This is a genomic window from Streptomyces sp. NPDC055962, assembly GCF_042270185.1.
GTDB lineage: Bacteria > Actinomycetota > Actinomycetes > Streptomycetales > Streptomycetaceae > Streptomyces.
In genome coordinates this window covers 1-113073 of the sequence record NZ_JBHJYN010000015.1, presented here as the reverse complement: position 1 = coordinate 113073, position 113073 = coordinate 1, and the positions used below count along the sequence as shown (strand labels likewise).

Here is a 113073-nt window from a genome sequence, read left to right as displayed (position 1 = left end):
GAGCCCCGCCCGTTGTCGTTGTCCAGGGTGGCCACCGGGGAGCAGAGCCCGTCGTGGGACAGGTTCGTCGCCACGGCCACCATGGGCATGCCGACGCGTGCCGCGGCGTACTTCGCCACGTCGATGATCTTGCCGCCGCCGAGGCCGACCACGGCGTCGTAGCGGTTGCCCTTGATGCCGTCGGCGAGCCGTACCGCGGAGTCGATCGTGCCGTCGGCGACCGGGTACCAGTCGGCACCCGGCAGCACCGGGGCGAGCCGCTCGCGCAGGGCACGCCCGGAACCCCCGCTGATCGCGATGGCGAGCTTGCCCGACGCGGAGATCCTCTGGTCGGCGAGGAGACCGGCCAGATCGTCCATCGCACCGCGCCGGATGTCGACGACGACCGGAGAGGGGATGAGGCGGGTCAGTACCGGCACGCGATCTCCCTGCCCCTGGCGAGGTCGTCGTGGTTGTCGATCTCGACCCACGTCACCTCTCCGATGGGGGCGACGTCGACCGTGAAGCCGCGGTTCACGAGCTCCTGGTAGCCGTCCTCGTAGTAGAGGTCGGGGTCGCGCTCGAAGGTGGTCCTCAGGGCGTCGGCGAGCTCCTCGGCGGCCTCGGGCTCGATCAGCGTGACACCGATGTACTCACCGGTGGCGGTGGCCGGGTCCATCAGCTTGGTGATCCGGCGGACGCCCTTGCCGTCCTCGGTGATGACCTTCATCTCCTCGTCGGCGAGGGTCTTCACCGTGTCGAGGGCGAGGATGATCTTCTGCCCCTCGCCCCGCGCGTCGAGGAGGGTCTTCTCCACGGAGACCGGGTGCACGGTGTCGCCGTTGGCGAGGATGACGCCCTTCTTCAGGACCTCTCGGGCGCACCAGAGGGAGTAGGCGTTGTTCCACTCCTCGGCCTTGTCGTTGTCGATCAGCGTCAGCTTCACGCCGTACGTGGCCTCGAACTCGGCCTTGCGGGCGTAGACCGCCTCCTTGCGGTAGCCCACGACGACCGCGACCTCGGTGAGCCCGACCTCGGCGAAGTTGGCCAGCGTCAGGTCCAGGACCGTCTTCTCGCCGTCCACCGGCACCAGGGCCTTGGGCAGCGTGTCCGTGTAGGGACGCAGACGGCGTCCGGCACCGGCAGCCAGTACGAGGCCGATCATGCGAGTTCTCCTTCGTCGTGTACGGCGGGGGCCGAGGAGGACACCCAGAAGCGGATGGACTCCACGAGCACCACCAGAGCCACGGCGGCCGCGAGCGCGGTGAGAGCCGTGGTGAAACCTGAACCATGGACCAGTACGGCGGCGAGGACGGTCACGACCAGGGTGCGGCCCTCGTGTCCCCCGATGGTGCGCACCAGCCAGCGGGGCGGGGCCCCGGTGCCGCCCCGGATGCGGTAGACCGTGTCGTAGTGATGGTAGGCGACGGCCGAAACCAGGCCGAATGCCGCGGGAACGGCGTGCGGTACGTCACTGCGCGCCGCCAGGGCGAGGATCGTGCCGTACTCGGCGGCGCGGAAGACCGGCGGGACGAGCCAGTCGAGCGCGCCCTTGAGCGGCCGTGACACGGCGAGGCCGGACAGGACCGCGTACACCACGGCGGCTCCTGCGGTGAGCCAGTCGCCGTAGGGGGCGAACAGCGCGGCGGCGACGATCACGAGCGCTCCGGCGAAGGCCAGGAGCGGGGCCGTGAAACCGCCGCCCGGACGCCGGAGCACGGAGGCGACGGTCTGGGCGAGCGGACCGGAGTCGGCCAGCTCGGCCAGGGCCCGGGCCGCGCGGTCGGTGCGTCGCGCCTTGCGGGTCAGCGAGCGCAGCAGCCGGCCGGCCGTGGTGTAGCAGGCCGCCAGCGCGCAGCCGATGAGCAGGGCGTAGAAGACGATCCGGGGTGTGGTCACGGCGGTGAGCACGGCGATCATGGCCCACCGCTCACCGATGGGCAGGACTATCATCCGGCGGAGCCAGACCGTCCAGCCGACGCTGTCGAGCTTGTCGGAGAGCGCGGCGGTGGGGCTCGTGTTGGACTCCGCGTCGTGGTTGGCCTCGTTGAACGAGAAGTCGACGACATGGCGGCAGGCCTGGAGCACCATCGCGCCGAGCGCGAGGACCCATACGTCGTCACCGCCGCGGGCGGCGCCGAGGGCGAGGCCCGCGTAGTAGGCGTACTCCTTGGCCCGGTCGAAGGTGGCGTCCAGCCAGGCGCCCATCGTCGAGTACTGGAGCGAGTACCGGGCGAGCTGCCCGTCGGTGCAGTCCAGGACGAAGGAGAGGAGCAGGAGCACCCCGGCCGCGACGTAGCCGCCACGGGTGCCTGTCGCCGCGCTGCCCGCCGCGATGAGCGCGGTGATCAGCGAGGCGGTGGTGACCTGGTTCGGGGTGAGTCCCCGTCGCGCGCACCAGCGGGCGATGTAGCGGGAGTAGGGGCTGATGAAGTAGGTGGTGAAGAAGCCGTCGTGCGCCTTCACCGCGCTGCGGAGCCGTACGGCCTCGTCGTCGACGGCGTCGACGGCCGCCTGTGCGGCGGCCCGCTCCTCGGGTCCCGTCGGCACGGCGGCGGTGAGCGAACCGAGCTCGGGGCGCCGCACGGCGGTGCCTTCGGCGTCCAGGGCGACGGCCAGCCGGCCGGGCACCGTGCGTTCCTCGGTGAGGGGTGCGGCACCGGGAGGCGCGACGGGGCTTCCCGCGCCGACGGCGGTCACGGCCCGCCGCAGGGCGCGGAGCAGTGCCGGGCGGGCCTCGGGCTGCGCGGTGAGCGCCCCGGGGATCGACGCCGCGGCGAAACGGGGGTCGGTGAGTCCGAGCCTGAGGGCATGGACGTGGCCGACGAAGCGGGGGTCCACGAGCGCGACGCGTCTGCTCGCGGGGACTGCGGCGAGCAGCTCGGCGGCCTCGGTGGCGTCAGCTGCGGCAGTCACCTCGAAGCCGAGTGACCGCAGATCGTCCTCGAGCGACGATCCGGGTACCGGCGCACCGGTGAGGATGGCGGTCGACAGACGAACTCACTCCTTGGTGCTGACGGGAACGGCGCGCGACATGAGGCCCGGAGGTGGGCCGGCGGCATGTCGGCTGAGGCTATCGGATGAACGGAAGACCGAGTTCACCGCCCGTTCGTGCTCCGTTCGGGCGAATCGGTCATCATGTGGCGCCGTTCGCGATCATCATCGTCGATCAACGCCTCGGCTCACAAACCACGTCCGGAACAGCGCATAGGCTGACGTGCATGACGTGGTTGATCACAGGCGGGGCCGGTTACATCGGGGCACATGTGGCGAAGGCCATGACGGAGGCAGGGGAACGGGTCGTCGTCCTCGACGACCTCTCCACCGGCATCGGGGACCGGTTGTCCGGGGACGTCACGCTGGTGCACGGCTCCGCCTCCGACCGTGCGGTGGTGGACCGGGTCCTGGCGGAGCACGCCGTCACCGGTGTGGTGCACCTCGCGGCGAAGAAGCAGGTCGGTGAGTCCGTCGAGAAGCCGCTGCTCTACTACCGGGAGAACGTGACCGGGCTCGGCGTGCTGCTGGAGGCCGTGGTCGCAGCCGGCGTGCGGCGCTTCCTCTTCTCCTCGTCGGCGGCGGTGTACGGCGTACCGGACGTGGAGCTCATCACGGAGGACACACCGTGCGCGCCCATCAACCCGTACGGCGAGACCAAGCTCGCCGGGGAGTGGCTCGTGCGCGCGACGGGTCAGGCGCACGGCATCTCGACGGCCTGCCTGCGGTACTTCAACGTGGCGGGGGCCGCCGAGCCCGCACTGGCCGACACGGGTGTCTTCAACGTGGTCCCGATGTTCTTCGACCGGCTGACGCGGGGCGAGGCACCGCGGATCTTCGGTGACGACTACCCGACACCGGACGGCACCTGTGTACGCGACTACATCCATGTCGCCGACCTGGCGGAGGCGCATCTCGCCGTCGCGAGGCGGCTGGACCGGGACGCGGAGGAGACGGCCGGCTCGGACCTCACCGTGAACATCGGCCGGGGCGAGGGCGTGTCGGTGCGCCGGCTCGCCGAGCTGGTGGCCGAGGTCACCGGTGACACCGTCGAGCCCGTGGTCGATCCCCGCAGGCCGGGCGACGCCGCCCGGGCGGTCGCGTCGGCGGCCCGGATGACCGGCGAGCTGGGCTGGACGGCACGCCGCGGGATGCGCGAGATGGTCGAGTCGGCCTGGGAGGGCTGGTGCCTGCTTCACCCCGAGGCCTGCGCCACGAGGTGAGTCAGACCGTGCTCGCACCGCTCTGACCTGCGATCGTTTCCGCAGGTCAGAGCACATGACAACGGTGTTCAGTGCCGTGTTGCCCGCTACCCCGCCCCCGTAGTTCACTGGCGGCATCGGGCGAGGTGCGTCCGAGCCCTTCGAGGGGTACGACGCGTTTCCGGAGGCGTTCTCATGGGGGCTGGCCACGATCACGGGCACACGCACGGAGGGCCTCCCCCGACGGGGACGACGGCTGCCGCCGCGTACCGGGGCCGGCTCAGGGTCGCCCTGGGCATCACGCTCGGCGTCATGGTCATGGAGATCGTCGGCGGCCTGCTCGCCGACTCCCTCGCCCTGATCGCGGACGCCGCCCACATGGCCACCGACGCGCTGGGCCTCGGCATGGCCCTGCTGGCCATCCACTTCGCCAACAGACCGGCCGGTCCCAACCGCACCTTCGGTTTCGCCCGGGCCGAGATCCTCGCGGCGCTGGCCAACTGCCTGTTGCTGCTCGGCGTCGGCGGCTACCTGGTCTACGAGGCCGTCGACCGCTTCATCACCCCGGCCGAGACCAGGGGCGGCCTGGCCATCGCCTTCGCCGCCGTCGGGCTGGTGGCCAACGTGGTCTCCCTCTCCCTGCTGATGCGCGGGCAGCGGGACAGCCTCAACGTGCGGGGCGCCTACCTGGAGGTCGTCGCGGACACGCTCGGGTCGGTGACCGTGCTCGTCGCCGCGGGCATCATCATGGCCACCGGCTGGCAGGCCGCCGACCCCATCGCCTCGCTGCTGATCGGCCTCATGATCGTCCCCCGTACGGTGCGACTCCTGCGGGAGACGCTCGACGTCCTGCTGGAGGCGGCACCCAAGGGCGTCGACATGGAAGAGGTACGCGCGCACATCACGGCGCTCCCGGGTGTGCTGGACGTCCACGACCTGCACGCATGGACGATCACCTCCGGCATGCCGGTCCTCTCCGCCCACGTGGTCGTGCACCAGGAGATGCTCGACTCGATCGGCCACGAGAAGCTCCTGCACGATCTGCAGGGCTGCCTCGGCCACCACTTCGACGTCGAGCACTGCACCTTCCAGCTGGAGCCCAGCGGGCACGCGGAGCACGAGGCGCGGCTCTGCCACTGAACCGCGGCGGGCCCGGTGCTAGGGTCTGCGTCGTGTCTCCGGTCCGGAGCCCGCAAGGAGAGAGAAGGAGCTGAGGTCGATGACTGTCACGACGACGGCTGCCCCGCGCAGCGACCGGTCCTTCCTCGTCCTCCGGGTCACCGGCTGACCGCTCGGCGCTCTCCATCCCGCCGTGCCGGCGGCCGGGACCCTCTCGTCCAAGGGTTCCCACGTTGACCGAGCACATGTACGACGCGTTCTTCGCCCTGCACGACGGACTGCCCCGGCAGAGTCCGGGCTCCGACTCCACCACACGCCGGCTGCTCTCCCTCGCGGGCCCGCTGCCGTCCCGCCCGCGCGTCCTGGACCTGGGCTGCGGCCCCGGCAGGGCCTCCCTGCTGCTGGCCGCGGAGGCGGGCGCCGAGGTGACCGCGGTCGACCTGCACCAGCCGTTCCTCGACGAGCTCACCGAGGCCGCCGACGCCCGCGGGCTCGGCGGGCGGATCCGCACCGTCAGGGCCGACATGGCCGGCCTCACCGGGCCAGCGTTCGCCGACGGGTCGTTCGACCTGGTCTGGGCCGAGGGCTCCGCCTACTGCGTCGGCTTCGACACCGCCGTGCGGGACTGGCAGCGGCTGCTCGCCCCGGGTGGCTCGATCGTGGTCACCGAATGCGCCTGGACCACGGACTCCCCGTCGGCGGGAGCCCGCGCCTTCTGGGACCGGAACGCGTCGCTGCGTACCGTCGCGGGGAACACCGCGGCGGCCGTGGAGGCCGGCTGCCATGTGGTGGGGGTGCTGGTGCAGCCCGACAGCGACTGGGACGAGTACTACGTCCCGCTGGCCGAGCGGGCCGCGGCAGCGGATCCCTCGGAGCCCGGCATGCCGGAGGCCCTGGCGGCCACCCGTGAGGAACTGGAGGTCCGCCGCCTGCACGGCTCGGAGTACGGCTACGCCGGATACGTGCTGCGTCCCCACGACCCCCGCTGGCGGACGCGGCCCGAGACGGCCGCCGACCACGAGGCGGTACGCGACGTCGTCGGTGCCGCGTTCCCGACCCGGGACGAGGCCGGCCTGGTCGACGCGCTGCGCACCGATCCGGGCGCCTGGCTGCCCGGTCTGTCGTACGTGGCCGAGGCCCCGGACGGCTCCGTCACGGCGCACGCCCTGCTGACCCGCTGCCACGTCGGGGAGGCGCCGGCGCTCGCGCTGGCCCCCGTGGCGACCGCGCCCGCCCATCAGCGCGGGGGCGCCGGGCGTGCCGTGGTGCGGGCGGTGCTGGACGCCGCACGGCTGAGGGGCGAGTCACTCGTCCTGGTGCTCGGGCATGCGGAGTACTACCCGGCCTTCGGGTTCGCCCCTGCGTCGCGGTTCGGGATCCGTCCGGGCTTCGAGGTGCCCGACGAGGCGATGATGGCGCTGGTCCTCGACGATTCCGTGCCGGTGCCGGAGGGCACGATCCGCTACCCGCGGGCCTTCGGAGTCTGACGCCGCGTCCGTCCCGCTGCCCCTTCCGGGGTGCGGCGGGACGGACATGCCCGGACCCGAAGTGCGGACAAGCGGCTTTTGTACGGCAGACTTGACCGCACTCGAGGGGTCCGGCGCACGAGGCCGGGAACCAAAGCGAAGGATGGGTATGCCGACCACACCAGCCACCGCGGCGAACAGCTCGTCGAACGGAACAGCAGACGCGATCATGCTCGAACTGGTCGACGAGAGCGGCACCACCATCGGCACCGCGGAGAAGCTCGCGGCCCACCAGGCCCCCGGTCAGTTGCACCGGGCGTTCTCCGTCTTCCTCTTCGACGAGCAGGGGCGGCTGCTGCTGCAGCGTCGCGCGCTCGGCAAGTACCACTCCCCCGGCGTCTGGTCGAACACGTGCTGCGGTCACCCGTACCCGGGCGAGGCGCCGTTCGCGGCCGCAGCCCGGCGCACGTACGAGGAGCTGGGGGTCTCGCCGTCGCTGCTCGCCGCGGCGGGCACGGTCCGCTACAACCACCCCGACCCGGTGTCGGGCCTGGTGGAGCAGGAGTTCAACCACCTGTTCGTCGGCATGGTGCAGGAACAACTGCGTCCGGACGAGGAGGAGGTCGGCGGGACGGCCTTCGTGACCGCCGCCGAGCTGGCGGAGCGTCATGCGGCCGCGCCGTTCTCGGCCTGGTTCATGACCGTGCTGGACGCGGCACGGCCCGCGATCCGGGAGCTGACGGGATCCTCCGCCGGCTGGTGAGTCCGTCCGCGCCGCTGGGCGGTCAGAGCTGCGTCTTCAGGGGCAGTGCCGCCCAGATGATCTTGCCGCCGCCCGCGGTGTGCTCCACGTCGCAGGTGCCGCCCGCCTCCGCGGTGATCTCCCGGACCAGGAGCAGCCCGCGGCCGCCGGTCTGCGCGTAGTCGGTGACGAGCGCCGTCGGGCGGTAGGGATGGTTGTCCTCGACGGAGACCCTGATCCACTCCGCGCCGATGGCCACCTCGACCGCCAGTTCGGGCGAGAGCAGCGCCGCGTGCCGGACCGCGTTGGTGACCAGTTCCGAGACGATCAGCAGCAGGCCCTGCAGGATGTCGTCCTCGACCGGTACGCCCTGCCGGTCGAGCAGGTCCCGCACCGCGTGCCGGGCCTGCGGCACCGAGACGTCCACGGCGGGGGCGGTGAAGCGCCACACCCCCTCGTACGGCACGGGATGGGCCGGAACACTCCCACGGCTCTCCATAGACCGGCACCCGCTCTCGACTCGCATGTCACTGACCATCGAGTAATGAGTGTCGGGAAGAGTGTGGTCCGGACCGCAGCTCTGACCACAAGTGGTCAGTTACGGAAACAATGTGACCGAGTGGGTATGACAGCGTCAGGTGATTGGACTACTTCTCACCTTCTTCAGGCGTCATCTGGTCCGTCACCAGACTGACGACGCGTCGTCCTCCCACGCCGATCGCGATCAGCCCGAGCCCGTCGAACAGCAGGGCCAGCGAGAAGAAGCACCCGAGGACGTAGAGACTGCTGTGCGGCCAGTCGACGAGCACCAGGATGCCCAGCAGCAGCCCGAAGGCACCCTGCAGGAGCGTCCAGCCGAACTGGGGTCCTCGTACGACGACACTGCCGACCAGCCGGAACACGCCCCCGGTGAGGAAAAGGAGCGCGGCGAACATCGTCAGCGCCTCGGCCGTACCCACCGGGTTCTTGATGACGACGACGCCGGCCGCCAGGTTCAGCGCGGCGACCACCACCCCCAGCCAGAAGTACGGGGTGCCGCGGGCCTGGACCGCGTGGAGGAGGCCGACGAGGCCGCCGACCAGCAGCAGCCAGCCGAAGAGCAGCATCGAGGTCAGGGTGGCCACCCCGGTGTAGACGAGGCCGACGAGCCCCGCGACGGCGAGCAGGGCTCCCAGCAGGGCGAGCGCGCCGAAGCTGCGGCTGAGTTTCCTGCCCTCGGCCGCGGGCCCGGACTTCCTGCCCCCGGCCGCGGATCCGGGCTTCCTTCCGCCGGCGGACGCGGGGCCGGGCTTCCCGCCCTCGCTCGTGGGTCCGGACATCGACAGCTCCTCACGGTGCGTGCCTGCTTCGCGACCCCTTCTTGATCATAGGTTCGGGCCGTGCGGATAGCATCCGGCGCATGGATCTCAGGGAGCGGGCGACGCCGGCGGAGCCACGGCTGGTGCACACGGTCACGGACGGCGTCGCCACCGTCGTCATCAGCAACCCCGCCAAGCGCAACGCCATGACCGCCGCCATGTGGCAGGCCCTGCCCACACTGCTGGAGGCACTGGCCTCCGACACCGGGGTGCGCGTCCTCGTGCTCACAGGCGCCGGTGACACCTTCTGCGCCGGGGCGGACATCGGCTCGCTCCGGGACCCGGCCGGCCGGCCCCAGACCCTCGCGGTCGAGGCGGAGGAGGCCCTGGCGGCGTTCCCCCTGCCGACGCTGGCCGCCGTGCGCGGATACTGCGTGGGCGGTGGCAGCCAGCTCGCGGCGGCATGCGACCTGCGGTTCGCCGAGGAGGGCGCGTCCTTCGGCGTCACCCCGGCCAAGCTCGGGATCGTCTACCCCTCGTCCTCGACCCGCCGGCTCGTCTCCCTGGCCGGCCCCGCCACGGCGAAGTACCTGCTGTTCTCCGGCGAGCTGATCGGTACCGACCGCGCCCTGCGCACGGGGCTCGTGGACGAGGTCCTGCCGGTGGGCGGGCTGGAGGACCGGGTGCGGTCGTTCGCGCAGGTCCTGGCGTCGCGCTCGCAGCTGACGCAGGCCGCGGCGAAGGAGTTCGCGGACGGACGTGAGGACCGCGACGCCTACTGGTCGCAGCAGGCGCGCGGCAGCGGCGACACCGCGGAGGGGGTCGCCGCCTTCCTGGAGCGCCGCACTCCCCGCTTCACCTGGGCGACGGGGAGCGCGGGGTCCGCGCCTACGTCAGGATGAACCGGCTCTTCGCCCGCCACTCCGCGACCATGGCCGCCGGTGCCTTCTCCGGGGAGCCCGTGTCGTAGGGCGGCTGCGGGTCGTACTCGGTCAGGAGCTGGACGGTTCGGGCGTACGTGTCCCCCGCGATCCTGCCGAGCAGGGTGAGACCCATGTCGATCCCCGCGGAGACCCCGGCGGCGGTGACGTACTTGCCGTCGATGACGACCCGCTCACCCGTGGGCTCGGCGCCGTGGTCCTTGAGGGCGTCGAGGGCGAGCCAGTGGGAGGTGGCGCGCCGGCCGGCGAGGAGGCCGGCGGCGGCGAGCAGGAGCGAGCCGGAGCAGACGGAGGTCGTCCAGGCGCTGGTGGTGTCGGCCGTGCGCAGCCAGTCGAGCAGCGTCCCGTTCTCCATCTGGTCGCTCTGTCCGGGGCCGCCCGGCACGATGACCAGGTCGGGGGCGGGTACGTCGGCGAGTGTGCGGTCGGCGACGAGCGAGAGGCTCCCACTGTCGTTGCGCACGGGTCCCGTCCGTTCGGCGACGAGGACGGTCCGGGCTCCGGGAGTCCGGCTGAGCATCTCGTACGGCCCGACGGCGTCGAGCGCGGTGAAGCGGTCGAAGAGCACGATGGCGATCTGCATGGAGGATCCTTTCCAGGTGGTGTCCGGCAGGAGGCGCGGCTGAGTGGTCATACGGACTGCGTGCGGAAGCGCCGGCGGTACTCGGCGGGGGCCGTCCCGAGGGCTTTGACGAAGGCGCGGCGCATCCCCTCCGGGGTGCCGTAGCCGCTGGCACGGGCGATCCCGGCGACACCCTCGGTCGTGTCCTCCAGCAGCCGGCGCGCCTGTTCCAGGCGGACGCGCTCGACGTACTTGCCGGGGGTCAGCCCCGTCTCGGCCTGGAAGGCGCGGGCGAAGTGGCGGGGCGAGAGCCTGGCCCGGGCGGCCAGCGCCTCCACCGAGAGGTCCGCGTCCGGGTGCTCCGTGACCCAGTGCTGCACCTCGCGGAGCGGTTCGCGGGCGGCGGTCTGCGCGGCGAGCTGGGCGCTGAACTGCGCCTGGTTGCCGGGGCGGCGCAGGAAGACGACGAGATGGCGCGCGATGCCGAGCGCCACCTCCCGCCCGTGCTCCTCCTCGACCAGGGCGAGTGCGAGGTCGATGCCGGCGGTGACGCCCGCGGAGGTGGCCAGCCGTCCGTCGCGTACGAAGATGGGGTCCGGGTCCACCTCCACGGCCGGATGGCTGCGGGCGAGCTGGGCGCAGACCGCCCAGTGGGTGGTCACCCGGTGGCCGTCGAGCTGGCCCGCGGCGGCCAGGAGCAGCGCGCCGGTGCAGACCGAGACGAGCTGCCCGGCGGACGGGGCCTGCGCGCGGATCCAGGCGACGAGCGCCGGGTCCGGGGTCCTGGTCCCCTCGCCGCCCGGCACGAGCAGCAGGTCGGGCGGTGCGGCATCGTCGAGGGTGCCGTCGGGGACGAGGGTGAGGCCACTGGAGCAGCGGACCGGCGCACCGTCGAGTGAGGCGGTGCGCAGCACGTAGGAGATGCCGGGGAACCGGGAGGCCCCGGCGAAGACCTCCATGGGGCCGCTGACGTCGAGGCTCTGGACGCCGTCGAAGAGGACGACGAGCACGGATCGCTGCTTCATGTCCGCCATCCTGGGCGGCGGGCGCGAGGGCGGCAATGACGAGTTCCCCACCTTTCCTGCCATGCCCGGCCCGGGTGCGCCTGCGTCCACCCCGGGGCTACCCCGCGTACCAACCAGTCGGTAACGTGCGGGCATGAGTACTCTTCCGCCGCGCGCCGGGCGCCGCTGCCACAACGCACTCAACCCGCTGCACTCCTGCGTCTACTTCTCTCCCGACCTCGGCAAGGAGTTCACGGAGCTCGGTGTCGACAACGAGAGCCGTGTCTACTTCGCCGCCCGCGGCGCCGCTCTGGGCGCGGTCGGAGCGGGCGCGGTCACCGCGGCCTTCTACAACTTCAACCACGAACTCGTGGCCGGCCATCTGCCCGCCGTCTGGTCCGACATCACCCCCGCGGCAGCCCTCGACGCGCGTCTGCGGGCGGCCGACTCGACGCTGCGCCGGGTCCTCGGCGAGGAGACCCTCGCCTCACCGGAGATGGCCGAGGCGGCGACGCTGGCCCTGCGCGCCACCGAGGCGTGCACCAGCCATGCCCGTCCGCTCTACGCCGCGCACGCGGACCTTCCGGTGCCGGAACAGCCGCATCTGGCGTACTGGCACGCGGCGACGCTGCTGCGCGAACACCGCGGCGACGCGCACCTGGCCGCGCTGCTCACCGCCGGCCTGGACCCGCTGGAGGCCCTGGTCAGCCACACCGCCACCGGCAAGGGCATGGCGCCCCGGTGGATCCTGGCCACCCGCGGCTGGCGGCGCACGGACTGGGACGCGGCGGTCGAGCGGCTGCGCGGCCGGGGCCTGCTGGACGCCGAGGGCGAGCTGACCGACGCGGGCACCGCCCTCAGGGCGGAGCTGGAGGAGGCGACGGACCGGATGGACGCCGCGCCGTACGAGCACCTGGGGGCCGAGGGCGTGGAACGGCTCACCCAGCTGGGCCGGGGATTCCTGTTCACTGCCGCCGCCGCGGGCGCGTTCCCGGACGACCTGGTCGGCAAGGGCTGAGTCCGCACATGTTTACGACGGTTCTCACGGGCCAGGCGGTAGGCACACCCTACGAAGGAGGCACACCGTGTTCCGTGCGATCGCAAACGCTCTGAGTACCGTCGGATCGGCCATTGCCACCGTGGTGACCCTGCCCTTCCGGCTCCTGGCAGGCCTGTTCGGCGGCGCCTCGCGCAGCGGCAGGACCCGCCGCGCCTGACCGGGCCCTTCGGACGCCCGTCGGGGCCGTGATCGAGCAGGTCACGCGACACGGCCCCCGGCCACCCGGCACAATGCAGGCGAAGGGGCCCACCCGGTGTGGACCACCCCAGTGGCACAGCCAGCACAGCCAGCATGAGAAGGCGAGTCGGGAAAACCGTGACGACGTCCATCGAAGGCAGGATCGCCGAGGAGCTCGGCGTACGTGAGCGTCAGGTGAAGGCGGCCGTCGACCTGCTCGACAGCGGGTCGACCGTGCCGTTCATCGCGCGCTACCGCAAGGAAGCGACCGAGATGCTCGACGATGCGCAGCTGCGCACGCTCGAGGAACGGCTGCGGTACCTGCGGGAACTCGAGGACCGCCGAGCGGCGGTCCTCGATTCCGTACGTGAACAGGGCAAGCTCGACGCGGCCCTGGAGGCGCAGATCCGGGCGGCCGACACCAAGGCGCGGCTGGAGGACATCTACCTGCCCTTCAAGCCGAAGCGCCGGACGAAGGCCCAGATCGCGCGCGAGGCGGGCCTGGAACCCCTGGCCGAGGGGCTGCTCGCCGACCCGTCCATGGACCCGGCGGCCGCGGCCGCGGCCTTCGTCGACGCCGGGAAGGGCGTCGCGGATCCGGCGGCCGCACTGGAGGGCGCCCGGTCGATCCTGGCCGAGCGCTTCTCGGAGGACGCCGACCTGACCGGCGAGCTGCGTGAACGCATGTGGTCGCGCGGCAGGGTCCTCGCCAAGGTGCGGGACGGCAAGGAGGAGGCGGGCGCCAAGTTCGCCGACTACTTCGACTTCGCCGAGCCCTTCACCGCACTGCCCTCGCACCGGGTCCTCGCGATGCTGCGGGGCGAGAAGGAAGATGTCCTCGACCTGGTCCTGGAGCCGGAGGAGCCGTCGGAGCAGCCGGGCCCCTCGTCGTACGAGAACATGATCGCCCGGCGTTTCGGCGTCGCCGACCGCGGGCGTCCTGGCGACAAGTGGCTGGGCGACACGGTCCGCTGGGCCTGGCGGACCAGGATCCTCGTGCATCTCGGCATCGACCTGCGGCTGCGGCTGCGCACCGCCGCGGAGGACGAGGCCGTACGCGTCTTCGCCTCGAACCTGCGCGATCTGCTGCTCGCCGCACCGGCCGGCACCCGTGCGACCCTGGGGCTCGACCCCGGTTTCCGTACGGGGGTGAAGGTCGCCGTCGTCGACGCGACCGGCAAGGTCGTCGCCACGGACGTCATCCACCCGCACGTGCCCGCGAACCAGTGGGACCGGTCGCTCGCCACGCTGGAGCGGCTGGCCAGGGAGCACCAGGTCGACCTGATCGCCATCGGGAACGGCACGGCGTCCCGCGAGACCGACAAGCTCGCGGGTGAACTGTGCGACAAGCACCCAGAGTTGAAGCTCACCAAGGTGATGGTCTCGGAGGCCGGCGCCTCGGTGTACTCGGCGTCGGCGTTCGCCTCGCAGGAACTCCCGGACATGGACGTCTCGTTGCGCGGAGCGGTGTCGATCGCGCGCCGGCTTCAGGACCCGCTGGCCGAGCTGGTGAAGATCGACCCGAAGTCGATCGGCGTCGGCCAGTATCAGCACGACCTGTCCGAGGTGAAGCTGTCGCGCTCCCTGGACGCGGTGGTCGAGGACTGCGTGAACGGCGTCGGGGTCGACGTCAACACCGCCTCGGCGCCGCTGCTCTCGCGGGTGTCGGGCATCGGGTCCGGACTGGCCGAGAACATCGTGTCCCACCGGGACGCCAACGGACCGTTCCGCTCGCGCCGGGCGCTCAAGGACGTGGCACGGCTGGGCCCGAAGGCGTACGAGCAGTGCGCCGGCTTCCTCCGGATCCGGGGCGGGGACGACCCCCTGGACGCGTCGAGCGTGCACCCGGAGGCGTACCCGGTGGTGCGGACGATGGCGAAGCGGACCGGCGGCGACGTCGCTTCGCTCATCGGAGACACGGGCACGCTCCGGTCACTGCGGCCGGACGACTTCGTGGACGAGAAGTTCGGCCTCCCCACGGTCACGGACATCATCAAGGAGTTGGAGAAGCCGGGGCGCGACCCCCGGCCCGCCTTCCGGACGGCCACGTTCAAGGAGGGTGTCGAGAAGCTCGGCGACCTGACCCCCGGGATGGTGCTGGAGGGCGTCGTCACGAACGTGGCGGCATTCGGCGCGTTCGTGGACGTCGGCGTGCACCAGGACGGCCTCGTCCACGTGTCGGCGATGTCGCGGACCTTCGTCAAGGACCCGAGGGACGTCGTCAAGCCGGGTGACATCGTGAAGGTGAAGGTCATGGACGTCGACATCCCGCGCAAGCGGGTCTCGCTGACCCTGCGGCTCGACGACGACGCCGCGGCCGGGCAGGGCGGCGGCGGACAGGGGCAGAGGCGCGAACGCAACGCGCAGGGCGGTGGCGAGCGTCCGCCCCGCCAGCGGCAGGGACAGGCCGACCGCCAGGGCCAGGACAACCGCCAGGGCGGCCGGCGGCAGGACAGGCGCGGAGGCGGCGGCAGCGGTGGCTCACCCCGGCCCGCGGCGGCTCCGGCCAACAGCGCGATGGCTGACGCGCTGCGGCGCGCCGGGCTGACGGGCGGTTCCGACCAGGGCGGCGCCAAGCGCTGAGGCGGATGCGCGGGCGGGCGGACGGGCATCCCCGTCCGCCCGTCCGTGCGTTCCCCCCATCCCCGTCCGCCCGTCCGTGCGTTCCCCCCCCCACCCCTCCCGCAGGTCCTGCGGCGCCGCACGGAACGAGTGCTGCGCCAAGCATTGACATGCTCAGGACTCGCCCGCACGCTGAGTGCCAGCCCGGGATGCAACCGGTTGCATCGCATCGGTCGCATCCCGGCAGCAAGGGCCGCACGCCGCAGGAGCGAGCTCCCCTCGGCTCGCACACCCGCTTCGACTCCTTCGCGGAGAGGACTGCCGATGTCCGGTACGACACGTACACACGCCCGTGCCGCACCCGCCGTTCCGCCGACGGGCCGGCTCGTCCGCGCTGCCACCCGATCCTCTCCGCCCGTCTGACGCATGCCTTGTTCTGCAACCGGTTGCAGAACAAGGGGCACAGACCGCCCCTTGCTGTGCGGACCCGTGCGCGCCGGGGGCCGGCAGGGGTACGTTCGGGAGAGGCGGCCGGGGCCGCAGGGCGGGCAAGGGGAATGCAACCGTGGCGCTGACCATCCGTGATGTCGCACAGGCAGCAGGGGTTCACGTCTCCACCGTCTCGCGGGCCTTCTCGGCCTCGCACCTGGTGAAGCGGGAGACCCGGGACCGGGTGCTGGCCGTCGCCGCAGAGCTGGGCTATCAGCCCAACGAGACGGCGCGGGCGCTGACCACGGGCCGCACCCGGAATCTCGGGCTGATCGTCTCGGACATCGCCAACCCGTTCTATCCGCCTCTCATCAAGGCGGCCCAGGCGTACGCCCGTGTCCGCGGCTACCAGGTCTTCGTGGCGGACACCGACGAGGACGTCCGGGCGGAGGAGGAGCTGATCCGGACCCTGGCCCGCCAGGTCGACGGCGTGGTCCTGGTCAGCCCCAGGCTGGCCAACGACGTCATCGCCCGGCTGGGCGGCGACCTCCCCTTCGTCCTGGTCAACCGTCAGGTGGCCGGTCTCTCGGCCGTCCTGATGGACGCTGCGCACGGCGCGAGCCTCGCGGTGGACCACCTCGCGGGGCTCGGTCACCGCCACGTGGCCCTGGTCGGCGGCCCCCGCGGGTCATGGACCAGCGCCGAGATGCGCCGGGCCGCGGGTACCGCCGCCGCGGAGCGTGGGCTCCGCCTCGACGTGCTCGGCCCCAACGCGCCGACGGGGCAGGGCGGGATCGCCGCGACGGCCGGCGTGCTGAGGACGGGCGCCACCGGAGTGATCGCCTACAACGACCTGGTCGCCATCGGTCTCATCGAGGGCCTGGACGAGCGGGGCGTACGGGTACCGGATGACATCAGCGTGGTCGGCGTGGACGACACCGTGGCCGGACGGCTGAACCGCCCACGGCTGACCACGGTCGTCATGCCCACCGCTCCTGCCGGGCGCACGGCGGTCGACCTGCTGATCCAGACCGTCGAGACGGGGAGCTCCGCTCCCGCCACGGCGCAGACCACGCTGGCCACCTCACTGGCGGTCAGGGACTCCACCGCGGCACCGGCGGGACCTGCCGACTGATCGTCCGCACCATCGTGTTGACCGCTCGATGCGGGTGACGTACCGTCACCGCTGTTCGCATACAAGAACTCGGTTCACTATACGGAACATCGTGTCCGGGGCCGGGAACAGCCTTCACCACCGCACCAACCACTGACAGGTGCCTGCGGAGGACGCCGCAGGCGGTGAAAGGAATAGCCAGTGCGTACCGAGAACCAGCACGTCAGAAGACGTGGCGGCCGTGCGGCCGCCACATTCGTCGCCGTGGTCTCACTCATCGCGGCCGGCCTCACCGCGCTCTTCGCGACCGGATCGGCCTCGGCAGCCCCGGCTGCGGGCTCGTACAGCCTGAAGAACGCCGCCAGTGGTCTGTGTCTGGGTGTCCCCGGCTCCAGCACCTCCGCCGGCACCCAGCTCGCACAGAGCGCCTGCAACGGAGCCGCCGCCCAGACCTGGAAGCTCGCGTCGTCCGGCAGTGGATACACGCTGGCGGCAGCGCACAGTGCCAAGTGCGCGGGCGTCAAGGACTCCTCCACCAGCGCCGGGAAGGCGGTCGAGCAGCAGAACTGCGGCGGCGGCGCCACCCAGGTGTGGACCCTGACCTCCGTCAGCGGCAACACCTACCGCGTCGTGAACGGCAACGGCGGCAAGTGCCTGAACGTGAAGGACAGCTCGACCGCCTCGGGTGCCCTTGTCCAGCAGAACTCCTGCGACTCGGTGAGCAGCAAGAGCTGGACCTTCACGGCCTCGGGCACCACTCCGACGGACCCGCCGACCGACCCGACGGACCCCCCGACCGACCCCACCGACCCGCCCTCCGAGCGTCCGGCGTGGCCTTCGGCCAACGGCAGCCAGGCCGTCTCCTCGACCATCAAGGTCTCGGGGACGTACGACGGCGGCATGAAGCGGCTGTACGGCAGCGGCGACCTCGGCAGTGGCGGCCAGGACGAGGACCAGCCCGCGCTGATCGAGCTGGCGGACGGCGCGACCCTGCAGAACGTCATCCTCGGCGCCCCGGCGGCCGACGGCGTGCACTGCTCGGGCGCCTGCACCATCAAGAACGTCTGGTGGGAGGACGTGGGCGAGGACGCCGCGACCTTCCGCGGCAGCTCCTCCTCGACGGTCCGCACGGTCGACGGCGGTGGCGCCAGGCTCGCGGAGGACAAGGTCCTCCAGCACAACGGGGCCGGCACGCTGATCGTCAAGAACTTCCAGGTCGACGACTTCGGGAAGCTGGTCCGCTCGTGCGGCAACTGCTCCACGCAGTACGGCCGTCACATCCAGCTCCAGAACATCTGGGCGACCACCCCCGGTGACGCGCTGGTCGGCATCAACACCAACTACGGCGACACGGCGCGGTTCTCGGACATCACCATCTACGACGACGGCGGTCGCGACCTGGACGTCTGCGTCAAGTACAAGGGCACGACGAGCGGCGAACCCAGCAAGATCGGTTCGGGCGCCGACGGCACGAACTGCATCTACTCCTCGTCCGACATCACTTACGTCGACTGAGGCATCCCACCGCACGCGGATCCTGCCCGTCCCGGTCGCCGGGGCGGGCAGGCTCTCGTGCCGGGGTCCGTGCCGGCTCCCGTGTCAGGGCGTCGTGCCCGCGGCTCACGGCTCGCACGGCCCGTCTCAGCCGGACTCGGTGACCTTGCCGTCGGCCACCTCGACCCGGCGGGTCGTGCGGACGGCCTCCAGCATCCGCCGGTCGTGCGTGACCAGCAGAAGCGTCCCGGTGTACGCCTCCAGCGCGGACTCCAGCTGTTCGATCGCCGGGAGGTCCAGGTGGTTCGTCGGCTCGTCCAGGACCAGGAGATTGACGCCCCTGCCCTGGAGGAGAGCGAGGCCCGCCCGGGTGCGCTCGCCGGGTGAGAGCGTGGTCGCGGGCCGCAGCACATGGGCCGCGCGCAGCCCGAACTTGGCCAGCAGGGTACGCACGTCGGCGGGCTCGGTGTCCGGGACGGCGGCGCAGAAGGCCTCCAGCAGGCTTTCCGTGCCGTGGAACAGCTTGCGCGCCTGGTCCACCTCGCCCACCACGACCCCCGAGCCGAGCGAGGCATGACCCGAGTCGAGGGGGAGACGGCCGAGCAGGGCGGCGAGCAGGGTGGACTTGCCCGCCCCGTTGGCGCCGGTGATGGCCACCCGGTCCGCCCAGTCGATCTGCAGGGTGGCGGGACCGAAGGAGAAGCCTCCGCGGACCACGGCCGCGTCCCGCAGGGTGGCCACGACGGAGCCGGAGCGCGGCGCCGAGGCGATCTCCATCCGCAGCTCCCACTCCTTGCGCGGCTCCTCGACGACGTCGAGGCGCTCGATCATGCGCTGCGTCTGCTTGGCCTTCGCGGCCTGCTTCTCGCTGGCCTCGCTGCGGAACTTGCGGCCGATCTTGTCGTTGTCGGTGGCCTTGCGGCGGGCGTTCTTGACGCCCTTGTCCATCCATCCGCGCTGCATCTGTGCCCGGCCCTCGAGCGCGGAGCGCTTGTCGGCGTACTCCTCGAACTCCTCGCGGGCGTGTGTGCGCGCGCGCTCGCGCTCCTCCAGGTAGGAGGCGTAGCCACCGCCGTAGAGGTTGATCTCCTGCTGGGCGAGATCCAGTTCGAGGACCTTGGTGACCGTGCGCATCAGGAACTCACGGTCGTGGCTGACGACGACGGTTCCCGCGCGCAGCCCGGACACGAAGCGTTCCAGGCGCTCCAGGCCGTCGAGGTCCAGGTCGTTGGTGGGCTCGTCGAGCAGGAAGACGTCGTAGCGCGAGAGCAGCAGCGAGGCCAGGCCGGCGCGGGCCGCCTGGCCGCCGGAGAGAGCCGTCATCGGGAGGTCGAGGCCGACGGTCAGCCCGAGCTCGGCCGCGACCTCCTCGGCCCGTTCGTCCAGGTCGGCGCCGCCGAGGGAGAGCCAGCGCTCCAGCGTCTCGGAGTAGGCGTCGTCCGCGCCGGGCGCTCCGTCGACGAGGGCCTGGGTGGCGGCGTCCATCGCCGCCTGGGCGTCCGCGACGCCGGTGCGGCGGGCGAGGAAGTCCCGTACGGACTCGCCCGCGCGGCGCTCGGGCTCCTGCGGGAGGTGTCCGACGGTGGCGCTGGGCGGGGAGAGCCGCAGCTCGCCCTCCTCCGGACGGTCGAGCCCCGCGAGCAGGCGGAGCAGGGAGGACTTGCCCGCGCCGTTGGCTCCGACGAGACCGATCACGTCGCCGGGCGCGACCACGAGGTCGAGTCCCGCGAAGAGTGTGCGGTCGCCGTGCCCGGCGGCGAGTTCCTTGGCGACGAGAGTGGCAGTCATCAGGCTGACGATCCTAACGAACCGCGGGGGCCGTGCCGCCCGCCGGACCTGGGTGCGACGATGGCCCGTCCGGCCCCCGGCGCGCACGGGGGCGATGCGATGACAGGGGTGAGCACGGTGGCGGACGTGATCGTCGTGGGCGGCGGGGTCAGCGGGCTGACCACGGCGCTGCTGCTGGCCGAGCGCGGTCTGCGGGTGCGGGTCTGGTCCAGGGATCCGGCCTCGGCGACGACCTCGGCCGTGGCCGGTGCGCTCTGGTGGCCGTACCGGATCGAGCCCGCGGCGCTGGTCGGCGCGTGGTCCCTGGAGACCCTCCGCGTGTACGAGGAGCTGGCGGCGGACCCGGCGGAGACGGGCGTACGCATGGTCGCGGGTGTGCACGAGGGGGAGCGTCTCGCCTCGCTGGGGCCGTGGGCCCGCCGGCTGGAGGGTGCGTCCGAGGTGGCCGAGGGCCTGCGGGTGACGCTGCCGCTGATCGACATGCCGGCCCACCTGCGCTGGCTGGAGGGCCGGCTCGGCGCTGCGGGGGGTGTGGTCGAGCGGCGCACGGTGCGCCGCCTCGCCGAGGCGGCGGCCGAGGCGCCGGTGGTGGTCAACTGCACGGGGCTCGGCGCCCGCGAGCTGGTCCCGGATCCCGGGGTGCGGCCGGTCCGTGGCCAGCTCGTCGTGGTGGAGAACCCGGGCGTCGACGAGTGGTTCACCTCGGCGGACCCCGCGTCGGACGCCACGACGTACCTCTTCCCGCAGCCGGGCGGGCTGGTGCTGGGCGGCACGGCGGAGACCGACGACCCGCGGACGGAGCCCGATCCGCGGACGGCCGAGGAGATCGTGGCGCGCTGTGCGCGGGTGCGGCCCGAGATCGCGGGGGCCCGCGTCATCGGCCACCGGGTCGGACTGCGTCCGGCCCGGGACGCCGGGGTGCGCATCGAGGCGGAGGAACTGCCCGGCGGCGGTCTGCTGGTGCACAACTACGGCCACGGCGGCGCCGGGGTGACGGTGGCACGGGGCTGTGCGCGGGCCGCGGCCCAGCTGGTGGGCTGAGCCGCAGCTGCGGTCAGGCCGGGGGCTCGTGCTTGTGCCGCTCGTCCGACGTGACCTCCGCGGGCCCGGGCCCGATCCGGATCTCGAAGTCCCCGTCGTACTTCGCGTGCCCCTGGATGACCGCCGTCTCGACGGCCTCCACGCCGAACTCCCGGCGGACGATCATCGGGTCCTGGCGCAGGTCCCTCATCAGGGCCACGCACATGCCGATCATGACGATGGTGAACGGCGCGGCCACGAGGATGGTCAGGTTCTGCAGGCCGGCCAGCGCGTCGCCCTGACCGTCGCCGATGAGCAGCATGACGGCCGCCACGGCGCCGGTGACGACGCCCCAGAAGATCACGACCCACTTGGCCGGTTCGAGGACGCCCTTCTGGGAGAGCGTGCCCATGACGATCGACGCGGCGTCGGCACCCGAGACGAAGAAGATCCCGACGAGGACCATCACGAGGATGCTCATGAGGGTGGCGACCGGGAACTGCTGCAGGACACCGAAGAGCTGGGCCTCCGGGGTGTCGCCGACGCCCTTGAGCTGCCCCGACTCCTCCAGCCTGATCGCCGAGCCGCCGAAGACGGCGAACCAGACCAGGCTGACGGTGCTGGGGACCAGGATCACGCCGCCGACGAACTGCCGGATGGTCCGGCCGCGGCTGATCCTCGCGATGAACATGCCCACGAAGGGCGTCCAGGAGATCCACCACGCCCAGTAGAAGACCGTCCAGCTGGCGAGCCAGTCGGCCACCGCCCCCTCCCCGGTGGCCTCCGTGCGTCCGGCGAGCTGGGCGAGGTCACCGAAGTACGCGGCGATGGAGGTGGGGAGCAGGTCGAGCACGATGATGGTCGGCCCCGCGATGAAGACGAAGACCACGAGGATCAGGGCGAGCACCATGTTGATGTTGGACAGCCACTGGATGCCCTTCTCGACCCCTGAGACGGCGGAGGCGACGAAGGCGACGGTCAGCACGGCGATGATCCCGACCAGGAGGCCCGTGCCGGTCTTCTCCATCCAGTTGAGCTCCTTGAAACCGCTGCCGATCTGGAGCGCGCCGAGCCCGAGCGAGGCGGCGGAGCCGAAGAGCGTCGCGAAGATGGCGAGGATGTCGATGATCCGGCCGACGGTTCCGTGGGCCCGCTCCTCCCCGATGAGCGGGACGAAGACGGAGCTGATCGTCTGCCGCCGGTGCCGGCGGTAGGCGCTGTACGCGATGGCGAGCCCGACGACTGCGTAGATGGCCCAGGGGTGCAGGGTCCAGTGGAAGAGCGTGGTGGCCATCGCCGTCTGCATCGCCTCGGCGGCGTCCGCGGGGCGGGTGCCGGGCGGCGGATCGACGAAGTGCGCCAGCGGCTCGCTGACGCCGTAGAACATCAGCCCGATCCCCATGCCGGCGCTGAACATCATCGCGACCCAGGAGACGGTGCGGAACTCCGGTTCCTCGCCCTCCTGCCCGAGCGAGATGGTCCCGTACCGGCTGATCGCCAGCCAGAGGGCGAAGACCACGAAACCCGAGGCCGCCAGCATGAAGGCCCAGCCGCCGTTGTGGATGAGGCCGTTCAGCAGCCTGCTGGAGACGCTCTCCAGCGAATCGGTGGCTGTGGAACCCCAGACCACGAAGGCGACGGTGAGCACCGCCGTGACACCGAAGACCACCCGGTCGGTCGTGGGGCGCCGGCCGTGGTGCGGCTCGGCGGGTAGATCGGCGGTGACGGGGAGATAGTCCCCCCGCCCGCCGGATCCCTGCTCGTCGTGTGACACAGATGGCACCTTTCACGCAGTGCGAAATTTCGCTCTCCGTAGGCAGTACCACACGGAGCGCGCATCTCATGGGACCAACGAGCTGTGCCGCTATGACCACATATGAGGCAATGAGCCGTCTCGGGACGGCCGATCATCCGTCCGACCGGCGGGGGCCGGGCGGCTAGGCTGACGGCGTTCGCGCCGAACCCTGGTCCGTTCGCGCCGAAACCGCCAGTTCCAGCCGTTCCCCGACGGGGTCCGCGTGTACGAGGAGCGACTCTTGCCCGACCCGAACACCGATGCCCAGCGTGACGCCCGCCCCACCCTGGAGGCCGTGGCGGCCCACGCCGGTGTGTCCAGGGCGACGGCCTCCCGTGTCGTCAACGGCGGTGCGGGAGTGCGGCAGCCCCTGGTGGACAAGGTGCGCAAGGCGATCGAGGAGCTCGGCTACATCCCGAACCACGCGGCACGGACCCTGGTCACCCGGCGCAACGGCGCGGTCGCCGTGATCATCGACGAACCCGAGTTCCGGATCTTCTCCGACCCTTTCTTTTCCCGCCAGATCCGCGGGATCAGCCGCGAGCTCAACGCCCACGACGCGCAGCTGGTCCTGCTCCTGGTGGAGGGCAGCGGTGACTTCGACCGGGTCACGCGCTACCTGGCCGGCGGCCATGTGGACGGCGTGCTGGCCTTCTCGCTGCACACGGACGACGAACTGCCCGCGATCATCAGGCGGTTCCGGGTCCCGACGGTCTACGGGGGCCGGCCGGAGCACCCCTCGGCGACAGCCGGGGACGCACCGCAGGTGCCGTACGTCGACTGCGACAACCGGGGCGGCGCCCGCGAAGCCGTACGCCATCTCGTCTCGCTGGGGCGGAGCCGCATCGCGCACATCGCCGGCCCCCGCGACCAGACGTCGGCGCTCGACCGGATCGACGGGTACCGCGACGTGCTCCCGGACGCGGAGGCGGATCTGGTCGTGGAGGGGGACTTCACCGTGGAGGGCGGGGCCCGGGCCATGGCCGCCCTGCTGGACGCCCGTCCCGACCTCGACGCGGTCTTCGTGTCCAACGACATGATGGCGTCGGGCGCGCTGAGGGTGCTGCGCGAGCGCGGCGTGCGGGTTCCGCAGGACGTGGCCGTGGTCGGATTCGACGACATGGTCCCGGTGGCGGAAGCGACCGAACCCGCCCTGACGACGATACGTCAGGACGTGGAGGGCATGGGCCGGCTGATGGTGCGGCTGCTGATGGAACGGCTGGACAGCGGCACGGGTGACTGGCCCGAGTCCGTGATCACCCCGACCGAGCTGATCCGCCGCGCCTCGGCCTGAGGAGCGCGCTCCGGGGCACGGCGAGGCACACGGGGGCCGTGGCATGCCACCGGTCCGCCCGGATCACCCCGCAGCGCCCGGGCTCCCGCCCGGACTCCCCCGGCCCGCCCGCCACTCGGTGCGCGCCACCCTGGCGCGGGGCAGATAGCGCAGCCGCTCCGGGAGCACCGGCACGATCCGGCGCACCACGGCCCCGAAGCACCGCAGGCGCCGCTCCTGCTCCGGGGTCCATGCGAGCCCGATGGCCTCCCGGGCGTCGGGCGGCATCAGCCCGACGGTGAGGAAGCTGCGGAACCGGGCCAGGGGCGGGAGGAGTACCGGCCAGAGCGCCCTCAGGAGCATGCGCAGGAGGAGGGGCCCCCGGTCCGGCGGGGGCACGGAGGCGTCCGCGGCCACCAGTTCCCGTACGACGACGGTCGCCTCCACCTCTTCGGCGAGCATCCTCCGGTAGTAGGGCCAGAACTCCTCGATCGTCCGGGGCATGTCCCGGTCGTGGATGCCCAGGATCCGGCCGACCTGGAGCCACTCCCGGTACAGGGCGCGCTCCTGGGCTTCGGTCAGGGGGCGGACGAGGTAGCGCGACGCGTGCTGGTAGACGGGGAAGCCGGTGGCGTGCACCCATGCGTAGTTCGCGGGCGTGAGCGCGTGGTAGGGGCGGCCCCTGGTGTCGGTGCCCTGGATGGCGCGGTGCAGCTTCCTGAGCCTGCGGCCCTCCTGGGCCGCGGCCTCTCCCCCGTACACCCAGAGCTGAAGCGAGCTCAGGGAGCGCTCACCGCGTCCCCAGGGGTCCGTGCGGAAGACCGAGTGCTCGTCGACTCCGGCGCCGACGGCCGGGTGGGCGACCTGGAGGGTGAGCGCGGCAGGGAGCATCAGCAGCCCGCGGATGTCACCGGCGAGGCTCCACAGGACGCCGCCCGGAGGGGGCGGTGAGGGCTCTCCTGCGCTGGTCATACGGGTGCTCCCAGGATCGGCGTGGGCCGGGACCCTGCGGGGCCCGTCCGTGTTCCAGTATGCGATCACCCCGGTGACGGCTTCACCTCCCGGTGCGGCCGGGCGCGGGCCGGAGGGACCCGGGGTCACACCTCGTCGCCGTGGGTGAGGCGACCGTCGGTGACCCGCCAGTAGTGCCGGTGATCGGTCAGCCGCCATGTCTCGTCGGCGACGGCCGCCCGCGCGATCCACTCGTGGAGCTGCGGGAGGGCCTGCTCGCGCAGGACAGCGCGGATCGCGGCGCGTTCGGTGGCGTCGACCGGGTGGATGTCCACCTGGACGCCGACCGAGTCCGGGTGGACGCCTCGGCCGTAGGTGCGGGGGTACGGAGCGGTCCACGCGACTCCGAGGCGGATGGTCCCGCTGCCGTGCCCGGTGAGGAAACACAGGTCCGTGACGTGCGCCGCGTACGGACCGAGGCATTCGCTGATGTCGGTGCTGGTCAGGGGCCAGGCCCGGTGCCGGGACAGCCTTCGATTGCGTGCGGGCACGACAGGAAGGATGGCAGAGGGCCGCGGCCGCGCGCACCCGCGCATCCCTCCCCCGAATCTGCGTCAGCACGGTTGACGCACCTCGTGAAACAAGTCGATAGTATTTGTAACTTTGACTCTCATGGAGAGAGGGCCTTCATATGCCCGGCGCAGCAGGGGAGTTGAGCTCTGGGGCGCCGGCCAGGTCCTTGTCGGAAGCGGCGGTGCCCGCCGTACCGGCCTCACCGTGAGCTCCGTACGGCGCCTGCCCGCTCCCACCACAGAGGAGGTCGCACACCATGGGCCGCTACAGCCGACTGCGTGAGATCCGCCGGATGGATCCCGCCCGCGACTGCGCCGAGATACTCCGGCTGATGTCGCAGTACGAGTTCCCCTGGGACTACCGGCAGGGCGTCGGCGTCGCGTTCCTGCGCGACTACGGCGTGCCGCGGATCTCCGTACTGCTGGACCGGACCCAGGAGTTCGAGCGCAACGGCCAGAAGCGCTACGACGACACCGTCCTGTTCGGATACGAGATGGCTGCCGAGGGGTTCGACTCGGAGCGGGCGCTCGCCGCGGCCCGTCATCTCAACCGGATCCACGGGAAGTACCGCATACCCAACGAGGACTACCTCTACGTACTGGCCACGACGGTCGTCGGCCCCAAACGGTGGATCGACCGCTTCGGGTGGCGGCCCCTCTGCGCCCAGGAGACGGCGGCGCTGGCGGAGGTGGGGCGGCGGATGGCCGCCATGATGGGCATCGAGGGCGCCCCCGCCACCTACGAGGACTTCGAGAAGCTGCTCGACTCCTACGAGGCCCGGATGTTCGCGTACGACCCGGCGAACCACCGTGTCGCCAACGCCACCTTCCGTGTCATGGCCGCGTGGTACCCGGCCCCGCTGCGCCCGCTGGTCGCCAGGCTCTCCCTCGCCCTGCTGGACGAGCCCTTGCTGCGGGCGCTGGGATTCCCGGCGCAGCCCCGGTGGGTGCGCGCGACCGCCGTCCGCGCGGTGCGTGCCCGCTCGCGCGGCGTACGCCTGCTGCCGGCCCGGCCCCGGTGGCTGCCCTCCCGGCCCCGGCCGCGCAGTTACCCCTTCGGATACCGCCTCGACGATCTCGGCCCGCACTGGGCGCAGAGCCGTCCGCTGGAGCCCCTTCCCCTGCCCCTGGAGATGCCATGACGACCCGCACCGACCGCCCGGAGCACAGCCTCGACGACATCCGCGCCACGGTGGCACGGGCCAGGAGCGCCGGCCTGCGCTGGGCCGCGCTCGGGGCGCGCGAGCGGCGTGCCGCTCTGCTGCGGTGGAAGCGTGAACTGGCGCGCCGTACGGACGAGTTCGCGGAGGTGATCGCGGCCGAGACGGGGAAGCCGGTCCACGACGCCCGCTCCGAGGTCCTGCTGACCCTGGTCCATCTGGACTGGGCGGCGCGCAACGCCCACCGCGTGCTGGGCCGGCGACGGGTGCGCTCCGGTCTGCTGTCGGTCCACCAGCGGGCCCTGCTGGCCTACCGTCCCCTCGGGGTGATCGGCGTCATCGGTCCGTGGAACTATCCGCTCTACACCCCGATGGGCTCGATCGGCTACGCCCTCGCGGCGGGCAACGCCGTGGTGTTCAAGCCGTCCGAACTCACCCCGGACGTGGGGGTCCTGCTGGCCCGGAGCTTCGGGGAGGCCGTCCCGGACCACGCGGACCTGCTGCGGACGGTCACCGGGCCGGGGTCCACCGGCGCCGCCCTGGCCGGTGCGCACGGGCCGTCCGGCGTGGACAAGGTCGCCTTCACCGGTTCCCCCGGCACAGCCCGCAAGGTCGCGGCGGCCTGCGCGGCCACGCTCACCCCGCTGCTCGCGGAGTGCGGCGGCAAGGACGCGGTGCTGGTCTCGGCGGACGCCGACCTCGACGCGGCGGCCGACGCGATCGTGTGGGGAGCGATGAGCAACGCCGGCCAGACCTGTGCGGGCGTGGAGCGGGTGTACGCCGAGGCCTCGGTGCACGAGGCCCTGTGCGCGCGCATCGTGAGCCGTGCGCGGGCGCTGACGCCCGGTGACACGTACGGCGCGCTCACCCTTCCGTCCCAGCTCGCCGTGGTGGAACGCCATGTGAAGCAGGCGCTGGTGGACGGCGCCAGTCCCGAACTGGGCGGCCCCGACTCCCTGCGGGACCGGGTGGCCGGACCGGTGGTGCTGTCGGGCGTCCCGGAGGACTCGCCCGCGATGACGGAGGAGACGTTCGGCCCGGTCGTCGTGGTGAACCCGGTGCGGGACATGCACGAGGCCGTGGAACGTGCCAACGCGTCCGCCTACTCGCTGGGCGCCGCCGTGTTCACCCGTTCGGCGGCGGCCGGGCTCGCGCTGGCCGAACGCCTCGGCTCCGGGGCGGTGTCGGTGAACTCGGTGCTCGGCTTCGCCGCGATCCCCTCCCTGCCCTTCGGCGGCGCCGGTGAGTCGGGGTACGGGCGGATCCACGGCGAGGAGGGGCTGCGCGCCTTCGCGGCTCCCCGCTCCGTCACCGTACGGCGCTTCGCACCGGTGGTGGACCTGACGTCGTTCGCCACGCCCCGGGAGAAGGCCGCCCGGGCGGTCGAGCTGGGCAGGAAGCTGCACGCCCGGTACTGAGGACCGTCACCCGGCACTGAGGAGCGGCGCCAGGTAGCGGCGGGCGAAATCGCCCACCTGCTCGTCGTCGTCCAGCTCGAAGGAGCTCACCGGATTGAGGAGGAAGGAGACGGTGATCCGCACCATCAGTTCGGCGACCGGTGTCGGATCCGTCTCCCGGCGCCCTTCGGCGCGCTGGGCGCGCCGGAGCCGGTCCGACAGGTACTCCCGCATGGCGAGGAAGGCGGGTCCGCTCTCCAGCGTGAGGAAGGGGAGCATGATCTCCGGTTCCAGCCTCAGCAGTCCGCCGACCAGCGGGTGTTCACGGATGTGCTTGAGGACGGCGACGAAGCCGGCGACGAGCCGGTCCTCCATGGTGGGCAGGGCGGCGACCGCCTCGTCCACATCGACGACGAAGCGGCGGTACTCACGCAGCAGGCAGGCGGAGACCAGGCTGTCCTTGTTGCCGATCCGCCGGTACACCGTGACCCGGGAGACCTTGGCGCGCTTGGCCACGTCGTCGACGGTCGAGCGGCGCAGCCCGAAGGTCATGAACTGCTCACGCGCCGCGTCCAGGATCTGCTCGCTCAGCGCGTCGTAGGCCGGCGTCTCGACGAGCGCCCTGGCCAGCAGTGCCTCGTTGGTACCCGGTGCCGCCATGAGCCCTCCTCGTTCGACGTGCTCGTCCCACCCTACCGACACTGCAACAGTGTCACCCCATATGTCTCTCTGTAGCTCCCTCTCCGCACACCTTTCCGGAGGTACCCCTTGTCGACCACCCACGCCCTCCCCCGGTCCCTCTCCGCGGAGCAGCGGGACTTCGTCACAGCCCTGCGGGACTTCGCCCGGCGCGAGTGCGGGACGCGTGAGCAGCGCGACGCGCTGGCGGCGGAGGCGGGGGGTCCGCACGCCCCGTCGCTCTACGCCCGGCTGGCCGGGCTCGGCTGGCTCGGGGTGTGTCTGCCCGAGGCCTACGGCGGCGCGGGCGGCGGGATGACGGATGCCTGCCTGTTCCTGCGGGAGACCTCTCGCGGCCTCGTGCCCGCGGGCGGGTTCATCACCTCGGTGATCACGGCGAAGGCGTACGAGCGGTTCGGCGACGAGGCACAGTGCAAGGCGGCCATAGGTGGCGCGGTGGCCGGACAGGTGCTGTCCATCGCGATGTCGGAGCCGGAAGCCGGATCGGACGTGGCGGCGCTGCGGTGCAGGGCCGAACGCACGCCGGACGGCGGCTGGCTGGTCGACGGTCACAAGACGTGGATCTCGAACGCGCACCTGGCCGAGCACATCCTGCTGGTGGCCAGGACCGACGCGGGCGGGGCGAAGCACGACGGCCTGACCATGTTCCATGTCCCGGCCCGCACGCCGGGGATCGACATCCGGCAGATCGAGACCATGGGCGGACGCGAGGTCAACGACGTCTTCCTCACCGATGTCCGGCTGCCCGCCGACGCCGTGGTCGGCACGGCCGGCCACGCGTGGTCCCAGCTGATGGCCGGCCTCAACGCCGAACGGCTCTTCCTGGCGGCGAACATGCTGGGCCTGGCGGAGCGGATCCTCGACGACACGCTCGCCTACGTCCGGCAGCGCGAGCAGTTCGGCCGCCCGGTCGGCTCGTTCCAGGCGCTGCGGCACCGGCTGGCCGACCTGGCGACGGAGATCGAGTGCGCGCGGCTGCTCGTCTTCGACGTGGCGGCGGCCTGCGACGCCGAGCCGGAGGAGCTGTTCCCGCGCGAGGCGTCGATGGCGAAGCTCAAGGCCACCGAGACGGCCAGGCACGCGGCGCTGGAGGGCATGCAGATGATGGGCGGCTACGGCTACGCGACCGAGTACGACATGGAGCGCCATCTGCGGGCGGCGGTCGTGTCCACGGTGTACGGCGGCACGAGCGAGATCCAGCGCGACATCATCGGCAGGAGCTACGGCCTCTGAGGGCGCCCCGGGCTCCCCGTCATCCGTGGTCGTACACCGTCACATCGATGCCCCGGCCCACCAGCCGCTCGGTGATGAGGGGTTCGGCCCTGGACCATGCGGCGCGGTGGCGTCCCCCCGTACCCAGGTGATCCCCGGCATGTCCCCACCGTACGGACCGCCGCCGACATCGGGACGCGCACGGGTCACGCGGTCGTTGCTCTGGCAGGATCGGGGCATGGAACGGGTGCTGGGAATCGGCGGGTACTTCATGCGGGCTTCCGAACCGGCGGCCCTGAGCGCCTGGTATCGCGACTGCCTCGGCCTGGACACGGACGAGCACGGTCTGTGGCTCCAGGAGGCCGGGCCGACGGTGATGGCGACGTTCGAGTCCGACACCGGGTACTTCGGTTCACGGGCCCAGCGGACCATGCTCAACTTCCGGGTCCGCGACCTGGATGCAATGCTCGCGCAGCTGCGTGCCCGGGGAGCGGACGTGGCGGAGGAGACACAGGACCTGGAGGGCGTGGGCCGCTTCGGCTGGGTGACCGATCCCGAGGGCAACCGGGTCGAGCTCTGGCAGCAGGCCTGACCCGGCCCGTTAGGACGGTGGACCCGCCCCGCCCCCGCCCCGTGCGGACGGTGGACCCGCCGGGGCGCCTGGGCGACGGCCTCCCGGCGGCGGCCCGTGGCTCAGCCCTCCTCCCGTGCGTACAACGCGTCGAGCGCGTCCGCGTACTGCTCGCGGACGACCCGGCGGCGGAGCTTCAGGGACGGCGTGAGCTCGCCGGTCTCCGGACCCCACTCCCGCGTCAGCAGCCGGTAGCGCTTGATCTGTTCGGTGCGGTTCAGACGGGCGTTGGCGGCCTCGACGGCCCGCGCGATCTCCTCGTGGACCTCGGGGTGGGTGAGAGGGTCCCCCTCGATGCCATGGGCCGCCGCCCAGGCCGGGGCCATCTCGGAGTCGAGGACCAGCAGTGCCACCAGATAGGAGCGGCCGTCGCCGTGGACGAGGGCCTGGCCGATCAGCGGGTGTTCCTTGAGCGTGTTCTCGACGAGCGCCGGGGAGACGTTCTTCCCGGTCGAGGTGATGATCATCTCCTTCTTGCGGTCGGTGAGCCAGAGGTAGCCGTCCTCGTCGATCCGTCCGATGTCACCGGTCGGGAACCAGCCGTCCTCGTCGAGCGCCCCGTCCACGGTGCCGTCGGCGCGCAGGTAGCCGGCGAACACCGTCCCGCCGCGGACCAGGATCTCGCCGTCGTCGGCGATGCGGAGCTCCAGACCCTCCAACGGGCGCCCCACCGAACCGAGGCGGAACGCCGAGGGGCTGTTGGTGGTGAACACACCGACGGTCTCGGTGAGTCCCCAGGCGTCCATGACGACGATCCCGAAGCCCGCCCAGAAGCGCACCACGTCCAGCGGCATCGGCGCGGAGGCGCTGGCCGTCCACACCAGCCGTTCGAAGCCCGCCAGCGACAGCACCGGGGCCAGCACGGTCTCCCTGGCCTCCTGGTACGAGGCCTCCAGTTCGGCGGACGGCTGCTCGCCCCGCTCCCGGCAGGCCACATGCTCACGGGCCGTCGCGTTCGCCGCCTCGACGGCGGCCCGCTGTTCCTCCGGCAGCCCGGCCAGAGCAGCCCGTACGGACGCGGCGAGCTTCTCCCACACCCGCGGCACCCCGAAGAACTGGGCGGGGTGCAGGGCGCGCGCCGTGACCGCGACGGCCGCGGCGTCCGCGCAGAGGTGGACGTGCGAGGCCCGGAAGACCGGCAGGTAGATGCCCAGCATCCGTTCCGCGATGTGCGCGAAGGGGAGGTAGCAGATGTGCTCCACGTGGTCGGGGAGCTCCACCACCCGGTCCAGTGCGAGGGCGTTGGACACGACGCTGCGGTGGGTGATCGGGACGGCCTTCGGGTCGCCCGTGGTGCCCGAGGTGTAGACGACCGTCAGCGGGTCCTGGGCGCGGATCTCCCGCCAGCCCTTGTCGAACGCCTCGTCGCTCCGCAGCCGCTCCCCCGTCGCGCGCAGCGTGTCCCAGGACCTGTGGGGCCCCGCCTCCGGCGGCTCCACGACCACGAGCGCCTCCAGCGGTACGGCCGCGTCCGCCAGCAGGGGCTCCCAGCGCTCCAGCTCGCCCGCGCCCTCGACGACCGCGAACCGGGCACGGCTGTGGCGCGCGATGTGGGCGATCTGGCCGGGCGCAGCGGTCCCGTACACCGAGACGGGTACGGCCCCGAGGTGGGTGAGGGCCAGGTCGCTGAGCCAGTGTTCGGGGCGGTTGCCCATCATCATCAGGACCTGTTCGCCGCGTTCCACCCCGAGGGCGCCGTAGGCGGCGGCGAGCACGGCCGTCTCGTGGCGCACCTCGCGCCAGGTGAGGGGCGTCCCTCCTCCGCCGGCCGAGGCCCAGGAGAGGGCGGGAAGATCCCCGTGGTCCTCGGCATTGCGCAGCAGCAGGGCAGGGAGTGTGAGTTGATCGGGTCCGGTGGGAAGTCGCAGGATCGTGGTCACGGCCGCCTCCTGTCCGTTCGGCCGGACCGTGCGGTCCGTACCGGTGGTGGGACTGCGCTTCGATGCTGCCGGACACTTTCACAACAGTGGTGAGACAGCAATACTGTTGCACCTGATCGGTACACAGGCCCAGCACGGGCCCGAGCCCCGCACGGGCCCAGCGACGAGGAGTGGACATGGCGACCGGGACCGAGGAACCGACGCTGACCGTCGACGAACTGGCGGCACGCGCGGGGGTCACCGTGCGCACCGTGCGCTTCTACAGCACCAGAGGCCTGCTGCCGCCTCCGGTGATCGGACCCAGGAGGGTCGGACACTACGGACACGACCATCTCTCCCGGCTGGCCCTCATCGAGGAGCTCCAGCACCAGGGCATGACGCTGGCCGCGATCGAGCGCTACCTCCAGCAGCTGCCGCCCGATCTGAGCGCGCAGGACCTGGCGATCCACCGCGCCCTGGTGGCGTCCTGGGCCCCGGACTCCGCCGAGGACATGGAGCGCGCCGAGCTGGAGCGGCGCGCGGGCCGGCCCCTCAGTGATCAGGACGTCGACCGGCTCGCGGCCATGGGCGTGCTGGAGCGCCCCGGGGCGCCCGGAAGCCCCTTCCTGGTGGATCCGGGGCTGCTGCGGCTGGGGGTGGAGCTCCTGGAGGTGCCCATCGCGCACGAGACGATCCTGGCCGCTCGCACGGTCCTGCTGGAGCACACCCGCTCGGCCGCCCACGAACTGACCCGGCTGTTCCGGGACGAGGTGTGGAACCCCTACCGGGAGCGGGAGTCGGACCCGGAACACGTGAAGGCGATGAAGTCGCTCTCCGCCCATATGCAGCCGATGGTGCTCCAGGCGCTGCTCACGGCCTTCCAGCGGTCGCTGAAGGAGGAGCTGCGGGCCGCGTTCACCGCCGGTGATCGGGAGTGAACACGGCCCGCGGGGGCGCCGTCAGTCGTGGAAGGTCTCGCCCTTCTCCGCCTTCTCCAGCAGGAGCGCGGACGGCAGGAAGCGGTCGCCGTAGCGCTCCGCCAGCTGCCGGGCGCGCGCCACGAAGCCGGGCAGGCCGCCTTCGTACCCGTTGATGTACTGGAGCACGCCGCCGGTCCATGCGGGGAAGCCGATGCCCATGATGGAGCCGATGTTGGCGTCGGCGACGGTCATGAGGACGTTCTCCTCCAGGCAGCGGACGCTGTCCAGCGCCTCGGAGAAGAGCATCCGCTCCTTCATGTCCTCGAACGGGATCTCGGTCCCCGGCTTCGTGAAGTGCTCGCGGAGCCCGGGCCACAGGAGGCCCCTGCCGCCGTCCTCGCCGTACTCGTAGAAGCCCGCTCCCCCGCTGCGACCGGGCCGCCCGAACTCGTCGACCATCCGGTCGATGACCGCGTCCGCGGGGTGCGTGGCCCAGGTGCCGCCCGCCTCTTCGACGGCGCGCCGGGTCTCGTTGCGGATCTTGCGCGGCAGGGTGAGCGTCAGCTCGTCCATGAGGGAGAGCACCTTGGCCGGGTAGCCGGCCTGCGCCGCCGCCTGCTCGACCGACGCGGGCTCGACGCCCTCGCCGACCATCGCGACGCCCTCGTTGATGAAGTGGCCGATGACGCGCGAGGTGAAGAAGCCGCGCGAGTCGTTGACGACGATCGGGGTCTTCTTGATCCGGCGCACCAGGTCGAAGGCGCGGGCGAGGGCCTCGTCCCCGGTCTTCTCGCCCTTGATGATCTCGACGAGCGGCATCTTGTCCACGGGCGAGAAGAAGTGCAGCCCGATGAAGTCCACCGGACGCTCGACGCCCTCGGCGAGCACGGTGATCGGCAGCGTCGAGGTGTTGGAGCAGAGCAGCGCGTCGGGCTCGATGACGCCCTGGATCTCCTGGAACACCTTGTGCTTCAGTGCGGTGTCCTCGAAGACCGCCTCGATCACGGCGTCGCAGCCGGCGAGGTCGGCCGGGTCGCCGGTCGGGGTGATGCGGGCGAGCAGCTCGTCGCGCTTCGCCTCGGTCGTACGGCCCCGGGAGAGCGCCTTGGCGAGGAGCTTCTCGCTGTACGCCTTGCCCTTGGCCGCCGCCTCCGCGGAGACGTCCTTCAGGACGACGTCGATGCCGGCGCGGGCGCAGGAGTAGGCGATGCCGGCGCCCATCATCCCGGCGCCGAGGACCGCCACCTTGCGGACCTGGCGCTCCTCGACGCCGTCCGGGCGGCTGGCGCCGGAGTTGACGGCCTGGAGGTCGAAGAAGAACGCCTGGATCATGTTCTTCGCGACCTGGCCGGTGACCAGCTCGGTGAAGTAGCGCGCCTCGATGGTCTGGGCGCTCTCGAAGTCGACCTGCGCGCCCTCGACCGCCGCGGCCATGATGTTGCGGGGCGCGGGCATGGGCGCGCCCGCGAGCTGCTTCTTCAGGTTGGCCGGGAAGGCCGGCAGGTTGGCCGCGAACTTCGGGTGGGACGGGGTGCCGCCGGGGATCCGGTAGCCCTTGACGTCCCAGGGCTGCTGCGACTCGGGGTGGGCGTCGATGAAGGCGCGGGCCTTGTCGAGCATCTCCTCGCGGGACGCCGCGACCTCGTGGATCAGCCCGTTCTCCAGTGCCCGTTGCGGGGTGTACTGGGTTCCCTGGAGGAGGACCTTGAGGAGGGCGTCGGCGATGCCCATGAGCCGTACGGTGCGGGTGACCCCGCCTCCCGCCGGGAGCAGGCCGAGGGTCACCTCGGGCAGGCCGATCCGGGTCGCCGGGTTGTCCAGGGCGACGCGGTGATGGGCGGCCAGCGCGATCTCGTAGCCGCCGCCGAGGGCGGCGCCGTTGATGGCGGCGACGACCGGCTTGCCGAGCGTCTCGATGCGGCGCAGCGACCGCTTGATCGAGGTCCCGGCGTCGAAGGCGTCCTGGGCGTTGTCCGGGCCGATCCGGATCATGTCCTTGAGGTCTCCGCCGGCGAAGAAGGTCTTCTTGGCGGAGGTGTAGACGATGCCCCGGATGGAGTCCTTCTCGGCCTCCGCGCGGTCCGCGACGGCCGCGATGGAGTCGCGGAAGGCCTGGTTCATCGTGTTGGCGGACTGGTCGGGGTCGTCGAGGACGAGGGTGACGACGCCGGTCTCGTCCTGTTCCCAGCGAATGGTCGTGCGCTCGGTCATTGCTTGTCTTCTCCGTGAGGGGTCTGGGGACGGGACGGTCAGAGACGCTCGATGACGGTGGCGACGCCCATGCCGCCGCCGACGCAGAGGGTGGCGAGGCCGTAGCGCTTGTCCTGGCGCTCCAGCTCGTCGACGAGGGTGCCGAGGATCATCGCCCCGGTCGCGCCGAGGGGATGCCCGAGCGCGATGGCGCCGCCGTTGACATTGACCTTGTCGAGGCTCAGGCCCATGTCCTTGACGAAGCGCAGGACGACCCCGGCGAAGGCCTCGTTGATCTCGACCAGGTCGATGTCGTCGATGGTGAGCCCGGCCTTGGCCAGCGCCTTGCGGGTGGCGGGGGCGGGGCCGGTGAGCATGATGGTCGGCTCGGATCCGGAGACGGCGGCGGAGACGATCCGGGCGCGCGGGGTGAGGCCGTAGCGCTCGCCGGTCTCCTTGGACCCGATCGCGACGAGGGCGGCGCCGTCGACGATCCCGGAGGAGTTGCCCGCGTGGTGGACGTGGTCGATCTTCTCGACCCAGTGGTACTTCTGGAGGGCCACGGCGTCGAAGCCGCCCATCTCACCGATCGCGGCGAAGGAGGGCTTCAGGGAGGCGAGGGAGTCGGCGGTGGTGCCGGGGCGCATGTGCTCGTCGTGGTCGAGGACGAGCAGGCCGTTGCGGTCCCTGACGGGGACGACCGACCGCGCGAAGCGCTCCTCCTTCCAGGCGATGGCCGCGCGCTCCTGGGACAGCGCGGCGTACTCGTCGACGTCCCGGCGCGAGAAGCCCTCGATGGTGGCGATGAGGTCGGCACCGATCCCCTGCGGGGCGAAACCGGTCTCGAAGCTGGTCATCGGGTCCATGGCCCAGGCACCGCCGTCGGAGCCCATCGGCACGCGGGACATGGACTCGACGCCGCCCGCGAGGACGAGGTCCTCCCAGCCCGAACGGACCTTCGCGGCGGCCAGGTTGACGGCTTCGAGGCCCGAGGCGCAGAAGCGGTTCTCCTGAACGCCGGCGACGGAGTCCGGGAGCCCGGCCGCGATCGCGGCGATCCGGGCGATGTCGGAGCCCTGGTCGCCGAGCGGGCTGACCACGCCGAGGACGATGTCGTCGATGGCCGCCGGGTCGAGGCCGGGGAAGCGGCTGCGGATCTCGTGGATGAGGCCGACGACGAGGTCGATCGGCTTGGTGCCGTGCAGGGCGCCGTTGGCCTTGCCGCGGCCGCGCGGGGTGCGGATCGCGTCGTAGACGAATGCTTCGGTACTCAAGGCAGCTGCCTTTCGGGGTCGGTGCTGGGCAGGGAGGTCAGGCGAGCAGGGAGCGGCCGATGATCTCCTTCATGATCTCGGTCGTCCCGCCGTAGATGGTCTGGATGCGGCCGTCGGTGAAGGCCTTGGCGACCCGGTACTCCGTCATGTAGCCGTATCCGCCGTGGAGCTGGAGGCAGCGGTCGGCGACCCGCTTCTGCAGCTCGGTGGCCCACCACTTGGCCATGGAGGCGTGGACCGCATCGAGCGTCCCCTCGGAGTGGTCGACGATGCAGCGGTCGAGGAAGGCCCGGGTGACGGCGCACTCGGTGGCCATCTCGGCGATCTCGAAGCGGATGTGCTGGAGCTTGGAGAGCGGTCGCCCGAAGGCCTCGCGCTCCTTGACGTACGCGGTGGTGATCTCCAGGAGGTGTTCGGCGGCGGCGATCCCGGCGACCGCTATGCCCATCCGTTCCTGGGCCAGGTTGGTCATGAGGTGGATGAAGGCCCCGTCGAGCTCGCCGAGGAGGTTCTCCTTGGGGACGCGTACGTCGTCGAAGAACAGCTCGGCGGTGTCCTGGGACTTCTGCCCGATCTTGTCGAGGTTGCGGCCCCGCTCGAAGCCCTCGGCACCGCGCTCGACGACGAGCAGCGAGAGGCCCTTCGCCCCGCCCTCGGGGGAGGTCTTGGCGACGACGATCACCAGGTCGGCGAGGATGCCGTTGGAGATGAACGTCTTGGAGCCGTTGAGGAGCCAGTGGTCGCCCTTGTCCTCGGCGGCGGTCCGGATGCCCTGGAGGTCGGAGCCGGCCCCGGGCTCCGTCATGGCGATGGCGGTGATGGTCTCACCGCTGCAGAAGCCGGGCAGCCACCGCCGCTTCTGCTCCTCGGTGGCCAGGCCGGTGAGGTAGGGGCCGATGATGTCGTTGTGCAGACCGAGCGCCAGCCCGGAGACACCGGCCCGGGTGAACTCCTCGGCCAGAACGGCGCTGTAGCGGAAGTCGGCGTTGCCCCCGCCGCCGTACTCCTCGGGGACGGCGAGGCCGAGCAGCCCCTGCCGGCCGGCCGCGCGCCAGGCCTCCCGGGAGACGATGCCGTCCTTCTCCCACTGCTCGTAGTGCGGGAGGACCTCCTTGGACAGGAAGGTGCGGACGGTCTCGCGGAACGCCTCGTGCTCTTCGGTGAAGATCTGCCGCTGCACTTCAAGCCCCCTGGAGCCAGTTCTTGACGGTGGAGATCAGCCGCGCCGGCTCCGGACCGACGGGCGTGACGTTGAGCATGGTGACCCCGGCCTCACGGAAGGCGTCGAGGCGGTCGCGCACGTACCCCTCGGGGCCGCAGAGCGTCATGAGCTCGCAGAACTCGTCCGGTACGGCGGCCTCCGCCTCCCTCTTCTTCCCGGAGAGGTAGAGCTCCTGGATGGTGGCGGCCTCCTTCTCGTAGCCGTAGGCGACGGCGAGGTCGTTGTAGAAGTTCTTGCCGGGCGCGCCCATGCCGCCGACGTACAAAGCGATCTGCGGGCGGGCCAGGTCCCGGACGGCGGCCGCGTCGTCGCCGATGGCCAGCAGGCCGCCCGCGACGGTCTGCAGGGGGCCGAGGGCCGGGTCGCGCCTCGATGCACCCTCCGCCAGGGCGGTGCCCCAGACCTGCTGGGCCTTCTCGGGGATGTAGAGGGTGGGGAGCCAGCCGTCGGCGATCTCGGCGGTCAGCCGGACGTTGGCGGGGCCGAGGGACGCGACGTAGAGAGGGATGGTGTCGCGGACCGGCCGGGTGAGGATCTTCAGCGGCTTGCCGAGCTTGCCGCCCTTCTCCTTCGGCAGCGGCATGTCGGTGATGCCGTGGTGGTCGATGACCTCGCGGCGCCAGATCCGGCGGCAGAGCTCGACGGTCTCGCGGGTCCGCCCGAGGGGCTTGTCGTACGGCCTGCCGTGCCACCCCTCCACGACCTGCGGGCCGGACGCGCCGAGCCCGAGGAGCGCCCTGCCGCCCGACACGGCGTCGAGCCCGGCCCCGGTCTGGGCGATGAGGGCGGGGGTGCGGGAATAGACGTTGAGGATCGCGGCGCCGATCTTCATGCGCTCGGTGCGTGCGGCGAGGTATCCCATGAGGGTCGGCGAGTCGAAGCCGTACGCCTCGGCGACCCAGACGGCGTCGAGCCCGGCGGACTCGAGCGCGGCGACCTCGTCGCAGGCGGCGCGCGGGTCGCCCGCGTAGTTCAGCGGCAGGGAGAGTTCCATCAGCCGGTCGTTTCCTTCCCGGTGGTCAGCAGGCCCGGCAGGTCCCAGTCGGCCGCGACGGACTCGGTGTCCGCGCCGGGCAGCGCGGGGGCGGTGCGCACGGAGACGGGCGTCGCGGAGAAGCGGGGCGCGGGGGCGGGCTGGGTGAGTCCGCCGTGCTCCACATAGGTGGAGCGGGCGGCGAGGTGGGGGTGGCGGGGTGCCTCGCGGAGCGAGAGGACGGGCGCCACGCAGGCGTCCGTCCCCTCGAAGATCTCGGTCCACTCGGCGCGTGTACGGGTGCTGAAACGATCGGCGACGTGGGCGCGCAGCTCCTCCCAGCGACCGAAGTCGTTGCGGTCGGGAGCCTCGCTCCCGAGGCCGAGGAGCTCGGCGAACTCCTCGTAGAAGCGCGGCTCGAGAGCCCCGACCGCCATGTACAGGCCGTCGGAGGTCTCGTAGGAGCCGTAGAAGGGGCAACCGCCGTCGAGGAGGTTGGCGCCGCGCCGGTCCTGCCAGCTGCCGGCCGCCAGCATGCCGTGGATCATCGAGGCGAGGTGGGCGGCGCCGTCGACGATGGCCGCGTCGACGACCTGTCCGCCACCGCCCGGTGTACGGGCGTGCTGGAGGGCGGCGAGCACGCCGACGACGAGGTAGAGCGAGCCGCCCGCGTAGTCGCCGACCAGATTTGCGGGGACCGTGGGCGGTTCGCCGGACCTGCCGATCATGGACAGGGTGCCGGAGAGGGCGATGTAGCCGATGTCGTGTCCCGCCCGGTCGGCCAGCGGCCCGTCCTGCCCCCAGCCGGTCATCCGCCCGTAGACGAGCCGCGGATTGCGCTCCAGGCAGGCGTCGGGGCCCACGCCGAGGCGTTCGGCGACACCCGGCCGGTACCCCTCGATGAGCACGTCGGCGCGCTCGACGAGGTCGAGGACCTGCGCGGCCCCGTCCTCGGCCTTGAGGTCGACGAGGACCGATCTCTTGTTGCGGTTGGTGAGGTCGAAGGCCGGTTCGATCCCGAGCGCCGAGCCCCCGGGCCGGTCGACGCGCACCACGTCGGCGCCGAGATCGGCGAGGAGCATCGCGGCGAACGGCCCCGGGCCGATGCCCGCCAGTTCGACGACGCGCACCCCGGTCAGCGGGCCCTGTTGCCCGTGCCCTGTCGTTGCCATCAAGCCCCCAGCGGTGTGACACAACTGATGTAACATCGATGATGCTAAGAACGGACCACGCTCCGCACAACCCTTTTGGCCGAGCAAGCGCTTAGTTCTTTCCCCCGGATCCTCTCGCACCGGGGCCCGCCCGGCCGCGCGGCACCACGAAGGCCTCCGCTACCCTCTGCCTCCCAGGCCGGCGCCGACGTCCACGGAGGCACTCATGAACAGGCAGAACGGGCCAGAACGCCCTTACGACGTCGTCCTTTTCGGAGCCACCGGCTTCGTCGGGGCGCTCACGGCCGACTATCTGGCCGCACACGCGCCGGAAGGCTGCCGATGGGCCCTGGCCGGGCGGAGCCGCGGCAAGCTGGAACAGCTGCGCGAGCAGATCGCGGCGCGGCACCCGCACTGCGCGGACCTGCCCCTGCTGACGGCCGACGCCGACGACACCGGCGCCCTGCGCGCACTCGCCGAGTCCTCGCACGTGGTGGCGTCGACCGTCGGGCCGTACGTCCGGTACGGCGAGAAGCTGGTCGCCGCCTGCGCGGAGGCGGGGACCGACTACACCGACCTCACGGGCGAGGCGGAGTTCGTCGACCGGATGTACCTGGAGCACGACGGCCGGGCCCGGGAGACGGGAGCGCGGCTCGTGCACGCGTGCGGCTTCGACTCCGTACCGCACGACCTCGGCGCCTGGTTCACCGTGCAGCAGCTCCCGGAGGGCGTCCCGCTGACCGTCGACGGCTACGTCCGCGCCGACGCCGTCTTCTCCGGCGGCACGTTCGCCTCGGCCCTCACCGCGATGGGCCGCGGCCCGCAGATGGTGCGCGCCGCGAAGGAGCGCCGGCTGCACGAGCCGCGCCTCGTCGGGCGCCGGGCCCGCGCACCGCAGGGGGCACCGCACTTCAGCCCGGACATCGGGACCTGGGCACTGCCGTTGCCGACCCTGGATCCACGCGTCGTGGAGCGGTCGGCGCGGGCCCTGGAGCGCTACGGCCCCGACTTCCGCTACCGGCACTTCGCCTCGGTGAAGCGCCTGCCCATGGCACTCGGCGGTGCGGGGGCCGTCGGCCTGCTGGCCGGCGCCGCCCAGATCCCCGCCGTGCGCGACTGGCTGTCGGCCCGGGTCGCACCGGGGACGGGGCCGGGCGAGCAGCGCAGGAAGCGCAGCTGGTTCACGGTCCGCTTCATCGGCGAGGGCGGCGGCCGCCGGGTCTTCACCGAGGTCTCGGGGGGCGACCCCGGCTACGACGAGACGGCGAAGATGCTGGCCGAGGGGGCTCTCTCGCTCGCCCTCGACGACCTGCCGGCGACGTCGGGTCAGGTCACGACGGCCGTGGCGATGGGCGACGCGCTGCTGGAGCGGCTGACCGCCGCCGGGCTGCGCTTCCGGGTCGCGGCGGTGCGCTGAACCCCGGCGGACACCCGCACCCGGTCAGAGGGTCAGAACACCCAGGAGGCCAGCGTGACGACCATGGACACGGTCCAGGCTCCTCCTGCGAGGACGCCCAGCGTCATGCCCACGGCGACGCCGCGCTGGGAGAGACGTACGGTTCCGGTGCTCATCTGAGGTGCGTGGTGGTCGATCATGTGTACCAGCCTGCCCCTGATGTTCGACGAACAACATCCGTGCATGTACTCAGTTCGCAACAGATCGGCGAGCGGGTCCGGGATCAGCCGATCGCCACCCGGAGTGCCGACCGGCACAGGGCGTCCGCTCTGCGCGTGGTCTCCGGCTGGCGGAAGTCGCGGGCCAGCGCCAGCGTCTGGGCGCAGGCGTTGTCCAGGCCGGTGCGGTGGCCCACGGAGACGAAGACGGGCTTCGTGGCGTCCTGCGTGCGCAGGGCCCGGCCCACCTCCTCGTCCCCGTCCATCAGGGGCGCGAAGGCACCACGCCGTGGCCCGGGTTGCTCGTAGCGGAAGGTGAACGGGTTCTTCGCGACGCCGATGACAGGAAGGCCGGTGAGGACGCCGAGGTGACTGGCGAGGCCGAACCTGCGCGGGTGGGCACGCCCGTAGCCGTCACAGACGACGAGCCCCGGGTCCACGGACAGGCCCTCCAACGCGTCGATGACGGCGGGGATCTCACGGAAGGCGAGCAGCCCGGGAACGTACGGGAACGTCACCCGGCCCTCTGCCGTGGACTCGGCGATCACGTCCAGGGTCGCCGCGTCCAGGACGACGGCCGCCGCGACGACGACGTCCCGCGCGTCGTCGTAGGCGACGTCGACCCCGGTCACCCGCCCGGTGCCCGGGGGCGGACCCGGCTCGTCCAGCACGACCTGCTCGCGCAACGCGTCCTGGACCGCGCGGGCTTCGGCCTCGTCGGCGGGCATCCTGAAAGTCGTCATGACGCACGAGTCTAGGCAGCCGGTAATCTGCCGGTCATGTTCGTTCTCGAGTTGACCTACACCGCGCCGGTCGAGCGCGTCGACGCCCTCATGGCGGAGCACGTCGCCTGGCTGGACACGCAGTACGAGGCCGGGGTGTTCGTCGCCTCAGGGCGCAAGAACCCCCGCGACGGCGGCGTGATCCTGGCCATCGGGGAGGACCGCGCCGGGATCGAGAGGACCGTGGCCGACGATCCCTTCACGACCCACGGGGTGTGCGCCTACCGGATCACGGAGTTCATCGCGACGAAGACCTCGGACGCGCTCGCGCCGTACCGGCAGCAGCTGCCCCGTTAGAACCTGCCCTCACGGCCGAGGCCCTTGCCCCCGGCGCTCTTCACATCCGGTCCCCGCTCCACGGCCATGTGGCCTGACGACCGGCCTCGATGAGGCCGACCGTCCTGAAGTGCCGTCGTGCCGCAACCGTTCAGCCGCCTGCGGTACGCGTGGTGAGGTCGTCGTCCGTGATGGCGCGGACCACACGGCACGGTGCCCCGGGCGCGACGGACATCGGGGGGATGCTGTGGCTGACGACGCTGCCCGCGCCGATGACCGATCCGTGTCCGATGCGGACGCCGGGCAGGATCACCGCGTTGCTGCCGATCCACACCTTGTCCTCGATGTCGATCGGTTCGGAGAACCGTCCGAAGTCGGCGCGCCGTGAAGGATGAACCGGGTGTCCCGTCGTGGTCAGCGTCACGCTGGGGGCGATCATGACGTCGTCCCCGATGCGGATGTCCACGTCGTCCACGAGCGTCAGGTTGACGTTGCCGAAGAAGTCGTCGCCTCTGTGGACGTTGCTGCCGAACGCCGCGTGGAAGGGCGGCAGCAACACCGTACGTGCGCCGACCGAGCCGAATATCCCGACGAGCAGCGACCGGCGCCGCTCCGTCCGGCCGGGAGGTGTCGCGTTGTACGCGAAGATCTGATCGGCCCGGCGCCGGGGGCCAGGAAGGCCGCCTCCGACTCGGTGTGGACGAGCCCCTTGGCGATCCTGCCCGGAACGTCCTCATGGCTGGAATCCGTCACAGCGGGAGTGTCCCTTCCTGGTCTGCGCGTGCTGCGTGTACGGGCGTGATGCACGTACGGGCCTGATGCGCGTACGTGTTGGCTGCGTGTACGGGCGTGATGCACGTGCGTGTCCGATCCGCATGCGTGCCCGAGGTGGTCCGGCCGCTACCCCAGCCGTGCCGCCCGCCCCTTCTCCCCCGAGGCCCAGCAGCCGCCGTCCGGTGCGCAGTCGACCGTGTCGTACGAGCCGGTGTCCACGGTCCGCCAGGTGCGTCCACCGTCCCGGGTGACGTCCGTACCCGTGGGGCCCACCGCGAGTGCCGAAGCCCCGGTTCCCGGCAGCCAGGCGACGCCGGAACGGTAGGCGGGTGGCGGGGTGGCCGGGACCTGCCAGCTCCGTCCGCCGTTCCGGGTGACGGAGGCGGCGGCCGGTGACGCCTGGCCGGCCCGGTAGTCGCCGCCCACCGCGATGCCGTGCGTACGGTCGCGGAAGGCGAGGCCGAACACACCGCGTGCCGGGTCGCCCGCCGGGATCGGCGACGAGGTCTGCGTCCAGGTCAGCCCGCGGTCACCGGAGTGCAGCACCCGTGCGGTCGCCGCGCCACCGGTGGCGAGCCAGACGTCCTTGCCGCCCGCACTGACGAGGCATTGGCCGCTCGCCGCGAAACCGGCCTCGCCGGGCTGCGCCACGGGCATCCCCGCGTCGGGCAGCACCTGCCAGTTCCGGCCTCCGTCGGAGGTCGACAGGATGCGGAACCTCCCGTCCACCGGGTCGCTCATCGCCAGCCCGTGACGGCTGTCGAAGAAGGTCAGACAGTCGTAGAAGGCCCGGGCGTCGGCGTTACGGAAGGACTCGGTCCAGGTGGCGCCCCCGTCGTCGGTGCGGAACACCCGGGACGCGTCACCCTCGCCGATGGCCAGCGCGACCGCCGTGTTCCGGCCGAACGCCTCGATGTCGCGGAACTCCAGCCCCGGACCACCGGCCGGCGAGACGTCGCGCCAGTGCCGTCCCCCGTCCGTCGTGCGCAGCACCGTGCCCCCGGAACCCGCGACCCAGGCGGCGTCGCGGCCGACGGCGGCCAGGCCGCGGAAACGCGCGTCCGTCCCCGTCGCGGTGAGCCTCCACGAGGGCTCCCCGTCCCGGCCCGCAGGCTGCGCGGACGCGGACGGTGCGGCGAGCGCGGCGGCCACCGCCGCGCCGCAGAGTCCCAGTGCCATCAGCCGTCGCGTCTTCCCCATGGCCCTCATGGCGCTGGAAGCTGACCCACGGGAGGACGGCCGTCCAGGGTGCACCGCGCGAAACGGGGCAGTTGATCAGAGGGAGGCGGGCGGTGACGCAGCTCACGCCACCCGCCAGTGCACGGATGGAGGCGTTCCGTCGTCTACTCCAATGCCGGGAACCGTTCGTCCGAGGCGAGAGGGAGCAGGTCTTGTCCAGCGTTATCGAGCAGTCCGTGCAGGCGCGTATGGTCGCGTCCGCGCCGCGTATGGAGACCCTGCCCGCCACTCTGCACTACGACCGCCAGGACCCCTTCGCCGTGCGCATGGCGTTCCCCGGCCCCGCCACCCTCGAAGGCACCGAGGTGTCCTGGGAGTTCTCCCGCGAGCTGCTCGCCAGCGGCATGGACACCCCTGCCGGGGTCGGGGACGTCCGGGTCCGGCCGTTCGGCTACGACCGTACGGTGCTGGAGTTCCACGCCGTGGAGGGCATCGCCATGGTGCATGTCCGGACGTCCGAGCTCCGCCGTTTCCTGAAGCGGGCGCAGGAACTGGTCCCGGTGGGCGACGAGTACCGCTTCATGGACCTCGACGGCGATCTGAGCGACCTCCTGGGCGGGGCCGCCTGAGCGGCCCCACGGCCCCGCGCACCACAATTCGGTTGCGGGTGGGCCACCCCCGCTCCTAACGTCACCGGTGTCCCTGTCGTCGCCGATCGGAGAAGGACGTTGCTCCACATCTGAGGTGTCCGCTCACCACGCCGCACCGCCCCCACGGGCGTGCGCGCCCTGTGCGCGACCTCAGTGTCCGAGCCGTCCGAGCCGTTCTCCGTGATTCCTCGACGCAGCCGGGAGACCTTGTGCCTGCATCCACCACACATATCCTCTGCTCCTCCCTCTCGTTCGCCTGGCCCGACGGGAGTGACGTGTTCGACGACTTCCAACTGGCCGTGGGGCCGGGCCGTACGGGTCTGATCGGCCTCAACGGATGCGGGAAGTCGACCCTGTTGAAGCTGATCGCCGGTGAACTCACCCCGACAGCAGGGCACATCACCACGGCCGGCGACATCGGCCACCTCCCCCAGGACCTGGCCCTGGACACCGCTCTGCGGGTGGACGAGGTACTGGGCGTCGCCACCGCGCGGGCGGCGCTCCGCGCCATCGAGGCCGGCGACGCCCGCGAGGAGCACTTCGCCGCCGTCGGGGACGACTGGGACGTCGAGGAGCGCGCCCTGGCCGTGCTCGGACAGGTGGGCCTCGCGGGCACCGGACTCGACCGCACCACCGGTGAACTCTCGGGCGGCGAGTGCGTACTGCTGCGCCTGGCCGCACTGCTGCTGGCCCGCCCTTCCGTCCTGCTGCTGGACGAGCCGACCAACAACCTCGATCTGCACGCACGCGCCCGGCTCTACGACGCCGTCGACGCCTGGACGGGCGTGCTGGTCGTCGTCAGCCACGACCGCGAACTGCTGGAACGGGTGGACCGGATCGCCGACCTCCGTGACGGCGTGGTCACCTGGTACGGCGGCGCGCTGTCCGGCTACGAGCAGGCCTTGGCCGTGGAACAGGAGGCCGCCGAGCGGATGGTGCGGGTCGCGGAGGCGGATGTACGCCGCCAGAAGCGCGAACTGGCCGACGCACAGGTGAAGTTGTCCCGGCGCAAGCGGTACGGGCAGAAGATGTGGGACACCAAGCGTGAGCCGAAGGCCGTGATGGCGCAGCGCAGGAGGACCGCCCAGGAGTCCGCCGGCAAGCACCGCATCATGCACACCGAGCGCCTGGCCGACGCGGAGGAACGCCTCGACGAGGCGGTCGGGGCGGTGCGGGACGACGAGGCGATCCGGATCGAGCTTCCGCACACCCGGGTCCATCCCGGTCTCGGGGTGCTGGTCCTCCGCGACCTCGAACTCGCCCACGGGCCGCGGGTGCGGGGCGAGTGGGACCTGCGCGGCCCGGAGCGGATCGCCCTGGTCGGCCGTAACGGCGCGGGCAAGACGACGCTGCTCCGCACGATCGCGGGCGAGCTGGCCCCCGTGGCGGGCGAGGCCTCCTGCCAGGTACCGGTGGGTTTCCTGCCGCAGCGCCTCGACGTCCTCGACGACTCCCTGTCGCTGGTGGACAACGTGGCACGTGTCGCGCCGGGTATGACGGCCAACGGCATCCGGGCGAGACTGGCACACTTCCTGTTCAAGGGCGGGCGCGCGGACCGCCCGGCCGGCACCCTCTCGGGGGGCGAGCGCCTCCGGGCCGCACTGGCGGCACTGCTGCTCGCCGACCCCGCCCCCCGGCTGCTCATGCTGGACGAGCCGACGAACAGCCTCGACCTGTCCGGTGTGCGCCGGCTGACGTCGGCGCTCACGGCCTACCAGGGCGCCCTGATCGTGGCGAGCCACGACCTGGCTTTCCTGGGGTCGCTGGGAATCACCCGGTGGCTGCTGCTGGACGCGGACGGGCTCCGGGACATCGACCCTGGTCAGCTGCCGGGAATCGGAGGCCAGGACGCCTGACCGGTCCGCCCGCGTGCCGGGATGACCTGCAGGGATGACTCCGAGTGAGCAGGGACTGCGAGAACAGGGCTTGGCTATGGCCTTACTGCCGCCTTAACCTACGGTCACGTAACCTACGAGGCCGTAGGTAATTCTCCCGTCCCCAGGAGCACCCCGTGACGATCACCTCCGCCCACCTCGGCAGTTCGAAGGCGTGGACCGACGCCCAGCTGCTGTACGCGCTGGAAGAGGTGGTGGAGAAGGAACTCAACCGCCATCTCAAGGTCGCCAAGGACTGGATGCCCCACGAGTACGTACCGTTCTCCGACGGCCGGAACTTCCCCGGCATCTTCGAGGACGGCGAGGCGTGGGAGACCGGCCAGTCCAAGGTCACCGACATCGGGCGTATCGCCCTCGTCGTGAACCTGCTGACCGAGGACAACCTCCCCAGCTACCACCACGAGATCGCCTCCCTCTTCGGCCGCGACGGCGCCTGGGGCACCTGGGTGCACCGCTGGACCGCGGAGGAGGGCAGGCACGGAATCGTGATGCGCGACTACCTGCTCACCTCGCGCGCCGTGGACCCGGACAAGCTGGAGCAGTTCCGCATGGCGCACATGGCGGAGGGCTTCGAGTCCGACAACCGCCACTCCATGCTGCACTCCGTGGCGTACGTCGCGTTCCAGGAGCTCGCCACCCGCGTCTCGCACCGCAACACCGGCCACCAGTCGGGCGACCCCGTCTGCGACCGGATGCTGGCCCGCATCGCCACCGACGAGAACCTGCACATGGTCTTCTACCGCAACCTGCTGGGCGCGGCCTTCGACCTCGCCCCGGACCTCACGATGCAGTCCGTGCGGGACGTCGTCGTGAACTTCCGGATGCCCGGACACGGCATGCCCGGTTTCGAGCGGGCGGCCGCGCAGATGGCGATCGGCGAGATCTACAACATGCGGATCCACCACGACGACGTCATCCAGCCCGTCCTGCGCTACCTGAAGGTCCTCGACATCGACGGACTCGGCCCGGAGGGCCTCAAGGCGCAGGAGGAGCTCGGGCTGTACATGAACGGCCTGGACAGCGAGGCGTCCAAGTTCGACGAGAAGCTGGCGGCGCGCAAGGCACGCGTGGCGGCCCGGGCCGCACAGGCCTGATCCACCCGGCAGCCGGCAGGCATCCGGCCGGCAGGGACCGGGATCCGCTCCCCGGGCACCTGCCGGACAGAGGCGGCGCACGCCTGAGGCGTGCGCCGCCTCTCCGTGCGCGGGCTCACCCCGCGGCTTCACGGAACGTACTCTGTGCCGGGTGAAACCTGTGACGCGTGTTGTTCTCTTCGGTGCGCCGATTGCCATCGCCGCTTCGATCCTGTTCAGCGGCGGCGACTCGGAGCCGCCCACGATCATTCGGCAGGCGACCGGAGCCGAGAAGACCGGCACGGCGGAGCCGGAGGCGGCCGAGCAGGCCGACGAGCACGACGAGGAGATCGACGCGCTGCCGCCCGGTCTCGCGGCTCCGGCGATGAAGGAGACCGCGTCCCGGCTGGTCTCCAGCGCGGAGGCGTCCACCCTGGACTGGCGCAGCCAGTACGGGGCGATAGAGGACGTCGGTGACGGCACCGGCTACACCGCCGGCATAGTCGGATTCTGTTCCGGTACCAACGACATGCTGCAACTGGTCGAGGCGTACACCGAGGAGCACCCGGACAACGCGCTGGCCCCGTTCCTTCCCGCGCTGCGCGCGGTGGACGGCTCCGACTCGCACGAGGGCCTGGACCCGGGCTTCACCGACGCCTGGCACCGTGCCGCGGAGGATCCGGCGTTCCGGGAGGCACAGGACGCGACCCGCGACAGGCTCTACTTCGAGCCTGCGGTGCGGCTGGCGAAGCTGGACGGCCTCGGCACCCTCGGGCAGTTCGTCTACTACGACGCGATGGTGCTGCACGGCCCCGGTGTCGAGGCGGACGGCTTCTACGGCATCCGCGACGCCGCGATGGCGTCGGCGGACACCGCCGCGGAGGGCGGCGACGAGACGGCGTACCTGAACGCCTTCCTCGACGAGAGCCGGTCGGCGATCAAGGCCCGGAAGGTCCAGCGCGACACGACGCGGATCGACACCGCGCAGCGGATGTTCCTGCGCGACGGGAATCTCGGCCTGAGGAAGCCCCTGGTGTGGAAGGTGTACGGGGAGACCTTCCGGATCGCGTGACCCGTTCCCCGGCAGGCGCCCACCGCTCCCGGCACGCGCTCCCGTTCCGGGCAGGCGCTCCCGTTCCCGGCACGCACTCCCGTTTCCGGCAGACGCTCACCGCCCCCAGCGCGCTCCTGTTCCGGGCAGGCGCTCACACCCCGTGGACACGCTCACCTTCCGGGGACGCACTCACGCGACGCGGCCACGCGAACGCAACGCCGCGGTGGAACGCGGCCCCGCGCCCCGTCAGCGCCGCTCGGCCCGCCCTCTGCGAAGCCGCTCCCGCTCCTTCTCGGAGAGCCCTCCCCAGACCCCGAAGCGTTCGTCGTGGGCGAGTGCGAACTCCAGGCAGGCCGCCCGGTTCTCACAGGCGTTGCAGAGCTGCTTGGCCTCCCGGGTGGAGCTTCCCGGAGCCGGGAAGAAGAAGTCGGGCCCGGCCTGCGCGCACAACGCGGTCTCCTGCCAGGCGAGCTCGTCGGTCATGGTGTTGATGGGCATGGGCCACACGGTGCCCGGTCCCGATAAACAAGTGATCAACGACCGTTCAACGGCGGCGGGGAGGCCCGCGGGCCTCCCCGCCGCAGCCCCCCGGCGAGGCCCCGACGCCGGCTACATCGGAGCCGGCTTGATCACCGCGAACGCGGCTCCCGCGGGATCGGTGAAGGTGGCGACCCGGCCGACCTCGGGGATCTCGGTGGCGGCCATGACCACCCGCCCGCCCAGCCGTTCCACCCCTGCGGCCGTGGCGTCCGCGTCGTCCACGGCGAAGTACGGCAGCCAGTGCGGCCCCGCCGCCTCCTGGCCGGGCGCCCCGTCGACGGGCACGATGCCGCCGAAGGACGCGTCGGCACCGTCGCCGCCGGCCGGGCGGATCATCGTGTAGGAACCGCTGGGATAGGCCATGTCCTCGGTCTGCCATCCGAAGACCGTGTGGAAGAACGCGGCCGCCGCGGGAACGTCCGGGGTGTAGAGCTCGGACCAGATCAGCGCGCCCGGTTCCATGATCATGCCGAGGCCGGTGAGCGTCCGGGGCTGCCAGACGCCGAAGTACGCACCGGCGCTGTCCGTGAAGCCGCCCATGCGCCCGTAGTCGCGCACGTCCATCGGGGGGAACATCGCGCGGCCGCCGGCCTGCTCGACCGTCCGTGCGGTGGCGTCGGCGTCGGGCGTCTGGAAAAGTAGACCGACCAGGCGGGCTTCCCCTGGTCCTCGGGCACGGTCATGACGCCTGCGACGGTCCGGCCCCTCAGCTGGTACATCCCGTACCCGCCGGTCTCGGGGCCACCGGGCACCAGCTCCCAGCCGAAGAGCCCGTGGTAGAAGGCCGTGGTGGCGTCGATGTCGGGAGTGCCGAGGTCGACCCAGTTGGGGGCGCCGGTGACGAAGGACGGGTCGAGCATGGTGTGCTCCTCGGGAGGATTCCGTGTCCGGCGTGTTCGCAGACACCGGACATCGCTCAGCTTCCGAGTCTTGCACCGGGGACCGGCAACCGCAGCCCCGGCCACGCCGCCGGGGCCGGGCCCCGAACCGCTCGGGCGCCCGGCCTGTGAGGGGCGGCGCCGTCCCGTGCCCGTGGCACGATGGGACGCGCCCGGGAGGGCGACGGCCGCCGGTCACGAAGGGGCGGCGGGGACAGAGGGACGCACATGACTCAGGCCGGACCCACGGGCGCGGTGCCCACGGGAAGAGCCGCACGTGAGCTGCTCGACGACGCCGAGGCGCTGGCCGCGACGGCCCGCGCGGTGCTGGACGACCACCGCGGTGCCGTCGAGGCCGCGCACACCGCGCTCACCCCCGCTCTGGACGCCTTGGTGGCGGCCGAGCTGGCCTCGATCCCCGTCGCCCGGCTGGCCGACGTCACGGAGGGCCGGCTGCGGCTCGGCGCCGTGGAACAGGCGGGCTACGCGACGGTGGGCCGGGTCCACGGGGCCGGGCGGTACGAGCTCCGCCAGATCCCGGGTGTCGGGGCGCAGACGGCGGACCAGGCACTGGCCGCGGCCCGGCAGATCGCGCACGCGGTGCGGGACACCGTCGCCGTACGGATAGACATGGACACCCCGGACGCGGCCACGACCGCGCTGCTCGTGGCCCTCCACCGGCTGGTGGAGGCCGGGCCCGACGTGCGCCGCGCGGTCGACGCCGCCCGGCGTCTCACCGGGGAGCTGGAACCACACCTCGCCGCGGCCGCACCGGCGCGGAGCCGGCTGCGGATGCTGTTCTCGGGACGGACGGCCGGCGCCCGGGTCCAGGAAGCCGTCACCTCCGTCCGGTCGGTGGCGCGGGACGCGGCCGTGCGAGAGCTCAGGACACTGTTCGGGCAGGTCTCCGTCGACCTGCTGCGGGGCCCCGCGTCGGAGGCGGAGGCCTGGGTCGACTTCGAGCTGCGCTCCGCCGAGTACTACAGCCTGCTCGCCGAGCTGTCCGGCAGCGGACCGGACCGCGACGCGGCCGAGGGGTTCCTGCCCTCGGGGATCGCCGACCGGGTCCGCGGGCTGCGGCTCGACGACTCGTTCCTGCGGGTCTCGTTGCGCGGCTACCAGTCCTTCGGCGCGCGCTTCGCGCTGGCCCAGAAACGGGTGATCCTCGGGGACGAGATGGGGCTCGGCAAGACCGTCCAGGCCATCGCCGCGCTGGCCCATCTCGCCGCCGGGGGCGAGACCCACTTCCTGGTGGTGTGCCCGGCGAGCGTCCTGATCAACTGGCGGCGGGAGGTCGCCGCCCGCTCCACCCTGCGGCCGGTGCAGGTGCACGGCCCGGAGCGCCTGGGCGCCTTCGGCGAGTGGCGTGAGCGGGGCGGGGTCGCCCTGACCACCTTCGACGCGCTGTCCACCCTGCCGGAGGGTCCCGGGTGCGGGGTGCGGCCGGGCATGGTGGTGGTGGACGAGGCCCACTTCGTCAAGAATCCCGAGACCCGGCGCTCCCGGGCCGTGGGCGGCTGGACGCGGCACGCGGACAGGGTGCTGTTCCTGACCGGCACCCCGATGGAGAACCGGGTCGAGGAGTTCCGGAGCCTGGTGCGCCAGTTGAGGCCCGAACTGGCGCCGCTCGTCACCTCCACGCACGGTGTCGCCGGTTCGCAGGCGTTCCGCAGGGCCGTCGCCCCCGCCTATCTGCGGCGGAACCAGGCCGACGTCCTGGGGGAACTCCCCGCGCTGGTGCAGGCCGACGAGTGGGAGGAGTTCTCGCCGGCCGACCTGGAGGCGTACCGCGAGGCGGTCGGCTCAGGGCACTTCATGCGGATGCGCCGCGCCGCCTACGCCTGCCCGGAGACGTCGGCCAAGCTGAACCGGCTGCGCGAGCTCGTGGCGGAGGCCGAGGGCAACGGCCTCAAGGTCGTGGTGTTCTCCTACTTCGGCGAGGTGCTGAGGACCGTCCGGGAGGCCCTGGGCGACGGTGTGTTCGGACCCGTCTCCGGCAGGGTCCCGGCCGCACGCCGGCAGGAGCTGGTCGACTCCTTCGGCGCGGTCGACGGACATGCGGTACTGCTCGGCCAGATACAGGCCGGCGGCGTCGGACTCAACATCCAGGCGGCGTCCGTCGTCATCCTGTGCGAGCCGCAGATCAAGCCGACGTTGGAGCACCAGGCGGTGGCCCGGGCGCACCGCATGGGACAGATACGGAGCGTACGGGTCCACCGGCTCCTCGCGGTGGACAGCGTCGACCAGCGGATGCTGGAGATCCTGGCGCGCAAGGACCGGCTCTTCGACGCCTACGCGCGGCGCAGCGATGTCGCCGAGGCGACGCCCGACGCCGTCGACGTGTCGGACGGGGCCCTCGCCCGGCGCATCGTCGAGGAGGAGCAGGTGCGGCTCGCCGCGCAGGTGTGACCGCCCGTCAGTGCTCGTGCGACTCCGCCGCGCCGGCCGCGTGGTGCGGCGGGTCGTACCCCGGGACGGTGCCGTCGGCCTTGGCGACCAGCAGCAGGCCGGCCATCCCCATGTCGGAGTGGCTCTGGACGTGGCAGTGGTACATCCAGGCGCCGGCTCCCACGTGTTCACCCGCGATGATCTGGAAGCCGAAGGAGTCGGCGGGGCCGCAGATCTTCGTGTCGACCACGCGGCTCGGGTCGTCGGGACCGGTGAGCAGGCCCGTCCTGTTGTCCGCCCAGCGGTGTCCGTGGATGTGGAACGTGTGGTAGTACTCCCCGTGCGTGATCATGACGACCTCGACCCGGTCCCCCACCGTGGCCTCGAAGTCGGGGCTCTCGTGCGCCGCCTTGTTGTTGATCGTCATGTCGTTGAAGACGATCGTGATCGTCTTGTCGGGCAGGACGTCACCCTTGCGGCGCACCACGAGCGGTCCGTACAGGCCCTTGCGGATGCCGCCCGTGCCGTGGTCCGTGCCGACGACGTGGTCGTGGTAGTGCCAGTAACCGGCGCTGCCCGCCTGCCAGGTGCCGTCCTTGCGGCGCCCCGGGGCGTGGGTGCGCCAGGTGTAGGTGCGGGTGCCGCCGGGTTCGACGTGGCTGCGGTTCATCCGCGTGCCGTCGCTCGCGATGTCGTAGTCGACACCGTGGACGTGGAGGCTTGCGTCGACGTCCGTGGTGTTCTCGAACTCGATGTGCAGCGTGTCACCCTCGGTGATCTCGATGAGCGGCCCGGGGATCGACGCCTTGCCCTTCTCGAAGCCGTATCCCATCGAACCGTCCGCCAACGTCTCGGCGTACAGCTTGAGATGGCGTACGGCACCTCCCGCGGGGGCCGTCTTCGCCGGGTTCTCCGCGGAGGTGGCCTGCACCGCTCCGAGTGACATCGATGTCACCCCGGTGGCAGCCGCCACTCCGCCACCCACCAGCATCCGCCGGTTGAAGGTCCTTCGGTCCATGTCGAACTCCCCACTGCGTGAAGGAAACTGACGCGCTGCTCCCCTGGACGGGCCACACCGTAGCCGGGGCTTCCGCGTTTATCCACACTCAGGACAAAGTTCGTTCGATTGCTGCCATACCTATTGGCGAGCCACGAAAAGAGGTCTAGCTTCGTGCGCTGTCGCAGTGACCACAGAGGTGCGATGACGAAGAAGTGACCGGAGAAGTGACCCAGAGGGGTGGGTGACCACATGCAGCGCACACCACATCACAGGTCCAGATCACGCCGCGGCATCGCGGCGGCCGTAGCGTTGGGCGGCCTGACCGCGTCCCTGCTCGGCGGCAATGCGGCCCACGCGGGCCCGCATCCGGACCCGGGGCTGAAGGAACGAATCGCGACAACGTTGTCCCTTCCCACGCCGCCCGGCGGGGCCGATGTCAAGGTGCTGGTGTTCCACGCCTCGGCGGGCGAGGAGTCGCCGGCCGTCGACGCGGGCATCGCCGCCGTCGAGAAGATCGGGCTCACCGGTCCCGAGGCCGGCCGCTTCAAGACCGTCGCCACCGACGACGCCGCCGTCTTCACCAAGGGCAAGCAGCTCGGCAAGTACAACGCCGTCGTCTTCCTGACCGGCGGCGGCGACGTCCTCGACCCGGAGCAGGAAGCGGGCCTGGAGGCCTACATGGAGGCCGGTGGCGGCTTCCTCGGCATCCACGACGCGGCGCGCACCGAGCCGTACTCCGACTGGTTCACGGGCCTGGTGGGCGCCCGCCCGGCGGCGGACAGCCCGACGGCCGTCCAGCGCGCCACGGTGGAGATCGGCGACCGGCAGCACCCGGCGACGAAGAACCTGCCGCTGGAGTGGAAGCGCCCGGACAAGTGGCTGAACTGGAAGGACAACCCGTCCGGCGACGTGCACACCGTGGCCCGGGTCCGCGAGATCACCTACACACCGGGCAAGAGCGCCAACGGCTGGGACCACCCGGTCTCCTGGTGCCGTGACTACGACGGCGGCCGGTCCTTCTACACCGCCATGGGCGGTACGGCCGCGAGTTTCGCGGAGACCGACTTCCGCGACCACCTGCGCGGCGCGTTGGCCTGGACGAGCCGCATCTCGCAGGCGGACTGCAAGGCCACGATCGACTCCAACTACACGGCCGAGCGGCTCACCCAGCCCAACCAGCCCGGACAGAACGACCAGATCGGCGAACCGCACGGCCTGGTCACCGCGAAGGACGGCCGGGTCTTCTACATCGGGCGCGGCGGCGCGGACAGCAGCGTGCCGGTCGTGACCGACTGGAAGGACCCGGACGTCGGCAAGGGCGAGGGCGAGATCCACGTCTACGACCCCGCGACCAAGAAGGTCACCCTCGCCGGGAAGCTGAGCGTCTTCGGCAACAAGGGCGGCGGCGACGAGCTGGTCAAGGTGGAGGAGGGCCTGCTCGGGATCGAGCTGGACCCGGACTTCGCCACCAACGGCTGGGTCTACCTGCACTACACCCCGCACGCCAAGATCGACCGCGACAAGCAGATGGCGGTGCGCCAGGTCTCGCGCTTCACCTTCGACCCCGCCACGAACAAGCTGGACCTGGCGTCCGAGAAGGTCCTGCTGCACTGGCCGGTCCAGATCCACAGCTGCTGCCACGCCGGCGGCGGCATGGCCTGGGACTCGAAGGACAACCTGTACATCGCCACGGGTGACAACAACTCCTCTGGTTTCAGCGACGGTTACTCGGGCAACAACCCGGAGCCGAACTACAAGGGCGTGTCGTTCGCCGATGCCCGGCGCACCGCGGGCAACACCAACAACCTCAACGGCAAGATCCTCCGGATCCACCCCGAGGACGACGGCACCTACACCCTGCCGTCCGGCAACCTCTTCACCGGCAAGGAGCCGGACGAGGGGGGCGGCAAGACCCGCGGCGAGATCTACGTGATGGGCGTCCGCAACCCGGCACGCATCTCCGTCGACACGTCGACGGACACCCTGTACGCGGGCTGGGTCGGCCCCGACGCCGGCGCCCCGAGCACGACCTGGGGTCCCGCGAAGTACGACACGTTCGCCGCGATCACCAAGGCCGGCAACCACGGCTGGCCGTACTGCATGGGCAACAAGCAGCCCTACCGGGACCGCAACCTGCCCGACCCGTCCAAGCCTCTGGGCTGGTACGACTGCGACGCGCCGAGGAACGAGTCGCCGAACAACGACGGCCTGGTCAAGCTGCCGCCGGTGACCGGCAACACGATCTGGTACTCCCCCCAGGGCGGAGGCGTCGACTACCCGCGCGACGCCGACGGCATCCCGAGCTACAAGGTGGAGGACCAGAAGGAACTCCTGCCCTGGCTCAAGGGCGGCGGCCAGGCCACGATGAACGGCCCGGTCTACCGCTACGACGCGTCGAGCACGAGCGAGGCCAAGTGGCCCTCGTACTGGGACGGCAAGTGGTTCGTCGGTGACTTCTACGACGACACCCAGCCGCGCCACGCCGTGCTGACCGACCCGAAGACGGTCGGCAAGGGCGGTCTGCCGACGCATGCCGAGTCCCTCAAGAAGATCATTCCGGTGGGGGCGGACGGCATCCGCAACCTCATGGACTGGAAGTTCGCCCCGGACGGCTCGCTCTACGTCCTGGACTACGGGCGCGGCTTCTTCACCTCCGACTCCAAGTCCGCGCTGTGGCGCGTGACCTACAAGGGCGGCGGGCCGACCCCGGCCGTCGCAGACCTGGCCAGGAAGGCGGCAGCGCAGTGAGACACCCTTCACTCCTCGCTCGACGGCGGCACGGGCCCGCCCGGTGGTGGCTCGCCCTGCTCGGTTCGTTCCTGATGGTCCTGGGGCTCACCTCGACGGTCGCGTACGGACAGGGGGGAGGCTCCGCCAAGGCGGCCGCCCAGGTCCTCAACTGGACCGCGGGCGACTCCATCCAGAACTACGTGTCGGCGCCCAAGACCGCCGTGGCCGGCGCCGCGACCATCGTCTTCGAGAACAGCGCGGCCACGGGCAACACCACGGGCATGCCGCACACGCTGACCTTCAGCGTGTCGGACCCGGAGTTCAACAGCGACGTGGCCGTCAACATCCTCGCCAACCCCAGTGACAGCGAGGGCGGCAAGCACAGCGTCGAGGTCACCCTCACCCCCGGCCGGTACTTCTACCACTGCACGATCCCCGGTCACGGCTCCATGCAGGGCATCCTCACGGTGACCGAGGACGGCGGAGGCGGCGAGGACACCACCGCTCCCGAGACGTCGGCGACCGTGGACGGCGACAAGAACGCCGACGGTGCGTACATCGGCCAGGCGACCGTGACCGTGGCGGCGACCGACGCGGGATCGGGCGTCGACACCGTCGAGTACGCGATCGGGGCGGACGGCGCCTGGCAGCCGTACACCACGCCCGTCGTCGTGAACGAGGTGGGGACGCACACCGTCCGCTACCGCGCCACCGACAAGGCCGGCAACGCGGCGGCGGAGAAGTCGGCCGACTTCACGGTCGCCGCACCTCCGACCGACGACAAGACCCCGCCGGAGACCTCGGCGACCGTGTCGGGCGAGAAGGACGACGCGGGCGCCTACCTCGGTATGGCCACGGTCACCGTGACCGCGTCCGACACCGGCTCGGGCGTCAACACCATCGAGTACGCGATCGGGACGGCCGGCGCCTGGACCGCGTACACCGCACCCGTCATGGTGCACGAGGTGGGGACGCACACCGTCCGCTACCGCGCCACCGACAAGTCGGGCAACGCGGCGGCGGAGAAGTCCGTCGACTTCACCGTCGTCGAACCTCCGTCGCAGGACAAGACGCCGCCGGAGACGTCGGTGGTGGTGTCGGGTGACAAGAACTCCGACGGCGCGTTCATCACCAGCGCGAAGGCCACGGTCAAGGCGACCGACGAGGACTCCGGCGTGGACAAGGTCGAGTACTCCCTGGACGGGGGGCCGTACCTGGCGTACTCCTCCGCCGTCATCGTCGACCGCGTCGGCCGCCACACCTTCGCCCACCGGGCGACCGACAAGGCCGGCAACACCTCGCAGGCGAAGCAGTCCTCCTTCACCATCGCCGAGAGCGGCGGCGTACCGGCGCCCAACTGCCCGGAGTACGACACGCGCCTCACCGTGATCGTCGGCACGGTCGACACCGGTGTCCCCAACCGGCTCACCGGCAACCGCTGCACGGTCAACGAACTGATCGAGGACGAGAAGGACTGGTCCTCGCACGCGCTGTTCCTCAAGCACGTCGACAAGGTCCTGGACAAGCTGCTCACCGACGGGGTCATCGACGCCCGAGAGCACAAGAAGATCTACAAGGCCGCCAAGCAGTCCGGCATCGGCAATCCGGGCCAGGACGAGGGGTACCGCAAGCTCTTCGACGGCACCGCCGCCTCGCTCGCCAAGTGGGAGCAGGTCGGTGGCGGGAAGTTCGGGCTGAACACGGAGGACGGCTCCATCACCAGCTCCACCACCGTGGACGGCATGGGGATGCTGTGGTTCCCGGCCCGGCAGTACGGGGACTTCTCGCTGAAGCTCCAGTGGCGCGACGACGCCCCCGGCACGGGCAACGCCAACGGCGGCGTGTTCGTCCGCTTCCCGGACGTCCACGACCACCCGGAGGAGTCCCGTCCGGAGTGGGTCGCCATCAAGTACGGCCATGAGATCCAGGTCAACGACCGTCCCGACGGCGACATGTACAAGACCGGGTCCCTGTACGGCTTCGACCGGGTCGGCCTCGGCGGCGCCGGGGTCACGCCCAAGGGCACCTGGAACGACTACGAGGTCAAGGTGGTGGACCAGCACTACTCGGTCTACCGCAACGGTGTCCTGATCAACGAGTTCGACAACACCGGCGGTCAGCTCTTCGAGCCGCCGCGGGGCGACGACCCGGGGACCGACGGCCGGCGGTACGCCTCCGGCTACATCGGGCTCCAGGTCCACAGCACCACGGACGTGATCTCCTACCGCGACATCCGCATCAAGGAGCTGTAGGGAGGAGGGCGCGCTCAGGAGGCCGCGGCCGCATGCTCCGGCATGCGTCCGCGGCCTCCGGGGTGCCGATGGCGCCACACCCAGAAGACCGTGCAGGAGACGAGCGCCCAGCCCGCCAGCACGAGGAAAGGGAAGGCGTACTGGTGGCCCTGGTAGTAGACGGCCGTGTGCTGGGCGTTGACCGAGGCGCCGGGCGGCAGCCACCGCCCGATGTGCCCGAGCACCGACGGCAGCAGCGGCCAGGACACCGCGCCGCCCGACGACGGGTTGCCCAGCAGCACCATGAGCCCCCAGGTGGGGATCATCGCCCAGCGCCCCATGATGGTGTTGAACATGGTGAAGACCATGCCCGAGGCGAACATCGTGAACGCCAGGATCAGCCAGGACTCGACGAACGGCAGGTCCAGCGCGCCGATCAGCCAGTCCACCACCGCGGCGATCGCGAAGCCGCCGAGCAGGGCGTAGGCGAGGGTGAAGCCGATGCGTTCGAGCGGGTCGAGCGCGCGGGCGTGCACGCTCAGCTGGATGGCTCCGACGAAGCCGATGATGACGGCCGCCAGCGAGATGTAGAAGAGCGCCAGCCCGCGCGGGTCGCCCTTCTGGAGCGGCTTGACGTCCGTGATCGTCACGCGGATCCCGGTGGCCTTCGCGACCTTCGCACCGGTCTCGGCCAGCAGCTGGGCGACCGTGGCCCCACCGGCCCCGGCGATGTCCATGGCCACGCCGCCCTTCCCCGGCCGCACGGTCACGAAGACCTTCTGTTCCTCCATGGCCAGGCGCGCGGCGCCCCGGGTGGCGTAGGGGTGCAGCTGGAGCGAGGCGTCGAGAGCCTTCTCCATCCCCGCGATGAACTCCGTCCCGCCCCGGTCCCCGACACCGCTGACCACGGCGGCGGGGATCCGGCGCGGCGTCGGATCGGCCATCGTGTAGGTGTACGAACCGGCGAAGAGCCCGGCCGCGGCGGCGAGGATGAGGACCAGCACGAGGGCGGGGACGTACGGGGACTGCTTGTACGAGGCCCATTTCTCGGCCCGTGTCGGGGGCCTGCCGTGCGCGCCGTGTGCGGGGGGCTCCGTCGTCCCCTCGTCGGCGCTCACGTGTCGTCACCGGAGTCGTGCCGGGCGCGGCTGGGCTGCACACGCTTCGGCTCGCCCGGCATCTTGGGATACTCCGGCGGGTAGGGCAGGTCGCCGAGCTCGTGTTCGTGCTCGTCCCGCCGGGCCAGCTCCAGCACCTGGTCGAGCCGGAAGGCGTGGTCGTCCATGTCGGCGTGCAGGTCACCCACCTCGGCGTACCGCACGGGCATGGTGCGGAGATCGAAGTCGCGGGGCTCGGCGTCGTCGATCTCCTCCCAGCGCAGCGGGGCGGAGACCGGGGCGTGCGGGAAGGGGCGTACGGAGTAGGCGGAGGCGATGGTGCGGTCGCGGGCCGTCTGGTTGTAGTCGACGAAGATCCGCTCGCCCCGCTCCTCCTTCCACCAGGCCGTGGTCACCCGGTCCGGCATGCGGCGTTCCAGCTCCCGCCCCACGGCGATGGCGGAGCGTCTGACCTGGGTGAACGTCCACTCGGGGACGATCGGGACGAAGACGTGGATGCCGCGCCCGCCGGAGGTCTTGGGCCAGCCGCGCAGCCCGTGGTCCTCCAGGACCGCGCGCAGTTCGTGCGCCGCCGTCACCGCGTCGGAGTAGTCGGTGCCGGGCTGCGGGTCGAGGTCGATGCGCAGTTCGTCGGGGTGGTCGGTGTCCGCCCTGCGCACCGGCCAGGGGTGGAAGGTCAGGGTGCCCAGGTTGGCGGCCCAGAGGACGGCACCCAGCTCGGTGGGGCACATCTCGTCGGCGTGCCGGCCGCTGGGGAACTCGATCCGGGCGGTGGGGGTCCAGTCGGGGAGGTTCTTCGGCGCACGCTTCTGGTAGAAGAAGTCGCCCTCGACCCCGTCGACGAACCGCTGGAGGGTGGTGGGCCGCTCGCGCAGCGCGCGGAGGATCCCGGGCCCCACGGCCCGGAAGTAGTCGGCCACGTCCCTCTTGGTGTAGCCCTTCTCCGGGAAGTACACCTTGTCCGGGTTGGACAGCCGTACGGCCCGTCCGTCCGCGTCCAGCTCCACCGCTGTTCCAGCTCCCATGTCGGACACCGTAGGCCGGGCCCACATATGCCGCATATCGGAAGACGTGCTCCGCACGGTGGGCGAGAATCGGGGCCATGGACCTGCCGGTGATGCCTCCTGTGAAGCCGATGCTCGCCAAGTCCGTCTCCGCGATCCCCCCGGGTATGCAGTACGAGGCGAAGTGGGACGGGTTCCGGGCGATCGTGCACCGGGACGGGGACGAGGTGGTGATCGGCAGCCGCACGGGCAAGCCGCTCACCCGCTACTTCCCCGAGGTGGTCACCGCCGTGCGGGAGAACCTGCCGCCGCGCTGCGTGGTCGACGGCGAGATCGTCCTGCCGTACGAGGGGCGTCTGGACTTCGACCGGCTGAGCGAGCGGATCCATCCGGCGGACTCCCGGGTGCGGATGCTCGCCGAGCGGACCCCGGCGAGCTTCGTCGCCTTCGACATCCTCGCCCTGGACGACACGTCCCTGCTCACCACCGCGCAGACCGAGCGGCGGGCCGCCCTGGAGGGTGCGCTGGCCGGCGCCTCGGCTCCGGTCCATCTCGCCCCGTCCACCACGGATCCCGGCCTCGCCCGGGAGTGGTTCGAGCGGTACGAAGGCGCGGGGCTCGACGGGGTGGTCGCCAAGCCTCTCGACCTGCCGTACCGACCGGACGTGCGTTCCATGTACAAGATCAAGCACGAACGGACCGCCGACTGCGTGGTGGCGGGGTACCGCTTCCACAAGAGCGGCCCGGTGGTCGGCTCACTGCTGCTCGGCCTGTACGACTCCGGGGGCGCCCTGCAGCACGTGGGCGTGTGCGCGGCCTTCACGATGAAGCGGCGCGCCGAACTCCTGGAGGAACTGGACCCGTTGCGCATCGAGCCGGCGGATCACCCGTGGTCGGCCTGGGCGGACGCGGCGGCGCACGAGGGGACCCGGCTGCCGGGCGCTCCGAGCCGCTGGTCGGGCAAGAAGGACCTGTCCTGGGTGGCGCTCGCGCCCGAGCGCGTCTGCGAGGTGGCGTACGACCACATGGAGGGTGACCGGTTCCGCCACACCACCCAGTTCCGGCGGTGGCGGCCGGACCGCACTCCCTCCGGCTGCACCTACGCCCAGCTGGAGGAAGTGGTGCGCTACGACCTGTCCGAGGTGCTCGACGCCCGCTGACCCGTCACGCGGTGGGGTCTGCGCAGGGGTCGTCCGGGGGCGCGTCCGTGGGTGACGCCGGGTCGGGCTCCGCCGACGGAGTGGGGCAGCCGGGGTCGGTGGTGCCGGGTTCCGGGTCGGGCGTGGTGCCCGGGTCGGGGGTGGTGGTCGGGTCCGGGGTCGTCGTCGGGTCGGGGGTGGTGGTCGGGTCCGGGGTCGTCGTCGGATCCGGGGTGGGACCGGTGTCGGTGGGGTCGGGGGTGGGGCCGGGGTCCGTGGGGTCGGGGGTGGGACCGGGGGTGCCGGAGTCCGTCGGCGTGGTGGTGGGCGTCGGCGAGGCGGACGGCGTCGGAGTGGCGCCGGGCTGCGGGCCGACGATGATGCCGCCACCACCGTGGCCAGGGTCGCTCGGGCTGCCGGGGCCTCCGACCGGGGTCTTCGGGGCATGGGGGCCGCCCGCTCCGGGGCTCTCGGGGACGACCCCCTTGCCGTCGGCGACCGAGTGGACGCCCTTGCGGTAGAAGTCCAGCCAGGACAGGACCGTGCGCAGATAGGTGTCCGAGTGGTTGTAGCTGAGGACCGCCCTGTCCAGATCCGCCTGGACGGACAGGTTCCGGTCTCCCGCGCAGAGGTAGTGGCCCGCGGCGAGCGCGGCGTCCGCCACGTTGTTCGGGTCCTTGCGCCCGTCGCCGTTGCCGTCCTTGCCCCAGTGCGCCCAGGTCGACGGGATGAACTGCATCGGCCCGACGGCCCGGTCATACGTGGCGTCGCCGTCGTAGGCCCCGCCGTCGGTGTCGGCGATGTGGGCGAAACCCGCGCCGTTCAGCACGGGCCCGAGGATCGGGGTGAGGGTGGTGCCGGCGGTGTCCACCCGTCCCCCGCCCGCGTGCCCGGACTCCACCTTGCCGATGGCCGCGAGTAGCTGCCAGGGGAGACGGCAGCCGGGATCGCTGCGGCCGAGCGCGCTCTGCGCGTTCCGGTAGGCGGCCAGGACGGTGGCGGGGATGCCCGCCTCGGCCCAGGACTGCACGACGGCCGGGCCGGGCTTCCTGGCCCCGGGAGGTGCCGGCGGCTCGGGAGATTGCAGGGGCGGCAGCTCCGTGTGGTAGCTGTCGTCGTTGGGCACCTCGGTCCACACGACGTCGTCCGATGCCACGTTCTTCATGTCGTCCGCGGCGGCGGCGCCCGCGAGCCCCGGGGCCTGGGACGCGGTGAGCGCCGCCATGGCGGCGACCGCGGTGGCCGTGCCGGCGATCCCGCGGCGCATGGTTCCGTCGAACCTCATGTGTCCTCCCTCTCCTGGATCATCGCGTGAACGTGTCGATGGCCGCGATCCGCCAGGCGCCCCCGCGGCGTACGGCGTCGACGGCGAACATGGCGGCGGCGTACGTCGTCTCCTCCTCCTTGCCGGTACGGGTGTTGCTCTGGTCCGCGAAGACGAGCAGCCTGGCCCGGTCCCCGTCGAGCTGTTCGACGCCGCTCTCGGTGACGGTCGTGGTGAGCACCAGCTTCTGCTCCGGCGCCTGCGCCCGTACCTCGGCGAGCATGTCCTTGTGCTGCTGGACGGCCTTGCCGGTCAGGTACTTCTGCGCGGCCAGGTCCGACTTCCCCGGCGAGGCGTACGTGTACGAGAAGACGGCGCCCACGGCCTCGGTGATCTGCCCCTTGACCTCACTGGTGCGGCTGATGTCGGTGAGGGCGGTGTTCTGCCGGGTCGGATCGTCGCGGAGCGTCGCGGCGGAGCTGAACGCCCAGGCGGCGAAGGCGCCGAGGAGGACGGTGGCCGCGCAGAGCACGGCGGGGAGGCGGACGCGGAGGCGGGGCGGTCCGCTGCGGGGGCGTCCGTCCCCGGCGGGCTCCTCCGCCGTGGCGTCGGTCTCGTCGGAACCGTCGGACTGGACGGCATCGGGGGCGGGTTCCGCGGGGGGTCCGGCCACGGGCTGGGATTCCTCCGCCGGTGCGGCCTCGGTGCGCGGGGCGGCCGGGGCCGCGGCCACGGTGGCGAGACGGCGGCGGCGGTTGACGAGGTGTCGGGTCGTCGACATGTCGGTGGTCCTCTCGGAACGGGGCGGTCGGGCGGTCTCAGCCGGCGGTGTTGCCGACGGGCGCCTGTCCGAGGGCGCTGAGCTTCCACCCCTCGGAGGTGCGGGTGAGCTGCCCGAGCATCCGGCTCTCCTTCACCGCGGGCTTGCCCTCGGGGGCGGTCACGGTGACCCTCAGGGCGACCATCACCCCCGCCTTGCCGGCCCGGTCGTCGAGCTCGGTCACCGCGCCCGAGAGGATCCTGGCGGTGCTGACGGTCCTGGCCGCCTCGATCTGCTTGACGAACGCGTCCCGCCCCTCGACGAGTTGCCGGTGGAGGTCGCCGGTGGTCGATTCCTCCCAGTTGTCGAGCCCCTTCTCGACCTGGGCGTGGTCGAGCGTGTTCATGTTCTGCACGGCCTGCTCCCCCGCCGCCAGCGCGGCGTCGCGGGCCTCGGCGTAGGCCGCCGAGCCGTCGTGTGCGGCGTCGTAGCGCGACCAGCCGCCCCACCCCGCGGCGCCGGCCGCGGCGACCGTCAGCACGACCGCCGCCACCACCAGCGGATTCCTCGTCGTCCGTACCCGTGCCATGTGGTGCCTCTCCCCTACCTGGAGGTGATGTCGACGATGACCCAGCGGCTGCCGCGCAGTTCGGCCGTGACCGAGAGCTGCGCCGCCGCGGTGGTGGCCGCCTTCCCCTCGCGCTCGTACACCTGGTCGAGGAAGACGAGGAGGTGGGCGCTGCGGGTGGCGAGCCGGGTGACTCCGGCCCGTACGGCCTGCGAGGTGAGCGTGAGCTTCTGGTCGGCCGCCTGCTTCTCCACCTGGCCGAACAGCGCCGCGTACTGCCGCAGTGCCTTGCCCGCGAGGAGGCGCTTCGCCGACTCCTTGGTGGCGGCGGTCGACTGCGGGTTGTACGAGAAGACCTTGCCCAGGGCGCTGCTCACGTCGCCGACGACCCGGGTGGTCTCCTCGGTGTCGGTCAGCGCCCGGTTCGAGGTGGCGGGGGTGTCACGCAACTGCCGCGCCTCGACGAGGAGGACGGCGCCGGTGGCCAGCAGGGCGACGGCCAGGACGGACGCGAGACCACGCCGCCAGGCCGTGTGCCGGGACACACCCGGCCCCCGGCTCGTGCCCGGTCCCTCGTCCGTCACGTCCGCGTCCGGCTCCGGGGCCGGGGAGGCGTCCTCGACCGTGGTTCCTCCGGTCCGTGTCATCCGCCGCTCCCGACCGGTATCGCGTCCAGTGCCTTGATCTTCCAGCCGCCCCCGGTGCGGGCCAGGGTCGCCTCGAAGCGCTTGCGTTCCGTGCCGCCCTTGCCGGTGCGCGGGGTGACCTCGACGTCCACGGTGGCGATCATCGCCGCCGTACCGGCCCGTCGGTCGAGTGCGGTGAGCGCCGCGTCGGTGACCTTGCCGCGCGCGGTGGCCCCGTCGTCGGTGAGAGCGACGGTGTCCTTCTTCCGCGTGCTCTCCAGCCGGTCGTGCAGCGGGCCCGTGGACGCGCCTAGCCAGGCGGCGAGTCCGGCCCTCACACTCGACGCGCTCCTGCCGTCCATGCTGTTCAGCCGGGCCAGGTGCTTCCTGCCGTCGGCGATCGCGGCGTCACGCGCCTTGGCGTATGCCAGGGTGTCGTCGCCGCGCGCCTGCGCGTAGGACCAGCCGCCGAACACGCAGACCAGGAGGGCCGCCAGCATGCCGGCCCAGCCGCTCAGCCTCTTCGTACGGGCGTTCATTCGCCGCCTCCCAGTCCCAGCAGCCCGGCCATGCCGCCGGCCGTGCGCCCGGTGTCCCCGCCGGCGCCGAGGGCGCCGGGCAGCCGGGCCCCGTCGATGCCGGTCAGCAGGGAGCCGGGTTCCGCGGGCTCCGGGACGCCCCCGCCGTCGGGCGCGTTGGCGCTGCCGCGGACATTGATGCCGCTGCCGGGCGAGGAGGCGCAGCGTGCCCCGGTGTTGACCGCAGGGGCGGCCGAGAGGTCCTTGCCGGGCCGGTAGGTGGTGGAGCCGTATCCGGCGGTGCAGGGCAGCGGCTCGAAGAAGGTGACGGCCATCCCGAACCGGGCGTCCCCGCTCTCGTCGATGATGCTCGCGCCGGCCGCGGCGACCGCGGGCACCTTCACCAGGAGTTCCTCCAGCCCCCGCTGCCGGGTCACGGCGACCTCGGAGGTGGTGAGGAGGTTGGCGACGACGACTCCGAAACCCGGTTCGACGTCGCGCAGGAGCCCGCTGATCTGGGCGGTGGCACCAGGCGCCGTCGCGATCAGCCGGCGCAGGTCGCTGTCGGAATCCTTGAGCTCGGCGGCCAGTTCCTCCGCTCCCGACGCGAACCCCTCGAGCGCCTCGCCCTGTTCGGCCTGGGTGCGCAGCACCGTCTCGCCGTCCGCCATCAGCCTGGTGGTGGTCGGCAGTGCCTCGTCGGCGGCCTCGACGAACTCGCTGCCCGTGTCGAGCAGGACCTGGAGGTCGTCGCCACGCCCCTCGAACGCCGCTCCGAACTCCTCGACGACGGTGCGCAGGGCCTCGGTGTCCACGGAGGCGGTGAGGTCGTTGACGCTGGTGAGGACGTCGGTGACGGGCGCGGGGACGGTGGTGTCGGCCTCGTCGATGACCGAGCCGTTCCCCAGGAACGGGCCGTCGTCGCGAGTGGGACGGAGGTCGACGTACTGCTCGCCGACGGCGGAGAGGCTGGCGACGACGGCGTGCAGGCTGTCGGGGATGGGCGGCGCGTCGTCCTCGATGCGCAGTTCGGCCTCGACGCCGTCGTCGGTCAGCTCGATCGGGCCGACCCGCCCGACGGAGACGCCCCGGTAGGTGACGTTGGAGTGGGTGAAGAGCCCTCCGGTCTGCGGCAGTTGCACCTTGACGGTGTAGTAGCCGCGCAGTCCGACGTAGTGGCCGAGGTCGGCGTACCGGACGCCCAGGTAGCCGAGGACGAGCACCGCGATGACCAGGAAGGCGATGTTCTTGAGCCGCGTGGCGAGGGTGATCATCAGCGGGTGCCCTCCGTGCCGGACGTGGTGACCGAGGGAAGCGGCAGCGGGAGCGACGGGCCGGACTTCCGGGTGCCGGTCGCCGCCGGGGCGTCCGGGGTGAGCGCGGGGATGATCTGCGTGCCGGGCATGGCGGTGACGTCGAGGTAGACGTTGAGGTAGTCGCCCTTCACCCCGCGCAGCACCTCGTCCGTGAACGGGTAGGTGAGCAGCACCTGCAGGGAGTCGGGGAGGTCGTCGCCCGAGTCGGCGAGCGCGGTGAGTGTGGGGGCGAGGGCCTTGAGGTCGGCGATCATGTCGGCCTTGCTCCTGTTGACCGTGTCGACGGCGACGGTGGAGAGCGTGTCGAGCGAGCGCAGCATGGTGAGCAGGGATCCGCGCTGCTTCTCCAGGACCTTCAGTCCGGGGCTGAGTCCGGTGAGCACGGTCCCGACGTCCTGCTTCCGGGTGGCGAGGGTCGCGGCCAGCCGGTTCACCCCGTCGAGCGCGTCGGTGATGTCTTCCTTGTGGGTGTCCAGGTCGGTGACGAGCGTGTCGACGCGGTTCAGCATGGAGCGGATCTGGGGTTCCTGTCCGGCCAGTGCCTTGTTGAGCTCCGTGGTGATGGTCTTCAACTGGGCGACTCCACCGCCGTTGAGGAGCATGGACAGGGCGCCGAAGACCTCCTCGACCTCGGGGTTGCGGTTGGTGCGGACGAGCGGGATGCGGTCGCCGTCGGACAGGGCGCCCCGGGCCGTGCCCTCGGCGGGCGGTGAGAGCTGGACGTACTTCTCGCCGAGGAGACTGGACTGTTCGAGGTGGGCGTAGGCGTTGGCCGGCATCCTGATCCTCCCGTTGACCCGCATGGTGACCTTGGCGGTCCAGCTGCCCGGGGTGAGGGAGATCTTGGTGACCCGGCCCACGGCCACGTCGTTGACCTTGACGGACGACTGGGGCGCGAGGCTGAGGACGTCCCCGAACTCGGCGGTGATCTCGTACGGGTGGTCGCCGAGGTCGGCTCCGCCGGGCAGCGGCATCTGGTCGATGCCGGGGAACGAGGGCAGGCCGGTGGTCGTGGCGACGAGGGCGAAGCAGACGCCGGCGGCGACCAGGGCGCCGAGGCCCGCGACCACGCGGGTGCCGGTGGTGGGCGCGGCGGGGCTCATCGGTCCCCCTCCTTGTTCTCGCCGGTGCCGGGCTTCTTCTTCCGGTCCCCCGTGTCCGACGGGGTTCCGTAGACGGTGCCGACGGGGGGCAGCGGCAGGACGGGCAGTGCCTTCTGCCGGGCGGCGTCCACCGGGGCGAGACCGCCGAGACCGGCGGTCGCCGCCCCGGGCTCGAGGAGCGGCCCGCCCATGGACAGCTCGTTGAGGTTCGTCCGCCCGTCGAGGGTGCGGTTGGCCGGGTCGTAGGCGTTGAGCACGTTGCCCGCCGCGAGCGGCAGCGTGTCGAGCGACTCGGCGAGCGAGGCACGCTGGTCGACGAGGACCTGGGTGAGCGGCACCAGGAGGTCCACGTTCTTCTTGAGCGCACCGCGGTTCTTCTGGATGAAGGTCTTGACCTGGCCGAGCGCGGTGCCCAGTTCCTTCAGTGCCGCGCTGAGGTTCTCCTTGTCGTCGGCGAGGAAGCCGGTGACGGTGTTGAGCTGCTGCTCCGCGGCGCGTACGTCCCCGTCCTTCTCCTTCAGCATGGTGGTGAAGGTCTGCAGGGAGGAGAGCGTGTCGAAGAGGTCGCCGCTGCTCTTGTCGAGGGTCTTCGTCGCTTTGCCGAACTGCTCGATGGAGTCGCCGATGGCCTCTCCGTTGCCCTTGAGGTTCTCGGACCCGGTCTTCAGGAGCCCGGAGAGCGCCCCGTCGGCGTTGGCCCCGTCGGGGCCGAGTGCGGTGGAGAGTTCCGTGATCGACTCGTAGAGCTGGTCCACCTCGATGGGGGTGGCGTTGTTCTCGGCGGGGAGTACGGCGCCTCCCTCCAGCCGCGGTCCGCCGGTGTAGGCCGGGGCGAGCTGGACGTACCGGTCGGCGACGAGGCTGGGGGCGACGACGAGGGCGTGCGCGTCCGCGGGGACGTCGACGCCCTTGTCGAGGCGCAGGACGATCCGGACCTCCTCGCCGTGGGGCCTGACCGATTCGACGGTGCCCACCTTCACCCCGAGGATCCGCAGGTCCGATCCGGGGTACACCCCGGTGGCGCGGTCGAAGTAGGCGGTGACGGTGGTGCCCTCCTGGTCCATGGCCGCCACGCCCGAGCCGACGGCCACGGCCACGACGGCGAGTCCGGCACCGATGCCGATGATGCGGGTGCGTCTCATGTCAGCGGCCCCCCTGCTTCGGCGGCATGCAGTCGTTCGTCGGGGGCGTGTCCTTCGGCAGGTAGTTCTTGGGGACGACCCCGCAGACGTAGTTGTCGAACCAGCGGCCGTTGCCGAGGGTGTTGCCGACGAGCCGGTTGTAGGTGCCGGCCATCGAGAGCACCTGGTCGAGGCTCTTGCGGTTCTTCACCAGTACGGCGGTGACGCGGCCCAGCGAGTCGAGGGTGGGCTTCAGCTGCTTGTCGTTGTCGGCGACGAGACCGGTGAGCTGGGTGCCGAGATCCCGGGTGCCGGTGAGCAGCAGGTGGATGGAGTCCCGCCGGGCCTGGATCTCTCCGAGAAGCAGGTTGCCGTCCTCCAGCAGGGTCTCGAAGCTGCTCTTCTTCGTGGCGAGTGTCCTGGTGAGCTGCTTGCTGCCCTTGAGGAGGGTGGCGAGCTGAGCGTCCCGCTCGGAGACCGTCTTCGACAGTGCGGAGAGCCCCTCGGCCGCACTGCGCACGTCGGGCGGCGAGTCCTTGAAGGTGTCCGAGATGGTCTCGAAGCTCTGCGCGAGCTGGGCGGTGTCGATCTCCTCGATGGTCTCGCCGAGTCCGTCGAACGCCTGGGTCACGTCGTACGGGGAGGTGGTGCGGCTCGACGTGATGCGGGAGTCCGGGTCCTGCGGGGCGTCGCCGAGCGGATCGACCGCGAGGTACTTGTCGCCCAGGAGGGTCTTGATGGCGATCCCGACGGTGGAGGAGTCGCCGATCCAGGCGTCCTCGACCTCGAAGTCGACCTTCACCTTCGCGCCGTCGAGCGAGACGCCGGTGACCTCTCCGACCTTCACCCCGGCGACGCGCACCTCGTCGCCGGCGTCGAGCCCCGCGGACTCGGTGAAGTCGGCGCTGTAGGCGGTGCCGCCTCCGAGGAAGGGCAGGGCGTCGGCGCGGTAGGCGGCGAGGCCGAGGAGCGCCAGGACGACCAGTCCGACGACGCCGACGGTGACGGGGTTCCGCTCCCGGACGGGCTTGGTCCTCATCCCGCGCACCTCGATCCGCCGATCGTGATGCCGGTGGGCGGCGCGCTGCCGTCCTCGGTCGTCACACCGGCCACCTTCGCCTCGCAGAGGTAGAGGTTGAGCCAGGAGCCGTACGAGGTGAGGCGGGTGATCGCCTCCATCTTGGCGGGCGTCTTCTGCAGGAAGGACTCGATCGTCGGCGCGTTCCTGTCGAGCTGCCCGCTGAGCCTGCCGAGTTCGGCGATGTCCTTCTTCAGCGGTCCCCGGCCGTCCTCCACGAGGTCCGCGGTGACGGTGGTGAGCGCACCCATCGCCGTGACCGCGTCGCCGAGCGGCTTGCGGTCGCCGGAGAAGCCCTTCACGAGCTTCTCGAGGGTGACGACGAGGTCGTCGAATCCCGCCTCGCGGTCGTTGACGGTCGTGAGAACCGTGTTGAGGTTCTTGATCACCTCACCGATCACCTTGTCCTTGGCCGCGACGGTGCCGGTCAGCGATCCGACGTGGGAGAGGATGCTGTCGACCGTGCCGCCCTCGCCCTGGAGGACCTGCACGATGGAGCCGGCGAGCTGGTTGACGTCCGGCGGGGAGAGCCCTTCGAAGAGGGGCTGGAAGCCGTTGAAGAGCTGGGTGAGGTCGAGGGCGGGCGTGGTGCGCGAGAGCGGGATCGTCGCACCGGACCTGAAGGTCGCCCCCACGGGCCCGGTGCCCTGGTCGAGGTCGATGTAGCGCTGGCCGACCATGTTGAGGTACTTGATCGACGCGGTCACCGAGGCGGGCAGGTCGCGGCCCTGGTCCACGGCGAAGCCGACCTCGGCCTGCCGCCTGTCGGCGACCCTGATGGACTCGACCTGTCCGACCTTGACGCCCGCGATCCGGACGCTGTCACCGACGACCAGTCCGGTGGCGTCGGTGAACCTGGCCTTGTAGGAGACGGTGTCGCCGACCCCGGTGTTGGCGATGGACAGGGCCAGGACGGTGGTGGCCAGAGCGGTGACCACGACGAAGACGAGGGACTTCACGAGCGGTCCCGCGAGGGAGCGGCGCTTCACTTGAGCTTCACCTCCGCACCGCGGAAGGCCGGACCGATGAGCACGCTGCTCCAGTCGGGCAGGGTCTGCGGCCGGACTTCGAGCGAGGGGGCGACGAGCTCGTTGACGAGCCGGCTCTCCTCGGGGGAGTTCGGCACGCCGAGCGCGGTTTCCGTGGTGTCGGTGGTGTCGGTGGTGTCGGCAGCTTCCACGTCGCCGGGGTTCGGTGCCGGCGCTCTGCGCGCGTCGGCGGTCGGGACCGCCCTGCCGGTGTACGGCACGGCGTAGCAGTGCGGGCCGCCGGTCGCGCCGTAGACCGGGGTGTCCCTGCCGGGCACGTACTTCCCCTTGGACTCCACCACCTTGACGGTGACGTGGAGTCCCGGCTCGTCGGTGCCCTTGCCGAGCGCCTTGTCCATGGCCGGGACGAATCCGGCCATGGTGCGCAGGGTGCAGGGGAAGGCGTCGGAGTACTCCGCGAGGAGCTCCAGGGTGGGACGGCCGGAGGCGGAGAGGCGGATGAGGTTGTCCTTGTTCTTCCGCAGGAAGGCGGTGACGTCGTTCGCGGAGGCGGTGGTGGATCCGTAGAGATCCGCGAGTTCCGCCTCCTGTTCTGCGATCGTGCCGCTCGTGGTGGTGAAGTCGGTGAGGGCGTCCAGGACGTCGGGCGCGGCGTCGGCGTAGAGATGGCTCACCTTGACGAGTTCCTTGATGTCCGCGTTGAGCGTCGGGAGTTGGGGGTTGAACTCCTTCAGGTGCGCGTCGAGGGTGACCAGCGTGTCGCCGAGCTTGTCGCCGCGCCCTTCGAGCGCCTGGGACACGGCCCCCAGCGTCGCCGCGAGCTTCTCCGGCTTGACGGCGGTGAGCATCGGCAGGACGTTGTCCAGGACCTCCTCCAGCTCGATGGCGTTGCTGGAGCGGTCCTGCGGGATCACCGCCCCGGCCCGCAGGGTCTCGGCGGAGGGGACGGCGGGCGGCACGAGGGCGACGAACCGTTCCCCGAAGAGGGTGGTGGGCAGCATCTGCGCGGTGACGTCGGCCGGGATCTGCTCCAGCCGGTCCGGCTCGATGGCGAGGGTGAGGCGGGCCCCGTCACCGTCGGACGCGATGTGGCGCACCTCGCCGATGACGACGCCTCGCAGCTTCACCTCGGCGTTGTCGTGCATCTCGTTGCCGACGCTTCCGGTGCGTACGGTCACGGTCGCGTCGTCGGTGAAGTCCTTCTCGTACACCGAGACCGAAACCCATACGAGCACGGCCGGCACGAGCACGAAGGCCACACCCGCGATTCTGCGGCGCACCGTCTGCGCCGTGGAGGAGGACATCAGCCGGCCACCTTCACCGTTGTCGTCGCGCCCCAGATGGCGAGCGAGAGGAAGAAGTCGGTGACGCTGATGAGCACGATGGCGTTGCGCACCGACCGGCCGACGGCGACGCCCACTCCGGCGGGGCCGCCGGTGGCGTGGAAGCCGTAGTAGCAGTGGGCGAGGATCACCAGCACGCTGAAGATCAGCACCTTGAGCACCGACAGCAGCACGTCGTCCGGGGAGAGGAAGAGATTGAAGTAGTGGTCGTAGGTGCCCGCCGACTGTCCGTTGAACAGGACGGTGATGTAGCGGGACGCGAGGTAGGAGGAGAGCAGGCCGATCGCGTAGAGCGGGATGATGGCGACGACACCGGCGATGATCCGCGTGGTGACGAGGTAGGGCATGGAGCGCACGCCCATCGCTTCGAGGGCGTCGACCTCCTCGTTGATCCGCATGGCGCCGAGCTGGGCCGTGAAGCCCGCCCCGACGGTCGCGGAGAGCGCGAGGCCGGCGACGAGCGGGGCGATCTCCCGGGTGTTGAAGTAGGCGGAGATGAAGCCGGTGAACGCGGAGGTGCCGATCTGGTCGAGGGCGGCGTACCCCTGGAGGCCGACGACCGAGCCGGTGGCGAGGGTCATCGCGATCATCACGCCGATGGTTCCGCCGATGACGCCGAGACCGCCGCTGCCGAAGGCCACCTCGGCGAGGAGCCTCTGGACCTCCTTGAGGTAGCGGCGCAGGGTCCTGGGGATCCAGATCAGGGCGCGTACGTAGAAGGTGAGCTGTTCGCCGGAGCGGTCCAGCCAGCCGAGCATCGACATCGCTCAGCCCCCCTTCGGGGGGACGATCTGGAGGTAGATCGCCGTGAGGACCATGTTCACGGCGAACAGGAGCATGAAGGTGATGACGACGGACTGGTTGACCGCGTCGCCGACGCCCTTCGGGCCGCCGCGCGGGTTCAGTCCCCGGTAGGCCGCGACGATGCCGGCGATGAAGCCGAAGATCAGCGCCTTGAGTTCACCGACGTAGAGGTCGGGCAGCTGGGCGAGGGCGGAGAAGCTCGCGAGGTAGGCACCGGGTGTCCCGCCCTGCATGATCACGTTGAAGAAGTAGCCGCCGAGGGTGCCGACGACGGACACCAGTCCGTTGAGCAGGACGGCGACGAACATGGTGGCCAGCACGCGGGGGACGACGAGGCGCTGGACGGGCGAGACGCCCATGACCTCCATCGCGTCGAGCTCCTCACGGATCTTGCGGGAGCCGAGGTCGGCGCAGATGGCGGAGCCCGCGGCCCCGGCGATGAGCAGCGCCACGATGAGCGGGCTGGCCTGCTGGATGACGGCCAGGACGCTGGCGCCTCCGGTGAAGGACTGGGCGCCGAGCTGCTCGGTCAGGGAGCCGACCTGGAGGGCGATGACCGCGCCGAAGGGGATCGAGACGAGGGCGGCGGGCAGGATGGTGACGCTGGCGACGAACCAGAACTGCTCGATGAACTCCCTTACCTGGAACGGCCTGCGGAAGACGGCCCGGGAGACCGCCAGGGCGAGCGCGAAGAGCTGCCCGGTCTGACGCAGCGGGGCGAGGAGCCGCGAGGGCGGCCTCTCCCCCGGCGTCTCCCGCGGGGCCTGCTCGTGGGCGGGCTCCGACGGCGGGCGTACGGGCGGCGGTGCCGTCATCGGCGCCCACCGTCCAAGGTCGGCGTGTAGCTGTTCAGGATGGCCGTACGGGCGGCCTCCGGAAGCTGGCCCATCATGGAGACGACCCGCTCGCGGCGGCGCAGGGCCGCCTGCCGTACGGGCATCCCGGGCGAGGGCTCCAGCTGCGGTACGACGGTGCGGGGCCCCGTGGTGTATCCGTGGCCGTTCGTCTGCTCGGCGGCGAGGGTGGCAGCGTCCTTCTCCTCCGACATGCCGATGGGGCCCTCACGGCGTCCGGCGAGGAACTGCGAGACCACGGGCATGTCGCTGGTGAGCAGCACTTCGCGGGGGCCGAAGGTGACGAGGTTGCGGCAGAAGAGCATGCCCATGTTGTCCGGGACGGTGGCCGCGATGTCGAGGTTGTGGGTGACGATGAGCATCGTCGCGTCGATCTGCGCGTTGAGGTCGATGAGGAGTTGCGAGAGGTAGGCGGTACGCACCGGGTCGAGCCCGGAGTCGGGCTCGTCGCAGAGGATGATCTGCGGGTCGAGCACCAGGGCGCGGGCCAGGCCGGCCCGCTTGCGCATGCCGCCGGATATCTCGCCCGGCAGCTTTCCCTCCGCGCCGAGCAGACCGACGATGTCGATGCGCTCCATGACGATCCTGCGGATCTCCGACTCGCTCTTGCGGGTGTGTTCACGCAAGGGGAAGGCGATGTTGTCGAAGAGGGACATCGAGCCGAAGAGGGCGCCGTCCTGGAACATGAGGCCGAACAGTTTCCGGGTCTCCATGATTTCCCGCTCGGGGCTGTTCACCATGTCGACACCGTTGATCAGGACACGGCCCTTTTCCGGCTTCAGCAGTCCGATGATGGATTTCAGGAACACGGTCTTCCCGGTGCCGGAAGGGCCGAGCATGACGCTCACCTCACCGGCCGGCAGCGTGAGACTGACGTCCTGCCAGATGTTCTGCTTGCCGAAGGATTTCGTGAGGCCTTCGACGACTACTTCGATTCCCATCGGCCCTCCCTCGAAGTGGTGGTGAACGACGTCATCTGTCTGCGCTCCGGCTCCGGTACGTGCAACGACGGCTTGTCACACATGCACCAGGAGGCGCACGTTAAGTCCGTCGAAACCGCCAGGACAAGCCGTTGAACAGCGGAAATCGCCGGATGTCGATCTCGGTGTGGATCACTTGTCACCGATTGACAAATCCGCTCGGCGGCTTTGTCGCAATCTGCGCAAGCTCTCCGGGTGCACCGGGGCCCCGCGGCCCAGGGGGCCGGAGCCACCAGGTATCGACAGTCGGAGGAACGTCCCCCGGGTGGCAGGGTTCGGGGCCCGGTGGGACTCCCGGAGGAATCCCGGCCCCAGAGGGCGCGACCAGGACTCCAGGTGCGTCGAACAAGCAGGTACGGACGGGTTTCCGAGCGGCTCAAGCGGGACGCTACGGGCCAGTAACCTAAGTCCGCAATAGCACTTCCCGAACTTTCTCCGAGGTAATCGCGCAGCCCCGTTTTCTTATGCCGCGATGAGCAATCGGCGCGCGAAACCTATCGAAAAGTGAGGGCCTCCGGGTGGCGGCGGTCGGCCCTGGAATGCTGTGCTGGACACGCCGAAGCCCGCCCCGACCAGGGTGCATGCGGTCGGGGCGGGCTCGTGTGCGGTGAAGGCCGGGGCGCATCAAGTGACAAGAACCTGAGGGGCCACCGGTCGCCCCCTGCGGCTACTTCACCGCGGAGTGCCAGCTGTCGGCGAGCTCCTTGCCGGCGTTGGGCACGGACAGGCCCGGGGCCGTGAGACCGGCCGTGTAGGTCTTGGCGTCGTTCAGGACGAGGTTGTTCGAGCCGGCCGCGGCAGGCAGGCCGACCTTGAGGTCGATCGCCCAGCTGAGGATGCCGCCGAGACCGCAGCCGCTGGCCTTCGGCACGGAGAACTGGCTGTCGCCCTGGGCGGCGCCGGACAGGGCGATCTGGATCATCGACCCCTCGTCCGGGTTCTCGGTGCCGTCACCGTTGAACCTGAAGGCGTTGAAGTTGGGTGCGCTGAGGTTTCCGGGGCGCAGGAGCACCGGATTGCTGCTGCTGCCGATGTAGCAGTTGGAGCCGAGCAGCGGGTTCTCCAGGCGGATCTTGACGGGCAGCTTCACGATCGGCCCGGAGGATATGCCCGCGACCAGGCTGAATTCGGTCGGTGTACCGGCCGACTCCACCGTGGCGGTCACCTTGTTCAGGGTGGCGTTGGTGATCTGCCCGCAGACGGCCGAGACGACGGGGACGTTGCTCGGGCACATGATGCCGAGAAGCCCGCCGGGGATGGTGGTCTTGCCGCTGATGATCGATCCGGCAGCGGGCGGGACGACCGTGTAGGTCCCCTCGGCCGGGTGCTGGACGACGCCGAACTGCAGGTTCGTCGAGCCGGTCGTCGCCGTGACGTTGCCGAGTTTGATCGTCCCGTTCGGCGAGGAGGACGTCACACACAGCGGGACGTCGACGTCACCGTCGGTCGCGAGCATGGCGGGGGCGTCCACCGGACACCGGTCGAAGGGGGCCCAGGAGCCGTTCAGCTGGGCGGCGGCCGTGGCGGCGCCGGCCGGGGTCGCGGTCAGGGGCATGACCAGCGCGGCGGACGCGGCGACAGCTCCCGCGGCCTTGATCCAGGTCTTCGGAGCAGGTCTCATCGTTCCCTCAATTCGTCAGCGGGTCGGGGAAATGCTGTGCTCGGTTCGATCGGTATCGGTATCGGTGAGGCTTCAGGGGTCAGCGGACCGCCACAGGCACGTCCACCGGCTCGTACGCGTCCGTGCAGACGGACCCCTCGGAACCCGGCACGTGCTGCTGGGCGGCGCACGGGGCGCCTTGTACCTGTTTCACGTATCCGGGTACACCGGACAACGATGCGGTGAAGAGGCTGTCGAGGTCCTCACCGGCTCCGCACCCGCTGAACGGGGGAAGGGTCACCGACCCTGTCAGGACACCGCCCGTCGCCAGGGTGTAGCCGGTCGTGACACCGTCCTTCGCCGTCATCCGGCCCTCCAGGGAGAGGGTGAAGGGCTTACTGGTGCGGCAGTTGTCACCCACGTCCAGGGGCACGCCGTTCACCTTGACGTCACGGAGCCGGAGCATGAGGTCGAGGTCGATGGTCGTCAGGCCCGTGTTCGTGAAGTCGGACCAGTCGACGATCAGGTGGGATTTCACGTTGTAGTCCGGAGTCCCCTCGGCATCCACCCCCGGGGGGACCTGCGTCATTTCCAGGGTCGCCGTTGTCGGCATGAATCCGAAGGTGAGAAAGGTGCCCGACGCCGGCGGCAGCTGGGGCTTCCCCTGGTAGTCCAGCACGGCGGTGGAATCCTGGTAGATGTGCGTGAATCCCGGCTCGGAGAGGTCGACGCGGGTCGGCCCCTGCGAGACCTGCGTGCAGGCCAGGGGAAACTTCGTCGCCCCGCCGAGCTTCGTCACGTTGGCGTAGCCCGTCACGTAGGCGTTCAGGTTGAGGTCGTCGTTCACGTCCCCGACGCATGGAGCGGCGTCGGGGGCGGCCGGCTGCTTCGCCCTGGCCCCCACTTCGGGCACCGCCCCGCTGTCCGTCGCCCCGCTCCCGGCGGGCTCGGATGCAGGAGGCGCCGAGGAGGACTCGCCTTCACCGCCGACATCCGTCCTCGCCAGTTCCGTCGGCTGATCCGGGTCGACGGAACAGTTCAGCGAGACGGCCGGTGGCTCCGCAGGGATTCCCTGTGCGGTTTCCAGGGTGAGTTCGACCGAGAGCGCCCCCGCGGCGAGGACGAGGTCTCCCGACCCCTCGGGCTTCATGTACGGGACGGCGCCCGAGGTGGTCAGCGGCAGCGCGCCCTCCTGCGGGACCGGCACGGACTCGGCCGTCGTGCCGATCCACTCCGCCTGCGCGTGCTGGTCCATCTGGGACACGTCGACAGCCAGTTTCAGCTCCGCGCTCACGCGCGCCGCCGTCGATCCGTCCGGCAGGGGAATCGCCCCCTCGGGCAAGGTGGCCTCCAGGGAGACACCTTCGGGCTGCACAGCCTGACCCGGCTCGGCGGACTCGGGCAGTTCCCCGGTGATCCTGACCTTCACCGGCTGCTCGCCCTCGGGCAGGTCGCACGTGTAGGCCAGCTCCAGGTCGATCTCCTGCACACCGGACGCGGCCCGGGCGCCGGGAACCATCCCTCCCAGCAGTACGGCGGCGGCCACTGCGGCACCGCGCACCGTGCGCCTGCGTGCTCCTGTCATACGACTGCCCTCACTGTCGGTGTTCCCCTTCGGACGGACGTGCTCGGAGTGACGGAACCTCACACCGGAGGCGGGCGCGCGGCCAAATCAGGGAGTATGCACGATGGTCGGCCCGGCCGTGCCTCCGGCCGGAGCGACGACCGAGTAGGTGGCGTCGTACGACCAGGTGTCGCCCACGGCCGCCAGGCCCGCGCAGCCCGGCGAAGCCTCCTGGACCGTGATCCCGTACGCGCCGTCGACGTGGACCTTCATCCTGGCGGTGGAGTTGGTGTAGGTGAAGGCAAGCCGTCCCGAGGCCACCATGGAGCAGGTGAGCATGGTGAGGGTGAGCCTGACACCGGACACATACCCGCTGGTGGTACCCACGGTGTGGCTGTCGGCCACCAGCTTCCACGGGGTGGAGGTGTCAGCGACCGGATTCATCGGCCCGAAAGGACTGGAGCAGCCACTCCAGGTCAGCGGGGCGATGGTGCCGACCTGCACGCCCGTCGCGCCGGGCGCGGAAGCCAGGTCGCCCCGCACCGCCGACGACGGGCACGTCATCGGGATGTAGCCGTTGATGCCCCACTGGAAGCGCACGGCACCGGCAGCGCCGGAGAACGACGTCGGCGAGCTGGGTCCTACGGTCCAGGCGGGAGCCGCGGCCCCGGCCGTGGCTGCGGGAGCCGCCAAGGCGACGACGACGGCACCGGTGACCGCCGCAGTCGTTCCGAGACACCTGCGCACAACTGACTCCTCCGTCCGGCGACGTGCGGCGGCGGGAGCCCTGTACGGGCACTCACCCCGGCCTGGCCTGCGGGGACTGCTCAGGACACGGGATCGCACGGCGGTGCCGCCCGCCGTGCGATCCCGGTTCGCTGCCTACCGGCGGGTGGCCGGATCAGGGGGTGTAGACGATGGTCGGCTTGGTGGTGCCGCCGATCGGCGTGACCGCGTTGTAGTTGGCGGTGTAGGTCGGGTTGTTACCCACGGCCGCGATACCGGCGCAACCCGAGGTGACGGTGGCGACGGTCAGCTTGTAGGTGGCGTTGTTGCTGACTGCCAGCACGCCGGTGGAGTTGGTGTACTTGGCGGCGACGTTGCCCGTCACGGTGAAGGTGCAGGTGAGGACCTTCAGCGTGGCCTTCACTCCGGAGATGTACCCGTTGGTGACGCCGGCGCTGTAGGTGTTCGCGTTCAGCTTCCACGAGGTGGAGGTGTCGGCGGTCGGGGTCACCGGGCCGAACGGGCTGGTGCAGCCGCTCCAGGTCAGCGGAGCGATGGTGCCGACCTGCACGTTCGTCGTGCCGGAGGCGGTGGCCAGGTTGCCCGACGCCGCAGAGGACGTACAGGTCATCGGGACGCCGTTGAGGACGAGGGTGACCGTGCCGGCGGTGGCCGAGAACGTCTCCGGCGAGCTGGGGCCGACGGTCCACGTCGGAGCGGCGACGCCTGCGGTGGCGGTGGTGGCTCCGAGGGTGACGGCGGCCGCGGCGGCACCGGCCGTGAGTGCGATCTTTCTGAGGGTGTTGCGCACAGTGAGTTCCTCCGATTCGGCAGTGCGGGTGCACTGTTGCGGGGACAGCACTCGAATTCCTGCAAAGGCGCAGGGAGTGCCGCGATGAATCGTGTTGCGTGGGGGGCCGTGCTGCGCTTTCAGCCACACACGTTCTGTGACAGGGCGTGACGTTACTTGCGGGAAACTTGGAGCACAATCCTGCGGGTCAAGATTGGTCCGGCAAGTTTTTTTCCTCGTCAGCAGGTCACTAATTCCCTCCGCACACTTGTCACTTGGTGCGCAATATCTCAAGGGAATGCCGCACGGCGCCGGAATCCCTCAGGGGACGCGGCTGCCACACCGCACGCCGGGCGAAGATCCAAGGGGGCCCGACCGAGAGCCCGACGGCCACCCCGTCCAGGCCGTCGACAGCACCACCACACCCCCTCGCCGGCAGCGCCGATGCCGTCCACGGCCGAAAACATTGTCCGGAAGTGAGCATTTACCGCCCCACCTGCACGGGAGCACCACAACTGGGCCACGTTGTGTGCCCCTTGCAGTTCGATCTTGTCCAAGCAGTGTGCACCCTGCCCGACTTGGTCTATCTTCGGCGCCGATGTTGGTATACACCTGTCGGTCCGTGGGAGCGCTCTCCCCCACCTGCTCCTCCACACCGGACCCGGGATAGACGAGGGGACGGTCATGCCGAGACTTATCCAGCCGCTGGACACCGGAGACCCGCTGGGACCCCTCCCCCAGGAGTTCGCCGCGATCATGCGGCCCGAACTGCCGAGCCTGATCAAAGAGATAGGCATGGAAGTGACCCGGGCCTATCCGGAATACGCGCGTCTCCTGAACGGCCCCAACGGCGCGTCCATTCGCATGGGCGTCGAACAGAGCCTTTCGTCCTTTGTCGACCTGGTCGCCGAGCCCACCTCCTCCACGGCCCTGCGCGACGACATGTGCCGGAGATTCGGCCGGTTCGAGGCGTACGAGGGCCGCAGCATGGACGCACTGCAGGGCGCGTACCGGCTGGGCGCGCGGGTCGCTCTGCGACGGGCGAAGAAGGTGGGCCGGAGCTACAACTTCTCGCCCGCGCTGATGCTCAGCTTCGCCGACGCCCTGTTCGCCTACGTGGACGAACTGGAGTCGCTGTCCCGCGAGGGCTATCTGGAGGTGCAGGCCCAGTCCGACCAGCAGAGCGAGGCGGTGCGCCGGCGGCTGCTGCACCTGATCCTCACGGGCCGGCCGGTCCCCCGCAGCGCCATCGCCGAGCTGTGCGAGCAGACCGGGTGGACCCTGCCCGAGCAGGTCACCCTCGTCGCCGTACGCGCCCCGTCCGGCGTGGACCGGATCAGCGCGGACCACGACGTCCTGATCGATCCCGGCGACCCGCAGCCGCACCTGCTGATCCCGGGCGCCTTCGACGACGCGCGCAGGGAGATGCTCGACCGCACGATCCCGGGCGGGGGCGCGGCGATCGGGCTGACCGTGCCGACCGCACTCGCCGCGGACTCGATCCGCTGGGCCCGCCGCGTTCTCGAACTGGTCGACGCGGGGGTCATCGACGACGCACCGGTCATCCTCTGCGAGGACCACCTCATCACGCTGTGGCTCCTCTCCGACCCGGTCCTCCTCGACCAGCTCGCCGAACGCGAACTTGCCCCCGTCTCCGGCATCAGCGCCACGCGGCGCGAGCGGCTGGTCGAGACGCTGCGGATCTGGCTCGACACCCGCGGAACCGCCGCGCAGATGGGCGAGTTGCTGGACGTCCACCCCCAGACGGTGCGCTACCGCATGCGCAGCCTGGAGGCCATCTTCGGCGAGCAGCTCACCGATCCGGAGAGCCGCTTCTCGACCGAGGCCGTGCTGCGCGCCATGCGGTTACGTGCCCGGGGCGGGCAGTCCTTGAACTGATCACCCATCACATGCACGGCATCCAGTCAACTTACCGCCAGGTAACGCGAAATAGACGGTCAGTCCCAAACGGTTGCGACACGGAGACGTTCTCAACGAGAAACCAGGAACTGCGTCCCGTTACATGAGGAGGAGCGGCGGCCCACCGGCCGCCGCGGAGAACCACCTCCTGGCCGACCATCCGAGAGGGAACCCCCACATGACCGCCTCGCACCTCCTCGTCCCCGTGCCGATCCCCGACCGGGTCGCCGCGCTGATCGGGTCCTGCACCCCGCCGCACATCCTGCAGGCGGAGCTCGACGCCGACTGCGCCGCCCGCGAGGTCCGCAGGTTCCGGGGGCCGAGGCTCGGCATCGAGGACCAGGCCGACCGCGAACAGGCGCTGTCCGAGCTCGCCAGGGCCAACAAGGTGCTGTCGGCCCATCACCCGCACCTGGCGGTGCGTCCGGACGGATCCTGGTGACGGCTGCTTGCGGAGCGGCGGCCGCCGCCCTTACCTTACCCAGAAGTAAGTTTACTCTGGAGTAAGGATTTGGTGTGGCCGACAACAGCAGCGGCAACCTCACCGACGAACTGTCCGGGCTCGACTTCGCGGCCGTCTCCCCCGAGGAGTTCGCGCGGATCGTCAAGGGCCTGTCAGCCAGGCAGCTCGGCGAGGTCATGCACGGTGACCTGCGCGCCCGCGTGCTGAGCGAGGTCTTCGGCCGGATGCGCCAGCAGTTCCGCCCGGAGGCGGCCGGCCGGCTGAAGGCCCTGATCCGCTGGAAGATCACCGGCGAGAGCGACGAGGTCTACGAGACCTCCATAGCCGACGGCACCTGCACGGTGAGCGCGGGCCGCTCGGACGCCGAGCCCCGCACGACGCTGGTGATGGGCGACGCGGAATTCCTCAAGCTGGTTTCCGGCAACGGCAATCCCGTGACGATGTTCATGATGCGCAAGCTGAGGATCGCCGGTGACGTCGGCCTGGCCTCGGGGCTCACCCGCTACTTCGACATCCCGAAGGCCTGAGCCCGTGAGCTACTTCTCCCTCGCCCTGACCGAGGAACAGCGTGACCTGCGCGACTGGGTGCACGGCTTCGCCGCCCAGGTGGTCCGCCCGGCGGCCGCCGAGTGGGACGCCCGGGAAGAGACCCCGTGGCCGGTCATCCAGGAAGCGGCCAGGATCGGGCTCTACGGGTTCGAGTCCCTCGCCGACATGTACGGGGACCCGAGCGGACTCTCGCTCCAGATCGCCAACGAGGAGCTCTTCTGGGGCGACGCGGGAATCGGCATGGCGCTGTTCGGCACCTCGCTCGCGGTCGCCGGGATCTTCGCCTCCGGCACCCCCGACCAGCTCGCCGAGTGGGTCCCCCAGTGCTACGGCGACGAGGACGACCCCAAGGTGGCGGCGTTCTGCGTCTCCGAACCCCAGGCGGGCTCCGACGTCTCCGCGATGACCACCCGGGCCCGCTACGACGAGGCCAAGGACGAGTGGGTGCTCTCCGGCCAGAAGGCGTGGATCACCAACGGCGGGATCGCCGAGATCCACGTCGTGGTCGCCTCGGTGGACTCCTCGCTCGGCGCCCGCGGGCAGGCCGCGTTCATCGTGCCGCCCGGCACACGAGGTCTGGCGGCGAGCCGCACCATCAAGAAGCTCGGCCTCCGCGCGTCGCACACCGCCGACGTCTTCCTCGACGACGTACGCGTCCCCGGGCACTGCCTGCTCGGCGGGAAGGAGAAGCTCGAAGCCCGGCTGGCCCGCGCCCGCGAGGGCGGCACCGCAAAGGGCCAGGCCGCCATGGCGACCTTCGAGGTCAGCCGTCCCACGGTGGGGGCGCAGGCGCTGGGCATCGCGCGGGCGGCGTACGAGTACGCCCTGGAGTACGCCGGTCAGCGCGAGGCGTTCGGCCGGCCCGTCATCGAGAACCAGTCGATCGCGTTCGCGCTCGCCGACATCCGAACCGAGATCGAGGCCGTACGCCTGCTGATCTGGCAGGCCGCGTGGATGGCCCGCAACGACCGGACCTTCGACGCCGGTCAGGGCTCCATGTCCAAGCTCCGCGCGGGTGAGCTCGCGGTCTCCGCGACGGAGAAGGCGGTCCAGATCCTCGGCGGCGCCGGCTACAGCCGGGAGCACCCGGTGGAGCGGATGTACCGCGACGCGAAGATCTACACCATCTTCGAGGGGACGAGCGAGATCCAGCGCCTGGTCATCGCCCGGGCCATTTCAGGGCGCCACATCCGCTGACTGCCGGGAGGTGCCGGTGCGGCGGACCGCCGCACCGGCACCGCTCACCTCGCGGCCGGGGTGAACCGTACGGGCAGCGACGCCGGACCCCGGGTGAAGACGCCCTCCTCGACCGGCCGGAAGCCGTCGGCGAGACGCAGTTCCGGCATCGCGTCGAGCAGCTGGTTCACGCCCGTCTCGACCTCGGCCCTGGCCAGCAGCGCGCCCACGCAGAAGTGCCGGCCGAGCGCGAACGCCAGGTGGTCGGCGGCGGCGGAGAACGCCGTGGTGCTGGTCAGGTCGTCACGGAAGAGGTCGAAGCGGTCGGGTTCGGCGTAGCGGGCCTCGTCCCGGTTGGCCGAGCCGATCAGGCAGGTCACGGTGGCGCCGGCCGGGACGGTGCCACCGGACAGCTCCACCTCGCCCGCCGTCTGCCGCATGATCATGTGGACCGGGGGCGTGTACCTCAGTGTCTCGGCGAAGGCCCGGTCGACGAGCGAACGGTCCCGCTGCACGGCGGCGAGCTGCTCGGGGTGGGCCAGCAGGTTGGCGAAGACCGAGGCGATGGCCTTGTCCGTGGTCTCCCCGCCGGCGGCGAGGAGAAGGCTGCAGAACGCCTTGATGTCCTCGTCGCTCATCCGCACCCCGTCGACCTCGGCGGCGCAGAGCGCGGAGAGCAGGTCGTCCCCGGGCTCCTCCCTGCGCCGCCGGATGACGGGGATCATGTACTCGGCGAACTCCTGGCGGGTACGCTCCCCCGCCGCCGTGACCCCGGGGTCGCCCGCCAGGTTGCCGAGGAAGGCGATGACGTTGGTGTACCAGCCGTGGAACCGCTGGTGGTCGTCCCGGTCCAGGCCGAGCATGTCGGCGATCACCAGGACGGGGAACCGGGTCGCGAACGCCTCGACGAGGTCGGCCTCACCGGTGTGCCGGAAGGTGTCGATGAGCTCGCGTGCGTTGCGCTCGATGACGGGCAGGAACTTCTCCTGAAGGTCCGCGCCCCGGAAGGCCGGCGCCACCAGGGCCCTGCGTACGGCGTGCTCCCTGCCGCTGAGCTGGAGGATCGTCCGGCCGTGGACGGGCTCCAGCTGCCAGTCGTAGTTCTCGGTGGTGAATTCCTGGGACCGGTCCTTGAAGACGCGCTCGACGTCCTCGTAGCGGGACACGAGGTAACTCCCCGTGGCCTCGTGGTGGATCAGGGGGGCGCTCTCTCGCATCGTCCGGTAGGCCCCGTAGGGATCGGCGGCGAACGCGGGCGAGAGAATGTCGGGTGGTGACGAGGCCTGGGACACGTGTGACTCCTGTGGGGCAGAGATCAGGTGCTGCACAGCGGTGAACGGGCAGCACCGGCAAGGCTATTGACCGACCGCCCGCAACCGAACCCCCTGGGAGTACTTCTTGATCGCCGTGCTCGACGCATCCCGCCCGTCCGTCCTCTTCGTCACCGACCTCGCCTACGAGGCGCGCGGCCGGCGGTACTGCGACGAGGACATCTTCCTGACGTCCCGGCTGCGCGAGTCCTTCGACGTCGCGCTCTGTCACCCCGGGGACGCGGCGGCCCTGCTGGACGGGTTCGACGCGGTCGTGGTCCGCAACAGCGGTCCGGTCCTGCACTACCAGGAGGCGTACGACGCGTTCCGGACCCGGGCCGGGGAAGCGGGGGCCCGCGTCTACAATTCGCTCGACGGCCGCGGTGACATGGCGGGCAAGCAGTATCTGGTCGATCTGAGCCGGGCCGGATTCCCGGTGATCCCGACCGTGGACCGTGCGGCCGACCTCGGGCTGCTCCCCCGGGCGGACGGATACGTGGTCAAGCCCAAGCTCGGCGCGGACTCGGTGGGACTGCGGTTCACGGAGGAACCGGAGCTGCCCGAGGACGCCGACGGCACCCTGCTCGTCCAGCCCCGGATCGACTTCCGCTACGAGGTGTCCTTCTACTTCGTCGACCACGACTTCCAGTACGCCCTGCACGCACCGCATCCGGACCGGCGCTGGGTGCTCGAACCGTACGCGGCGAGCTCCGACGACCTGGACTTCGCGCGCCGCTTCGTGGAGTGGAACTCCCTCGCCCACGGCATCCAGCGCGTGGACGCCTGCCGGACGCCGGAGGGTGACCTTCTGCTCGTCGAGCTGGAGGACCTCAATCCGTATCTGTCGCTCGACCGGGTCACGGACGAGGTCCGCGAGGCCTTCGTCACCCGGATGAGCGCCTCGCTGAGGGAGCTGCTGGCCTGACCCGTCCGGACTGCCCCCGCATGCGGGGGCAGGGGGCCGGTGTGAGGGTGCGAGGGTGACCACTGCCAGCGAGACAGCCCCCGCCCCGCAGAGTGCCACCGCGCCGCCCGTCCTCGACCCCCGGCGCCGCAACATCGTCTTCGCCACGATCGTCCTCGGGATCCTGCTGGCCGCTCTCGACCAGACGATCGTGGGAACGGCCCTCCCCACGATCGTCTCGGACCTCGGCGGCGCGGAGCACATGTCCTGGGTGGTGACGGCCTATCTGCTGGCGGAGACCGTGGCGACGGTGCTCGTCGGCAAGTTCGGCGACCTCTTCGGCCGCAAGCTGATCTTCCAGATCTCCGCGGTCGTCTTCATCACCGGGTCGTTCCTCTGCGGCCTCGCGTCGAACATGCTGCTGCTGATCATCTGGCGGGGTCTGCAGGGCATCGGCGCGGGCGGGCTCATGGTCACCTCGATGGCGCTGATCGCCGATGTCATCCCGCTGCGCGAGCGGGGCAAGTACCAGGGGGCGATCGGTGCCGTCTTCGGTGTGGCCACGGTCGTCGGACCGCTGCTGGGCGGACTCTTCACCGACCATCTGACGTGGCGGTGGGCGTTCTACGTCAACGTACCGATCGCGATCGTGGTGGTCATCGCCGCCGCCCGCAACATCCCCTCCGTGCGCGCGGCCGGACGCCCGGTCATCGACTACCTGGGCATCGCGCTGGTCGCTCTCGGCGCAAGCGCGCTGATCCTCGGCACGAGCTGGGGCGGCAACGAGTACGCCTGGGGCTCGCCCGTCATCATCGGCCTGTTCGTCGGCGGGCTCGTCGCCCTGGCTCTCTTCTCCCTCGTGGAGACACGCGCCCAGGAACCGATGCTGCCGATGCGGCTCTTCCGCAACCCGGTGTTCGCGGTCTGCTCCATCCTCAGCTTCATCGTGGGCTTCGCCATGCTCGGGGCGATGATCTATCTGCCGACGTATCTGCAGTACGTCGACGGGGACTCGGCCACGCTCTCCGGAGTGCGGACCCTGCCCCTCGTGCTGGGGCTGCTGGCGGCCTCGATCTTCAGCGGCAACGTGGTGAGCAAGACAGGCCACTACCGGTTCTTCCCCGTCATCGGCTCGCTGGTGATGGCGGCGGGCCTCTACCTGCTGTCCCGCATGGGCCCGGGCAGCGGTGTCTGGCTGGAGTCGCTGTACATGCTGGTGCTCGGCATCGGGATCGGCCTGTCGATGCAGGTGCTGACGATCGCCGTGCAGAACACCGTCGACTACGCGGACCTGGGCACCGCGACGTCCGGGGTGACGTTCTTCCGTACGCTCGGCAGCTCCTTCGGCACCGCGGTGTTCGGGACGATCTACGCCAACGCGCTGCGGCCGAACCTGACCCGGGGCGTCGAGGAGGCGTCCCGGGCCGGCGGCGATCCGGCGTCCCTGGCGCGGGTCGCCGAGAGCCCTCAAGCCGTCCACGCGCTGCCTCCGGAACAGACGGCGCCCCTCGCCCAGGCCTATGCGGACACCCTGCACACGGTCTTCCTGTGGACGGTCCCGGTGGCTCTGCTGGGCTTCGTCGTCTCCCTCTTCCTGAAGCAGGTGAAGCTGCGCGACAGCGCGCGGGCGGGCTCGACCGACATGGGCGAGGGCTTCGCCCAGCCGAAGACCGGGGACGCGACGAACGTGCTCGAATCAGCCGTGGCCAGGATCCTGCACCAGGCCGGCCCCGACACGGCGCGCCGGATCGTGGCGGAGTCCGACACCCGGCTCGACACGGCGGGGGCCTGGGCCGTGATGCAGGTCGATCTGTTCACGCGGATGGTCGGCCACGCGGGCCTCCGGCTGATCGCGGCCCGGCACCGGATCCCGCCGGAGGTACTGGTGCCCGTGTTCGACCGGATGATCGAGGAGGGCTACCTCACCGGGGACGGCCGGCTCTTCACCCATACGGCGGCGGGCAGCCGCGAGGCGGCGACGATCTCGGCGGCCTGGGGCCGCTGGCTCAACGAGCGGCTCGCCGAGGACGGCGCCCGGCCCGACGACCGGCAGCTGAGGGCGGCGGTCGACGTGATCGCCAAACGGCTGCTCGCCGAGGACCTGGAGCAGCAGCTGGCACCCTCGACGGAGCGGACGGCGGCTGTGGTCTGACGGTCCCCGCTCAGAGGTCCCAGGAGCGGGGCCGGTCCAGGGCCTCCCACTCGGTGCGGAGCAGGGACAGCACCACGTCGTCGTAGCGGCGGCCCCGGTGGAGGCAGGACGAGCGGCGCACTCCCTCGTGCGTGAAACCGGCGGCGGCGAGGACCGTCAGGGCGGCGGCGTTGTCGGTGTGGGTCAACGCCTCGACGCGCTGCATCGCAGCTCGCCGAACGCCAGGTCGGTGCGGGCGTCGACCCCGAGGCCGCGCTCCCGGTGTCCGCGGTCCAGGACCAGGTACGCCTCGGCGGTGCCTTCGGCCGGCTGCTGGTCGTGCAGGGCGATGAGGCCGGCCGGGTGTCGTCGGGAAGCAGTACGAGGAAGTCGTCGCGCGTGTGGTCGTCGATGTGGTGTTCGATGCGCGCGGTCAGCTCGTGCGGCGAGCCGGGCCGGACACCGGCTTCGTGCGCCGCCACCGGGTCGGAGCGCCAGCGGTGCACCAAGGGGGCGTCCGTGATCTCCAGCGGCGCGAGGGCGATCCCGCGTCCGCGCCGGCAACGGGTCCGCCCGGCGTCCGGCTCCGCGCTGTCCATGGGCGGATCCTGGGAAGGCCGGTCCGGCCCGTGCAACGGGATATCAGTCGACGAAGACCGCTGCCGCGTAGACCCAGGCCCCTTCGTGACGGACGAACCGGCTCTTCTCGTGGAGCGCGTCGGGACGGCCGCCGTCGGTGTAGTGCGCGCGGAAGGTGACCGTACCGGTGGTGTGGAAGGCGCTGCCCTCGGTCGTCTCGAGGATCTCCAGGCCCGTCCAGCGCATGGCCGGGTCGAAGTCGACGGCCGGCGGGCGGGCGTCCGGGTGCCAGGTGCGCAGCAGATAGGCGGCGTCCTGGACCACGAAGGCCGCGTACCGCGAGCGCATCAGCGCCTCGCAGGTCGGGGCGGCCGTGGTGCCCGCGTGCAGCCGGCCGCAGCAGTCCCCGTAGGCCGCCGGCAGACCGCACGGGCACGGTGACTCCGCGGTGATCCGCGGCGGCGCCGCCTGCGGAGCGGCCGGCCGGCGGGGGCGTGAGGTGCGTCGTGACATGCGTCCATTGTGACCTGCGGGCAGGTCGGCCCGGCCGGGTGCCCCGCCCTTCCGGTGAGCCCCCCCCCCCCCCCGCCGGTCAGCGCTTGCGCGCCACGCCCGCGTACCCGGGGATCGGCTGGTGGCCCGGTACGTCGATGACCTCGCCGAGCTCGGGACGCCAGTCGGCGGAGAGCGAGACGCCGGGCGCGACGATCTCGAGGCCGTGGAAGAACGCGGTGAGCTCGGCACGGGAGCGGGGGCGCAGGGTCATTCCCCGCGCCTTGTACATGGCCCGCGCGGCGGCCGCACCCTCGGGATCGAAGTCGCCCGTGGTGTGCGAGAGGACGAGATAGCTGCCGGAGGGCAGCCGCTCCACCAGCCGGTCGACGAGCTCGCCCGCGCCGTCCTCGTCGTCCACGAAGTGCAGCAGCGCGAGGAGGGAGAGCGCGATGGGCCGGTCGAAGTCGAGGACCTTCCCGGCCGCCTCCAGGATCGCGTCGGGCCGGCGGGCATCGGCCTGGATGTACTCGGTGGCGCCCTCGGGCGTGGAACGCAGCAGCGCCGCCGCGTGGGCGAGCACGATCGGGTCGTTGTCGCAGTAGACGACGCGCGCGTCCGGGGCGGTCCGCTGGGCGATCTGGTGGAGGTTCGGCTCGGTGGGAATTCCGGAGCCGATGTCGAGGAACTGGCGCACGCCGTTCTCGGCGAGCCATCGGGTGGCCCGGTGCATGAACGCGCGGTTGACCCGGGCCATGTCGCGGCCCCGGGCGTCCAGGGCGAGCAGCTGCTGCGCCATCTGTTCGTCGACCGGGTAGTTGTCCTTGCCCCCGAGGAACCAGTCGTACATCCGTGCCGGATGCGGCTTGCTCGTGTCGATCTCGACGGCCTGGGGTTCCTGCCCGGTCATGGCGCACTCCGTTGGTCGGGGATTCGGCGAACAGCGTCTGGTGCGGGGGTGATGTGACGATTCTTCAGGTGAGCAGGAAGTCGGCCTTGCCCGACTTGGCGCCCTGGATGAAGGCGGCGATCTCGCCGTTGGAGTAGATGAGGGCGGGGCCGTCGGGGTCCGCGGACTGACGGACCGCCACCCTGCCGTCGGCCAGCTTCATGGCCTCGATGCAATTGCCCCCGTTACCACCGCTCCACGGCTTGTACCAGCCTTCGGTGCCGAGGTCGGCGGCCGGCATGCCGTTGTATATGTGGTTCATCACAGCTCCTTGCGGAAGTCCCTGAGGATTTCCTTCGTGCGTTGTGCAGTTGCGGCCTGAGCCGCCATGCGGTCCATGACCTCGAGGTAGGAGGCCACCTCGGGACGCGCGTCGAAGTAGACGGCGCCGGTCAGGTACTCGGTGTAGACCATGTCGGGGAGCTCGGGGACCGCGAAGCGGAACAGGACGAACGGACCGTAGGTGCCCGGGTGGTGGCCGGTCGCGAACTCCGCAATCTGCAACGTCACGTTGGGCAGGTCCGTCGCCTCGAGGAGGCGGTCGATCTGGGCCCTCATGGCGTCGGGGCTGCCGACGGGGCGGCGCAGGACGGTCTCGTCCATCACCACCCAGAGCCTGGGCGCCTCCGCCTTGGTCAGCAGGGACTGCCGCTCCATGCGGAGCGCCACATGGCGCTCGATGTCCGCGGGCCGGGTCTGTCCGACCGCGCCGGTGCGCAGGACGGAGCGCGCGTAGTCCTCGGTCTGCAACAGGCCGGGGACGAAATGCGGCTCGTACGTGCGCAGGAGGCTCGCGGCACCCTCCAGGCTGACGTACATGCTGAACCAGTCGGGCAGCACGTCGTGGAAACGCTGCCACCAGCCCGGCTTGTTGGCCTCTTCGGCGAGTTCGACGAAGGCGTCGGTCTCGTCGTCGGCGATGCCGTAGGCCTTGAGGAGGAGCTGGACGTACGGGATCTTGAGACCGACCTCGGCGGTCTCCATCCTGCGTATGGTCCCCGGGGCGACACGGAGCACCTTCGCCGCCTGGTCCCGGCTCAGGCCGACGCGCTCCCGCAGATCCTGCAGACGCTTGCCGAGAACGACCTGACCCACGGTCGGGGCGGACCGCGGTTCGCTCACTTCAGACCTCCCGATGCGCTGTTGTCAGCAGTGTGCCATGCGCATGGCTCGAGGAACACAGCCACTCTGGAAATTTCAGAGTGCCTCTTGCCAAGTGTTCATGTCAGGGGGAGAGTTGGACACCGAACCAGTTCGCGTGATCGTGGCAACCCCACCCAGGGGCGGTGCGAAGCGTGACACAGCCCCCACTGTGAGGAATCGGTCGTGGCACCTGGCAGTGCGCTCATCCCCCGGCTCATGGACCTCAGCCCCGGGACGGAAGCGCTCCGATACTGCTTCGCGCTGCCGGCGCACCCCGAGTCGGTCGCCGGTGCCAGGCGCCTCATGCGTGCGCGGCTGGCGGACTGGGGGGTGACCGGGGACGCCCACGACGCGGCGGTGCTGATCGCCTCCGAGCTGGTCACCAATGCGGTGGTGCACACGGCGAGCACCCGGGTCGTCTCCGAACTGCGCTGCGACGGCGGCCGGCTGCGCATCTCCGTGCAGGACCAGGGACATCAGCCCGGCGGCCCACGGCTGTCGCTCACCGCCGAGGGGGAGCACGGGCGCGGACTGCTGCTCGTCGACTCCATGAGCACCGCCTGGGGATCCCACGACGCGGGGAACCACTCGGGGCGCATCGTCTGGGCGGAACTGCCGTACGGCCCGGAGCGGACATGCTGAGAAACGCCCTGTCCCAGCTGCTCGGCGCGCGCCGCGGCCGGTCCGCGGAGGAGGACGGACCGCAGGGCCGGGTCCGGCTCCCGCTGCCGCCCGCGCTGTCGGCGAGTCTCGGCTGCGACGCGGTGGGCGTGCCCGCGCAGTACGGATTCCGCCTGATGTCGCACCTGCCGCGCGCCGGCTGTGTGTTCGCCGACGCGGACCAGTGGTGGTGGATCGTCCCGTCGGGCTCCGACCTCGATCTGGACTGGCCGGAGCAGGCGTCGTACGCCGCCGGCGCCTACGTCCCCGCCGGTCGGCCGCGGCTGATCCACGCGCCGGACAGCCGCACGCCGTACACGCCGCCCATCCCTCTCTTCCTCATGGTCTGCCAGGTCACCGGTGTCGCGCCCTCCTGGGCCCCGTCCGGCAGGCAGAGGGCGGTACCGGCACCCTGACGGGGCATCACCAACCGTCGTTCACGGCCGGTCGAGATAGGCGAGCCCCGGGTGGACCCGGGTGTACCCCTCGACCAGCCGGCGGGCCACCGACACGGAGTCGACCAGCGGGTGCAGGGCGAAGGCACGCACGGCCGCCGCTCGTGAGCCGCTCTCCGCCGCTTCGAGCACCTCCCGCTCCACGCCCTTGACCGCCGTGACCAGTCCGACCGCGTGGTACGGGAGCGGGTCGACGGCCACGGGGTGCGCACCGTTGGCGTCGACCAGGCACGGCACCTCGATCACCGCGTCGTCGTCGAGCACCGACAGGGTGCCCCGGTTGCGCACGTCGAGGATCAGCGAGGTGCGTTCGTCGCGGGCGACGGCCCGCATCAGGGCGAGGGCCACCTGTTCGTAGCCCCCGGACTCCAGATCGCTCTCCTCGCGCTCCCCCGCACCGGCCACGTCCCGGTTCTCCGCCATGTACGTCGCCTCGCGTTCGGCACGCGTACGGTCCCAGGTGGCCAGCGGCGGCGCCGCGGGGTCCTTCATCCGGGCGTAGAAGCCCTCCTGCTGGTCGCGGAGGAAGGCACCCCGGGTCTGCCCGGCGTCCTGGTAGGCGCGGACCGCCTCCCGGTTGAAGTAGTAGTAGTGCAGGTACTCGTTGGGGACCGAGCCCAGCGAGCGGAGCCAGTCGGGGCCGAAGAGCCGGCCCTCCTCGAAGGAGCCGAGCAGCTCCGGGTCCGCGAGCAGCCGCGGGAGTTCGTCGCGGCCGCCCGTCCGCAGACCGCGGACCCAGCCGAGGTGGTTGAGCCCGACGTAGTCGATCCACGCCCGGTCCGGGTCCACACCGAGGACCCGGGCGATCCGGCGGCCGAGGCCCACCGGTGAGTCGCAGATGCCGATGATCCGGTCGCCGAGGTGGCGTGCCATGGCCTCGGTGACCAGGCCCGCCGGGTTGGTGAAGTTGATGACCCACGCGTCGGGGGCGATCCGGGCGATGCGCCGGGCGAGGGCGGTCGCGACGGGGACGGTGCGCAGCCCGAAGGCGATGCCGCCGGCCCCCACCGTCTCCTGGCCCAGGACGCCCTCGTCGAGCGCGACGCGTTCGTCGGCCGCGCGGCCCTCCAGCCCGCCGACCCGGATCGCGGAGAAGACGAAATCCGCCCCCCGCAGGGCCTCGTCGAGATCACCTGTGGCGACGACGGCAGGCGCGTCGTGGACTCCGTCCGCCTGCTCGGCCAGGACCCGGGCCACGGCGGTGAGCCGGTCCGTGTCCGTGTCGTACAGGGTCACCCGGGAGACGCGGCCTTCGGCGTGATCGCCGAGCAGCGCCCCGTACACGAGAGGGACCCGGAACCCGCCGCCGCCAAGAATTGTCAGCTTCACGCTGCTCGATGGTACGGGGCGCGAAGCGGGGTGCCCCGGACCCTGAGGCCCGGGGCACCCGGCACGGCGCGTAAGGCCGGGACCTCAGTGGCCGCTCCACCACCGCACGACGGCGTTCCACAGCCTGGACGGCCCGCTCCGCTGCGCCGGGATGGCGGCTGCCCCCGCCGGCGCGGGTCCGGTGGTGCCGGCTCCGTCCGGCGCATGGCCCGCCTGGGGCGGCACGGGGCTCCGGTGGACGGCGGGCGACGACACCTGCCAGTCGGCACGCGAGCGGGCACGGGACACCGCCGGCAGCGGCTCGGCGTCGATCTCCTGCTCCGCGGTGGGCGCGAAGCCCGCCGGGAGGTCCACCAGGTGCCGCGACATGAAGTTCCCTGCCCAGCTCAGAGCGCTCTCCTCGACCCCGAGCTCCAGGTCGGGAAGACGCATCAGCAGGGCGTCGACGCCGACGTCGGCGATGGCACGGCCGATGTCCTGGCCGGGGCACTCGTGGGGGCCGCTGCTGAACGCCATGTGTGCACGGTTGCCCTCCATGTTGACGGTGAGGTCGGGCCGCACCGCGGGGTCCGTGTTGGCCGGTGCGATCCCGACGATCAGGGCGTCCCCCGCCTTGATCTGCTGGCCGCCGAGCTCGGTGTCGCCGACGGCCCAGCGGCCCAGGACCGACGTGAACGGCGGCTCGTCCCACAGTGTCTGCTCGACCGCCTCGGGGACGGTCATGTGCCCGCCGCTGAGCCTGGCCCGGAACCGGGGGTCCGTGAGGACCATGCGCAGCACGTTGGCGATCAGGTTGGTGGTCGTCTCGTAGGCGACGATCAGGACCACCCGGAGGTGCTCGCTGACCTCCTTGTCGGTGAGGCCGGCGGGGTGTTCGACCAGCCAGCTGGCGAAGTCCTCGGCGGGCGCCGCGCGACGGCGCTGGACCAGCCGGTCGAGCGCACCGATCACGTAGGCGTTGCTCGCCACGGCGGTCTCAGAGCCGCGCGTCATGTCGCGGGCGGCCTGGACCAGCCGGTCGTTGTACTCCTCCGGCATGCCGATGATCGCGCACATCACCATCATCGGGAGCCGCTCGGCGAACTGGCTGACCAGTTCGACGCGGCCCGCGCGGCAGAAGTCGTTGACGAGCCGGTTGCTGTACCGGTTGATGTGGCGGCGCACGCCACGGGTGTCGATGCGCCCCATGCTGTCGGTGACCGCGCCGCGCAGCCTCTCGTGCTCGGCGCCCTCGGCGAAGGAGCACACCGGCTGCCAGGTGAAGAGCGGGGCGAGCGGGTGGTCCGGGGCGACGCTGCCGTCCTGCAGGGCGCGCCAGCGTCGTGAGTCGCGGGAGAACTGCGAGGGGGTGCGCGTCATGTGGAGGTTCTCGCTGTGCCCGAGCACCAGCCAGGCGGGCACGTCCTCGTGCAGCAGGACGGGGGCCACCGTGCCGTGTTCGGCACGCAGCTTCTCGTAGAGACCCGTGGGGTCCGCCTCGGCCTCGGCACCGTACAGCCGGCGCAGTCCGCCGGGGCCGATGCCCATGCCGTGCGCGGGGCACTGCGGGGGTGGCACCGGTCCGGTGGCCGATCCGGGTTCGTGCTGGAAGGGGGTTGTCACAGTGGCTCCAGGAAATAAGACGTCCCGGGACCGGGCGCGTGGGGACAGGGCCCGTTCACCGGCAGGGGGTGTGCCGTCGTCAGGTGAGCGGCACGGCAAGGCGGTGCAGGTAACGCATCAGGGTCATCAGCACATCGCGGCTCGAGGTACGCAGCCGGGCGTCGCAGTCGATCATCGGGACCTCGTCCGGCAGGTCCAGCGCGCTGCGCAGGGCCTCGACGGGGTGGTGCGGTGCGTCGGGGAAGGTGTTGACCGCGACGACGAACGGCACGCCGCGCTCCTCCAGCCTTCCGATGACGTCGAAGCTGACCTGGAGCCGACGGGTGTCGATGAGGACGACGGCCCCGAGCGCTCCTTCGAACAGTCCGTTCCACAGGAACCAGAAGCGTTCCTGGCCCGGGGTGCCGAACAGGTAGAGGATCAGTTCCTCACTGAGGCTGATCCGGCCGAAGTCCATGGCGACGGTGGTGGCGGTCTTGGTCTCCACACCCACGTTGTCGTCCACGCCGATGCCGGCCTGGGTCATGGTCTCTTCGGTCGTCAGGGGCCGGATCTCGCTCACCGAGCCGACCATGGTCGTCTTGCCGACCCCGAACCCTCCGACGACGACGACCTTCACCGCGGCCGTGGCCGTGCTGGGGAGGACGTCCTCGCTGCGGGGGCCCGTGATCGTGTCAGAGCTTCTGAAGTCCATGCATCACCGCTTCGAGGAGGGACCGGTCCGGGAGCGCGGCGCGGACGATGGGCGCGCGCGACTCGATCAGTTCGGTCGCCAGGAGTTCTGTCAGGAGCGAGGTGACCACGCTGAAGGGCAGGCTCAGATAGGCCGAGATCTCGGCGACGGACAACGGCGCCTTGCAGAGCCTCAGGATCGCGGCCTGCTCGGGCTGGACCGTGGGCGACGGCTCGGCCTGCGCCACCACCATCGTGACGAGGTCGAGTGCCGCACGTTCGCCGTCGGGCGCGCCGGTGATCACATAGAGCCGTTCCGGGTCGCTCAGCGCCGGTTCGGCCTTTCGGCGTTCTCGTCGGGGAGGACTCATCCGGCCTGCCCGTCATGGCGCGGAGGGCTCGTCAGATGCGCCCCGATCCGCACGACCATGTCGCGCATGCGGGCCCCCACCAGTCCGGCGTCGACCGTCTCGCCGGCCAGGACAGCGAGGTAGGCACCGGCCCCGGCCGCCATCAGGTAGAAGAACCCTCCGGTGACCTCGATGACGACGAGCTTCATCAGGCCGTCGCTGTACGGGATCTCGGTGGCGACGGCCGCGGCGAGGCTCTGCAGCCCGGCGCAGGCCGCGGCGAGACGGTCGGCCACGTCGGGGTCGCCGCCGTGCCGGGCGATCCGGAGGCCGTCGGCGGAGAGCACCACGATCTGGTGGATGCTCGGTACGTCGTCGGCCAGTTCCTTGAGCATCCAGTCCATGTTTCCCCGCTGCTGGATCACTTCTCGTCTCCCTTGTCCCACGCGTCGTCAGAATCCGAGTCGTTCCCGGGCTCCTTGGGCACTCCGTTGACGGCCTGGGTGAAGGCCTCCAGCCAGAGGCCGGGCGGCGGCGTGTCGCCGCCACCGTGCCCGTTGTGCCCGTTGTGCCCGTTGTGCCCGTTGCGCGCGGCGGGCTCTGCGGCCGGCGCGGACTGCTGCGGGAGATTGTGCGAACCGAGCGGCGCGCGCCCCCGGCTGCGGCGCTGCGGGAGCCCGCCCTCGGTCCATTCGGTCACGACGATCTCGTCGTCGCCACCGCCCATCACCGATGCGGCGGGCGCGGGCCGTGCGGCGGACGCCGCGGGGGCCGGGGCCTTGGCGGGAGCGGGGGCGGAGGACGCGAGCGACGGCACGGGCCCGGTCGCCTCGTGCCGCGACTTCTGCTTGCCGCGGGGCGGAACGACGTGCTGCATCTGCGACATGTCGAGCGAGCTCTGCGGACGCGAGGTGGCGCCGATGCCGTGCGCGATGCCGGGCGCCGGGCCCGTGGTGATCATGTCCCGCGGCACGATGAGCACGGCACGGACGCCTCCGTAGGCGGACTGCCGCAGTGAGACCTGGAGTTGGTACATGCGGGCGAGCCGGCCGACCACGGCCATGCCGAGGCGCGGGGACTCCCCGAGGTCGTTCATGTTGATGCCGGCCTGGGCCTGCGCGAGCATGTTCTCGGCCCGCACCCGGGCCTCCTCGCTGAGGCTGACGCCGCCGTCCTCGATCTCGATGGCGATGCCGGTCTGCACCTCGACCGCGGTGACGTGCACCCGGGTCTGGGGCGGCGAGTAGCGCGTCGCGTTGTCGAGGAGTTCGGCGCAGGCGTGGATGAGCGGCTCGACCGCGGTGCCGACGATGGCGACCTTCGCGATCGAGTGCAGATCGACGCGCTGGTACTCGAGGATCCGGGACATCGCTCCGCGCAGCACGCTGAACAGCGGTACGGCCTTGGGCCACTGGCGGCTGGGGCGGGCGCCGCCGAGTACGGCGATGGAGTCGGCGAGCCGTCCGATCAGCGCGGTGCCGTGGTCGATGCGGAGCAGGTCGTCGAAGACGTCGGGGTTGCGGCCGTGGTGGTCCTCCATCTCCCTGAGCTCACTGGCCTGCCGGTGGACGATGGCCTGGACCCGGCGGGCGACGCTGACGAAGGCGCGCTGCGCGGAGTCACGCATGGCCTCCTCGTTGTCGATGATGTCGAGGACCTGGAGGACCAGGGCGCGTTGCGCCTTGGGGAGGTCGCGGTAGGACTCGTCTGCGTCGACGACGTCGCGCATCACTTCCTGCGGCGAGTTGCTGGCGCGCAGCCGCCGGATCGCGACGGGCAGGAGCTCCTTGCTGAGCCGCTCGGTCTCCTGGTCGTACGAGGCGATGCGCCGCTCCAGGAAGGCGATGCGCTGTTCGTACTCGGCTCGCTGGACGCGCATCGCGCGGCGCCGGCGGTTGAGCACGACGGTGAGCGTGGCGACCACGACGGTGGCGATCGCCCCGCACCAGACGACTGCCGCCCGTGCGGCCCCGGTGACCGGCACGGCACCGGCGGCGGTGGCGCCGGCCATCAGCACGACGGGCAGGAGCGCGGCGCGTACGACGGGGACGTCTCTGTTGGTCGGCGGTGATTCAACACGGACCATCTAAACCCTCTGGCGGTTGATTCGGGAGGTATACGCACTTGGACGGACAGGTATGAACAAGTGCCCTGATTCATCTCAACTCGACTTCACTGCGCGTGAGCCTAACCAGATCAGAACAGTGCCTCGGCATATTCGCCCAACCCCCTGCGCGAGCCCGCCGGCGGTAATACACTCGCCAGTTTTCGCACTCAGCGCCGTCGCGCGTGCGCGGGGAGTGACGACGTCGAAGAATCGGGAGAAAGCAGACCCTTGCGTCCTTCTCTGCGGGACAGCGAAGGAGTGGCCTCAGGCAGGCGAGGGAGCGAATCTCCAGCAGATATGCCGGATCAGGGGTACAGGCAAGCGGAAATCATCGACGCTTGCGAATGCTTGTGCACCTCAGAGCGGGACAAGGGCACATGCGATCGAATCGGATCGAAAGGAGCGGATTCCAGAGCGACGGACGTGCGTGCGAGCGCTCCGGCGCGGCACACGTGGAAACGGCTCGCCCGCGCTGCCGGGCTCCGGCCTCCGGATGCCGGGGCCGCCGCCGCCCTGCGCCGCCCTCACGTTCCGTGAGATCCGGCGGCAGGCGGGCCGGCGGCGCCCCCTGCCGGGCGGCCGTCGTCTCCTCAGCGACGGCCGCCGCCGAGCCGGCCCTCCAGCTGCACCAGCAGCTCGCCGAGCTGCCCGCTGAGTCCGCTGCGCGTCTCCTCGTCGAGCCCGGAGAGCACCGACCGCTCGTAGGCGAGCTGTTCGGGCAGCAGTCGGTCGACCAGGGCCCTGCCGGTCTCCGTCAGCCCCACATGGGCGACCCTGCGGTCCCTGTCGTCGCTGCGACGGCCGATCAGGCCGGCCTCCTGCAGCACGCGCAGCCGCTTCGTGACGGCGGCCCCGGACGAGAAGGTCTCGCGGGCGAGCTCGCCCGGGGTGAGCTCGCGGTCGGTGCGCCGCATCGCGCCGAGCAGATCGAACTCGGCACGGGTCAGACCGGCAGCGCGCAGGGGCGCGTCCTCCGCCTGCTGGAGGAGGGCCGCGCAGCGGTTGATGCGGCCGATGAGCTCCATCGGTCCCGTGTCCAGCCCCGGGTTGACGGCCTGCCACTGCCGTACCACCGAGGCCACGATGTCGTCGGTCACACCGCTCCGTTCGCCGGGGGCAGGGTGATCAGTCCCTGCCGTTGTGCTGTCGCCGCGAGCGTACGGTGTCCTGCCTGCTCAGCGGCGAGCAGCTCTTCCTCCGGCAGGGCGCGCTGCCACCATTCGCCCGACGCGACGTCACTGGCGTCGCGCAGCTCGACGAGGGAGGCGGTGAGCCGCCTGCGCGCCGCTTCGAGGGCCAGGGGATCCGCGGCGGGGTCGGCGACCGACCGCTCCGCGCGCTCGCGCGCGTCCTCCGTTGCGGCGAGGGCCCGTTCCACGAGGCCGGACGCCCGGCGGTTGGTGACCGCGACCACGGCGAGGAAGCCCACCGCGACGCCGACGAGGGTGTCCAGGGCGCGGTCCGCCACGAGTTGCCCGGCGGGCTGGAACCCGCCGAACTCCAGGATCAGCAGGGCCATCGGGGTGACGGCGACCGAGCCGAGCCAGTAGTTGCGGGTGATCAGGGCCTCGGCGGCGAAGTTGAAGAAGAGGACGCACAGCACGAGGACGAGCGGGCTGACCCGGGCGAGCGGGAGGACGGCCGCGAAGACCAGCACACCGAGAAGGTTGCCGACCGTCCGCTGGAGCCCCCTGCTCCACGAGAGGCTGAGATTGGGCTGGTAGACGGAGGCCGCCGTGACGATGGCCCAGTACGGGTGGCCGACGCCGAGCGCCGAGGACACGTAGCCGGCCAGGGCGCAGCCGACGAGCGTGCGCACGGCGACCGGCAGCACCGGGGAGCCCGGCCCAAGGGTGCGCAGCAGCCTGCGCCGGGCTTCGCGGCGCCCCCGCCGCATCCGCTGCCCGGCCCGTTCGGCGTCGATGCCGAAGAGCTGCTCGACCGTGCCGGGAGCGGGCGGCGGGTCCGGGACGGGACCGCGGCCCCGGGTCTCCTCCGCCCAGCCGCGCAGCCCCTCGGGGCCGGCGGCGTCGGCGTGCCCGCCGGCCGTCGTGGTGGCGAGGGCGCGCTCGGCATGGACGACCAGCCGCTCGAGCGCCTGCCGTACGGGGGTGGGGCGGCCGGCCGCCAGCAGGGACTGCCAGGCCGCCTGGACCGCTGCCGCCGCCGCGTGCCGGGTCCGGGGGCCGGGCTCCTCGGCGTACGCCGCGGCGGCGTCGAGCGCGCGGGCGGTGGCGAGGCGTTCGGGCCCCTCCCTGCGCCGGAGGGCCGGACCGGCGGTGACCAGCCAGGAGAAGGCTCCCGCGGCCAGCATCAGGGCCAGGTGACCCGGCACCTGCCCGAGCTCCTGCGGGGCGAAGAGGGCGGCCGAGGTGACGAAGGCGAAGATCACGTTGCCGGGCGGGCCGATGCGGGTCGCGTCGCAGAAGGTCTTCTGCACCGCCGCGAGCAGCGCCCCGACGGCGATCAGCACGGCCGTCGAGTCGGTGAGCGAGGCGGCGACCAGGGAGACCGCCAGTCCCGCGGCCATCCCGAGGATCACGCGGAGGACGGTGTGGGCCCGGCGGGCGTACGGCAGGTTGTGCCCGTAGAGCGCGCAGAGCGAACCCGCCATCGTGTACATGATGAGGTCGAGGCGGTCGAGGGAGTGGAGCAGCAGATTCGGGACGGCCGAGGCGACTACCACGCTCAGGGCGGGCTTATACCAGATCTCGGCGGGGCTCTTCAGCCGCAGGGTACCCGCGATCGGCAGTCTGCGGACGGATGGCTTGCGGGTTCGCACGGCTGTCTCACTCACCCATAGAGTTTAACAGGTGTTACACACGTAAAACATATACGCCCGGGCGGCCCGCACTCAGGGGCCTGCGGGTGCCCTCGCCTCGTCCGGCGTCCGGAACGCCTCGGCTGCGTCCGCCACCCGGCGCATCAGACCGAAGAGTGTCTGCTGCTCCTCCGGCGAGAGCGGGCCGAGGAAGACCTGGTTCATCCCGACCGTGCGCAGGGCCAGCCGCCGGTGGGTGCGGACGCCCTCGCCCGTGAGACGGAGCAGGAAACGGCGCCCGTCGCCCGGATCGCGCACCTTGTCCAGCAGCTCCCGGCGCAGCAGCCGGGTGATCACCTCGGCGACGGTGGACCGGTCGAGGCCGACCCGCTCCCCCACCGTCCGCTGGTCGAGGCCCGGTTCGGCGGTCAGGGCGTTGAGGACGGCGAACTGGGGCGAGGTGATCTCCTGGGAGACCATCGTGCTCCAGAGCAGGTGGTGCGCCTGCTGGAGGCGCCGGGCCAGGTGCCCGGGGTGGGTGCTCAGGTCGACCGCCTGCACGGAACTGTCCTCTCTCCGTCGGCCCTGGGCCGCCCGCGATCCGACCGGACGGCCGAAGATACACAGTGTACTGAGGGTATTGACCATCACGACAAGCCCTGGATAGCTTCATGGCCATCGCATTTTACTCAGTGCACTGAGCATTATCCGCACCTCACGGAGCCGCGACATGACTGCACGTGACCTTCCTTCCGCTCCCCTGCCCGACGGGATGACCCAGCGGGAGATCGACTCCGAGGTGGCCAGGGCCCACGCCGCGGCCGAGCCGGGCGTCCACCACCCGCCGCGCGACTACCCCCCGTACCGCAGCAGCCATTTCCGCCACCCGCACCGCTCCCTCGTCCCGGTGCGCGACCCGGAGGCGGTCGAACTGTCCGGGCCCGCCTTCGGCGTCACCGATGTGACGGCGCTGGACCGCGACCTGACCGCGCAGCACGACGGCGAGCCCCTCGGGGAGCGGATCACCGTCACCGGCCGGGTGCTGGACCGGGCCGGCCGGCCGGTGCGGGGGCAGCTCGTCGAGCTGTGGCAGGCCAACGCCTCCGGCCGGTACGCCCATCAGCTCGACCGGCACCCGGCGCCCCTCGATCCGAATTTCACGGGGTTCGGACGCTGCCTGACCGACGACGACGGCGGCTACTCCTTCACGACCGTCAAGCCTGGCGCCTACCCGTGGCGCAACCACACCAATGCCTGGCGCCCCGCGCACATCCACTTCTCGCTGTTCGGCACGTCGTTCAGCCAGCGACTCGTCACCCAGATGTACTTCCCGGGTGACCCGCTCCTCCCCTACGACCCGGTCATCCGCTCCGTCACCGACCAGGCCGCACGCGAGCGGCTCATATCGGCGTACGACCACGACCTGTCCGTCCCCGAGTGGTCCCTCGGCTACCGCTGGGACATCGTCCTGGACGGACCGTGCGCCACCTGGACCGAGGAAGAAGGCGACGCCTGATGTCCCACGCCCCCACCCCCTCCCAGACCGTGGGCCCCTTCTACGGCTACGCCCTGCCCTTCCCCGGCGGCAGCGAGGTGGCCCCGGCCGGGCACCCCGGCACGGTCACGGTGCACGGCCGCGTGCTCGACGGGCTGGGCGCCCCCGTGCCCGACGCGATCGTCGAGACCTGGCAGCCCGCGCCCGACGGATCACGCACCGGGCTCCCGGGGACGCTCCGCCACGACCCCGCGACAGGCAAGGTGATCGGACGCGACGGCGTGGACTTCACCGGGTTCGGCCGGGCACCGACGGACGCGGCAGGACACTGGTTCGTGCGTACGCTCCCGCCCGGCGGAGCCCCGTACATCTGTGCGGCCGTCTTCGCCCGCGGCCTGGTCCACCACCTCTACACCCGCGTCTACCTCCCCGATCTGCTGGACGAGGGCACGAAGACGGGTGATCCGCTGCTGGAGTCGCTGGACGCGGAGCGGCGCGCCACACTGATCGCGGCGCGCACGGACGCCCGCACCTACCGCTTCGACATCCGTCTCCAGGGCGCCGGCGAGACGGTCTTCCTGGAGTTCAGCTGATGCACGAGAACGACGCCGGGCTCCTCGCCCCCGGACGGGCCGGCTCGGCGGCCGAGGCCGCCACCGGCGACCACGCCTTCCTCCAGGCGCTCCTGGACGCCGAGGCGGCGCTCACCCGGGCCTGCTCCGCCTCGGGGCTCGCTCCCTCGGACGCGGGGCATGCGGTCACCGAGGCGGCGGACGCCGGCCGTTTCGACGTACGGGAGCTGGCGCTGCGCGCGCGGGGCGGCGGCAATCCGGTGATCCCGCTGGTCGCCGCCCTGTCGGCGGCCGTCGGCGAGGAGGTGCGGCCGTTCGTCCACCGGGGCGCGACCAGTCAGGACATCCTCGACACGGCGGCGATGCTGGTGGCCTCCCGGACCCTGGCGCTCGTCCTCGACGACCTGGGGCGGACCGCCGACGCGCTGGAGCGGCTGGCGGCGGACCACCGCGACACGCCGATGCCCGGCCGCACCCTGACCCAGCACGCCGTGCCGACGGCCTTCGGCCTCAAGGCCGCCGGCTGGCGCTCGCTGGTGCTCGACGCGCGGGACCGGCTGCGGGCCGTGCGCGGCACGCTCCCCGTCCAGCTCGGCGGCGCGGCAGGCACGCTGGCCGCCTTCGCCACGGACGCGGGGAGCCCGGCGGCACTCGCTCTCGTCACGGCGTACGCGGAGGAACTGGGCCTGGCCGAGCCGCTGCTGCCCTGGCACACCCTGCGCACCCCGGTCGCCGACCTGGGCGGGGCCCTCGCCTTCACCGCGGGTGCGCTCGGAAAGGCGGCGGCCGATGTGCTCACGCTCTCCCGCACCGAGATCGCCGAGGTCGCCGAGGGGTCCGGGGGCGGGTCGTCCGCGATGCCGCACAAGGCCAATCCGGTCCGTGCCGCCCTGATCGCCGCGGCGGCCCGGCGTGCGCCCGGGGCCGCGGCCACGCTGTACGGGTCGCTCGCCGCCGAGGACGAGCGGCCGGCCGGGGCCTGGCACGCCGAGTGGGAGCCCCTGCGCGACCTGCTGCGCCTGGTCGGCGGCGCCGCGAGGGACGCGGCCGAACTCGCCGAGGGCCTCACGGTGTTCCCGGAGGCCATGTACCACCACCTGGGGCTGACCGGCGGACTGATCGTCTCGGAGCGGCTGGCCGCCGTCGCCGCCGGGCGGGTCGGCCGCGCCCGCGCCGCGGAGATCCTCGCCGAGGCCGCCGCCCTGGCCCGCGCCGAGCGCAGACCGCTGGCGGAGGTCCTCTCCGGCGAGCCCGCCTTCGAGGGCCTGGATCTCACCGAACTGACCGACCCCGCCCGGTACACCGGCTGCGCCGGGCATCTCACCGACCGCGCTCTGGAGCGCCGATGACGACGACACCCGACCATCTCCTCCACCATCACGCCGAAGGACCGGCGGGCGCTCCCCCGCTCCTGCTCGGTCCGTCGCTCGGCACCTCCACCGCGCTCTGGGACGGGGTCGCCCCCGAACTCTCCGCCGCCCACCGGGTCGTGCGGTGGGACCTCCCCGGGCACGGCGGATCGCCCGCCGGACTCATCGGCCCCGGTGCCCGGATCGCCGACCTGGGCACGCTGGTCCTGGCTCTCGCCGACTCGCTGTCGCTGGAGCGGTTCTCGTACGCCGGGGTCTCGCTGGGCGGGGCCGTGGGTCTCTGGCTCGCGGTCCACCACCCCGAACGCGTCGACCGCCTGGCCGTCGTCTGTTCGTCCGCCCACTTCGGCGACCCGGGGCCGTGGCGGGAGCGGGCCGCGCTGGTGCGCGCCGAGGGACTCGGCAGGGTCGCGGAGAGCGCGGCCGGCCGCTGGTTCACACCCGGGTTCACCGAGCCCCGGCTGCTCGACGACCTCCTGGCCACCGACCCGTCGGCGTACGCCGCGTGCTGCGACGTGCTCGCCGACTACGACCTGCGGCCGGAACTGCCCGGGGTACGGGCACGGACCCTGGTCGTCGCCGGACGCGAGGACCCGGCCACGCCGCCCGCGCACGCCCGGGAGATCGCCGACGCCGTCCCGGGCGCCGCGCTGACCGAACTGCCGCACGCCTCCCACCTGGCTCCGGCCGAGCGCCCCGAGGCCGTACGGGAGGCGCTGCGTGCCCACTTCGCGCCCCGGGAACGCGGGAGCGGCACAGCCGTGCGCCGCGAGGTCCTCGGCGATGCCCACGTGGACCGGGCACAGGCGGCGACCACCGAATTCACCGCCCCCTTCCAGGAGTTCATCTCCCGCTACGCCTGGGGCGAGATCTGGACGGACCCGACGCTGTCACGGCGCGAACGCAGCCTGATCACCCTGACCGCCCTGGTCGCCCACGGCCACCACGAAGAGCTGGCCATGCACGTCCGGGCGGCGGTACGCAACGGTCTCAGCCCGCGGGAGATCGGGGCCGCGCTCCTGCAGACGGGGGTCTACTGCGGGGTCCCGGCGGCGAACGCGGCGTTCGCGGTGGCCGGACGGGTGCTCTCCGAGGCGGCGGAGCCGGAGCGGGACGGGCCTCAGCCCGGCTGACCGTCCCCCCGGACCCGGGCGTGGACGTGCATGTCGTGCCACCCGTCGGCGTGGAGATTTCCGCGCCGGCGTGTGCCTTCGAGCGCGAATCCGGCCTTGGTCGCGACGCGGCAGGACGCCTCGTTCGCCAGCGAGTGGACGAGTTCGAGGCGCTCGAAGCCGGTCTTCTCGTCGAGGGCCCACCGCTGCACCGTGCCGACCGCCCGGGGAGCGACACCCTTCCCTCGGGCGGCAGGAAGGACCCAGTAGGCGCACTCGGCGTAGCCGACCGACGGGATCAGGCCGCGCAGCGCGATCCTCCCGAGCACCTCGTCACGCCCCCCGGCGCCGGGCCGGACGATCGCCCAGTGGATGTCGGTCTCGGTGGACCAGGCCGACGTCCACTGCTCGATCCAGGACGCGGCCTCCTCCTCGGAGTCGGCCCTGAGCATGTGCCAGTGCTGGATCGCGGGATCGGAGAAAGCGGCGAGGACGGCCGGCGCGTCCGCCGGGTGCCACGGCCGCACCAGCAGTCCTTCCCCGGCGGGGAGCGAGGGCTGAGGGGACGAGGAGAGCTGTCCCGGCGCGATGTGAGGAGGCACCAGTCTCGGCATGCCCGTCATCCTGCCAGACGCCCGGCGCGTCCCCCGGTGATCAGCCGAGGCCGCGGGCGTCCTGCTTGAGCGCGGTGTCGACGGTCAGGGCCGTCGCCACGACGAGGCTCAACAGCGGCTCGGGGAGCTGGTAATGGATCTGCAGCACGTAGTTGTCCGCCGTGGTGAACATGGTCTTCGCCAGGCCTTCCCAGGTCTTGGTGATCCTGGCGATCTCGGCGCCGTTGTGGTCGACGATGGCGAAGTTCCAGGCACGCCAGTTCTCGGCCTTGATCGCTCCGACCTGCTGCCCGTCGACCGTCATGGCGAAATTGATCTTGCCGATGGCGTTCTGCTGGACGATCTCGCCGACGGGCCGGCCGTCCGGACGCTGCACGACGACCCGGGACTTGATGAACTTGGCGGGCCGGGTCAGGAGCAGCTGCGGCTGCCCGTACGCGTCGCGGATCTCCAGACGGTGCGTGAGGTACTGGTCGATACTGGAGACGAATCTGAGCACCTTGCGGAGCGCGCTCTGGCCGACCTGGACGACCGAACCGACGGTGTTGCCCTGCTGGTCGAAGACGCGGTACTCGTTCGTGACCTCGATCAGCTTGGCCTTCTGGTTCACGACCAGGACCTGCTGGTCGAACAGCGATCCGGCGCCCGGCACACCGTGCTGGGGAGCACCCTGCACGGGAAGACCCTGCTGGGGAACGCCGTGCGGCGCAACGCCCTGCTGGGGAGCCGCCTGCTGCTGCGGGGCGAACTGCTGGGGAGCCGCCTGCTGCTGGGGAGCCGCGGCCTGCGGCTGCGCGGCAGGCGCGTGGCCGGAAACGGGCGCTGCGGCCTGAGCGGGCGCCTGTCCCTCGACCGGGTGCGTGTGCTCCGTCCAGCGGGAGCCGTCCCAGTAGCGCAGCAGGTGGGGCGCGCCGTGGGGGTCCGGGTGCCAGCCCGCAGGTACGTTCGATTGCGTCGTCACCGGGGCACACTATCCTGCCGAACCGCGGGCCGAACTCATTGAAGGTTCACACACCATCTACGATGGCGGCGATGACCGGAGCGAGCGGACGGACGGACCGACGGCGGAGCGGCATGGGCCTTTCCGCCGTGCTGGGCTGGGCGCTGATGCTCGTCGCCGTGCTCCTCTGCTGCTCCCCCGCCGCAGCGGCCGCGGCTCCGGCCGGGACGCCCTCCGGGAGCGCGGTCAGAACCTTCACCCCGGTACCGGGGGCGGTCGCCCCGGTCGTCGTGGCCGACGCCCCCGACGAGCACGGTGCCGGCAGCTCCTGCCACGGGACGACGGACCATTCGACGGCCGTCGTCCTTCCGGGCAACCCCGCTCCCGCCGCCCTGCCCGGCCCCTCGGCGGCGCTCCGGACCACGCCGCTCACCGGCGGCGCCGCCATCCGCGGCCCGTCCGTCGACGGCGTGGGCGCCGTCGACCGGCTCCGTCTCCAGGTCCAACGGATCTAGGCCCGCCCCGGGTCCGCCCTCCGCGCCGACGATGCGCCGGAGGCGGCCTTCCGTGTGCCCGTTCCCCGTGCGGCGCCCCGTGCGCACACGATCCGCTGATCCCGAGGACCTGACATGGCTTCCGCCAAGAACCGGAACACCCCTGCCGCCGCGCGCCGCGCCAAACTCGAGGAGGCCCGCCGCAAGGAGCGGGCCCGCGAGCGCCGCAGCCGCGTCGTCACCATCACCGCGGCCGTCGTCGTGCTCGCCGGCCTCGTCGCCGGCGGCGGCTACCTGGTTTCGGCCGCCGACGAGCAGGACAAGGCCGAGGAGCAGGCCAGGACCTCGCCGGTCACCGGCGAGAAGTCCTGGGACGACCTGACCCAGGACCACGTCGAAACGCCCGTCGACTACCCGATGAACCCGCCCGTCGGCGGGGACCACGACCCGGTCTGGATGAACTGCGACGCCGACGTCTACACGAAGGCGATACCGGACGAGAACGCGGTCCACTCCCTGGAGCACGGCGCCGTCTGGGTCACGTACAACGACAAGGCGGCCGAGGCCGACGTCAAGGCGCTCTCCGAGCGCGTCGCGAAGACGCCCTACTCCTTGATGAGCCCCGTGGCCGGCCAGAAGGACCCGCTGATGCTCAGCGCCTGGGGCAGGCAGCTCACCGTGGAGAGCGCCACCGACGCGCGTGTCGCGCAGTTCTTCACCAAGTACGTCCAGGGCGCGCAGACCCCCGAGCCGGGCGCCGCCTGCTCCGGCGGGGTGGCCGGGTGACCGCGTCCGCGCGGGCCCACCGCCCACTCGTGTGGGCCGGGGCCCTGGTATTCGTGGTGGCCGTGGGGCTCGTGCTCCTGATGGTGGTACGCCCCTCGGCGGCCTCCCCGTCCGGCTCCGGGGCGGCTCCCGCGGAGAGCTCGGCGGACGTGGGGTTCGCGCGGGACATGTCGGTCCACCACCAGCAGGCGGTGGAGATGGCGTTCCTCGTACGGGACCGCACGGAGGACGAGGCCGTGCGACGGCTGGCCTACGACATCATCAACACCCAGGCCAACCAGCGGGGCATGATGCTGGGATGGCTGGAGTCCTGGGGCAGGCCCAAGAGCACGGACCGGCCGCCGATGGAGTGGATGGGGCACGCCGCCGTCCCGTCCGACGGCTCCCTCATGCCGGGCATGGCGACGGACACCGAGCTGGACGGGCTCCGCGCGGCGCGGGGCAGGGCCGCCGAGGTGCTGTTCCTTCAGCTGATGACCGTCCATCACCGGACGGGCGCCGACATGGCACGGGCGGCCGCCGGCTCGGCCGGCACGGACGAGATCAGGAATCTGGCCGCCGGCATGGCCCGGGCGCAGGAGTCGGAGATCTCGCTGATGGCGGACATGCTCACGGCCCGCGGCGCGAAGCCCTGACCCCTCGCCGCACATGGTGTCCTGGGCCCGGTGGCACCAGGCCCAGGACACCACGAATTCACCTGGCGCCCTTGTCGTCCTCATGGGCACGACACCGGTGCACCGCCCCCGCGCCCGACACTTCCCGATGAGTCATGGACATGTCCCTCTCACGACAGGAAGCACTGTGCGCATGCACCGCTCCCCTCGCCCGGCGGCCACCGCCCTCCTCGGTACGGCGCTCCTCACCCTCGTCACACTGTCCCCCGCCCACGCCCGCTCGCTCCCGGTCGTCGGCGCGACGGCGGAGACGGCCGCGCTGTACGACGACGAGGCCGGCGGCAACGCGAACGCCGACGACCCGGCGATCTGGCGCAACGACGCCGCCCCCGGGCGCAGTCTGGTCGTGGCCACCGCCAAGGAGGGCGGGCTGCGGGTCTACGACCTCGGCGCGCGCCTGGTCCAGTCGGTCCCCGCGCCGGCACCCGCCACTGAGGACGACGCGCCGGGCAGGTTCAACAACGTCGACCTCGTGACCGGTCTCCGCACCCCGGCCGGCCGGGCCGACGTGGCCGTGGTGAGCGACCGGGGCAACGACCGTCTGCGCATCTACCGCGTCGACCCCTCGCAGCCCGGCGGCCCTCTGAAGGACGTCACCGATCCCGGCGCCGCCCCGGTCTTCTCCGCCGGCCAGGCGGAGATCAACGAGCAGCGGACCGCGTACGGGCTGGCCACCTGGCAGGACCGCTCCTCCGGACGCTCGTACGCGCTCGTCAGCCGGCGCAACACCACGGACCTCGCGCTCCTGGAACTGCGGCCGACCGCCGCGGGCACGGTGGGCTACCGGCTGGTGCGCACCCTCTCCCTCCCCTCCTCCTTCCGGCTCCCGGACGGCACCGCGTGGACGCCGTGCGGTGAGCCGGGTGAGCTGCCCCAGGTCGAGGGCATGGTCGTCGACCCGGCGGACGGCACGCTCTACGCGGGTCAGGAGGACGTAGGCATCTGGCGGCTTCCGGCCGGGCTGAACGGGCGCCCGGTCCTGGTGGACAAGGTCCGCGAGTACGGCGTACCGGGGACGTACGACCCGGAGACCGAGGAGTGCGCGCCCGGCGCGGACCCCGGGTTCGGCGGCAGGCGGCTGGCGGCCGACGTGGAGGGCCTGACCCTCGTCGAGGAGTCCGGCGGCGAGGGCCACCTCATGGCGTCCGGCCAGGGTGACGACAGCTTCGCGCTGTACGACCGCGAGATCTCCGAGCGCAACGCGTACGAGGGCGGCTTCCGTGTCGGCGCCGTGTCGGCGGACCTCGACGGCAGCGAGGAGTGCGACGGCGCCGATGTGCTGAACGAGCCGCTGGGGGCGCGCTACCCGCACGGGCTGCTCGTGGTCCAGGACGGCCACGAGACGTCGGCGTCGGGGAGCGGGGAGGGCCGGGAGGCGACCGGCTTCAAGTTCGTCGACCTCCGTGCGGTGAAGGACGCGGCGCACCTGTAGCCGGCTGTACGGTCTCCTGCCGCGGGCCGGGTCCCCGGGGGCATCGCATAGGCTCGTCGACGACATGAAGAGCTACCTCGCGCCCCTGGGGTCCAAGGCCGACAAGGACACCGTGCGCCGCCACAACCTGAGCCTGGTGCTGCGTGCCGTGCGGGACGAGGGCGAGGCCGGCGAGGCCACGCGCGCCGGGGTCTCCGCACGGGTCGGGCTCACCCGGGCCGCGGTGTCCTCCCTGGTCGAGCAGTTGCTGGACAGCGGCTTCGTCACCGAGTCGGGCAAGACATTCAGCGGGCAGGCCGGGCGCCCCGGCACGGCCCTGAAAGTGGCGCGCACCGGGCCCGCGGGGCTCGGGGTGGAGATCAACATCGACTACGTGTCGGTGTGCGTGGTGGATCTGGCGGGCACCGGCCGGGTGCGGCAGACCGAGCACCTGGACAACCGCGGCGCCCCGCCGGAGGAGGTCCTGGCCCGGGCGGCCGGGATCGCTGCCCGCACGCTCGACTCGGCGCGGGAACAGGAGCTGTACCCGGTCGGTACCGCCCTCGCGCTGCCCGGACTCGTCTCGGGCGGCTCGGTGCGCCAGGCGCCGAACCTGGGCTGGAACCAGGTCCCCGCCGAGGAGCTGTTCGCCGGCGCACTCGCCGGCCTGCGCCCCGGTACGGCGCCCCTGCCCGTGCGGTCCGAGAACGAGGCCAATCTGGCGGCTCTGGCCGAGCTGTGGTTCGGCGGGCTCGACACCGTACGCAGCTTCCTTTACCTGACGGGCGAGATCGGCGTCGGCGGAGCCCTGGTGCTGGACGGCGAACTGCTGCGCGGAGCGCACGGTTTCGCCGGGGAGATCGGGCACGTGGTGGTGGATCCCACCGGCCCGGAGTGCCGGTGCGGCTCGCGCGGCTGCCTCGAGCAGTACGCCGGCCAGTCCGCCCTGCTGCGGGCGGCCGGCATCGGCGAGGGCGGGGCCGCCGGTGTGATGGAGCTGGAGCGGCGGGCGCAGGCGGGCGACCCGGTGACACTGGCCGCCGTGGCCGACGCCGGCCGGATGCTGGGGCAGGTGCTGTCCGGAGCCGTGAATCTGTTCGACCCGGACGCCGTGGTGCTGGGCGGGATATACCGCGGACTGATGCCGTGGCTCTCCCCGCCCGCCGACGCGGAACTCACGGGCCGCGTGGTGTCCGGCCTCTGGTCGAGGAACGGCGGCAGGCTGCGCGCGTCGTCCGTCGCGGGTGACGCGGCACGGGGCGCGGCGGCGCTGGTGGTGCAGGACGTGCTGGCCGACCCGGTCGCCTACGCCCCGCCCGTGGACGTCTGACGGCGGTTCCGCCACCGTCCGGGGCGCCCGGTGGTGGTGCCGGGTGCTCCGGGGGGTGGGTCAGCGGACGCCCAGGAGGTGTTCCATGGCGAGCTGGTCGAGGGCTTCGAAGGCCATGGAGCGTTCTGCTGCGGTGGTGGGGTCGAAGGTCTCGTAGGCGGTGG

The 113073-nt window shown here is 71.5% G+C and carries 105 protein-coding genes and 3 pseudogenes (1 of these 108 only partly in view); 45 read left to right on the top strand and 63 right to left on the bottom strand.

Annotated features, from left to right (window positions below; genetic code table 11):
• The 3 genes in view from ACFC51_RS31420 to ACFC51_RS31410 are tightly spaced (each overlapping or abutting the next) and all read right to left on the bottom strand, a layout consistent with a single transcriptional unit that may run on beyond the window.
• Positions 1-419, bottom strand: the 5' portion of a protein-coding gene (locus ACFC51_RS31420) for an iron-containing alcohol dehydrogenase family protein (RefSeq protein ID WP_376374964.1). 643 nt of this gene lie to the left of the window's left edge; the window shows 419 of its 1062 coding nt (coding positions 1-419); the start codon lies at positions 417-419; its stop codon lies beyond the left edge, outside the window.
• The gene (locus ACFC51_RS31415) at positions 407-1144 is read right to left on the bottom strand and encodes a sugar phosphate nucleotidyltransferase (RefSeq protein WP_376374962.1); all 738 of its coding nucleotides are present in this window, start codon (positions 1142-1144) and stop codon (positions 407-409) included. Before ACFC51_RS31415 ends, ACFC51_RS31420 begins: the two co-directional genes overlap by 13 nt.
• The gene (locus ACFC51_RS31410) at positions 1141-2895 is read right to left on the bottom strand and encodes a DUF5941 domain-containing protein (RefSeq protein WP_376532067.1); all 1755 of its coding nucleotides are present in this window, start codon (positions 2893-2895) and stop codon (positions 1141-1143) included. Before ACFC51_RS31410 ends, ACFC51_RS31415 begins: the two co-directional genes overlap by 4 nt.
• Positions 2896-3200: 305 nt before the next feature.
• Here ACFC51_RS31410 and galE point away from each other — a divergent pair, with 305 nt between their 5' ends.
• The 4 genes from galE (at position 3201) to idi (ending at position 7523) form a co-directional block, all read left to right on the top strand.
• Positions 3201-4196 carry a UDP-glucose 4-epimerase GalE gene (gene galE, locus ACFC51_RS31405; RefSeq protein WP_376532065.1) on the top strand — a complete coding sequence of 332 codons (996 nt, stop codon included), beginning with the start codon at positions 3201-3203 and terminating at the stop codon, positions 4194-4196.
• Positions 4197-4370: 174 nt separating this feature from the next.
• Positions 4371-5315, top strand: a complete 945-nt coding sequence (locus ACFC51_RS31400) for a cation diffusion facilitator family transporter (protein WP_376374954.1) — start codon at positions 4371-4373, stop codon at positions 5313-5315.
• A gap of 224 nt (positions 5316-5539) precedes the next feature.
• Positions 5540-6781 (top strand): GNAT family N-acetyltransferase, encoded by a 1242-nt coding sequence (locus tag ACFC51_RS31395; RefSeq protein WP_376532097.1) that lies wholly within the window; start codon positions 5540-5542, stop codon positions 6779-6781.
• 148 nt (positions 6782-6929) lie between these two features.
• A complete protein-coding gene (gene idi / locus ACFC51_RS31390) occupies positions 6930-7523 on the top strand; it encodes an isopentenyl-diphosphate Delta-isomerase (protein WP_376374952.1) in 594 nt (197 codons plus the stop codon).
• Between the two features lie 22 nt (positions 7524-7545).
• On the opposite strand, the gene ACFC51_RS31385 is transcribed toward idi, so the two are convergent.
• Both ACFC51_RS31385 and ACFC51_RS31380 read right to left on the bottom strand, forming a co-directional pair.
• Positions 7546-8001 carry an ATP-binding protein gene (locus ACFC51_RS31385; protein ID WP_376374950.1) on the bottom strand — a complete coding sequence of 152 codons (456 nt, stop codon included), beginning with the start codon at positions 7999-8001 and terminating at the stop codon, positions 7546-7548.
• 148 nt (positions 8002-8149) lie between these two features.
• Positions 8150-8821, bottom strand: coding sequence for an HdeD family acid-resistance protein (locus ACFC51_RS31380; RefSeq protein ID WP_376374949.1), 672 nt, complete (start codon positions 8819-8821; stop codon positions 8150-8152).
• 80 nt (positions 8822-8901) lie between these two features.
• Between ACFC51_RS31380 and ACFC51_RS31375 the strand changes: the two genes are divergently transcribed.
• Complete coding sequence (locus ACFC51_RS31375) at positions 8902-9702, top strand: enoyl-CoA hydratase/isomerase family protein (protein WP_376532064.1); 801 nt, start codon at positions 8902-8904, stop codon at positions 9700-9702.
• Here ACFC51_RS31375 and ACFC51_RS31370 read toward each other — a convergent pair.
• The gene (locus ACFC51_RS31370) at positions 9689-10324 is read right to left on the bottom strand and encodes a DJ-1/PfpI family protein (RefSeq protein ID WP_376374944.1); all 636 of its coding nucleotides are present in this window, start codon (positions 10322-10324) and stop codon (positions 9689-9691) included. The two genes, ACFC51_RS31375 and ACFC51_RS31370, sit on opposite strands and share 14 nt — an antisense overlap.
• Before the next feature lie 47 nt (positions 10325-10371).
• Positions 10372-11328 (bottom strand): GlxA family transcriptional regulator, encoded by a 957-nt coding sequence (locus tag ACFC51_RS31365; RefSeq protein WP_376532062.1) that lies wholly within the window; start codon positions 11326-11328, stop codon positions 10372-10374.
• Positions 11329-11461: 133 nt separating this feature from the next.
• On the opposite strand from ACFC51_RS31365, the gene ACFC51_RS31360 reads away from it, so the two are divergent.
• From ACFC51_RS31360 to ACFC51_RS31335, 6 genes and pseudogenes are all read left to right on the top strand, one after another.
• Positions 11462-12325: a hypothetical protein gene (locus ACFC51_RS31360; RefSeq protein ID WP_376532060.1), complete on the top strand. Its 864-nt coding sequence runs from the start codon at positions 11462-11464 to the stop codon at positions 12323-12325.
• Positions 12326-12392: 67 nt separating this feature from the next.
• A complete protein-coding gene (locus ACFC51_RS31355) occupies positions 12393-12524 on the top strand; it encodes an LPFR motif small protein (RefSeq protein ID WP_261988803.1) in 132 nt (43 codons plus the stop codon).
• Between the two features lie 158 nt (positions 12525-12682).
• Positions 12683-15127 (top strand): Tex family protein, encoded by a 2445-nt coding sequence (locus ACFC51_RS31350; RefSeq protein ID WP_376532058.1) that lies wholly within the window; start codon positions 12683-12685, stop codon positions 15125-15127.
• Positions 15128-15671: 544 nt separating this feature from the next.
• A complete protein-coding gene (locus ACFC51_RS31345; protein WP_376374934.1) occupies positions 15672-16670 on the top strand; it encodes a LacI family DNA-binding transcriptional regulator in 999 nt (332 codons plus the stop codon).
• Positions 16671-16850: 180 nt separating this feature from the next.
• Positions 16851-17393, top strand: a pseudogene (locus tag ACFC51_RS31340) (RICIN domain-containing protein); the annotation flags it as partial.
• Positions 17367-18164, top strand: a complete 798-nt coding sequence (locus ACFC51_RS31335) for a pectate lyase (protein WP_376374991.1) — start codon at positions 17367-17369, stop codon at positions 18162-18164. The pseudogene ACFC51_RS31340 and the gene ACFC51_RS31335, both read left to right, overlap by 27 nt.
• Before the next feature lie 126 nt (positions 18165-18290).
• On the opposite strand, the gene ACFC51_RS31330 is transcribed toward ACFC51_RS31335, so the two are convergent.
• Complete coding sequence (locus ACFC51_RS31330; protein WP_376374931.1) at positions 18291-19931, bottom strand: ABC-F family ATP-binding cassette domain-containing protein; 1641 nt, start codon at positions 19929-19931, stop codon at positions 18291-18293.
• Between the two features lie 108 nt (positions 19932-20039).
• Between ACFC51_RS31330 and ACFC51_RS31325 the strand changes: the two genes are divergently transcribed.
• On the top strand, positions 20040-20972 hold the full coding sequence (locus ACFC51_RS31325) for an FAD-dependent oxidoreductase (protein WP_376532056.1): 933 nt from the start codon (positions 20040-20042) through the stop codon (positions 20970-20972).
• 13 nt (positions 20973-20985) lie between these two features.
• Here the strand turns inward: ACFC51_RS31325 and ACFC51_RS31320 are convergent, their stop codons facing one another.
• Positions 20986-22725: a BCCT family transporter gene (locus ACFC51_RS31320; protein ID WP_376374925.1), complete on the bottom strand. Its 1740-nt coding sequence runs from the start codon at positions 22723-22725 to the stop codon at positions 20986-20988.
• 262 nt (positions 22726-22987) lie between these two features.
• On the opposite strand from ACFC51_RS31320, the gene ACFC51_RS31315 reads away from it, so the two are divergent.
• Positions 22988-24040 carry a LacI family DNA-binding transcriptional regulator gene (locus tag ACFC51_RS31315; RefSeq protein ID WP_376374922.1) on the top strand — a complete coding sequence of 351 codons (1053 nt, stop codon included), beginning with the start codon at positions 22988-22990 and terminating at the stop codon, positions 24038-24040.
• Between the two features lie 63 nt (positions 24041-24103).
• Here ACFC51_RS31315 and ACFC51_RS31310 read toward each other — a convergent pair whose 3' ends face one another.
• Entirely contained in the window at positions 24104-24991 is an 888-nt protein-coding gene (locus ACFC51_RS31310; RefSeq protein ID WP_376374920.1) for an oxygenase MpaB family protein, read from the bottom strand.
• 125 nt (positions 24992-25116) lie between these two features.
• Entirely contained in the window at positions 25117-25521 is a 405-nt protein-coding gene (locus ACFC51_RS31305) for a hypothetical protein (RefSeq protein WP_376374918.1), read from the bottom strand.
• Positions 25522-25799: 278 nt separating this feature from the next.
• Here ACFC51_RS31305 and ACFC51_RS31300 point away from each other — a divergent pair, with 278 nt between their 5' ends.
• Positions 25800-26684 carry an oxygenase MpaB family protein gene (locus ACFC51_RS31300; protein WP_376374915.1) on the top strand — a complete coding sequence of 295 codons (885 nt, stop codon included), beginning with the start codon at positions 25800-25802 and terminating at the stop codon, positions 26682-26684.
• Positions 26681-28120 (top strand): aldehyde dehydrogenase family protein, encoded by a 1440-nt coding sequence (locus ACFC51_RS31295; protein ID WP_376532054.1) that lies wholly within the window; start codon positions 26681-26683, stop codon positions 28118-28120. The genes ACFC51_RS31300 and ACFC51_RS31295 overlap by 4 nt, the downstream gene beginning before the upstream one ends.
• 6 nt (positions 28121-28126) lie before the next feature.
• Here ACFC51_RS31295 and ACFC51_RS31290 read toward each other — a convergent pair whose 3' ends face one another.
• Positions 28127-28759, bottom strand: coding sequence for a TetR/AcrR family transcriptional regulator (locus ACFC51_RS31290; RefSeq protein ID WP_376374911.1), 633 nt, complete (start codon positions 28757-28759; stop codon positions 28127-28129).
• A 108-nt stretch (positions 28760-28867) separates the two neighbouring features.
• Here ACFC51_RS31290 and ACFC51_RS31285 point away from each other — a divergent pair, with 108 nt between their 5' ends.
• Positions 28868-30031, top strand: coding sequence for an acyl-CoA dehydrogenase family protein (locus ACFC51_RS31285; protein WP_376374909.1), 1164 nt, complete (start codon positions 28868-28870; stop codon positions 30029-30031).
• Between the two features lie 19 nt (positions 30032-30050).
• Here the strand turns inward: ACFC51_RS31285 and ACFC51_RS31280 are convergent.
• Positions 30051-30128, bottom strand: a pseudogene (locus ACFC51_RS31280) (Appr-1-p processing protein); the annotation flags it as partial.
• Between the two features lie 120 nt (positions 30129-30248).
• Between ACFC51_RS31280 and ACFC51_RS31275 the strand changes: the two are divergent.
• Positions 30249-30602, top strand: coding sequence for a VOC family protein (locus tag ACFC51_RS31275; protein WP_376374907.1), 354 nt, complete (start codon positions 30249-30251; stop codon positions 30600-30602).
• 101 nt (positions 30603-30703) lie between these two features.
• On the opposite strand, the gene ACFC51_RS31270 is transcribed toward ACFC51_RS31275, so the two are convergent.
• A complete protein-coding gene (locus ACFC51_RS31270; protein ID WP_376532053.1) occupies positions 30704-32521 on the bottom strand; it encodes an AMP-dependent synthetase/ligase in 1818 nt (605 codons plus the stop codon).
• Between the two features lie 176 nt (positions 32522-32697).
• Between ACFC51_RS31270 and ACFC51_RS31265 the strand changes: the two genes are divergently transcribed.
• Positions 32698-33438 (top strand): MerR family transcriptional regulator, encoded by a 741-nt coding sequence (locus ACFC51_RS31265; protein ID WP_376374902.1) that lies wholly within the window; start codon positions 32698-32700, stop codon positions 33436-33438.
• Positions 33439-33459: 21 nt separating this feature from the next.
• Here the strand turns inward: ACFC51_RS31265 and ACFC51_RS31260 are convergent, their stop codons facing one another.
• Genes ACFC51_RS31260 through ACFC51_RS31240 form a run of 5 tightly spaced genes read right to left on the bottom strand, consistent with a single transcriptional unit; the run spans position 33460 to position 40251 of the window.
• Complete coding sequence (locus ACFC51_RS31260) at positions 33460-35631, bottom strand: 3-hydroxyacyl-CoA dehydrogenase NAD-binding domain-containing protein (RefSeq protein WP_376374899.1); 2172 nt, start codon at positions 35629-35631, stop codon at positions 33460-33462.
• 38 nt (positions 35632-35669) lie between these two features.
• Positions 35670-36884, bottom strand: coding sequence for an acetyl-CoA C-acetyltransferase (locus ACFC51_RS31255; protein WP_376374897.1), 1215 nt, complete (start codon positions 36882-36884; stop codon positions 35670-35672).
• Positions 36885-36921: 37 nt separating this feature from the next.
• The gene (locus ACFC51_RS31250; RefSeq protein WP_376374894.1) at positions 36922-38064 is read right to left on the bottom strand and encodes an acyl-CoA dehydrogenase family protein; all 1143 of its coding nucleotides are present in this window, start codon (positions 38062-38064) and stop codon (positions 36922-36924) included.
• Position 38065: 1 nt separating this feature from the next.
• Positions 38066-39100, bottom strand: a complete 1035-nt coding sequence (locus tag ACFC51_RS31245) for an LLM class F420-dependent oxidoreductase (protein WP_376374892.1) — start codon at positions 39098-39100, stop codon at positions 38066-38068.
• Positions 39100-40251, bottom strand: coding sequence for a CaiB/BaiF CoA transferase family protein (locus ACFC51_RS31240; RefSeq protein ID WP_376374889.1), 1152 nt, complete (start codon positions 40249-40251; stop codon positions 39100-39102). The genes ACFC51_RS31245 and ACFC51_RS31240 overlap by 1 nt, the downstream gene beginning before the upstream one ends.
• Before the next feature lie 205 nt (positions 40252-40456).
• On the opposite strand from ACFC51_RS31240, the gene ACFC51_RS31235 reads away from it, so the two are divergent.
• Complete coding sequence (locus tag ACFC51_RS31235) at positions 40457-41647, top strand: saccharopine dehydrogenase family protein (protein WP_376374886.1); 1191 nt, start codon at positions 40457-40459, stop codon at positions 41645-41647.
• Positions 41648-41679: 32 nt separating this feature from the next.
• On the opposite strand, the gene mmpA is transcribed toward ACFC51_RS31235, so the two are convergent.
• Both mmpA and ACFC51_RS31225 read right to left on the bottom strand, forming a co-directional pair.
• Positions 41680-41826 carry a morphogenic membrane protein MmpA gene (gene mmpA, locus ACFC51_RS31230; protein ID WP_376374883.1) on the bottom strand — a complete coding sequence of 49 codons (147 nt, stop codon included), beginning with the start codon at positions 41824-41826 and terminating at the stop codon, positions 41680-41682.
• Between the two features lie 83 nt (positions 41827-41909).
• Positions 41910-42587, bottom strand: a complete 678-nt coding sequence (locus tag ACFC51_RS31225; protein WP_376374882.1) for an endonuclease V — start codon at positions 42585-42587, stop codon at positions 41910-41912.
• A gap of 36 nt (positions 42588-42623) precedes the next feature.
• On the opposite strand from ACFC51_RS31225, the gene ACFC51_RS31220 reads away from it, so the two are divergent.
• Complete coding sequence (locus ACFC51_RS31220; RefSeq protein WP_376532051.1) at positions 42624-42923, top strand: YciI family protein; 300 nt, start codon at positions 42624-42626, stop codon at positions 42921-42923.
• A 130-nt stretch (positions 42924-43053) separates the two neighbouring features.
• Here the strand turns inward: ACFC51_RS31220 and ACFC51_RS31215 are convergent, their stop codons facing one another.
• Positions 43054-43461, bottom strand: a complete 408-nt coding sequence (locus tag ACFC51_RS31215) for a DapH/DapD/GlmU-related protein (RefSeq protein ID WP_376532049.1) — start codon at positions 43459-43461, stop codon at positions 43054-43056.
• A gap of 341 nt (positions 43462-43802) precedes the next feature.
• Positions 43803-44885 (bottom strand): oxidoreductase, encoded by a 1083-nt coding sequence (locus ACFC51_RS31210; RefSeq protein ID WP_376532047.1) that lies wholly within the window; start codon positions 44883-44885, stop codon positions 43803-43805.
• Between the two features lie 182 nt (positions 44886-45067).
• On the opposite strand from ACFC51_RS31210, the gene ACFC51_RS31205 reads away from it, so the two are divergent.
• From ACFC51_RS31205 to ACFC51_RS31190, 4 genes are all read left to right on the top strand, one after another.
• Positions 45068-45484, top strand: a complete 417-nt coding sequence (locus ACFC51_RS31205; RefSeq protein WP_376374877.1) for an SsgA family sporulation/cell division regulator — start codon at positions 45068-45070, stop codon at positions 45482-45484.
• Positions 45485-45714: 230 nt separating this feature from the next.
• The gene (locus ACFC51_RS31200; protein WP_376532045.1) at positions 45715-47361 is read left to right on the top strand and encodes an ABC-F family ATP-binding cassette domain-containing protein; all 1647 of its coding nucleotides are present in this window, start codon (positions 45715-45717) and stop codon (positions 47359-47361) included.
• Positions 47362-47516: 155 nt separating this feature from the next.
• A complete protein-coding gene (locus tag ACFC51_RS31195; RefSeq protein WP_376374872.1) occupies positions 47517-48494 on the top strand; it encodes an acyl-ACP desaturase in 978 nt (325 codons plus the stop codon).
• 160 nt (positions 48495-48654) lie between these two features.
• The gene (locus ACFC51_RS31190) at positions 48655-49545 is read left to right on the top strand and encodes a chitosanase (protein WP_376532043.1); all 891 of its coding nucleotides are present in this window, start codon (positions 48655-48657) and stop codon (positions 49543-49545) included.
• 228 nt (positions 49546-49773) lie between these two features.
• On the opposite strand, the gene ACFC51_RS31185 is transcribed toward ACFC51_RS31190, so the two are convergent.
• A complete protein-coding gene (locus tag ACFC51_RS31185; RefSeq protein ID WP_376380715.1) occupies positions 49774-50025 on the bottom strand; it encodes a WhiB family transcriptional regulator in 252 nt (83 codons plus the stop codon).
• A 111-nt stretch (positions 50026-50136) separates the two neighbouring features.
• Positions 50137-50927, bottom strand: a pseudogene (locus tag ACFC51_RS31180) (VOC family protein).
• Between the two features lie 246 nt (positions 50928-51173).
• Between ACFC51_RS31180 and ACFC51_RS31175 the strand changes: the two are divergent.
• Positions 51174-53354 carry a DEAD/DEAH box helicase gene (locus tag ACFC51_RS31175; protein WP_376532041.1) on the top strand — a complete coding sequence of 727 codons (2181 nt, stop codon included), beginning with the start codon at positions 51174-51176 and terminating at the stop codon, positions 53352-53354.
• A gap of 7 nt (positions 53355-53361) precedes the next feature.
• Here the strand turns inward: ACFC51_RS31175 and ACFC51_RS31170 are convergent, their stop codons facing one another.
• Complete coding sequence (locus tag ACFC51_RS31170) at positions 53362-54351, bottom strand: multicopper oxidase domain-containing protein (RefSeq protein WP_376380707.1); 990 nt, start codon at positions 54349-54351, stop codon at positions 53362-53364.
• A gap of 231 nt (positions 54352-54582) precedes the next feature.
• Between ACFC51_RS31170 and ACFC51_RS31165 the strand changes: the two genes are divergently transcribed.
• Both ACFC51_RS31165 and ACFC51_RS31160 read left to right on the top strand, forming a co-directional pair.
• Positions 54583-57081: a ThuA domain-containing protein gene (locus ACFC51_RS31165; RefSeq protein WP_376380704.1), complete on the top strand. Its 2499-nt coding sequence runs from the start codon at positions 54583-54585 to the stop codon at positions 57079-57081.
• On the top strand, positions 57078-59315 hold the full coding sequence (locus tag ACFC51_RS31160; protein WP_376380701.1) for an OmpL47-type beta-barrel domain-containing protein: 2238 nt from the start codon (positions 57078-57080) through the stop codon (positions 59313-59315). Before ACFC51_RS31165 ends, ACFC51_RS31160 begins: the two co-directional genes overlap by 4 nt.
• 14 nt (positions 59316-59329) lie before the next feature.
• On the opposite strand, the gene ACFC51_RS31155 is transcribed toward ACFC51_RS31160, so the two are convergent.
• Positions 59330-60412, bottom strand: coding sequence for an ABC transporter permease (locus ACFC51_RS31155; RefSeq protein ID WP_376414828.1), 1083 nt, complete (start codon positions 60410-60412; stop codon positions 59330-59332).
• Complete coding sequence (gene ligD / locus ACFC51_RS31150) at positions 60409-61419, bottom strand: non-homologous end-joining DNA ligase (protein ID WP_376375828.1); 1011 nt, start codon at positions 61417-61419, stop codon at positions 60409-60411. Before ligD ends, ACFC51_RS31155 begins: the two co-directional genes overlap by 4 nt.
• A gap of 95 nt (positions 61420-61514) precedes the next feature.
• On the opposite strand from ligD, the gene ACFC51_RS31145 reads away from it, so the two are divergent.
• Positions 61515-62576, top strand: a complete 1062-nt coding sequence (locus tag ACFC51_RS31145; protein WP_376532039.1) for an ATP-dependent DNA ligase — start codon at positions 61515-61517, stop codon at positions 62574-62576.
• Between the two features lie 4 nt (positions 62577-62580).
• Here ACFC51_RS31145 and ACFC51_RS31140 read toward each other — a convergent pair whose 3' ends face one another.
• The 18 genes from ACFC51_RS31140 to ACFC51_RS31055 form a co-directional block, all read right to left on the bottom strand.
• Positions 62581-63840, bottom strand: a complete 1260-nt coding sequence (locus ACFC51_RS31140) for a lytic transglycosylase domain-containing protein (RefSeq protein WP_376532037.1) — start codon at positions 63838-63840, stop codon at positions 62581-62583.
• Between the two features lie 19 nt (positions 63841-63859).
• Positions 63860-64600 (bottom strand): hypothetical protein, encoded by a 741-nt coding sequence (locus tag ACFC51_RS31135; protein WP_376532035.1) that lies wholly within the window; start codon positions 64598-64600, stop codon positions 63860-63862.
• Between the two features lie 37 nt (positions 64601-64637).
• Positions 64638-65168 carry a nuclear transport factor 2 family protein gene (locus tag ACFC51_RS31130; protein ID WP_376375808.1) on the bottom strand — a complete coding sequence of 177 codons (531 nt, stop codon included), beginning with the start codon at positions 65166-65168 and terminating at the stop codon, positions 64638-64640.
• 14 nt (positions 65169-65182) lie between these two features.
• On the bottom strand, positions 65183-65794 hold the full coding sequence (locus ACFC51_RS31125) for a hypothetical protein (protein ID WP_376532033.1): 612 nt from the start codon (positions 65792-65794) through the stop codon (positions 65183-65185).
• Positions 65791-66312 (bottom strand): hypothetical protein, encoded by a 522-nt coding sequence (locus ACFC51_RS31120; protein WP_376532031.1) that lies wholly within the window; start codon positions 66310-66312, stop codon positions 65791-65793. The genes ACFC51_RS31125 and ACFC51_RS31120 overlap by 4 nt, the downstream gene beginning before the upstream one ends.
• Positions 66309-67565, bottom strand: a complete 1257-nt coding sequence (locus ACFC51_RS31115; protein WP_376532029.1) for an MCE family protein — start codon at positions 67563-67565, stop codon at positions 66309-66311. Before ACFC51_RS31115 ends, ACFC51_RS31120 begins: the two co-directional genes overlap by 4 nt.
• Entirely contained in the window at positions 67565-68710 is a 1146-nt protein-coding gene (locus ACFC51_RS31110) for an MCE family protein (RefSeq protein ID WP_376375798.1), read from the bottom strand. Before ACFC51_RS31110 ends, ACFC51_RS31115 begins: the two co-directional genes overlap by 1 nt.
• Complete coding sequence (locus ACFC51_RS31105) at positions 68707-69852, bottom strand: MCE family protein (protein WP_376532027.1); 1146 nt, start codon at positions 69850-69852, stop codon at positions 68707-68709. Before ACFC51_RS31105 ends, ACFC51_RS31110 begins: the two co-directional genes overlap by 4 nt.
• 1 nt (position 69853) lies before the next feature.
• A complete protein-coding gene (locus ACFC51_RS31100) occupies positions 69854-70870 on the bottom strand; it encodes an MCE family protein (RefSeq protein ID WP_376375792.1) in 1017 nt (338 codons plus the stop codon).
• Positions 70867-71898, bottom strand: a complete 1032-nt coding sequence (locus ACFC51_RS31095; protein WP_376375789.1) for an MCE family protein — start codon at positions 71896-71898, stop codon at positions 70867-70869. Before ACFC51_RS31095 ends, ACFC51_RS31100 begins: the two co-directional genes overlap by 4 nt.
• Positions 71895-73202, bottom strand: a complete 1308-nt coding sequence (locus tag ACFC51_RS31090; protein ID WP_376532025.1) for an MCE family protein — start codon at positions 73200-73202, stop codon at positions 71895-71897. The genes ACFC51_RS31095 and ACFC51_RS31090 overlap by 4 nt, the downstream gene beginning before the upstream one ends.
• Positions 73202-74005 carry an ABC transporter permease gene (locus tag ACFC51_RS31085; protein ID WP_031094766.1) on the bottom strand — a complete coding sequence of 268 codons (804 nt, stop codon included), beginning with the start codon at positions 74003-74005 and terminating at the stop codon, positions 73202-73204. The genes ACFC51_RS31090 and ACFC51_RS31085 overlap by 1 nt, the downstream gene beginning before the upstream one ends.
• A 3-nt stretch (positions 74006-74008) precedes the next feature.
• The gene (locus ACFC51_RS31080; RefSeq protein WP_376375782.1) at positions 74009-74860 is read right to left on the bottom strand and encodes an MlaE family ABC transporter permease; all 852 of its coding nucleotides are present in this window, start codon (positions 74858-74860) and stop codon (positions 74009-74011) included.
• On the bottom strand, positions 74857-75840 hold the full coding sequence (locus ACFC51_RS31075; RefSeq protein ID WP_376375779.1) for an ABC transporter ATP-binding protein: 984 nt from the start codon (positions 75838-75840) through the stop codon (positions 74857-74859). Before ACFC51_RS31075 ends, ACFC51_RS31080 begins: the two co-directional genes overlap by 4 nt.
• 706 nt (positions 75841-76546) lie before the next feature.
• The gene (locus ACFC51_RS31070; RefSeq protein ID WP_376375776.1) at positions 76547-77500 is read right to left on the bottom strand and encodes a hypothetical protein; all 954 of its coding nucleotides are present in this window, start codon (positions 77498-77500) and stop codon (positions 76547-76549) included.
• Positions 77501-77579: 79 nt separating this feature from the next.
• Positions 77580-79064, bottom strand: a complete 1485-nt coding sequence (locus tag ACFC51_RS31065; protein ID WP_376375773.1) for a DUF6801 domain-containing protein — start codon at positions 79062-79064, stop codon at positions 77580-77582.
• A gap of 87 nt (positions 79065-79151) precedes the next feature.
• Positions 79152-79790 carry a hypothetical protein gene (locus ACFC51_RS31060; RefSeq protein ID WP_376375770.1) on the bottom strand — a complete coding sequence of 213 codons (639 nt, stop codon included), beginning with the start codon at positions 79788-79790 and terminating at the stop codon, positions 79152-79154.
• Between the two features lie 154 nt (positions 79791-79944).
• On the bottom strand, positions 79945-80580 hold the full coding sequence (locus tag ACFC51_RS31055) for a hypothetical protein (RefSeq protein ID WP_376375768.1): 636 nt from the start codon (positions 80578-80580) through the stop codon (positions 79945-79947).
• A 663-nt stretch (positions 80581-81243) separates the two neighbouring features.
• Here ACFC51_RS31055 and ACFC51_RS31050 point away from each other — a divergent pair.
• From ACFC51_RS31050 to ACFC51_RS31035, 4 genes are all read left to right on the top strand, one after another.
• Complete coding sequence (locus ACFC51_RS31050) at positions 81244-82458, top strand: helix-turn-helix domain-containing protein (protein WP_376375766.1); 1215 nt, start codon at positions 81244-81246, stop codon at positions 82456-82458.
• 199 nt (positions 82459-82657) lie between these two features.
• Complete coding sequence (locus ACFC51_RS31045) at positions 82658-82921, top strand: hypothetical protein (protein ID WP_376375763.1); 264 nt, start codon at positions 82658-82660, stop codon at positions 82919-82921.
• Positions 82922-82995: 74 nt separating this feature from the next.
• Positions 82996-83469, top strand: a complete 474-nt coding sequence (locus ACFC51_RS31040; protein ID WP_376375760.1) for an SCP2 sterol-binding domain-containing protein — start codon at positions 82996-82998, stop codon at positions 83467-83469.
• Positions 83470-83473: 4 nt separating this feature from the next.
• On the top strand, positions 83474-84688 hold the full coding sequence (locus ACFC51_RS31035; protein ID WP_376532023.1) for an acyl-CoA dehydrogenase family protein: 1215 nt from the start codon (positions 83474-83476) through the stop codon (positions 84686-84688).
• A 44-nt stretch (positions 84689-84732) separates the two neighbouring features.
• On the opposite strand, the gene ACFC51_RS31030 is transcribed toward ACFC51_RS31035, so the two are convergent.
• A complete protein-coding gene (locus tag ACFC51_RS31030; protein WP_376532021.1) occupies positions 84733-85959 on the bottom strand; it encodes a cytochrome P450 in 1227 nt (408 codons plus the stop codon).
• Positions 85960-86065: 106 nt separating this feature from the next.
• On the opposite strand from ACFC51_RS31030, the gene ACFC51_RS31025 reads away from it, so the two are divergent.
• Both ACFC51_RS31025 and ACFC51_RS31020 read left to right on the top strand, forming a co-directional pair.
• On the top strand, positions 86066-86902 hold the full coding sequence (locus ACFC51_RS31025) for a hypothetical protein (RefSeq protein ID WP_376532019.1): 837 nt from the start codon (positions 86066-86068) through the stop codon (positions 86900-86902).
• A gap of 55 nt (positions 86903-86957) precedes the next feature.
• On the top strand, positions 86958-89033 hold the full coding sequence (locus ACFC51_RS31020) for an MDR family MFS transporter (RefSeq protein WP_376532017.1): 2076 nt from the start codon (positions 86958-86960) through the stop codon (positions 89031-89033).
• 10 nt (positions 89034-89043) lie between these two features.
• Here the strand turns inward: ACFC51_RS31020 and ACFC51_RS31015 are convergent, their stop codons facing one another.
• The 5 genes from ACFC51_RS31015 to ACFC51_RS30995 all read right to left on the bottom strand — a co-directional run bounded on the left by ACFC51_RS31015 (position 89044) and on the right by ACFC51_RS30995 (position 92154).
• On the bottom strand, positions 89044-89238 hold the full coding sequence (locus ACFC51_RS31015) for a hypothetical protein (RefSeq protein WP_376375750.1): 195 nt from the start codon (positions 89236-89238) through the stop codon (positions 89044-89046).
• A gap of 416 nt (positions 89239-89654) precedes the next feature.
• Complete coding sequence (locus tag ACFC51_RS31010; RefSeq protein WP_376375748.1) at positions 89655-90104, bottom strand: YchJ family protein; 450 nt, start codon at positions 90102-90104, stop codon at positions 89655-89657.
• A 79-nt stretch (positions 90105-90183) separates the two neighbouring features.
• Positions 90184-90993, bottom strand: a complete 810-nt coding sequence (locus ACFC51_RS31005; RefSeq protein ID WP_376375746.1) for an SAM-dependent methyltransferase — start codon at positions 90991-90993, stop codon at positions 90184-90186.
• A gap of 64 nt (positions 90994-91057) precedes the next feature.
• Positions 91058-91294 carry a DUF397 domain-containing protein gene (locus ACFC51_RS31000; protein ID WP_376375743.1) on the bottom strand — a complete coding sequence of 79 codons (237 nt, stop codon included), beginning with the start codon at positions 91292-91294 and terminating at the stop codon, positions 91058-91060.
• Positions 91294-92154: a helix-turn-helix domain-containing protein gene (locus ACFC51_RS30995; RefSeq protein WP_376375741.1), complete on the bottom strand. Its 861-nt coding sequence runs from the start codon at positions 92152-92154 to the stop codon at positions 91294-91296. The genes ACFC51_RS31000 and ACFC51_RS30995 overlap by 1 nt, the downstream gene beginning before the upstream one ends.
• A 204-nt stretch (positions 92155-92358) precedes the next feature.
• Here ACFC51_RS30995 and ACFC51_RS30990 point away from each other — a divergent pair, with 204 nt between their 5' ends.
• Together ACFC51_RS30990 and ACFC51_RS30985 are read left to right on the top strand one after the other, a co-directional pair.
• Positions 92359-92817, top strand: a complete 459-nt coding sequence (locus ACFC51_RS30990) for an ATP-binding protein (RefSeq protein WP_376375738.1) — start codon at positions 92359-92361, stop codon at positions 92815-92817.
• A complete protein-coding gene (locus ACFC51_RS30985; protein WP_376375736.1) occupies positions 92811-93251 on the top strand; it encodes a hypothetical protein in 441 nt (146 codons plus the stop codon). Before ACFC51_RS30990 ends, ACFC51_RS30985 begins: the two co-directional genes overlap by 7 nt.
• Before the next feature lie 21 nt (positions 93252-93272).
• On the opposite strand, the gene ACFC51_RS30980 is transcribed toward ACFC51_RS30985, so the two are convergent.
• From ACFC51_RS30980 to ACFC51_RS30940, 9 genes are all read right to left on the bottom strand, one after another.
• Positions 93273-94619: a 6-phospho-beta-glucosidase gene (locus ACFC51_RS30980; protein WP_376532015.1), complete on the bottom strand. Its 1347-nt coding sequence runs from the start codon at positions 94617-94619 to the stop codon at positions 93273-93275.
• An 84-nt stretch (positions 94620-94703) separates the two neighbouring features.
• Positions 94704-96221 carry a cytochrome P450 gene (locus ACFC51_RS30975; RefSeq protein WP_376532013.1) on the bottom strand — a complete coding sequence of 506 codons (1518 nt, stop codon included), beginning with the start codon at positions 96219-96221 and terminating at the stop codon, positions 94704-94706.
• Positions 96222-96300: 79 nt separating this feature from the next.
• A complete protein-coding gene (locus ACFC51_RS30970) occupies positions 96301-96915 on the bottom strand; it encodes an ATP/GTP-binding protein (protein WP_376375729.1) in 615 nt (204 codons plus the stop codon).
• Positions 96896-97264, bottom strand: coding sequence for a DUF742 domain-containing protein (locus ACFC51_RS30965; protein WP_329235656.1), 369 nt, complete (start codon positions 97262-97264; stop codon positions 96896-96898). Before ACFC51_RS30965 ends, ACFC51_RS30970 begins: the two co-directional genes overlap by 20 nt.
• Positions 97261-97668 (bottom strand): roadblock/LC7 domain-containing protein, encoded by a 408-nt coding sequence (locus ACFC51_RS30960; RefSeq protein ID WP_014152870.1) that lies wholly within the window; start codon positions 97666-97668, stop codon positions 97261-97263. The genes ACFC51_RS30965 and ACFC51_RS30960 overlap by 4 nt, the downstream gene beginning before the upstream one ends.
• Positions 97665-99329 (bottom strand): sensor histidine kinase, encoded by a 1665-nt coding sequence (locus ACFC51_RS30955; RefSeq protein ID WP_376532011.1) that lies wholly within the window; start codon positions 99327-99329, stop codon positions 97665-97667. The genes ACFC51_RS30960 and ACFC51_RS30955 overlap by 4 nt, the downstream gene beginning before the upstream one ends.
• Before the next feature lie 611 nt (positions 99330-99940).
• A complete protein-coding gene (locus ACFC51_RS30950; protein WP_376375722.1) occupies positions 99941-100447 on the bottom strand; it encodes a MarR family winged helix-turn-helix transcriptional regulator in 507 nt (168 codons plus the stop codon).
• Positions 100444-102147 (bottom strand): FUSC family protein, encoded by a 1704-nt coding sequence (locus ACFC51_RS30945; protein ID WP_376532009.1) that lies wholly within the window; start codon positions 102145-102147, stop codon positions 100444-100446. Before ACFC51_RS30945 ends, ACFC51_RS30950 begins: the two co-directional genes overlap by 4 nt.
• Positions 102148-102204: 57 nt before the next feature.
• Positions 102205-102672 carry a MarR family winged helix-turn-helix transcriptional regulator gene (locus tag ACFC51_RS30940; RefSeq protein ID WP_376375716.1) on the bottom strand — a complete coding sequence of 156 codons (468 nt, stop codon included), beginning with the start codon at positions 102670-102672 and terminating at the stop codon, positions 102205-102207.
• A 169-nt stretch (positions 102673-102841) separates the two neighbouring features.
• On the opposite strand from ACFC51_RS30940, the gene pcaH reads away from it, so the two are divergent.
• From pcaH to pcaD, 4 genes are read left to right on the top strand one after another with little or no spacing between them, the layout of a single operon-like run.
• Entirely contained in the window at positions 102842-103627 is a 786-nt protein-coding gene (pcaH, locus tag ACFC51_RS30935) for a protocatechuate 3,4-dioxygenase subunit beta (protein WP_376532007.1), read from the top strand.
• Positions 103627-104199 (top strand): protocatechuate 3,4-dioxygenase subunit alpha, encoded by a 573-nt coding sequence (gene pcaG, locus ACFC51_RS30930; RefSeq protein WP_376375713.1) that lies wholly within the window; start codon positions 103627-103629, stop codon positions 104197-104199. The genes pcaH and pcaG overlap by 1 nt, the downstream gene beginning before the upstream one ends.
• Entirely contained in the window at positions 104199-105527 is a 1329-nt protein-coding gene (gene pcaB, locus ACFC51_RS30925; protein WP_376532005.1) for a 3-carboxy-cis,cis-muconate cycloisomerase, read from the top strand. The genes pcaG and pcaB overlap by 1 nt, the downstream gene beginning before the upstream one ends.
• Complete coding sequence (pcaD, locus tag ACFC51_RS30920) at positions 105524-106681, top strand: 3-oxoadipate enol-lactonase (RefSeq protein ID WP_376532003.1); 1158 nt, start codon at positions 105524-105526, stop codon at positions 106679-106681. Before pcaB ends, pcaD begins: the two co-directional genes overlap by 4 nt.
• On the opposite strand, the gene ACFC51_RS30915 is transcribed toward pcaD, so the two are convergent.
• The gene (locus tag ACFC51_RS30915; protein WP_376532001.1) at positions 106669-107274 is read right to left on the bottom strand and encodes a GNAT family N-acetyltransferase; all 606 of its coding nucleotides are present in this window, start codon (positions 107272-107274) and stop codon (positions 106669-106671) included. The two genes, pcaD and ACFC51_RS30915, sit on opposite strands and share 13 nt — an antisense overlap.
• A gap of 40 nt (positions 107275-107314) precedes the next feature.
• Positions 107315-108235, bottom strand: a complete 921-nt coding sequence (locus ACFC51_RS30910; RefSeq protein WP_376531999.1) for a phospholipid scramblase-related protein — start codon at positions 108233-108235, stop codon at positions 107315-107317.
• A gap of 62 nt (positions 108236-108297) precedes the next feature.
• On the opposite strand from ACFC51_RS30910, the gene ACFC51_RS30905 reads away from it, so the two are divergent.
• The 5 genes from ACFC51_RS30905 (at position 108298) to ACFC51_RS30885 (ending at position 112909) form a co-directional block, all read left to right on the top strand.
• Positions 108298-108729 (top strand): hypothetical protein, encoded by a 432-nt coding sequence (locus tag ACFC51_RS30905; RefSeq protein WP_376531997.1) that lies wholly within the window; start codon positions 108298-108300, stop codon positions 108727-108729.
• Positions 108730-108843: 114 nt separating this feature from the next.
• A complete protein-coding gene (locus ACFC51_RS30900; protein ID WP_376531996.1) occupies positions 108844-109494 on the top strand; it encodes a DUF3105 domain-containing protein in 651 nt (216 codons plus the stop codon).
• Positions 109491-110129, top strand: coding sequence for a DUF305 domain-containing protein (locus ACFC51_RS30895; RefSeq protein ID WP_376375694.1), 639 nt, complete (start codon positions 109491-109493; stop codon positions 110127-110129). Before ACFC51_RS30900 ends, ACFC51_RS30895 begins: the two co-directional genes overlap by 4 nt.
• Before the next feature lie 172 nt (positions 110130-110301).
• A complete protein-coding gene (locus ACFC51_RS30890; protein WP_376375691.1) occupies positions 110302-111600 on the top strand; it encodes a phytase in 1299 nt (432 codons plus the stop codon).
• A 64-nt stretch (positions 111601-111664) separates the two neighbouring features.
• Positions 111665-112909 (top strand): ROK family protein, encoded by a 1245-nt coding sequence (locus ACFC51_RS30885; RefSeq protein ID WP_376531994.1) that lies wholly within the window; start codon positions 111665-111667, stop codon positions 112907-112909.
• Positions 112910-113073 lie beyond the last annotated feature (164 nt).

What these genes read in the sequence shown, in the direction of transcription:
- ACFC51_RS31415 (WP_376374962.1), bottom strand. Translation starts at nt 1,144, where the DNA reads ATGATCGGCCTCGTACTGGCTGCCGGTGCCGGACGCCGTCTGCGTCCC.
- galE (WP_376532065.1), top strand. Translation starts at nt 3,201, where the DNA reads ATGACGTGGTTGATCACAGGCGGGGCCGGTTACATCGGGGCACATGTG.
- ACFC51_RS31400 (WP_376374954.1), top strand. Translation starts at nt 4,371, where the DNA reads ATGGGGGCTGGCCACGATCACGGGCACACGCACGGAGGGCCTCCCCCG.
- ACFC51_RS31395 (WP_376532097.1), top strand. Translation starts at nt 5,540, where the DNA reads ATGTACGACGCGTTCTTCGCCCTGCACGACGGACTGCCCCGGCAGAGT.
- idi (WP_376374952.1), top strand. Translation starts at nt 6,930, where the DNA reads ATGCCGACCACACCAGCCACCGCGGCGAACAGCTCGTCGAACGGAACA.
- ACFC51_RS31385 (WP_376374950.1), bottom strand. Translation starts at nt 8,001, where the DNA reads ATGGAGAGCCGTGGGAGTGTTCCGGCCCATCCCGTGCCGTACGAGGGG.
- ACFC51_RS31380 (WP_376374949.1), bottom strand. Translation starts at nt 8,821, where the DNA reads ATGTCCGGACCCACGAGCGAGGGCGGGAAGCCCGGCCCCGCGTCCGCC.
- ACFC51_RS31375 (WP_376532064.1), top strand. Translation starts at nt 8,902, where the DNA reads ATGGATCTCAGGGAGCGGGCGACGCCGGCGGAGCCACGGCTGGTGCAC.
- ACFC51_RS31370 (WP_376374944.1), bottom strand. Translation starts at nt 10,324, where the DNA reads ATGCAGATCGCCATCGTGCTCTTCGACCGCTTCACCGCGCTCGACGCC.
- ACFC51_RS31365 (WP_376532062.1), bottom strand. Translation starts at nt 11,328, where the DNA reads ATGAAGCAGCGATCCGTGCTCGTCGTCCTCTTCGACGGCGTCCAGAGC.
- ACFC51_RS31360 (WP_376532060.1), top strand. Translation starts at nt 11,462, where the DNA reads ATGAGTACTCTTCCGCCGCGCGCCGGGCGCCGCTGCCACAACGCACTC.
- ACFC51_RS31330 (WP_376374931.1), bottom strand. Translation starts at nt 19,931, where the DNA reads ATGACTGCCACTCTCGTCGCCAAGGAACTCGCCGCCGGGCACGGCGAC.
- ACFC51_RS31310 (WP_376374920.1), bottom strand. Translation starts at nt 24,991, where the DNA reads ATGACCAGCGCAGGAGAGCCCTCACCGCCCCCTCCGGGCGGCGTCCTG.
- ACFC51_RS31300 (WP_376374915.1), top strand. Translation starts at nt 25,800, where the DNA reads ATGGGCCGCTACAGCCGACTGCGTGAGATCCGCCGGATGGATCCCGCC.
- ACFC51_RS31295 (WP_376532054.1), top strand. Translation starts at nt 26,681, where the DNA reads ATGACGACCCGCACCGACCGCCCGGAGCACAGCCTCGACGACATCCGC.
- ACFC51_RS31290 (WP_376374911.1), bottom strand. Translation starts at nt 28,759, where the DNA reads ATGGCGGCACCGGGTACCAACGAGGCACTGCTGGCCAGGGCGCTCGTC.
- ACFC51_RS31275 (WP_376374907.1), top strand. Translation starts at nt 30,249, where the DNA reads ATGGAACGGGTGCTGGGAATCGGCGGGTACTTCATGCGGGCTTCCGAA.
- ACFC51_RS31265 (WP_376374902.1), top strand. Translation starts at nt 32,698, where the DNA reads ATGGCGACCGGGACCGAGGAACCGACGCTGACCGTCGACGAACTGGCG.
- ACFC51_RS31260 (WP_376374899.1), bottom strand. Translation starts at nt 35,631, where the DNA reads ATGACCGAGCGCACGACCATTCGCTGGGAACAGGACGAGACCGGCGTC.
- ACFC51_RS31245 (WP_376374892.1), bottom strand. Translation starts at nt 39,100, where the DNA reads ATGGAACTCTCCCTGCCGCTGAACTACGCGGGCGACCCGCGCGCCGCC.
- ACFC51_RS31240 (WP_376374889.1), bottom strand. Translation starts at nt 40,251, where the DNA reads ATGGCAACGACAGGGCACGGGCAACAGGGCCCGCTGACCGGGGTGCGC.
- ACFC51_RS31235 (WP_376374886.1), top strand. Translation starts at nt 40,457, where the DNA reads ATGAACAGGCAGAACGGGCCAGAACGCCCTTACGACGTCGTCCTTTTC.
- mmpA (WP_376374883.1), bottom strand. Translation starts at nt 41,826, where the DNA reads ATGATCGACCACCACGCACCTCAGATGAGCACCGGAACCGTACGTCTC.
- ACFC51_RS31225 (WP_376374882.1), bottom strand. Translation starts at nt 42,587, where the DNA reads ATGACGACTTTCAGGATGCCCGCCGACGAGGCCGAAGCCCGCGCGGTC.
- ACFC51_RS31220 (WP_376532051.1), top strand. Translation starts at nt 42,624, where the DNA reads ATGTTCGTTCTCGAGTTGACCTACACCGCGCCGGTCGAGCGCGTCGAC.
- ACFC51_RS31210 (WP_376532047.1), bottom strand. Translation starts at nt 44,885, where the DNA reads ATGAGGGCCATGGGGAAGACGCGACGGCTGATGGCACTGGGACTCTGC.
- ACFC51_RS31185 (WP_376380715.1), bottom strand. Translation starts at nt 50,025, where the DNA reads ATGCCCATCAACACCATGACCGACGAGCTCGCCTGGCAGGAGACCGCG.
- ACFC51_RS31175 (WP_376532041.1), top strand. Translation starts at nt 51,174, where the DNA reads ATGACTCAGGCCGGACCCACGGGCGCGGTGCCCACGGGAAGAGCCGCA.
- ACFC51_RS31170 (WP_376380707.1), bottom strand. Translation starts at nt 54,351, where the DNA reads ATGGACCGAAGGACCTTCAACCGGCGGATGCTGGTGGGTGGCGGAGTG.
- ACFC51_RS31165 (WP_376380704.1), top strand. Translation starts at nt 54,583, where the DNA reads ATGCAGCGCACACCACATCACAGGTCCAGATCACGCCGCGGCATCGCG.
- ACFC51_RS31145 (WP_376532039.1), top strand. Translation starts at nt 61,515, where the DNA reads ATGGACCTGCCGGTGATGCCTCCTGTGAAGCCGATGCTCGCCAAGTCC.
- ACFC51_RS31140 (WP_376532037.1), bottom strand. Translation starts at nt 63,840, where the DNA reads ATGAGGTTCGACGGAACCATGCGCCGCGGGATCGCCGGCACGGCCACC.
- ACFC51_RS31135 (WP_376532035.1), bottom strand. Translation starts at nt 64,600, where the DNA reads ATGTCGACGACCCGACACCTCGTCAACCGCCGCCGCCGTCTCGCCACC.
- ACFC51_RS31130 (WP_376375808.1), bottom strand. Translation starts at nt 65,168, where the DNA reads ATGGCACGGGTACGGACGACGAGGAATCCGCTGGTGGTGGCGGCGGTC.
- ACFC51_RS31125 (WP_376532033.1), bottom strand. Translation starts at nt 65,794, where the DNA reads ATGACACGGACCGGAGGAACCACGGTCGAGGACGCCTCCCCGGCCCCG.
- ACFC51_RS31120 (WP_376532031.1), bottom strand. Translation starts at nt 66,312, where the DNA reads ATGAACGCCCGTACGAAGAGGCTGAGCGGCTGGGCCGGCATGCTGGCG.
- ACFC51_RS31115 (WP_376532029.1), bottom strand. Translation starts at nt 67,565, where the DNA reads ATGATCACCCTCGCCACGCGGCTCAAGAACATCGCCTTCCTGGTCATC.
- ACFC51_RS31110 (WP_376375798.1), bottom strand. Translation starts at nt 68,710, where the DNA reads ATGAGCCCCGCCGCGCCCACCACCGGCACCCGCGTGGTCGCGGGCCTC.
- ACFC51_RS31105 (WP_376532027.1), bottom strand. Translation starts at nt 69,852, where the DNA reads ATGAGACGCACCCGCATCATCGGCATCGGTGCCGGACTCGCCGTCGTG.
- ACFC51_RS31100 (WP_376375792.1), bottom strand. Translation starts at nt 70,870, where the DNA reads ATGAGGACCAAGCCCGTCCGGGAGCGGAACCCCGTCACCGTCGGCGTC.
- ACFC51_RS31090 (WP_376532025.1), bottom strand. Translation starts at nt 73,202, where the DNA reads ATGTCCTCCTCCACGGCGCAGACGGTGCGCCGCAGAATCGCGGGTGTG.
- ACFC51_RS31085 (WP_031094766.1), bottom strand. Translation starts at nt 74,005, where the DNA reads ATGTCGATGCTCGGCTGGCTGGACCGCTCCGGCGAACAGCTCACCTTC.
- ACFC51_RS31080 (WP_376375782.1), bottom strand. Translation starts at nt 74,860, where the DNA reads ATGACGGCACCGCCGCCCGTACGCCCGCCGTCGGAGCCCGCCCACGAG.
- ACFC51_RS31075 (WP_376375779.1), bottom strand. Translation starts at nt 75,840, where the DNA reads ATGGGAATCGAAGTAGTCGTCGAAGGCCTCACGAAATCCTTCGGCAAG.
- ACFC51_RS31070 (WP_376375776.1), bottom strand. Translation starts at nt 77,500, where the DNA reads ATGAGACCTGCTCCGAAGACCTGGATCAAGGCCGCGGGAGCTGTCGCC.
- ACFC51_RS31065 (WP_376375773.1), bottom strand. Translation starts at nt 79,064, where the DNA reads ATGACAGGAGCACGCAGGCGCACGGTGCGCGGTGCCGCAGTGGCCGCC.
- ACFC51_RS31050 (WP_376375766.1), top strand. Translation starts at nt 81,244, where the DNA reads ATGCCGAGACTTATCCAGCCGCTGGACACCGGAGACCCGCTGGGACCC.
- ACFC51_RS31045 (WP_376375763.1), top strand. Translation starts at nt 82,658, where the DNA reads ATGACCGCCTCGCACCTCCTCGTCCCCGTGCCGATCCCCGACCGGGTC.
- ACFC51_RS31015 (WP_376375750.1), bottom strand. Translation starts at nt 89,238, where the DNA reads ATGCAGCGCGTCGAGGCGTTGACCCACACCGACAACGCCGCCGCCCTG.
- ACFC51_RS31010 (WP_376375748.1), bottom strand. Translation starts at nt 90,104, where the DNA reads ATGTCACGACGCACCTCACGCCCCCGCCGGCCGGCCGCTCCGCAGGCG.
- ACFC51_RS31005 (WP_376375746.1), bottom strand. Translation starts at nt 90,993, where the DNA reads ATGACCGGGCAGGAACCCCAGGCCGTCGAGATCGACACGAGCAAGCCG.
- ACFC51_RS31000 (WP_376375743.1), bottom strand. Translation starts at nt 91,294, where the DNA reads ATGAACCACATATACAACGGCATGCCGGCCGCCGACCTCGGCACCGAA.
- ACFC51_RS30985 (WP_376375736.1), top strand. Translation starts at nt 92,811, where the DNA reads ATGCTGAGAAACGCCCTGTCCCAGCTGCTCGGCGCGCGCCGCGGCCGG.
- ACFC51_RS30970 (WP_376375729.1), bottom strand. Translation starts at nt 96,915, where the DNA reads ATGGACTTCAGAAGCTCTGACACGATCACGGGCCCCCGCAGCGAGGAC.
- ACFC51_RS30965 (WP_329235656.1), bottom strand. Translation starts at nt 97,264, where the DNA reads ATGAGTCCTCCCCGACGAGAACGCCGAAAGGCCGAACCGGCGCTGAGC.
- ACFC51_RS30955 (WP_376532011.1), bottom strand. Translation starts at nt 99,329, where the DNA reads ATGGTCCGTGTTGAATCACCGCCGACCAACAGAGACGTCCCCGTCGTA.
- pcaH (WP_376532007.1), top strand. Translation starts at nt 102,842, where the DNA reads ATGACTGCACGTGACCTTCCTTCCGCTCCCCTGCCCGACGGGATGACC.
- pcaG (WP_376375713.1), top strand. Translation starts at nt 103,627, where the DNA reads ATGTCCCACGCCCCCACCCCCTCCCAGACCGTGGGCCCCTTCTACGGC.
- pcaB (WP_376532005.1), top strand. Translation starts at nt 104,199, where the DNA reads ATGCACGAGAACGACGCCGGGCTCCTCGCCCCCGGACGGGCCGGCTCG.
- pcaD (WP_376532003.1), top strand. Translation starts at nt 105,524, where the DNA reads ATGACGACGACACCCGACCATCTCCTCCACCATCACGCCGAAGGACCG.
- ACFC51_RS30915 (WP_376532001.1), bottom strand. Translation starts at nt 107,274, where the DNA reads ATGCCGAGACTGGTGCCTCCTCACATCGCGCCGGGACAGCTCTCCTCG.
- ACFC51_RS30905 (WP_376531997.1), top strand. Translation starts at nt 108,298, where the DNA reads ATGGCGGCGATGACCGGAGCGAGCGGACGGACGGACCGACGGCGGAGC.
- ACFC51_RS30900 (WP_376531996.1), top strand. Translation starts at nt 108,844, where the DNA reads ATGGCTTCCGCCAAGAACCGGAACACCCCTGCCGCCGCGCGCCGCGCC.
- ACFC51_RS30890 (WP_376375691.1), top strand. Translation starts at nt 110,302, where the DNA reads ATGCACCGCTCCCCTCGCCCGGCGGCCACCGCCCTCCTCGGTACGGCG.
- ACFC51_RS30885 (WP_376531994.1), top strand. Translation starts at nt 111,665, where the DNA reads ATGAAGAGCTACCTCGCGCCCCTGGGGTCCAAGGCCGACAAGGACACC.